General features: G+C 38.1%; 114 protein-coding genes and 2 pseudogenes (1 of these 116 only partly in view). 91 read left to right on the top strand and 25 right to left on the bottom strand.

The features are described from left to right. From istA to NST91_RS03775, 4 genes are all read right to left on the bottom strand, one after another. Positions 1–734, bottom strand: the start of a protein-coding gene (gene istA, locus NST91_RS03760) for an IS21 family transposase (RefSeq protein WP_341330073.1). It extends 829 nt beyond the left edge of the window; only the first 734 of its 1,563 coding nucleotides appear in the window; its start codon is at positions 732–734; the stop codon falls past the left edge of the window. Between the two features lie 341 nt (positions 735–1,075). Next, positions 1,076–1,387, bottom strand: coding sequence for a DUF3892 domain-containing protein (locus NST91_RS03765; RefSeq protein WP_341330074.1), 312 nt, complete (start codon positions 1,385–1,387; stop codon positions 1,076–1,078). 62 nt (positions 1,388–1,449) lie between these two features. Continuing rightward, positions 1,450–1,746, bottom strand: a complete 297-nt coding sequence (gene hlpB / locus NST91_RS03770) for an HNH nuclease-like protein HlpB (RefSeq protein WP_440272883.1) — start codon at positions 1,744–1,746, stop codon at positions 1,450–1,452. Between the two features lie 141 nt (positions 1,747–1,887). Continuing rightward, positions 1,888–2,949 carry a M42 family metallopeptidase gene (locus NST91_RS03775; RefSeq protein WP_341330075.1) on the bottom strand — a complete coding sequence of 354 codons (1,062 nt, stop codon included), beginning with the start codon at positions 2,947–2,949 and terminating at the stop codon, positions 1,888–1,890. A gap of 593 nt (positions 2,950–3,542) precedes the next feature. Between NST91_RS03775 and NST91_RS03780 the strand changes: the two genes are divergently transcribed. From NST91_RS03780 to ebgA, 20 genes are all read left to right on the top strand, one after another. Further along, a complete protein-coding gene (locus NST91_RS03780; RefSeq protein WP_341330076.1) occupies positions 3,543–4,079 on the top strand; it encodes an NADPH-dependent FMN reductase in 537 nt (178 codons plus the stop codon). A 79-nt stretch (positions 4,080–4,158) separates the two neighbouring features. Further along, positions 4,159–4,536: a hypothetical protein gene (locus NST91_RS03785; protein WP_341330077.1), complete on the top strand. Its 378-nt coding sequence runs from the start codon at positions 4,159–4,161 to the stop codon at positions 4,534–4,536. Then, on the top strand, positions 4,523–5,050 hold the full coding sequence (locus NST91_RS03790; RefSeq protein WP_341330078.1) for an RNA polymerase sigma factor: 528 nt from the start codon (positions 4,523–4,525) through the stop codon (positions 5,048–5,050). The genes NST91_RS03785 and NST91_RS03790 overlap by 14 nt, the downstream gene beginning before the upstream one ends. Beyond that, positions 5,047–5,277: a hypothetical protein gene (locus NST91_RS03795; RefSeq protein WP_341330079.1), complete on the top strand. Its 231-nt coding sequence runs from the start codon at positions 5,047–5,049 to the stop codon at positions 5,275–5,277. The genes NST91_RS03790 and NST91_RS03795 overlap by 4 nt, the downstream gene beginning before the upstream one ends. A 203-nt stretch (positions 5,278–5,480) precedes the next feature. Further along, entirely contained in the window at positions 5,481–6,065 is a 585-nt protein-coding gene (locus NST91_RS03800; RefSeq protein WP_341330080.1) for an NADPH-dependent FMN reductase, read from the top strand. Positions 6,066–6,079: 14 nt separating this feature from the next. Continuing rightward, the gene (locus NST91_RS03805; protein ID WP_341330081.1) at positions 6,080–6,388 is read left to right on the top strand and encodes a monooxygenase; all 309 of its coding nucleotides are present in this window, start codon (positions 6,080–6,082) and stop codon (positions 6,386–6,388) included. Between the two features lie 272 nt (positions 6,389–6,660). Further along, the gene (locus NST91_RS03810; RefSeq protein ID WP_341330082.1) at positions 6,661–8,241 is read left to right on the top strand and encodes a response regulator; all 1,581 of its coding nucleotides are present in this window, start codon (positions 6,661–6,663) and stop codon (positions 8,239–8,241) included. 26 nt (positions 8,242–8,267) lie between these two features. Continuing rightward, positions 8,268–11,021, top strand: coding sequence for a cache domain-containing sensor histidine kinase (locus NST91_RS03815; protein ID WP_341330083.1), 2,754 nt, complete (start codon positions 8,268–8,270; stop codon positions 11,019–11,021). Positions 11,022–11,167: 146 nt separating this feature from the next. Further along, on the top strand, positions 11,168–12,118 hold the full coding sequence (locus tag NST91_RS03820; protein ID WP_341330084.1) for an ABC transporter permease: 951 nt from the start codon (positions 11,168–11,170) through the stop codon (positions 12,116–12,118). 15 nt (positions 12,119–12,133) lie between these two features. Continuing rightward, entirely contained in the window at positions 12,134–13,024 is an 891-nt protein-coding gene (locus NST91_RS03825; protein ID WP_341330085.1) for a carbohydrate ABC transporter permease, read from the top strand. Between the two features lie 18 nt (positions 13,025–13,042). Continuing rightward, positions 13,043–14,743 (top strand): type 2 periplasmic-binding domain-containing protein, encoded by a 1,701-nt coding sequence (locus NST91_RS03830; RefSeq protein ID WP_341330086.1) that lies wholly within the window; start codon positions 13,043–13,045, stop codon positions 14,741–14,743. Between the two features lie 64 nt (positions 14,744–14,807). Next, positions 14,808–16,148 (top strand): sialidase family protein, encoded by a 1,341-nt coding sequence (locus NST91_RS03835; protein WP_341330087.1) that lies wholly within the window; start codon positions 14,808–14,810, stop codon positions 16,146–16,148. A gap of 24 nt (positions 16,149–16,172) precedes the next feature. After that, positions 16,173–17,174 (top strand): SGNH/GDSL hydrolase family protein, encoded by a 1,002-nt coding sequence (locus NST91_RS03840; protein WP_341330088.1) that lies wholly within the window; start codon positions 16,173–16,175, stop codon positions 17,172–17,174. Positions 17,175–17,206: 32 nt separating this feature from the next. After that, entirely contained in the window at positions 17,207–17,854 is a 648-nt protein-coding gene (locus NST91_RS03845) for a YesL family protein (protein WP_341330089.1), read from the top strand. Positions 17,855–17,999: 145 nt separating this feature from the next. Next, positions 18,000–18,935 (top strand): dihydrodipicolinate synthase family protein, encoded by a 936-nt coding sequence (locus NST91_RS03850; protein WP_341330090.1) that lies wholly within the window; start codon positions 18,000–18,002, stop codon positions 18,933–18,935. 82 nt (positions 18,936–19,017) lie between these two features. After that, positions 19,018–19,707, top strand: coding sequence for an N-acetylmannosamine-6-phosphate 2-epimerase (locus NST91_RS03855; protein ID WP_341330091.1), 690 nt, complete (start codon positions 19,018–19,020; stop codon positions 19,705–19,707). Continuing rightward, positions 19,704–20,576, top strand: a complete 873-nt coding sequence (locus tag NST91_RS03860) for an ROK family protein (RefSeq protein WP_341330092.1) — start codon at positions 19,704–19,706, stop codon at positions 20,574–20,576. The genes NST91_RS03855 and NST91_RS03860 overlap by 4 nt, the downstream gene beginning before the upstream one ends. Before the next feature lie 46 nt (positions 20,577–20,622). Next, positions 20,623–22,293, top strand: a complete 1,671-nt coding sequence (locus NST91_RS03865) for a DUF4091 domain-containing protein (protein WP_341330093.1) — start codon at positions 20,623–20,625, stop codon at positions 22,291–22,293. Between the two features lie 233 nt (positions 22,294–22,526). Beyond that, the gene (locus NST91_RS03870; RefSeq protein WP_341330094.1) at positions 22,527–23,774 is read left to right on the top strand and encodes an alpha-L-fucosidase; all 1,248 of its coding nucleotides are present in this window, start codon (positions 22,527–22,529) and stop codon (positions 23,772–23,774) included. Positions 23,775–24,094: 320 nt separating this feature from the next. Next, positions 24,095–27,259 (top strand): beta-galactosidase subunit alpha, encoded by a 3,165-nt coding sequence (gene ebgA, locus NST91_RS03875; protein ID WP_341330095.1) that lies wholly within the window; start codon positions 24,095–24,097, stop codon positions 27,257–27,259. A gap of 74 nt (positions 27,260–27,333) precedes the next feature. Here ebgA and NST91_RS03880 read toward each other — a convergent pair whose 3' ends face one another. Further along, complete coding sequence (locus NST91_RS03880; RefSeq protein WP_341330096.1) at positions 27,334–27,714, bottom strand: SLAP domain-containing protein; 381 nt, start codon at positions 27,712–27,714, stop codon at positions 27,334–27,336. 339 nt (positions 27,715–28,053) lie between these two features. On the opposite strand from NST91_RS03880, the gene NST91_RS03885 reads away from it, so the two are divergent. The 14 genes from NST91_RS03885 to NST91_RS03950 all read left to right on the top strand — a co-directional run bounded on the left by NST91_RS03885 (position 28,054) and on the right by NST91_RS03950 (position 42,215). Beyond that, positions 28,054–28,869, top strand: coding sequence for a ZIP family metal transporter (locus NST91_RS03885; protein ID WP_341330097.1), 816 nt, complete (start codon positions 28,054–28,056; stop codon positions 28,867–28,869). Between the two features lie 126 nt (positions 28,870–28,995). Next, on the top strand, positions 28,996–30,540 hold the full coding sequence (locus NST91_RS03890) for a spore germination protein (protein WP_341330098.1): 1,545 nt from the start codon (positions 28,996–28,998) through the stop codon (positions 30,538–30,540). Continuing rightward, positions 30,537–31,637, top strand: coding sequence for a GerAB/ArcD/ProY family transporter (locus NST91_RS03895; RefSeq protein WP_341330099.1), 1,101 nt, complete (start codon positions 30,537–30,539; stop codon positions 31,635–31,637). The genes NST91_RS03890 and NST91_RS03895 overlap by 4 nt, the downstream gene beginning before the upstream one ends. Continuing rightward, positions 31,634–32,764: a Ger(x)C family spore germination protein gene (locus tag NST91_RS03900; RefSeq protein WP_341330100.1), complete on the top strand. Its 1,131-nt coding sequence runs from the start codon at positions 31,634–31,636 to the stop codon at positions 32,762–32,764. Before NST91_RS03895 ends, NST91_RS03900 begins: the two co-directional genes overlap by 4 nt. Positions 32,765–32,932: 168 nt before the next feature. Continuing rightward, the gene (locus tag NST91_RS03905) at positions 32,933–33,625 is read left to right on the top strand and encodes a response regulator transcription factor (RefSeq protein ID WP_341333481.1); all 693 of its coding nucleotides are present in this window, start codon (positions 32,933–32,935) and stop codon (positions 33,623–33,625) included. Beyond that, positions 33,626–34,630 carry an ATP-binding protein gene (locus tag NST91_RS03910; RefSeq protein WP_341330101.1) on the top strand — a complete coding sequence of 335 codons (1,005 nt, stop codon included), beginning with the start codon at positions 33,626–33,628 and terminating at the stop codon, positions 34,628–34,630. It begins immediately after the preceding gene. An 85-nt stretch (positions 34,631–34,715) separates the two neighbouring features. Beyond that, complete coding sequence (locus NST91_RS03915) at positions 34,716–35,483, top strand: ABC transporter ATP-binding protein (RefSeq protein WP_445724478.1); 768 nt, start codon at positions 34,716–34,718, stop codon at positions 35,481–35,483. Beyond that, positions 35,473–37,422: an ABC transporter permease gene (locus NST91_RS03920; protein ID WP_341330103.1), complete on the top strand. Its 1,950-nt coding sequence runs from the start codon at positions 35,473–35,475 to the stop codon at positions 37,420–37,422. The genes NST91_RS03915 and NST91_RS03920 overlap by 11 nt, the downstream gene beginning before the upstream one ends. Before the next feature lie 670 nt (positions 37,423–38,092). Beyond that, a complete protein-coding gene (locus NST91_RS03925; protein WP_341330104.1) occupies positions 38,093–39,052 on the top strand; it encodes a metal ABC transporter solute-binding protein, Zn/Mn family in 960 nt (319 codons plus the stop codon). After that, the gene (locus NST91_RS03930) at positions 39,049–39,804 is read left to right on the top strand and encodes a metal ABC transporter ATP-binding protein (RefSeq protein ID WP_341330105.1); all 756 of its coding nucleotides are present in this window, start codon (positions 39,049–39,051) and stop codon (positions 39,802–39,804) included. The genes NST91_RS03925 and NST91_RS03930 overlap by 4 nt, the downstream gene beginning before the upstream one ends. Beyond that, positions 39,782–40,702 carry a metal ABC transporter permease gene (locus NST91_RS03935; RefSeq protein ID WP_341330106.1) on the top strand — a complete coding sequence of 307 codons (921 nt, stop codon included), beginning with the start codon at positions 39,782–39,784 and terminating at the stop codon, positions 40,700–40,702. Before NST91_RS03930 ends, NST91_RS03935 begins: the two co-directional genes overlap by 23 nt. Beyond that, positions 40,699–41,595, top strand: coding sequence for a metal ABC transporter permease (locus NST91_RS03940; RefSeq protein ID WP_341330107.1), 897 nt, complete (start codon positions 40,699–40,701; stop codon positions 41,593–41,595). The genes NST91_RS03935 and NST91_RS03940 overlap by 4 nt, the downstream gene beginning before the upstream one ends. An 86-nt stretch (positions 41,596–41,681) precedes the next feature. After that, positions 41,682–41,828 carry a hypothetical protein gene (locus NST91_RS03945; protein ID WP_341330108.1) on the top strand — a complete coding sequence of 49 codons (147 nt, stop codon included), beginning with the start codon at positions 41,682–41,684 and terminating at the stop codon, positions 41,826–41,828. Positions 41,829–41,849: 21 nt separating this feature from the next. Continuing rightward, positions 41,850–42,215, top strand: coding sequence for a metal-dependent transcriptional regulator (locus NST91_RS03950; protein ID WP_341330109.1), 366 nt, complete (start codon positions 41,850–41,852; stop codon positions 42,213–42,215). A gap of 65 nt (positions 42,216–42,280) precedes the next feature. On the opposite strand, the gene NST91_RS03955 is transcribed toward NST91_RS03950, so the two are convergent. The 4 genes from NST91_RS03955 to NST91_RS03970 all read right to left on the bottom strand — a co-directional run bounded on the left by NST91_RS03955 (position 42,281) and on the right by NST91_RS03970 (position 46,737). Next, positions 42,281–43,039 (bottom strand): YibE/F family protein, encoded by a 759-nt coding sequence (locus NST91_RS03955; protein ID WP_341330110.1) that lies wholly within the window; start codon positions 43,037–43,039, stop codon positions 42,281–42,283. Continuing rightward, complete coding sequence (locus NST91_RS03960; RefSeq protein WP_440272865.1) at positions 43,036–44,175, bottom strand: YibE/F family protein; 1,140 nt, start codon at positions 44,173–44,175, stop codon at positions 43,036–43,038. Before NST91_RS03960 ends, NST91_RS03955 begins: the two co-directional genes overlap by 4 nt. 319 nt (positions 44,176–44,494) lie before the next feature. Continuing rightward, positions 44,495–45,343, bottom strand: coding sequence for an NAD(P)-dependent oxidoreductase (locus NST91_RS03965; protein WP_341333483.1), 849 nt, complete (start codon positions 45,341–45,343; stop codon positions 44,495–44,497). A gap of 74 nt (positions 45,344–45,417) precedes the next feature. Then, on the bottom strand, positions 45,418–46,737 hold the full coding sequence (locus NST91_RS03970) for a GntP family permease (RefSeq protein WP_341330111.1): 1,320 nt from the start codon (positions 46,735–46,737) through the stop codon (positions 45,418–45,420). A 381-nt stretch (positions 46,738–47,118) separates the two neighbouring features. Here NST91_RS03970 and NST91_RS03975 point away from each other — a divergent pair, with 381 nt between their 5' ends. The 14 genes from NST91_RS03975 (at position 47,119) to NST91_RS04040 (ending at position 68,846) form a co-directional block, all read left to right on the top strand. Further along, a complete protein-coding gene (locus tag NST91_RS03975) occupies positions 47,119–47,997 on the top strand; it encodes a LysR family transcriptional regulator (RefSeq protein WP_341330112.1) in 879 nt (292 codons plus the stop codon). A 52-nt stretch (positions 47,998–48,049) separates the two neighbouring features. Further along, positions 48,050–49,591 (top strand): response regulator, encoded by a 1,542-nt coding sequence (locus NST91_RS03980; RefSeq protein WP_341330113.1) that lies wholly within the window; start codon positions 48,050–48,052, stop codon positions 49,589–49,591. Between the two features lie 7 nt (positions 49,592–49,598). Beyond that, positions 49,599–51,350 (top strand): sensor histidine kinase, encoded by a 1,752-nt coding sequence (locus NST91_RS03985; protein ID WP_341330114.1) that lies wholly within the window; start codon positions 49,599–49,601, stop codon positions 51,348–51,350. A 179-nt stretch (positions 51,351–51,529) separates the two neighbouring features. After that, entirely contained in the window at positions 51,530–52,816 is a 1,287-nt protein-coding gene (locus tag NST91_RS03990; protein WP_341330115.1) for an ABC transporter substrate-binding protein, read from the top strand. Between the two features lie 110 nt (positions 52,817–52,926). Then, entirely contained in the window at positions 52,927–53,853 is a 927-nt protein-coding gene (locus NST91_RS03995) for a carbohydrate ABC transporter permease (RefSeq protein ID WP_445724505.1), read from the top strand. Continuing rightward, complete coding sequence (locus NST91_RS04000) at positions 53,846–54,670, top strand: carbohydrate ABC transporter permease (RefSeq protein ID WP_341330116.1); 825 nt, start codon at positions 53,846–53,848, stop codon at positions 54,668–54,670. The genes NST91_RS03995 and NST91_RS04000 overlap by 8 nt, the downstream gene beginning before the upstream one ends. A 488-nt stretch (positions 54,671–55,158) precedes the next feature. Continuing rightward, positions 55,159–58,224 carry a beta-galactosidase, LacZ type gene (gene lacZ, locus NST91_RS04005; protein WP_503421001.1) on the top strand — a complete coding sequence of 1,022 codons (3,066 nt, stop codon included), beginning with the start codon at positions 55,159–55,161 and terminating at the stop codon, positions 58,222–58,224. A gap of 746 nt (positions 58,225–58,970) precedes the next feature. Next, on the top strand, positions 58,971–60,212 hold the full coding sequence (locus NST91_RS04010) for an ABC transporter substrate-binding protein (protein WP_341330118.1): 1,242 nt from the start codon (positions 58,971–58,973) through the stop codon (positions 60,210–60,212). 70 nt (positions 60,213–60,282) lie between these two features. After that, positions 60,283–61,215 (top strand): ABC transporter permease subunit, encoded by a 933-nt coding sequence (locus tag NST91_RS04015; RefSeq protein WP_121449067.1) that lies wholly within the window; start codon positions 60,283–60,285, stop codon positions 61,213–61,215. Further along, the gene (locus tag NST91_RS04020; RefSeq protein ID WP_341330119.1) at positions 61,212–62,033 is read left to right on the top strand and encodes a carbohydrate ABC transporter permease; all 822 of its coding nucleotides are present in this window, start codon (positions 61,212–61,214) and stop codon (positions 62,031–62,033) included. The genes NST91_RS04015 and NST91_RS04020 overlap by 4 nt, the downstream gene beginning before the upstream one ends. Before the next feature lie 32 nt (positions 62,034–62,065). After that, positions 62,066–65,125: a glycoside hydrolase family 2 TIM barrel-domain containing protein gene (locus NST91_RS04025; protein WP_341330120.1), complete on the top strand. Its 3,060-nt coding sequence runs from the start codon at positions 62,066–62,068 to the stop codon at positions 65,123–65,125. A gap of 44 nt (positions 65,126–65,169) precedes the next feature. Then, entirely contained in the window at positions 65,170–66,858 is a 1,689-nt protein-coding gene (locus NST91_RS04030) for an amylo-alpha-1,6-glucosidase (protein ID WP_341330121.1), read from the top strand. A 50-nt stretch (positions 66,859–66,908) separates the two neighbouring features. Beyond that, on the top strand, positions 66,909–67,790 hold the full coding sequence (locus NST91_RS04035) for a DMT family transporter (protein ID WP_341330122.1): 882 nt from the start codon (positions 66,909–66,911) through the stop codon (positions 67,788–67,790). 54 nt (positions 67,791–67,844) lie between these two features. After that, complete coding sequence (locus NST91_RS04040; protein ID WP_341330123.1) at positions 67,845–68,846, top strand: LacI family DNA-binding transcriptional regulator; 1,002 nt, start codon at positions 67,845–67,847, stop codon at positions 68,844–68,846. Between the two features lie 203 nt (positions 68,847–69,049). On the opposite strand, the gene NST91_RS04045 is transcribed toward NST91_RS04040, so the two are convergent. Beyond that, positions 69,050–69,724, bottom strand: coding sequence for an LbetaH domain-containing protein (locus NST91_RS04045; RefSeq protein WP_341330124.1), 675 nt, complete (start codon positions 69,722–69,724; stop codon positions 69,050–69,052). Positions 69,725–70,215: 491 nt separating this feature from the next. On the opposite strand from NST91_RS04045, the gene NST91_RS04050 reads away from it, so the two are divergent. Then, positions 70,216–71,133 carry a DMT family transporter gene (locus NST91_RS04050; RefSeq protein ID WP_341330125.1) on the top strand — a complete coding sequence of 306 codons (918 nt, stop codon included), beginning with the start codon at positions 70,216–70,218 and terminating at the stop codon, positions 71,131–71,133. Positions 71,134–71,151: 18 nt separating this feature from the next. Further along, positions 71,152–71,346, top strand: coding sequence for a hypothetical protein (locus NST91_RS04055; protein ID WP_121449059.1), 195 nt, complete (start codon positions 71,152–71,154; stop codon positions 71,344–71,346). A 201-nt stretch (positions 71,347–71,547) separates the two neighbouring features. On the opposite strand, the pseudogene NST91_RS04060 reads toward NST91_RS04055, so the two are convergent. Further along, positions 71,548–72,250 (bottom strand): annotated as a pseudogene (locus NST91_RS04060) (YczE/YyaS/YitT family protein). Between the two features lie 113 nt (positions 72,251–72,363). Here NST91_RS04060 and NST91_RS04065 point away from each other — a divergent pair. From NST91_RS04065 to NST91_RS04130, 14 genes are all read left to right on the top strand, one after another. Continuing rightward, positions 72,364–73,236, top strand: a complete 873-nt coding sequence (locus tag NST91_RS04065) for a LysR family transcriptional regulator (RefSeq protein WP_341330126.1) — start codon at positions 72,364–72,366, stop codon at positions 73,234–73,236. An 88-nt stretch (positions 73,237–73,324) separates the two neighbouring features. Continuing rightward, the gene (locus NST91_RS04070; RefSeq protein ID WP_341330127.1) at positions 73,325–73,918 is read left to right on the top strand and encodes a YdeI/OmpD-associated family protein; all 594 of its coding nucleotides are present in this window, start codon (positions 73,325–73,327) and stop codon (positions 73,916–73,918) included. 192 nt (positions 73,919–74,110) lie between these two features. After that, entirely contained in the window at positions 74,111–74,602 is a 492-nt protein-coding gene (locus tag NST91_RS04075; RefSeq protein ID WP_341330128.1) for a DUF2975 domain-containing protein, read from the top strand. A gap of 10 nt (positions 74,603–74,612) precedes the next feature. Next, positions 74,613–74,822 carry a helix-turn-helix domain-containing protein gene (locus NST91_RS04080; RefSeq protein WP_010676789.1) on the top strand — a complete coding sequence of 70 codons (210 nt, stop codon included), beginning with the start codon at positions 74,613–74,615 and terminating at the stop codon, positions 74,820–74,822. 61 nt (positions 74,823–74,883) lie between these two features. Continuing rightward, positions 74,884–75,645 carry an undecaprenyl pyrophosphate synthase gene (uppS, locus tag NST91_RS04085; protein ID WP_341330129.1) on the top strand — a complete coding sequence of 254 codons (762 nt, stop codon included), beginning with the start codon at positions 74,884–74,886 and terminating at the stop codon, positions 75,643–75,645. A gap of 146 nt (positions 75,646–75,791) precedes the next feature. After that, positions 75,792–76,625 carry a hypothetical protein gene (locus tag NST91_RS04090; RefSeq protein ID WP_341330130.1) on the top strand — a complete coding sequence of 278 codons (834 nt, stop codon included), beginning with the start codon at positions 75,792–75,794 and terminating at the stop codon, positions 76,623–76,625. Between the two features lie 209 nt (positions 76,626–76,834). Then, the gene (locus tag NST91_RS04095) at positions 76,835–77,155 is read left to right on the top strand and encodes a PadR family transcriptional regulator (RefSeq protein ID WP_341330131.1); all 321 of its coding nucleotides are present in this window, start codon (positions 76,835–76,837) and stop codon (positions 77,153–77,155) included. After that, positions 77,142–78,344, top strand: a complete 1,203-nt coding sequence (locus tag NST91_RS04100) for a DUF2812 domain-containing protein (protein WP_341330132.1) — start codon at positions 77,142–77,144, stop codon at positions 78,342–78,344. The genes NST91_RS04095 and NST91_RS04100 overlap by 14 nt, the downstream gene beginning before the upstream one ends. A 90-nt stretch (positions 78,345–78,434) precedes the next feature. Then, positions 78,435–78,842, top strand: coding sequence for a VOC family protein (locus NST91_RS04105; RefSeq protein ID WP_121449051.1), 408 nt, complete (start codon positions 78,435–78,437; stop codon positions 78,840–78,842). Between the two features lie 225 nt (positions 78,843–79,067). Further along, on the top strand, positions 79,068–79,277 hold the full coding sequence (locus NST91_RS04110; protein WP_121449050.1) for a hypothetical protein: 210 nt from the start codon (positions 79,068–79,070) through the stop codon (positions 79,275–79,277). Between the two features lie 617 nt (positions 79,278–79,894). Further along, positions 79,895–80,479: a putative ABC transporter permease gene (locus NST91_RS04115; RefSeq protein WP_341330133.1), complete on the top strand. Its 585-nt coding sequence runs from the start codon at positions 79,895–79,897 to the stop codon at positions 80,477–80,479. A 117-nt stretch (positions 80,480–80,596) separates the two neighbouring features. Next, positions 80,597–80,806: a helix-turn-helix transcriptional regulator gene (locus NST91_RS04120; protein ID WP_341330134.1), complete on the top strand. Its 210-nt coding sequence runs from the start codon at positions 80,597–80,599 to the stop codon at positions 80,804–80,806. Further along, entirely contained in the window at positions 80,803–81,234 is a 432-nt protein-coding gene (locus NST91_RS04125) for a hypothetical protein (RefSeq protein ID WP_341330135.1), read from the top strand. Before NST91_RS04120 ends, NST91_RS04125 begins: the two co-directional genes overlap by 4 nt. A gap of 205 nt (positions 81,235–81,439) precedes the next feature. Continuing rightward, positions 81,440–82,033, top strand: a complete 594-nt coding sequence (locus tag NST91_RS04130; RefSeq protein ID WP_099355375.1) for an NADPH-dependent FMN reductase — start codon at positions 81,440–81,442, stop codon at positions 82,031–82,033. A 263-nt stretch (positions 82,034–82,296) separates the two neighbouring features. Here NST91_RS04130 and NST91_RS04135 read toward each other — a convergent pair whose 3' ends face one another. The 4 genes from NST91_RS04135 to treP all read right to left on the bottom strand — a co-directional run bounded on the left by NST91_RS04135 (position 82,297) and on the right by treP (position 85,366). Then, positions 82,297–82,437 carry a hypothetical protein gene (locus NST91_RS04135; protein ID WP_341330136.1) on the bottom strand — a complete coding sequence of 47 codons (141 nt, stop codon included), beginning with the start codon at positions 82,435–82,437 and terminating at the stop codon, positions 82,297–82,299. A gap of 118 nt (positions 82,438–82,555) precedes the next feature. Next, on the bottom strand, positions 82,556–82,702 hold the full coding sequence (locus tag NST91_RS04140) for a hypothetical protein (protein WP_341330137.1): 147 nt from the start codon (positions 82,700–82,702) through the stop codon (positions 82,556–82,558). Positions 82,703–83,128: 426 nt separating this feature from the next. Beyond that, on the bottom strand, positions 83,129–83,845 hold the full coding sequence (gene treR, locus NST91_RS04145; protein WP_341330138.1) for a trehalose operon repressor: 717 nt from the start codon (positions 83,843–83,845) through the stop codon (positions 83,129–83,131). Positions 83,846–83,938: 93 nt separating this feature from the next. Then, entirely contained in the window at positions 83,939–85,366 is a 1,428-nt protein-coding gene (gene treP / locus NST91_RS04150; protein ID WP_121449045.1) for a PTS system trehalose-specific EIIBC component, read from the bottom strand. Between the two features lie 224 nt (positions 85,367–85,590). On the opposite strand from treP, the gene NST91_RS04155 reads away from it, so the two are divergent. The 10 genes from NST91_RS04155 to NST91_RS04200 all read left to right on the top strand — a co-directional run bounded on the left by NST91_RS04155 (position 85,591) and on the right by NST91_RS04200 (position 94,137). Beyond that, a complete protein-coding gene (locus tag NST91_RS04155; RefSeq protein WP_341330139.1) occupies positions 85,591–86,724 on the top strand; it encodes a zinc-dependent alcohol dehydrogenase in 1,134 nt (377 codons plus the stop codon). Between the two features lie 114 nt (positions 86,725–86,838). Then, complete coding sequence (locus tag NST91_RS04160) at positions 86,839–87,285, top strand: hypothetical protein (protein ID WP_341330140.1); 447 nt, start codon at positions 86,839–86,841, stop codon at positions 87,283–87,285. Between the two features lie 5 nt (positions 87,286–87,290). Next, positions 87,291–88,043 carry a hypothetical protein gene (locus NST91_RS04165; RefSeq protein WP_341330141.1) on the top strand — a complete coding sequence of 251 codons (753 nt, stop codon included), beginning with the start codon at positions 87,291–87,293 and terminating at the stop codon, positions 88,041–88,043. A 72-nt stretch (positions 88,044–88,115) separates the two neighbouring features. Further along, entirely contained in the window at positions 88,116–89,237 is a 1,122-nt protein-coding gene (locus NST91_RS04170) for a M20 metallopeptidase family protein (protein ID WP_341330142.1), read from the top strand. A gap of 97 nt (positions 89,238–89,334) precedes the next feature. Further along, entirely contained in the window at positions 89,335–89,907 is a 573-nt protein-coding gene (locus NST91_RS04175; RefSeq protein WP_341330143.1) for a DJ-1/PfpI family protein, read from the top strand. A 25-nt stretch (positions 89,908–89,932) separates the two neighbouring features. After that, the gene (locus NST91_RS04180) at positions 89,933–90,589 is read left to right on the top strand and encodes an MOSC domain-containing protein (RefSeq protein WP_341330144.1); all 657 of its coding nucleotides are present in this window, start codon (positions 89,933–89,935) and stop codon (positions 90,587–90,589) included. 67 nt (positions 90,590–90,656) lie between these two features. Then, positions 90,657–90,974 (top strand): hypothetical protein, encoded by a 318-nt coding sequence (locus NST91_RS04185; protein WP_341330145.1) that lies wholly within the window; start codon positions 90,657–90,659, stop codon positions 90,972–90,974. A gap of 68 nt (positions 90,975–91,042) precedes the next feature. After that, on the top strand, positions 91,043–91,501 hold the full coding sequence (locus tag NST91_RS04190) for a hypothetical protein (RefSeq protein ID WP_341333485.1): 459 nt from the start codon (positions 91,043–91,045) through the stop codon (positions 91,499–91,501). A 1,571-nt stretch (positions 91,502–93,072) separates the two neighbouring features. Further along, positions 93,073–93,342 carry a CD3324 family protein gene (locus NST91_RS04195; protein WP_121449038.1) on the top strand — a complete coding sequence of 90 codons (270 nt, stop codon included), beginning with the start codon at positions 93,073–93,075 and terminating at the stop codon, positions 93,340–93,342. A 144-nt stretch (positions 93,343–93,486) separates the two neighbouring features. Further along, positions 93,487–94,137 (top strand): FusB/FusC family EF-G-binding protein, encoded by a 651-nt coding sequence (locus NST91_RS04200; protein ID WP_341330146.1) that lies wholly within the window; start codon positions 93,487–93,489, stop codon positions 94,135–94,137. Positions 94,138–94,357: 220 nt separating this feature from the next. Here NST91_RS04200 and NST91_RS04205 read toward each other — a convergent pair whose 3' ends face one another. The 6 genes from NST91_RS04205 to NST91_RS04230 all read right to left on the bottom strand — a co-directional run bounded on the left by NST91_RS04205 (position 94,358) and on the right by NST91_RS04230 (position 99,546). Then, positions 94,358–94,495: a hypothetical protein gene (locus tag NST91_RS04205; RefSeq protein WP_341330147.1), complete on the bottom strand. Its 138-nt coding sequence runs from the start codon at positions 94,493–94,495 to the stop codon at positions 94,358–94,360. A gap of 110 nt (positions 94,496–94,605) precedes the next feature. Further along, on the bottom strand, positions 94,606–95,757 hold the full coding sequence (locus tag NST91_RS04210; protein ID WP_207900023.1) for a Ger(x)C family spore germination protein: 1,152 nt from the start codon (positions 95,755–95,757) through the stop codon (positions 94,606–94,608). Continuing rightward, on the bottom strand, positions 95,754–97,283 hold the full coding sequence (locus NST91_RS04215; RefSeq protein WP_121449036.1) for a spore germination protein: 1,530 nt from the start codon (positions 97,281–97,283) through the stop codon (positions 95,754–95,756). The genes NST91_RS04210 and NST91_RS04215 overlap by 4 nt, the downstream gene beginning before the upstream one ends. After that, a complete protein-coding gene (locus NST91_RS04220) occupies positions 97,283–98,362 on the bottom strand; it encodes an endospore germination permease (protein WP_121449035.1) in 1,080 nt (359 codons plus the stop codon). The genes NST91_RS04215 and NST91_RS04220 overlap by 1 nt, the downstream gene beginning before the upstream one ends. A gap of 407 nt (positions 98,363–98,769) precedes the next feature. Further along, the gene (locus NST91_RS04225) at positions 98,770–99,330 is read right to left on the bottom strand and encodes an SF0329 family protein (RefSeq protein WP_121449034.1); all 561 of its coding nucleotides are present in this window, start codon (positions 99,328–99,330) and stop codon (positions 98,770–98,772) included. 24 nt (positions 99,331–99,354) lie between these two features. Beyond that, positions 99,355–99,546, bottom strand: coding sequence for a hypothetical protein (locus NST91_RS04230; protein WP_121449033.1), 192 nt, complete (start codon positions 99,544–99,546; stop codon positions 99,355–99,357). Positions 99,547–99,730: 184 nt separating this feature from the next. Between NST91_RS04230 and NST91_RS04235 the strand changes: the two genes are divergently transcribed. Further along, positions 99,731–99,997 carry a DUF2277 family protein gene (locus NST91_RS04235; RefSeq protein ID WP_121449032.1) on the top strand — a complete coding sequence of 89 codons (267 nt, stop codon included), beginning with the start codon at positions 99,731–99,733 and terminating at the stop codon, positions 99,995–99,997. A 43-nt stretch (positions 99,998–100,040) separates the two neighbouring features. Here NST91_RS04235 and NST91_RS04240 read toward each other — a convergent pair whose 3' ends face one another. Further along, complete coding sequence (locus tag NST91_RS04240; RefSeq protein ID WP_440272801.1) at positions 100,041–100,706, bottom strand: hypothetical protein; 666 nt, start codon at positions 100,704–100,706, stop codon at positions 100,041–100,043. A gap of 211 nt (positions 100,707–100,917) precedes the next feature. Between NST91_RS04240 and NST91_RS04245 the strand changes: the two genes are divergently transcribed. Together NST91_RS04245 and NST91_RS04250 are read left to right on the top strand one after the other, a co-directional pair. Further along, positions 100,918–101,616: a Type 1 glutamine amidotransferase-like domain-containing protein gene (locus tag NST91_RS04245; protein ID WP_341330149.1), complete on the top strand. Its 699-nt coding sequence runs from the start codon at positions 100,918–100,920 to the stop codon at positions 101,614–101,616. 118 nt (positions 101,617–101,734) lie between these two features. Then, positions 101,735–102,112, top strand: coding sequence for a VOC family protein (locus NST91_RS04250; protein ID WP_341330150.1), 378 nt, complete (start codon positions 101,735–101,737; stop codon positions 102,110–102,112). Between the two features lie 78 nt (positions 102,113–102,190). On the opposite strand, the gene NST91_RS04255 is transcribed toward NST91_RS04250, so the two are convergent. Then, positions 102,191–103,078, bottom strand: coding sequence for a TSUP family transporter (locus NST91_RS04255; protein ID WP_121449028.1), 888 nt, complete (start codon positions 103,076–103,078; stop codon positions 102,191–102,193). A 177-nt stretch (positions 103,079–103,255) separates the two neighbouring features. Here NST91_RS04255 and NST91_RS04260 point away from each other — a divergent pair, with 177 nt between their 5' ends. From NST91_RS04260 to NST91_RS04315, 12 genes and pseudogenes are all read left to right on the top strand, one after another. Continuing rightward, positions 103,256–103,666: an Rrf2 family transcriptional regulator gene (locus tag NST91_RS04260; protein ID WP_121449027.1), complete on the top strand. Its 411-nt coding sequence runs from the start codon at positions 103,256–103,258 to the stop codon at positions 103,664–103,666. A 170-nt stretch (positions 103,667–103,836) separates the two neighbouring features. Then, entirely contained in the window at positions 103,837–105,690 is a 1,854-nt protein-coding gene (locus NST91_RS04265; RefSeq protein ID WP_341330151.1) for an LTA synthase family protein, read from the top strand. Positions 105,691–105,715: 25 nt separating this feature from the next. Then, positions 105,716–106,336 (top strand): glycerol-3-phosphate acyltransferase, encoded by a 621-nt coding sequence (locus NST91_RS04270; protein ID WP_341330152.1) that lies wholly within the window; start codon positions 105,716–105,718, stop codon positions 106,334–106,336. A 126-nt stretch (positions 106,337–106,462) separates the two neighbouring features. Continuing rightward, positions 106,463–106,675 carry a helix-turn-helix domain-containing protein gene (locus NST91_RS04275; RefSeq protein WP_121449024.1) on the top strand — a complete coding sequence of 71 codons (213 nt, stop codon included), beginning with the start codon at positions 106,463–106,465 and terminating at the stop codon, positions 106,673–106,675. Continuing rightward, positions 106,668–107,060, top strand: coding sequence for a DUF2178 domain-containing protein (locus NST91_RS04280; RefSeq protein ID WP_341330153.1), 393 nt, complete (start codon positions 106,668–106,670; stop codon positions 107,058–107,060). Before NST91_RS04275 ends, NST91_RS04280 begins: the two co-directional genes overlap by 8 nt. A 99-nt stretch (positions 107,061–107,159) precedes the next feature. After that, positions 107,160–107,546 carry a hypothetical protein gene (locus NST91_RS04285; protein ID WP_121449022.1) on the top strand — a complete coding sequence of 129 codons (387 nt, stop codon included), beginning with the start codon at positions 107,160–107,162 and terminating at the stop codon, positions 107,544–107,546. Between the two features lie 39 nt (positions 107,547–107,585). Beyond that, positions 107,586–108,468, top strand: a pseudogene (locus NST91_RS04290) (PhzF family phenazine biosynthesis protein). Positions 108,469–108,586: 118 nt separating this feature from the next. After that, positions 108,587–109,042, top strand: coding sequence for a hypothetical protein (locus NST91_RS04295; protein WP_121449020.1), 456 nt, complete (start codon positions 108,587–108,589; stop codon positions 109,040–109,042). A 664-nt stretch (positions 109,043–109,706) separates the two neighbouring features. Then, a complete protein-coding gene (locus tag NST91_RS04300) occupies positions 109,707–110,159 on the top strand; it encodes a GNAT family N-acetyltransferase (RefSeq protein ID WP_341330154.1) in 453 nt (150 codons plus the stop codon). Then, entirely contained in the window at positions 110,156–110,497 is a 342-nt protein-coding gene (locus tag NST91_RS04305; RefSeq protein ID WP_341330155.1) for an avidin-fold protein, read from the top strand. The genes NST91_RS04300 and NST91_RS04305 overlap by 4 nt, the downstream gene beginning before the upstream one ends. A 78-nt stretch (positions 110,498–110,575) precedes the next feature. Continuing rightward, positions 110,576–110,926, top strand: a complete 351-nt coding sequence (locus NST91_RS04310) for a DUF2200 domain-containing protein (protein WP_341330156.1) — start codon at positions 110,576–110,578, stop codon at positions 110,924–110,926. Positions 110,927–111,321: 395 nt separating this feature from the next. Further along, a complete protein-coding gene (locus tag NST91_RS04315) occupies positions 111,322–111,819 on the top strand; it encodes a DinB family protein (protein WP_341330157.1) in 498 nt (165 codons plus the stop codon). Between the two features lie 112 nt (positions 111,820–111,931). Here NST91_RS04315 and NST91_RS04320 read toward each other — a convergent pair whose 3' ends face one another. Continuing rightward, a complete protein-coding gene (locus NST91_RS04320) occupies positions 111,932–112,228 on the bottom strand; it encodes a 4a-hydroxytetrahydrobiopterin dehydratase (protein WP_341330158.1) in 297 nt (98 codons plus the stop codon). 24 nt (positions 112,229–112,252) lie between these two features. After that, positions 112,253–113,686 (bottom strand): PQQ-dependent sugar dehydrogenase, encoded by a 1,434-nt coding sequence (locus NST91_RS04325; RefSeq protein WP_341330159.1) that lies wholly within the window; start codon positions 113,684–113,686, stop codon positions 112,253–112,255. Between the two features lie 267 nt (positions 113,687–113,953). On the opposite strand from NST91_RS04325, the gene NST91_RS04330 reads away from it, so the two are divergent. Further along, entirely contained in the window at positions 113,954–114,523 is a 570-nt protein-coding gene (locus NST91_RS04330) for a hypothetical protein (protein ID WP_341330160.1), read from the top strand. A gap of 182 nt (positions 114,524–114,705) precedes the next feature. Beyond that, a complete protein-coding gene (gene lepB, locus NST91_RS04335) occupies positions 114,706–115,248 on the top strand; it encodes a signal peptidase I (RefSeq protein WP_121449013.1) in 543 nt (180 codons plus the stop codon). Positions 115,249–115,343: the final 95 nt, after the last annotated feature.

A 115,343-nucleotide genomic window follows, 5' to 3' on the forward strand; every position in this document is an offset into this window, starting at 1 on the left:
CGTACACGTGCTGGAATAATCGTTGTTTGATAATGTTCAGCCATCTCTTGATAGGTTGGATTAATGATAGGCTCAGATCGAGAGGCTTTGATTACCCCAGTCTTTAAATTATCAGGAACAATAATCCGAGGTACACCACCAAAAAATTGTAGGGCGTGAATATGGGCTGTAATCCAATTTTCGGTGTCCATAGATAAGAAACCCTCTACATAAGCGTACTGACTACACGATAGGGCAGAGACGAATATATAGACAGGAATATCTTCGCCAGTCAAATTATCTGTTAGACTCATAGTTTGACCAGCCCAATCCACTTCCAGCTGTTCGCCTGGCTTACGTTTAATACGCATAGTTGCTTTTGTTTTCCTAGCGTAATCATGATAGAAACGGCAAAACTGCCTATAGCTATAGGGGATTTCATCACTCGCCCTACAACTTAAACAATACTCATCCCACAGGAGAGCTAAGTTCACTCCCGGCTTAGCTAATTCCTTATGGATGTGTTCACAATCTGGTTTTCTCCTGAAATTAGATGCTTCATGCTTTTCTGGAAACAGAAGTTCTTGAAGATCGCTATCTGTCATATCCTCCTCGAATGGCCAAGAAATATTTAACTTTTGAGCCCTTTTAACTACCTCTCTAATTGTATTTCTCGAGTTGGCACAACTAGAAGCGATCCCCCTTTGACTTACTCCTTGGGCATGTAGCCTAAGGATTTCTCGGTATTTAACCACAAAAAAACCTCCTATATAATAGATTTGCACAGCATAGTGCAATTCCATTATATAGGAGGGTGGTCCTCAGTTTGGCAGAGGTGGGTCTAAAACTTGTCATTAATGGGATAAAAACATGGCAAAGGAGGGTCTACTGGGTGGCAATATTCAATAAAAAAGTACACCGCTAAATATAAGCGATGTACTTAATTTTTATTTAATGTGTGATATTAAAGTCAAACAACTATTCTGTAAATAAAAAGGTACATTCATTGGTACTTAATTTTACAGAGTAGTGATTCCTTTTTTTAGAATTAACAGTAGTCTGCTGGGTTATGAGATTATTAATTGTTCTAAAGCAACTAAAAATCAGGAAGATTATCTAAGTTGTTTTCTTTTATTCCATCTGGTTCGCTACGGAGTATATCTCTGCCATATTTATGGAATATATCTACATGAGCGAGCATGCCTGCTTTTGCCTCATTTAGAGCTGTTATATAATCCAATTCCCTGCCGCTTTCTGTCTTAAACGCGATTATGTCGCCATCTTCGTTTTTACGAACTGCTACGATACTTTCCTTTGTAGAATCTGTTTCTACAGCTTCTAAACGAGCCTGCTCTTCACCTTGTTGCTTGTATTTTTTATAAATTTGATTAAAATCCGTTGTTTCCATTGTAATCCCTCCAAACGTATGTACGTATAGTATGTTCAGAGGACGCGTTTCTATGTAAAAGCCTATTTCTTCTTCATTCTTCGACCGTTCGATTTTCTATTCTTCATTATTTTGGTAGGAGGTTGTTTTCGAATCCATTTAATAAATCGTGAAAGCATTTCGTCTTCTCTTAGTTCTCGTAATGTCGATAACCGAGTAGCAATCTCTTTATTTGTATACAATGCATGAATTTGTTTATGACATGGGATGCAGAGGGTAGCCGTGTCACCAAAGGTACCTCCTAACTCTTTAGGGAGTAGATGATGAATCGTTGTTTCAACTTCACTACGTCCACAGAGCTCACATCTACCCACAATCATTCCTCCAATGTAGTTTATTTTTTACTTTCTACTCTTTACAAGGAATTATTCAATTTGCAAGAATCATTAACAATATTCATACAAAAGAGTGTATACAAAGTCATTGCTAACTTTGTATACACTCTAGGATTAAAAAGCTTTCTATTCAATCGTGAATTTATAAGAGTTTGAATATCTCATGTTTTTTACAAAAGCAACTAATAAATTCTTTGTTGCTTCAAGATCATTCAAGTCAATTACTTCAATTGAAGAATGTGCATATCTTGAAGGTATGGATAAAACACCAGTAGGAATACCTTGGTGAGCAAGACTTAATTCTCCTGCATCTGTTCCAATTCCAGGGAAAACCTCTAATTGGTATGATATATGACTAGCATCTGCTAGTTCAATTAGGTGATCACGAACCTTTTTATTTGCTATCAAGCTGAAATCTAGTACCTTTATTCCTGTGCCATATCCGATTGCTAATGTTTGATCCATCATTTCTTCTGGCGTATCGCTAACGGCTGTTGTATCAAGGGCAATGGCAACATCGGCATTTTGTTGATGGCTTGCAACCCGTGCTCCTCGTAGTCCAACTTCTTCTTGGACAGTAAAGATTCCTACAAATTCACCCGAAAAATCATCCTTGTCCAATTCCTCTAATGCTTGAATTAATACAGCACAGCCTGCTCGATCATCAAATGATTTTCCAACAATTCGAGTTTCTGACAAATGATCAAAATGTGGGTACCACGTAATCGGATCTCCAATTTTAATGCCAAATTCCTCTGCCTCTTTTTTAGAAGAAGCACCTGCATCGATATATAGGCGCTGATGTGGTCTAACCTTTTTGGGGTCATCATATTTCATCATATGGGCTGAAATTGTTCCAATAACACCTGAGCGTAACCCTTTGGATGTTTTGATTTGGACACGTTGTGATAGAAGAATTCGATCGTCATGTCCTCCTAGCTTTTCAAACCGGATAAGTCCATTTTCTTCTATCTTTTTCACGATAAAGCCTACCTCATCCATATGAGCTGCAACGACAATTTTGGGCCCCACTTGGTTGCCCTTTTTAGAGACAATAAGATTACCTGCCCCGTCAACCTCCATATGGTCCACTTTCCCCTTTAACCGGCTGGCTATGTATTTTGCGACATCCTCTTCAAAGCCACATGGACCATGAATTGCAGTTAACTCTTTCACTAGTTGTTCCATTATATTCTCCCCTTATGTCAGTAATCTAGTGCATCATTTGTTGTTTGAAGTTTCCAGTTAATAGGAAGGACTGTTCTTAATTATAACAGTGATTTCAATTTTCTGACATAAAATTTTCAGCTGCAAACTTCACGAAGTCAAACTGAACAATCTTGTAGCTAACATTCCTAATAAGAGGACTATCTCCCGTTTTTTGATGTGTCCCTATCCCATAACTTATCAAGCTTGCCCCTGTAAAAAAAATGGTGGGACAAGGGATCTAAGTTCTCACTTTTGTTTTGTTATCATATATTTTCCTTTGGGAAAATCATACTAAGATAAGCCAAACATCGCTGAAAGCGGAGCCTATCTCATTAAAGGCCAAATGTATGATTTGAACTTGGACATACAGGATTCCTTGTCCAAGTTCATCGTTACTATTCCAGAGTATAAAGACAACATCAAGTATAGTGGCACAGCATGGAAAGACCACAGTCCAACAACTGTGGTCTTTTAGTTTTTCAAGATTAACTAACGCCTGAAAAACAATCATAAATGATCATTTTTAAGTGAACGCTAAGACTGGATCAAATGACATTTAGGAGGTTCACGATATGAAGGTTGTTGGTATTTCAGGTTCACTGATTGGGGCAAAAACTTCGAAGGCGGTCTATGAAGTGTTGGCTGATATTAAATCACTTGATTACTCCGTTCAAATTGAATTACTAGACCTAAAGGATTTTGAGGTTGAATTTGTGAATGGAAGCCCATTAAGCTATTACAATGATGATACAATTAAAGTAGTAAATAAAATATTAGAGGCAGATATGCTTGTTTTTGGTTCACCAATTTATCAGGCGTCGATTTCAGGGGTGCTAAAAAACCTGTTAGACTTTTTCCCAGTTGATTCTTTCAAGAATAAAGTGACGGGAATTATTACAACTGGTGGTACGGAAAAGCATTTTCTCGTCTCGGAGTACCATTTAAAGCCTATTCTGTCCTACTTAAAAGGGACAGTACCGGTGCATCAAGTCTTCATACATAATGATAACTTCGATGATGACAATGAAATCACCAATCAAGGTCTTAAAAAACGTATCCACAAATTAGCAGAAGAAATGCTCGCTCTCCAAAAAAGTATGAAAAAATAGATATCTTTCTAGAAAAAATGAACCTTTTTCTCCCCTCATTAGTATAAGAAGTAAGAACAAAAATGAGGGAGTGCGAAAAATGACAACAATCATAGGGTGGATTGTAAGTTCTGTTGTGGTTGCCGTTCTTGGATCTGTTTTTGCAATAGTGATTGGTTCATTGAATAAAAAGGTGGTCCGGGATCATAAGGGTGATATTGATTTTACGAAATCGAACATCTATTTTTATTGGTCTAGATGGGATACAATTATTACAATTGCAGCTGTGTATACATTTTTATGTATTATCGGATTATTGGTTTTCCTTTTACGAGGGGACACCATCGATAGTCCGTTCATTCAATTTTTTATTCATCAGACGGTTGTCTTCAGTTTGATTACATTTTTGTGGTTCGTTACAAAGCTGGCATATGTATATAAAGGAATTAAAAAGCGGTGGTCTGATGAGTTACAGTAGCGTTGACGAGGCAATTCTTCAATTAAAACGAGGGGATAAGGAAGCATTAGAAGTCATTTACAAAATGTACAAAGCCCCTCTTTACCAGTTTATTTTTCGGTACACAAACAACGAGCAACTCAGCATCGACCTTGTTCAGGACACGTTTGAAAAGCTGCAGCGTAAATATCATCAGTTTGATCCGGAAAAAGGACAGTTCAAAACCTATCTCTATCAAATTGCTTATAACACGATGATGACGCGTCTAAGGAGACAGAGTCTATTTCGAACCTTGTTGCCGCTTTTGGCAGAACGTTATCCGCACCATGAAAACTCCGACGAAAAAATAACCGTACAAACTGCGATCCAATCGCTCCCGGAAGACTTACGCGCGATTGTGTTGCTGACCTACTACCACGATCTCACACAAAAAGAAATTTCCACGATCCTACACATCCCAGTCGGAACGGTAAAATCAAAGCTGCATCGAGCACTAAAAAAACTAAAAGTAGAATTAGAGGTGAATGAGGATTGAATAACGACCAATTTGACAAAGAATTAAAAGAGAAACTCGATCAATTCACGGTCGAGGTTCCCGACTTCCCAATGAAAAAGTCGAAACTAAATCGAATAGCAAACTGGTTCTTTAATCCAGCCTCGATTCCGTTTCCAGAAGCAGGCTACAAAAAAGGCGCCTTTCTATCAATCTCATGGCTGCCTGTATTAATATTACCCTTAACATTCGTTCTCTTTATGCTGTGACTGGGACACAGGGACAGATCCCACGTCCCAGTCTAGTGTGTGGACAAGGGCTAATAAGTCCTACGATCACTCTACTTTTTATACACTTTATTAAAAGTGTTGGATAAACAACACTTCTAATTTACTGTTGGTGCCAAATTGTTTTCGCCCTTGCTAAACTAAATGTAGATACGAAATAACATTTCTTTTTAGGAGGAGAAAACATGATTAAAATTGGTATTCTTACAGGTAGCACAAGAGACTCAAGGGTAAATTTACAAGTCGCGGAATGGGTGAAATCAATCGCGGATAAAAGAACTGATGCAGAATTTGAATTAGTAGATATAAAAGACTATAACCTACCGAAATTTAATGAGCCTATTCCGGCGATAATGTCACAGGACTATCAAGCTCCAGAAGCACATGCATGGTCAGAAAAAATCAGTAGTCTCGATGGATTTATATTTGTCACTCCGGAATATAATAAGGCTATTACATCTGGGTTGAAGGATGCAATTGATTATCTTTATGTTGAGTGGAATCATAAAGCAGCGGGAATTGTAAGCTATGGATCAACTTTAGGTGTGACAGCTGCAAATGATTTACGCCTTATTTTAACAGTGCCAAAGGTAGCAACAGTTGGGCCTTCCGTTGCGATGAGTCTATTTACTGACTTTCAAGATATGAGTAAATTTAATCCTGCCCCTTTCCATGAGGACTCCTTACATAAAACAATAGACGATGTTGTCGCATGGTCTACTGCTTTAAAAGGAATCAGACAAAAAGTATCTGAACTTCAAACTGTATAAAAAGGAGAGTCACTATGGCATACGTATTACAGGTAGATTTTAAAATGGATGGACCATTCAGAGATGAAATGGCTGGAGCGTTTTCTGATTTGGCCAGAAGTATTAATGAAGAAACAGGTTTCATCTGGAAAATTTGGACCGAAAATCCAGAAACAAAAGAAGCGGGTGGAATCTATTTATTCGAGACAAAAGAAACCGCTGAAAAATATCTCGACATGCATACGAAACGATTAGGCGGATTTGGCATCAACGGCGTTAACGGAAAAGTCTTTGCAATCAATTCAACGCTTACCGAAATCACAAAAGGTCCAGTTAATAAATAAGAATTGGATTCAATAGTACCTATAGATCGAACGCTTGTAAAAAGTGTTTGGTCTATAGGTACTTTTTTTATTCTAACTAAAAACACAGAAGATATTGCATAAGTAAATCCAACAATTCGTGTTTCATATTATGAAGAAACTATGAATCTTGTATTCTAATCCAATAAGTACCTCTAATAAAATGATAGATTAGCTTTTTGACAAATCTTTATTTTGTTATACTAATACAAAAACATTATCTTTTCCGAATATTAAAAGAAAAAGGGGGTACTATGTACAAGATAATCATAGTTGATGATGAAAAAAACATCCGTGACAGATTGGCTCATTTTTTTTCTTGGGGTGAAGTAGGTTTTGAAGTAGTTGGTACTGCAGAAAATGGTGTTCATGCATTAGAGCTTATAAAACAAGAATGTCCCCATGCCGTTTTGACAGACGTTCTTATGCCTGAGATGACAGGATTAGAGCTTGCTGCAGAAGTCAACACATCTTACCCCGAAACAAAAGTAGTTATTCTTAGTGCTTATGATGATTTTAAATATGCCCAAGATGCCATTAAATTTGGGGTGAAGGGCTATTTGTTGAAGCCATTAATGAAAAGTGACTTTTTCAATGTTTTCAGGAAGTTGGCAGAAGAATTAAGGGAAGACGAAGCGGCCAGAAATTCAAATCAATTGGATAGTCAGTGGGATATTGAGGAATTGATGCTTTTAGATTTAATTAAAGGCACAAATCTATCTAATTATGCTGACAAGTCGAATATCCAGGCACAAAGCTATAGAGTAGTCATTTTTTCCTTTGATCGACTGTTTAAAGAAACGTCTACTTTCTCAATTCGTCAGAAGGTTACCGAACTGGCTATGGACTTTTGGAATCGTTATCAGATTCCTATTTTGTTCTATGGGAACAGTCTTATTGTGTTAATAACAGATACGAAACTTATTGCGAAAAAGGAACTAAGGCCGAAACTTCTCCTGTTCATTGATACATTAAGAGACAATCTCGGTGAGTTGTTTATCAATCAAAAGAATTTTGTTGTTGGGATCGGTAATCCGTCATATAAGTATCAAGAAATTAACCGTTCCTATAATGAAGCGGTTTACGCGTATAGCTATAAATATTTCAATGAATATGAAATGGTTATTTTTTACGAAGATTTAGCTGTTGATGGAAATAATGAAAATCAAACCATGCTCCAAAATTCAATGTTAGATCATGTTAATACGATCGAAGCTCATCTTATAAATTCAATGAAAAATGGTACAGTAACGAATAGTACTGATGCGGTCAATCATTTCTTTGAACCATACAAGCGGGTTTGCGGTTTACCGATTGCCGAAATAAGGAGTTCGTGTTCCGAACTCATTATTATTCTTATGTTTCGTCTGAAAGAGAAGGGACTATCACTCTCATCAATTGATCAAAAGCATGTATTAGGAAGAATTTACGAGATTGATTCTTTAGAAGAATTAAAGAGATGGCTGATTCAAATGTTGGAAACGATATCTTTTGATTTAATCAATAAGGATAAAAAAGATTTTAACAGCTATGTTTTGTTGGCCAAGGAATATGTGAAAGAAAATTATCAGGAACGTATTACGTTAGAGGATATTTCAAACAAGCTATTTTTACATCAAGCCTATTTCAGTGCGATTTTCAAAAAGGAAACAGGTCAAAACTTTATCGATTATGTCAATAAGATTAGAGTAGAAGAAGCAGAGAAGCTTCTTAGAAATACGAATTATAAAGTAAAAGTGATTTCGGACATGGTTGGTTTTCAAAGTCACTCGTATTTTAACAAAGTATTTAAAAATGAAACAGGTGTTACCCCTGTTGTGTTTAGAAGACAGTAAAAAAGGTCAGTCTTCAGGAGATAATCATGAAATTAAAAACAGAAAAAAACAAAAACATTCACTTCCACACCTTTTTATTAAAGTTCTCGTTAGTCACAGTTTTTATATTTTTGTTGCTATTAAGCAGTTTATTTTATATAAAAATTAAAAGCTTTATTGAAGAAAAGAAAGAAACTTCTGTACAGTTAAGAATGGATCAGATTTCTTATGAGCTACAAATGGAGTTTAACGAAATCTATAATACAACAAACAATTTGAAAACAAACGAGATCGTTATCCGATATATAGATGAATTGAGCAGTTCCGAATTTAGTCCATCTGAGAAATATCACGAGGTTGCGGCTCTGGAAGATTATTTGAATACGATTAGGCAGAATAACAGACTTATTGATAATATCCTTATTGTTACACCGAACACTCAATATAGTTCTGATCAAAAATATGTAGATTTTAAGTTTAATGGCATGAAGGTAAAAGAGGAAGTGGAGCGCAATTTTCATTTTATTAACTTGGGAGAAGCAAGCAGAAAGATTGATATACCTTTTTCAGCAGATGAAAAATCGGTAAAAGAGTCCATTGAGACCGAAGATTTAAATAATCATTTATTATTTGGGACGAATATTATTTCCGCAGATGGCGTGCACAAAGGGGTCATTTTGCTATTTATCAACCCCAAAAAATTGGATGATTCTCTCTTCTATGCGGACAAGATTCAATTGTTTGATCAAAATGGCAGAATGTTTTTTAAAGGGGAACAGGCAACCACCAAAATCCCTACAGAAATTGAGAAAATGTTCAATAATCAAAACGCACTAAATGTAGATTGGGGAGATACGGGAGTCTATTATTCGAGTATACCCTATTATAATTTTAAGCTTATTTATGAGGAACCATTAGGTTTTTATCAAAAACAAATGGGACTTATATGGAAAACGATTGCGATAACATTTGTTTGTACGGCTATAGTTGCGTTTGTTTTTTCTAGGGTGATTGGTCACAAAGTGATTCAGCCACTCTATCAGTTAGTTGAATCAATTAAGAAGTATGAAAAAAGCAGAAATTACAGTAACCACCTCCAGATAAATAAAAAGAACGGCATGAAAATAAGTTTGAGGGAACGCTTCTTTTTTTATTTTGTAATCACTGTTTTGCTGCCGATATTATTCTTTATCGGGATTCTCTATATACAAACCTCCCAGCTCGTATCAGCAGATTTACAGGAGAGCTACCATTCTTTACATGAAAGAATGGCTCGGTTGTTAAACAATGAGATCAATCAACGGGAGATGACGATTTCACGAATTGCGCATAATAGCAAAGTTCAGCTGCTCATATTGGAACATGATGACGAAAAGATAGGCTATGAATTAGTAGATAGCAGGCAATTCTTGGAATTAAGAAGGCAAAACATTAGAATTTATGATGCTTCCGGACAGATCTTATATACTAATATGCATAATGCACCGCAGGAATTAGATCAAGATTTTAAACAAGATTTGGCTGGGGCAGGGAGGAAGATCAGCTATCAATTAAAAAAGGACCGTCTTGATAATGTTACGATTGTGATTGGAATGCCTGTCTATTCCCCAATTGATTTTTCAAAAATTATTGGCTTCATTTCAGTTGATATTGAAAACAATCAGTTGGAAAAATATTATTCGGATTGGCAACAAACCGGCCTTGAAATGCTGATTGCTGATAAAAATAATAGGATTATATCTCATCAGAATCCACTAGAAGTCGGTAAAGTTTTTGATAATAAAGAAAAGGTGTTACGGGATGAAGGAAAAAATTTTCATGCCTACAGCACAGAAATTACAAGTATGGACTGGGAATTTATTTCAAAATACAATTATTCAGATGTTCAAAAACAGGTCAATCAATTATTTATTAATGACCTCTATCTTTTATTTTTCATTCTGCTTTTGTTGCTTATTTTTGCGTATTGGATCTCGAAAAGAATGCTGAGACCTATCGGGCAGTTGAATGAGTTATTACAAACATTTGATCTCAAGGGCTCTCACTACGATGTGGTAGAAAAATTATCTGGAATTAATGAAGTGGATTCACTTACAAAAAATTTTAATAAAATGATTGAAAGAATAGAAGAATTAATTCATGAGACCATCATGACAAATCAAGAGAAAGTTCAATTAAAGTATGAAAAGCGGGAGCTGCAGCTGAATGCACTCCAGTCGCAAATTAATCCTCATTTTTTATATAATACCTTGGATAATTTGCTCTTTTTGGTAGAAACGAATGAGACGGATAAAGCTACTGAAATGATTGCTTCCTTAAGCCAACTTTTCCGCTTTATCACGAACCGAGAAAAATTTATGATAACGCTTCAGGAAGAGATCGTCTATACAAAAAACTATATTAACATTATGTCGTATCGCTTTGATAATTTTGAATGTATTTGGGACATTGATGAAAGTGTAATGAATTATGAAACGGTTAAACTTATTCTGCAGCCGGTCATCGAAAATGCCATTAATCATGGTGCAAGGAAAACACAGAATATGGTGACAATTCATATTTCGTGCGAGATAAGAGAGGACAAAATCTATATTATTGTACAGGATAACGCAGTTGGCATCGGATACGATGAACTGACGATTATTAAAAGTCACCTGGCTGCAGCTTCGATAGATAAAGCAGGTATTTACAATGTAAATGGAAGAATAAAGCTTCATTTCGGGGAAAAATATGGGCTTGATATCGAAAGCGAACAAGGGGAAGGGACAAAGGTGACCATAGTCCTTCCAGCTTTTAAATAACGAGGCTCACTCTTGGGAGTGGCCTTTTTTATTATATCTTTAAATAGTGTTATTTTTCCTAAAGAAAGTAAAACTATCAATTAACAATTTATATTATTCTGATTATAGAAAACGTTTACAGATAATAGAGAGGGGAGGATATTTAAATGCAAACTGTAGTCCAAAAGGCCAAAGCAAAGCCCCAGCGGCAGGCGAATACGACATGGATTCGTGTGAAGAAAATGAAGATGCTATACATCATGATGTTGATTCCGATGGGCATGTTATTTCTCTTTCACTACATTCCGATGTATGGGATTTTAATCGCCTTCAAAAGTTTTTCACCAGGTCTAGGTATATGGGATAGTCCATGGAATAATTTTGAACACTTCAAGAGACTGTTTAGTGATTTCTTATTTTTAAGGGCACTGCAAAATACAGTTGTTATCAGTCTACTAAAAATTATCATTGTGTTCCCAGCACCAATCATTTTTGCCATTTTGTTAAATGAGATCACAAATGAAAAATTTAAAAAGGTGAGTCAATCCATTTCCTATTTACCGCATTTCATGTCTTGGGTAATTTTATCGGCCATGGTTATTGAAGTATTTTCTCCGCAACGGGGAATTATTAATTTCTTTATTACTCTTGTTGGCGGGGAACCTATCAATTTCATGTCAGATAAAACGGCATTCATTCCGATATTAATCCTGACTGATATGTGGAAAGAGATTGGATGGGGAGCCATTATTTATTTAGCAACGATAGCATCGATAGATCCGCAATTATACGAAGCAGCTGACATGGACGGAGCAGGCAGATTTCATAAAATGATTCATATAACGCTTCCTTCCATTATGCCTATGGTCATTATTCTATTTATTCTGAGACTTGGAAGTGTATTAAATGCAGGATTTGACCAGATTCTTAACTTGTACAATCCATTAGTCTATGAAGTTGCGGACATTATTGATACGTATGTATATCGAAGTGGGTTAGAGCAATTCCAGTTTGATTATGCTACTGCAGTAGGGTTGTTTAAAAATGTCGTTGGAATCGTACTGATCCTAAGTGCGAACGCAATTATCCGAAGAAAAAGTGAACATGGAATTTGGTAGAAAGGAGGATAAAAGATGGCAGCAAAATCTAGGAAAAAGATCTCATTGTTTAATATTTTCAACATAACGGGATTTATTATCTTTTCGATACTGGTCATTTACCCTTTTTGGCAGACCATAGTTTTATCCTTTTCTGACGCAGAATCAGCCTCTAGTCTTGGCTTAAATCTGTGGCCTGACAAATGGATTCCGGATGCGTATCAGTATGTATTTACCTATGAAAATATTATGGTTGCATATCTAAATACCATCATACGAACTGTTATTGGTACAGCTTTAATTGTTTGTTTTACGGTATTGGCAGCGTATCCCCTTTCTAAGAAGGACTTGCCCTACCGCAATTTCTTTACGATTTTCTTCTTGATTGCAATGTTCTTTTCTGGAGGAATGATCCCAGATTACTTATTAATTAAAAATCTAGGATTACTTAACAATAGCTTGTCGCTAATACTGCCTTCAGCGGTTAATGTGTTTTTTATTATCATTATGCGAAACTATTTTATGACCATTGATAAAGGGCTTGAAGAATCTGCAATTATGGATGGAGCGAATTATTTAACCATCCTAACAAAAATCATCATTCCAGTATCCAAGCCTGTAATCGCAACTGTAGCACTCTGGGCAGCTGTGTATCATTGGAATGAATGGTTCCACGCGCTCGTCTATATTCAGGATGACTCAAAAACGGTTTTACAAATTGTTGTTAGGGACATGCTGACGGCGATGGATATTTCAAATTCTCAAGGAGCTCAGATGGGCGGTGGCGGTATGTCTAGTGCAGAATTAATGCTAAGTAATGTACGGGCAGCAACAGTGATGATTTCCATTGGGCCAATTGTTCTGATCTATCCGTTCGTACAGAAATATTTTATTAAAGGAATTATGATTGGGTCATTAAAAGGTTAAAAAGGGGGAATTTTTCAGATGAAAAAATTAGCGAAAAAACTTTCATTAGCTGCTGTCTCAAGTGCACTTATATTTACTGCAGCCTGTTCGAATAACGAAGCTAGTAAAGAAGCAGAAAAAGTTGATGTTGCAAGCTTACCCGAAGTAGGAGACTTTTCTAAGGAGCTTGAACTAAATCTTTCAGGGTCTTTCACAAGAGGTAAGGTGGAAGATGGGAACTATGTTCAAAAGAGATTAGAAGAGCAATTTAACATTAATATCATTAATACGAAAATTGATACATGGAATTCTGACCAAGTAAACTTAATGGTTGCATCTGGCGATCTTCCTGATACATTTGCCTTTACTACAGGTGGAAAGACAGCACAAGAATTATATGATTCTGGATTAACTAGGACGATTCCGAAAGAAATGCTTGAAAAATATGCTCCTCGATACATGAAAATGTTATCTGAAAATCCTCCAGGACCAATCATGAACCTGAAAGAAGGAACAGATAATGAATATTTGCAATTAATTGGTCAATATGCTCATGTTGATGGTTTGGTTTGGGCTCCAACTCTCCGTCTTGATTGGTTGGAGAAACTAGGTATTGAACCTCCAGGTGAAATCAAGCAAGTAGGACCTAGTGGAGGCAGAGAAAAAATCTATTATACAGATCAGGCATATACGATTGAGGAACTGGAGGAAATTCTAAAGGCATTTACTTTCGATGATCCTGATGGCAATGGTAAGGATGATACGTATGGACTTTCTCCATGGCATAATAATACAAACTGGGCTGCATCGCTAATGGGGGCGTTTGGAGTTGCACCAACGTTTAACTTAATGGAAGATGGTAAGCTAGTTACAACTGAAATCTCGCAAAAGTACAAAGAGTTCTTGAAGTTAATGTCAAAGTGGTATGATATGGGGATCATTGATCCTGAATTTACTACACTAGATGACAAAAAAAGTTGGGAAAAATACAAGCAAGGCAAAATTGGATACTATGTTGCGCAGCCTTCCTATCTTGCCATGGATGATTGGGCAAAAGGCCGTGCACCGCAAAATATCGTAGAAAGTCCGGATTCCACTGCGAAATTGCTAGGAACAGCACCAGAAATTGGAGCTAATGGACAACAAGGTGTGGGAGCATTTCTTCCTGTTGTAAACCTAGCAGATGCATTCTATGTTTCAAAGGATGTAACGGATGAAGAATTGGCGAGAATTCTCCAGATCTTTGATTATATTAACTTTGATAATGAATCAAGATGGACATTGTATGGTGAAGTTGGTGAGCATTCCGATTGGGAAGGCACACCTGATAAGTCAGCTCTAAAAGTTCGTCCTGAATTTGCAGCTGAAGAAGGAAATTCAGGATTCTGGGCATATAACTTCCGTACGTACGACAAAGAACGGGTACAATGGTTCCAATCTGAATATACAAATATTTTAAAAAGCGAGTTCTTTGCACGTGACGATGTAAAGGAAAAAATGATAATCCGTCCATATCAATATGATCTATTAAATGAAACAAAAATTAAAGAAGTTGAAAAGCGATATAAAGGACAGCTTGATACAATTGTAGCCGAATTTAGAATGAAAGCGATTGTTGGTGAAGTTGATATTGACAAAGAATGGGACAACTACGTAGAAAGCTGGATGAATAATGGCGGGAATGAATTGCTTGCTGAGTTAGAAAAAGCCCCTATAGTTTCCGATTTGATGAATGAATAGAAAAAAACAAATGTGGGTGCTATTGGTACCCACATTTATTTTGAAACAACAAGGAGAGAATTATATGTCAAATATCCAAGCTGAAGCAGTTTTTTATCCAAACCTTGCAGGTTCAAGAGCTTACCGGATACCTTCAATGATTACAACAACGAAGGGAACGGTTATTGCAGGTATAGATGCAAGGATTGTCGATCAAACAGATAATCCGAACCAAATAGATGCTACGATTCGACGCAGCGAAGACCATGGTGAGACTTGGGGACCTGTTCAAAAGCTAGTCGCATTTGCGGGTGAAGGTTTAGATGGGGCAGCGGCCATTGATACGTCACTTTTACAGGATGAAGAAACAGGAACCATTTTTATGATTTATTGCCACTCGCCAGGTGGAATTGGCCTATGGAATAGTGAACCGGGAATCGGTTTCGATGCAGATGGACGTAGGAAGTTATTTGATAATGAAGGAAATGTTTACTTTTTATCGGATTCAGGAAAAGTTTATGATACAGAAAACAATTTAACAAATTATACAGTTGATGAAAATGGTTATGTCTTCAATAATGGTCAGGATGCAGGAAATATCTATTTTAAAAAGGGAATTGACCAAAATGAAAGTTTACTAGAAGCAAGAACATGCTTTTTGCAAATCATTCAAAGTGAAGACGATGGGCTTACTTGGTCCAAACCAAGAGAATTAAATGTATCGGTTAAGGAAGAATGGATGAAGTTTATTGGATCTGGTCCTGGGTGCGGTATTCAGTTGAAGCACGGAGAAAAGAAAGGACGATTAGTGTTCCCAATCTATTTTTCTAATGAAGCAGGCCACCTATCATGTGCTTGTATTTATAGCGATGATCATGGTGTTACTTGGCAGCGTGGTGAATCACCAAATGATGGCAGGGAGCTTGACGGTGAGGTTCTCACTGCACAGACAATTAATAATGGAAAACAGTATTTAACAGAGTCCCAGGTCATAGAATTGCCAACAGGTGAATTAAAATATTATTTGCGTAATCATTATGGACTTCAAAGAACAGCAGTCACAACCAGTACGGATGGTGGCGAAACATGGGGTGAGGTAACGTTTGACATGGAATTAATTGATCCTATCTGTCAATCAAGTGTTGTCCTTTATCCAGATTTAGGTGACGGAAAAGTACGGGTTCTATTCTCTAACCCAGCTGATGAAAAAACAAGGGTTAAAGGAACCGTACGTTTGAGTGAAGACGGCGGGAAAACATGGCCATATAGTAAAGTAATTGAGGAAAGCTTCTACGGTTATTCTTGCCTCACTGTTCTGCAAACTGGCGAAATTGGCGTTCTGTATGAACGGGTATATGATTACTCAGACTGGAATAACATGGACATTGCTTTTGTTAAGTTTTCGTTGGACTGGTTAAAGTCATAGTTTGATATTATTGGAGGAATGAGCTTGCAACAGATACCATTATCTGAAAAGTTGTTTCATGGGGCCGTTTCATTTGAAAGAACAAAGGATTACTTGAAGCCTTGGAGAATCCCTTTCGAGAAGAAGGAGTTTTTCTTTCCTAATAGCATAAATGGTCAAGCGGAGATGCCAGCGGGTGTTCGAATTAAAATTCGAAGTAATACTCAGTCTATTCAGATTGGAATGGCTAAATCCGCTGAATGGATGGAGATGGATTGTTTAATAGATGGTAGTCTAGTAAAAACCGCCTATATTCCAGCAGGGGAATCAACCGTTGTCTTTGATTCCCTTTCTGGTCAATCGAAGGTGATAGAGATCTATTTACCCCAGAAAGTACCTGTCCAAATTTCGGGAATATGGATTGATGATGGGGCAGAGTGGGAACAGGTAGACGATTTCCGTTTGCGCTGGATTACGTATGGAAGTTCGATCACTCATTGTTATTATTCAGATAGTCCATCGCAAACCTGGCCAGCACTTGCTGCCGCTCAGATGGATTTTAACCTTACTTGCCTTGGGTATAGCGGAAATTGTCATTTAGAACCAATGGTTGGAAGAATGATTCGTGATCTGCCTGCTGATTTTATTTCCTTATGTGTCGGGATAAATATAGTCGGGGGAAAGACATTATCAGATCGAACTTTTATTCCTGCCTTGATTGGATTTATCCAAACGATTCGTGAAAAGCACAAGGACGTGCCGATTGCGATTATTTCTCCTATTTTTCACAGAGAACGAGAAAAAATTGAAAATGAAGTTGGATTATCACTGGAGAAAGTGAGAGCAGAAATTGTTCAAGTCGTGAATATGTTAATTCGACATGGCGATCAAAACATTTATTATATAGACGGGCTTAAACTGTTTGGAGAAGAGTATGAAAAATATATGCCTGATGGGCTGCATCCAAACGGTGAAGGCGATAAAATAATGGCCGTTCGTTTTCAACAGCTGATTGAAAAACACGTGCCACTCAAAGCAAAGATATAAGTAGATAAATTTTATCTAAAAGAGGTGGGAATATGTTTCAAGCTGGCTACATGGAGAAATTAAACACAATTATGGAATGGATCACAAGGTTCTTTGCCCTTCAATTAATCTGGATATTATTCTGCCTTGTGGGTCTAGGCATTGGGGGCATATTCCCGGCAACTTTTACGATGTTTGCGATTTGTCGGAAATGGATCAATAAACAAACCGAAGTTCCAATTTTTAAGACCTTTTGGGAATTGTACCGTAAGGGCTTTCTAAAGACCAATCTTTTGGGGTGGGTCACCACGTTAACGGGCTGTAGTATCTATTATTATTTCCAGCTGTTCAAAGGTTCAGAAAGTATGATGGATATGGTCTTATTCATTGCCGTATGGATTGCGGGAATCCTTTATTTAATGACAGTTTTATTAATGATTCCAGTATATGTTCATTTTGATATCAAGCTGTTTAGTGTTGCTAAGCATGCACTGATCATTGCAATTGCTCATCCTTTCCATACCGCAAGTATAGCTGCACTTACTGTTGGATTTAGCATGGTGATTATCCTTATTCCGGGACTATTTCCATTCTTTAGTTTCAGTCTGCTAGCGTTTGGAGTAATGTGGATAGCAAATTCAGCCTTTACAAAAATGGAACAGAAAGTATCTAAATTCAGACAAACGAATAGTTCGGTATAAAAACTTTCTACAAAAAGATGGATGTAATGAAACAATAACGTCAGCTAACCTTCATTTTATCGCCCTTCGTTTTAGTGGTGTTTTTCTAGAATTATAGAAATAGTATTCATAACAAAAAATTTAAATCCAAAAAGGGGATAGCAACATGAAAACATGGGATTTAGACCAATTTAAAGGTGTATTTGTTGCAATGTATTCCGCCTATGATGACGCAGGCGAGGTTTGTGAAGAAAGAGTGAAAAACCTTTCCCGTTCTTATGTAAATAGCGGAGTTACTGGTTTATATGTCGGAGGCAGTTCTGGTGAGGGAATCCTGCAAACAACGGAAGAAAGAAAGAGAGTCGTAGAAGCCGTCATGCAGGAGGTTGGACGAGAGCTAACCATAATCGTCCATGTTGGAGCAAACTCAACAGAAGAAAGCAGGGAGCTAGCGATTCATGCAGAAAAATGCGGCGCGCATGCGATATCAGCCGTTCCAGCAATCTATTATCGTTTGTCAGAGCAATCGGTTGAAAAACATTGGCAGGAGATAATCGATAGCACCTCCTTACCATTTATTATTTACAACATTCCACAGACAACAGGATTTAATTTGACTCAATCGCTATTTCAAAAAATGGCTGCTCAAGAAAAGGTAATCGGAATTAAGATGTCAGGCGAAAGTGTCTATGAATTACAACAATTCAAAGCAAATTCAGGAAAAGAGTTTCTCGTTTTTAACGGACCGGATGAGCAATATTTAGGCGGCCGGATTATGGGAGCAGACGGTGGCATTGGCGGAACGTATGGAGTAATGCCGGAACTATTCTGTACGCTCGATAAATTGTATCGAGCAAATGAATTTGAAAAGGCCCAGAAATTACAATTTGAAATTAATAGCGTGATTAAAAAGTTATTAAGTTACCCTTCTTTATACGGTGCTTGTAAGTATATTTTATCACTAAGAAATATTGAAACGGGGTCCCCGAGGTTACCATTACTACCAGTCGTTCAGCAGGACTATGCTTCCCTGTCTGAATTAAATGATCGTATTCTGCGATTGATCAACACTTATATTGTTGAAGTAGAAAAAATATATTAATAGCATACTATTTTATGAAAATTGTCCTTCATTACCGAATGAAGGACAAACGTGTATTAAATTTTAATAAGGAGATGATGATATGAGGAATCATCCTTTTTTTTCGTCAATACACAATGATTTAATTGTTTCTTGCCAAGCCCTTGAAGATGAGCCGTTGCACGGTTCTGAAATAATGGCAAAAATGGCTCAGGCAGCTAAGGATGGCGGGGCAAAGGCGATCCGAAGTAATTCGGCTGTGGATGTGGCTGCTATTAAGAGACAAACAGGTCTACCAATTATTGGGCTGGTCAAACGCGATTACCCAGACAGTGAAATTTATATTACAGCAACCCTTAAAGAGGTAAAGGAATTATTGGCAGTAGAGGCTGATGTAATTGCGCTTGATGCTACTTATCGCAAGCGACCAAACGGTGAAACCCTAAAGGATTTGGTCAATTATATTCATGAGCACAGTAATACGTTAGTAATGGCAGATATTGCAAACGTAAGGGATGCCGAATATGCGATGGATTGCGGTGCGGATATGGTCTCTACAACCCTTTCTGGTTATACCAATGATAGTCCCAAACAACTAGATCCAGATTTTGAACTAGTCGAACAGCTTTCCAAACTATTACCCGTCCCAGTCATTGCCGAAGGTCGCATCCAAACACCAGAGCAAGCACGTAAAATGTTGGAATTAGGGGCTTGGTCGATCGTAGTGGGGGGCGCGATAACAAGACCGCAATTAATCACAAAAACTTTTGCAGAGAGAATTGGCATCGGATGAAGCACTACCTAGCCTTTGATATCGGGGGAACACAAATTAAGTATGGGATTGTAACCAAAAATGGAGATATTCTTTCTCACTTTATGATGGACACTGCAGCCCATCTAGGCGGTCAGGCAATCATTGAAAAAGTAATAGCAGCGGGGAAAACCATGGTGGCAAATTATTCCCTCAGCGGAATTGCCATTAGCACGGCCGGACAGGTTAATTTCCATACGGGAACGATTGTCGCTGCCGGTGAAACAATCCCTCATTATACGGGGATTGACATTAAGAAGCTTGTTAGTGAGGCACTTGGACTGCCTGTAGAAGTTAGAAATGATGTGGATTGTGCGGCCCTTGGTGAGATGTGGCTAGGTCATCACGGTTCAAGAGATTTTATTACATTGACTGTGGGCACAGGCATCGGTGGAGCGATTGTCATTGATGGAAAGATGTATTCAGGGCACTCATTCAGTGCGGGGGAATGGGGTTATATGCTTGTTGACGGAGAACCCTTTGAAAAAAATGCCTCGGTGTCGGGATTAATTCATTTTGCTAATCATTATAAGGAAGAACGGCCATGGACTGGAAAAGAAATTTTTGACTTATACGATCAGGGTGATGAGGAGATTCAGAAGGCTGTCAGACAGTTTTACCGTTATTTATCGATGGGCATCTCAAATCTTATTTATATTTTCAACCCGGAAAAAGTCATCATCGGCGGTGGGGTCACTGCTCGGGGTGAGCGTTTTTTACAGGAAGTTCAAGCAGAAATCAACAACTACTTGCTTCCTTCTTTTCAAAAGAATACAGAGATTGTACTTGCCAAGCTATCTAATCATGCTGGAATGATCGGAGCGGTTTATCATTTTTTACGTATGCGTTAGAGGCAGGGTACTATAATCTAATACGAGAAAGAGTGGAGAATGGCTAATGGAGCTAGAATTTTTAACGAGATGTTTAAGTTCTTTAACAAAGGTTTTTGCTACTCAAGAATTAAATGAAAAGGCTGTCACAAAAGGTTCAGCACTTTTAAACGAAACGTACTCCTTCCAGGTTGCCTATAAATCTAGCACCTTATTAAAGAATATAAGAGTACGAATAAACTCTGCTTTGCAGGAGAATATTACGGTACGATCCGTAGGATTGGTTCCATCTGAATTACCGTGTTACCACGATCATGATGATCTCATCCTTAAATCTACACCAGGATTATATCCAGATCCTCTTTATCAGTATCAAAATAAGGATGGTTTAACAGCCTTTCCGAAACAGTGGCGTTCGCTTTGGATTACGGTCGATAATCTATTAGATATGGATCCGAACAAATACCTTATTGAAGTCATCTTTGAAAAGCAAAATGGTGAATATCTTGGTAAGGAAGTTTTCGAATTAGAGGTTATCCCAGCTGAACTGCCCCAACAAAAATTAATTCATACAGAATGGTTTCATACTGATTGCTTGGCAACCTATTACAATGTTGAGGTCTTTAGTGAGGAACATTGGAAGAGAATTGAGCAATTTGTTGATACGGCAGCAAAACATGGAATGAATATGATCCTAACACCGTTATTTACACCTCCTTTAGATACGGAGGTCGGAGGAGAACGTCCAACAGTCCAGCTTGTTGATGTAGAAAAGGTAGGAGAAAGTTACTCCTTCAAATTTGAAAAGCTCAAAAGATGGATTGAGCTGTGTAGAAAACAAGGTATAAAGCATTTTGAGTTTTCCCATCTCTTTACCCAATGGGGAGCTAGGCACGCTCCGAAAATAGTTGGTCTTGAAAATGGAGAATTTAAACGGTTCTTCGGCTGGGAAACGGATGCTACAAGCAATGAATACCGTCAATTTCTCCATCAATTTCTTCCGGAGTTAGTTGATTTTATTAAAGACAATGGATTAGAAAGCCAATGTTTTTTCCATGTATCCGATGAGCCGCATCTTGATCAAGTTCAGTCATATGAAAAAGCAAGTTCAATTCTGCAAGAACACTTGGAAGACTTTCCAGTAATTGATGCACTTTCAGATTTTACCTTTTATGAAAAAGGGCTCGTCAAAACGCCGATTCCTTCCAATGATCATATCAAACCATTTTTAGAAAATGGTGTAAAAAATCTTTGGACATATTATTGCTGTGCCCAATATAAAAAAGTTGCAAACCGATTCTTCTCGATGCCATCATTCCGTAATCGGATTCTCGGGATACAACTGTATAAATATAATATCGCTGGCTTTCTTCATTGGGGATATAATTTTTGGTATTCACAATACTCGAAAAAAGCAATAGACCCATTTAAAAATACGGATGCTAATTATTCATTCCCTTCAGGGGATGCCTTTCTCGTTTATCCTGGTGAAGATGGTCCAATCGAATCGATTAGACTTGAGGTTTTATACGAAGCTCTACAAGATTTAAGGGCGCTTCAATTGCTAGAAAGCCTGATTGGTAGAGATCAAGTTTTAGTCCTTTTGGAAGAAGGATTGGATGATGAAATCACGTTTGACCAATATCCTAAAGACCTCGAATGGTACTTGTTAAAAAGGGAACAGATTAACCAAAAGATTAAAGATATATCTTTAATCGCAGATATAAGCTCAAGGTAGAAGGTTTATTATGTCACCATTTATATTTAATGAAAGATCATTTTATGGATGGCAAAGAGACCCGGTTATTAAGCAGGACAAAGCATTATTTTCGAACCGTTCCAGAAAGGGCTTGCCCTATTTGAATTACATGAGCAAAAACGATTGATTACATTTGTGGAAAAACCTGTTCTGGGATAATTGAAATGGACTCCAGAACCCCTTACTAAAAAAAGTCAAAGGGCGTGAAACGAATGAATAAGGTCAAATTAGCCCTGCCCACGGAAAGTCAAATCGCGTGGCAAAATCTTGACTTAGGGATTTTTTGTCACTTTGGAATTAATACCTTTTGTAATCAAGAATGGGGAGATGGAAACGACTCTCCCCAACTTTTTAATCCTATGGAATTAGATGCTAGACAATGGGTTAAGCTTGCCAAGGATGCAGGGTTCAAATACTTTATCCTAACTGCAAAACACCATGATGGTTTTTGTCTTTGGCCAACTGAGACGACCGAGTACTCTGTGAAATCCAGTCCTTGGAAAGATGGAAAAGGTGATGTTGTTCGTGAATGTGCCGATGCTTGCCGAGAAGAAGGAATGCACTTTGGGATTTATTTGTCACCTTGGGACCGCCATGAACCTTGCTATCATGATAAAGAAGCTTATGATGATTTCTATTGCCAGCAGCTTACCGAGTTAATGACCCAATATGGTCAAATGATTGAGGTTTGGTTTGATGGAGCAGGATCAGAAGGCAGAGTTTATAATTGGGAAAGAATGATCGAAATAATAAAGACTTATCAGCCAAATGCCATGATCTTTAATATGGGACAGCCAACAATCCGATGGGTGGGAAATGAAGAAGGAGTGGCACCATATCCTTGCTGGAATACAAATAGTGCTGCAAAAATCAGTATGTTTTCCAACGAAACAGTGGATTGGCTACCCGAGACACCCGAATGGCTCCCTGCAGAATGCGATGTTCCCATTCGTAAATTACAATGGTTCTGGCATCCAAACTCAGAGATAAACTTAAGATCATTGGATGAATTAATGAATATTTACTATCATTCTGTTGGTCATGGAACAAATTTATTATTAAATATTTCCCCTGATAATCGGGGATTGATACCGAAACCGGACGCAGAGCGGTTAATAGAATTTGGGAATGAAATCAGAAGGAGATTTTCCAGTCCATTGGGAAGGACCTCGGGATGTGGAAGAGAATTACTATTAACGCTGGAAAAAGAAACAAGTATCAACCACATTGTGTTAATGGAAGAGATTCGATTTGGTGAACGTGTAAGGGAATTTGAGTTAGAGGCATTCGTGGATAACGAATGGATTTCGATTGCATTAGGTACGGCGATGGGCCACCGTTATATTTTACAAATCCCAAAAATTAAATCCAGTAAGTTGAGACTGAAAATCAAGGAGTCTGTGAAGAATCCAATCGTAAAAGAATTTTCTTGTTACTATGTAGAAACATTAGAAGAATGATGTATAAATGTTAAAAGCTATTGATATTTTTATACTAGATTCGTTATTGATTACATGAATCTTTTTTAATATCAAAGATTACTTCTACGAAATTGAATGTATAAATGCACGGACGTTTCCCTATTCAAAATATACAAAACTCTTAAGACTTTTTTAGTGAATGCTAGTACTATTTTAATCCATACAGATAATTTAAGAAATCGATCAAGATAAGGTGCTATTCTTTAGAGAGTGGTAGATTGAAAGGGTTTTCGTGCGTTTTATCATCTTATAAGATAGAGGAAATATTGAATTTCAAAAGGTATTTGGGGGGGATTTGAATGGTTAAGAAAAATGACTGGGAAAACATAAATGTCCTACAAAGGGGAAGATTGCCTGAACGCGCCTACTTTCTATCGTTTACAGATGAACAATCTGCGTTAACATACGAAAGAGGAAATTCCGAAGGATTTAAATTATTAAATGGAAGTTGGAAATTTCATTATGCTGAAAACCCAAAACTCGCACCCGAGCATTTTTATAAAAATGATTTTGATGTGAGTGAGTGGGATAGTCTCATGGTTCCCTCACATTGGCAAATGAATGGATACGGAAAGCCGCATTACACAAATGTTCAATATCCGTTTCCGGTTGAGCCACCATACGTTCCAACAGAAAACCCAACCGGGTCTTACCGACGTAATTTTTACATTCCAACAGAATGGCTTCAGAAAAAAATGATATTGAGGTTTGAGGGAGTAGACAGCGCTTTTCACGTTTGGGTTAATGGTCAGGAAGTTGGTTACAGCCAAGGTAGCCGGATTCCATCTGAATTTGATATCACTTCATATATTGTGGAAGGTGAGAATACATTAGCTGTCAGGGTTTATCAATGGTCTGATGGCAGTTACTTAGAAGATCAGGATATGTGGTGGTTAAGTGGGATCTTTAGAGATGTGTATCTATTAGCAAAACCAAAGGTCCATATTCAAGATTTATTTGTCAAAACAAATCTGGATGGCCAGTATAAAGATGCGATCCTTTCCATCGATACGGTAATCGAAAACTATACTTGTCAAGCTTTTGAAAAATATCAACTTGAATACCGCCTTCTTGATCAGGGAGGAAAGTTGGTTTCCAAACAGTCTAAACAGGTGGTTCTGCCGGAAAATCAAAAAGCAAGTTTCCATATCGATATTCCAGTAGAGAGTCCAGAAAAATGGTCAGCGGAACACCCCTATTTATACCATTTGTTGATTACGTTGAAGGATCATTCAGGAAATCAGATTGAGGTGATACCGAATAGAACTGGTTTCCGTTCGGTGGAATTGAAGGACGGAGTTTGCCTCATTAATGGTGAGGCCATTAAATTCAAGGGTGTAAATCGTCATGACCATCATCCAGATTTAGGTAGGGCTGTACCTCTCGCTATGATGGAGAAGGATGTCATTCTGATGAAACAGAATAATATTAATGCCGTAAGAACAGCTCATTATCCAAATGATCCGAGATTCTATGATCTTTGTAATGTTTATGGTCTTTATGTTATCGATGAAGCAGATTTAGAAACCCATGGCTTCGAACGTGCTGGTAATGGAAATCAGTTAAGTGATAATCCAGAGTGGGAAGAAGCGTATTTAGATAGGGCTAAACGAATGGTCGCACGCGATAAAAATCATCCTTCTATTATTATGTGGTCATTAGGGAATGAATCTGGATTTGGCTGTAACCATGAATCAATGGGTAAATGGATCAAAGAAAATGACCCAACACGCCTTGTTCACTATGAAGGTGAAACGAGAAGCATCATGAATCAATACGGTGATGATCCAAAAAGAGATCCAACTGTTTCCGATATACATACAACGATGTACACCTCTATTGACATTTTGGAAAAGCTGGGGCAAAGAACGGATTTAAGCAAGCCGCATATTCTTTGTGAATATATCCATGCGATGGGAAATGGACCTGGTGGAATCAAAGAGTATTGGGATCTATTTTACCAATACAAACGTTTACAGGGTGGCTTTGTCTGGGAATGGTGTGATCATGGGATTCGTCTTCAAACAAAAGATGGAGTAGAATACTATGCTTACGGCGGAGATTTTGGTGATACCCCGAATGATTATAATTTTGTCATTGATGGGCTTGTGATGCCTGATCGAACACCGTCTCCGGGACTAATTGAGTATAAAAAAGTGATTGAACCTGTTCATGTCGAGGCTGTAGATTTAAATAATGGAAAGGTACGTATCACTAACCTCTATGACTTTATTTCCTTAAGTCATTTACATTTATCGTGGTCAGTTGAATCAGATGGAAAGGTTATTGACAATGGTGTGATACCAGCTCCTGAAGTTGCACCAGGTGAAACGATGACGCTTGCAATTCCATACAAGCTTCCCGAACTGATCCAACCTGATACAGACTTTTGGTTAAACCTTCAATTTACCTTGGCAGCTGATGCGCTATGGGCAAAAACAGGACATGAAATTGCTTGGACGCAGTTTGAATTACCTGTAACGAGTACGATTGAAAAGGAGATTGTTCCATCTTTCCATCAACCTCTATCATGTCTTGAAAAGAATAATCAGCTTTTAGTACAGGGTGAGGATTTTCAGATTGAGTTTAATCTTGTCTATGGGAAGATGGATTCATGGTCTTATCGTGATATTAATCTTATGGAAGAAGGACCAAAGCTTCACTTATGGAGGGCGTTAATCGATAATGATCACCGTTCAGCGTCTGAATGGAAGAAATATGGCCTGCATTGGCTTCAACATCGTGTAGATGGCGTGGAGTGGCAACAACCAACCAGCGATCAGGTAGTGATTACTTCTAACGTTCGGATTGCACCGCCAATTTTATCCTGGGGAATTCGTGTTACTTATACGTATACAATATCTAGCAATGGTGAAATATCTATTACTGTGAAAGGATGTCCAGAAGGTGGTGGCCCGATAACATTACCACGGATTGGCTTGCAAATGAGGTTGCCAGTTTACTTAGATGATGTGTCCTGGTATGGGAGAGGTCCGGGTGAGGCCTACAGTGACAGTAGGCTGGCCACTCGAATTGGCGTTTTTGCTAAAAAGGTGGAGGAGCTATATACTCCATATATCTATCCTCAGGAAAATGGCAATCGTCATGAAGTTCGATGGGTAACGTTGACAAATACTGAAGGAGTGGGCTTTGTTGTAGCAGGTGAACCAACAATTGATTTCAGTGCTCATTATTATACAACGGAAAATCTGGATAAGGCTCAGCACACATATGATTTGATAAAGCAGGATTTTATCACGTTCAACTTGGATCATCAGCAGCATGGTCTTGGGTCTGCTAGCTGTGGGCCGGATGTGGAGGAACCATACCGATTAAAAAATGAGAATTTCCAATTCAATGTTCACTTAAAGCCCTTTTCTGCGAACGAAAGTTCAAAAGTAGATATAGGAAAGTCACTAAGGTCAAAGTATGGACAAAAGGCACTGAGTACTCCTCTGATATGAGTTTGCACTGATTGAAGTACATTACAAAAGGTCCAGTCAAATAAAGAAAAGAGAAGTAGATTCTAAAATGGAGTCTACTTCTCTTTTTTATGTTTAAGTGTCACATGTTCGATAGAATTTGGGATTTGTATACGATCAGGTGGAAAAACAAAACTCCACGGCATGCTGGTTTCAGGTGGCACCTGGAGGGCAGGAAGTGTAAATTCGTGCTCAGCTAGGAGCTTTTCCCCATCAAAAAGCTGTAGTGATGTATTTTCAAATACAAGATTTTGTAGCGTTCGATTATGAACAATTGCCGTTACTAATCGTTCGTTTTTGTGATTTACTGCAATCCGGAAGGGTGTAAAACTAACTCCTTTTTCCGGGGTCTCCTCACGAAAAAGCTGTTGGATTATATCACGATCTTTCTGTGAAATCGTCCGATCCCACGCGTCCTCAAAAACTAGTTTTTGCATGATCTCACCTCTCTTCTACTAATTATAGCAAGCAGGCTATTCTTTTGTGAAATTAACCATGAGCGATGGTTTGTCCGATATCTTTTAATTTATGTCCGATAAAAGGGAGCTTGTGTCCGATATCCATCAGTTTATGTCCGATAAAAGGGAAACTGTGTCCGTTAACCTTTATTTATGTCCAATAACCTGGAGCCTGTATCCGATAACCAGAAAAGTTTGTCCGAAAACCCGAAAACTCAATCTGATATCTGTCCAACTCTACAGATATCCCAAACCCTAGACCATAATTTACCCTAAGATTGGTTAAGCTAAACTATCATATAAAAGGAGTTCTTGAGTATGGTAGACTTTTTCGAGAATTTTCATCCCGTAATGCAAGCGTTGATTGCGACATTGTTTACATGGGGGATGACGGCACTAGGGGCAACCCTTGTTTTTGCAACAAAGACGATTAATCAGCGTCTTCTGGATAGTATGTTAGGTTTCGCTGGAGGCGTAATGATTGCTGCTAGCTATTGGTCGCTATTGGGACCTGCGATTGAGATGTCTAGCGACAATCAGATTGGAGCTTGGTTTCCTGCAGCGTCCGGATTCCTGTTAGGGGGCATTTTTCTATGGGGAATTGATAAGATTTTGCCTCATCTTCACCCAAATGCACCTATCAATGACGCAGAAGGCTTACATCCAAAAGGACAAAAACGAAGTACGCTCTTAGTCCTTGCGATTACACTTCATAATATTCCTGAGGGACTGGCTGTTGGAATCGCGTTTGGTGCCCTTGCTAATGGGGGAACGGAAGCTTCTTTAGCGGGTGCATTAACCTTGGCCCTTGGAATTGGCATTCAAAACTTTCCGGAAGGTATTGCGGTTTCAATGCCGTTAAGAGGGGACGGCATGTCCCGTGGAAAGAGCTTCTTTTACGGGCAATTTTCAGGGATGGTCGAGCCGATTGCTGCAGTTGTTGGGGCAGTTGCGGTATCCTTCATTGAACCATTGCTTCCATACGCATTAAGCTTTGCGGCTGGTGCGATGATTTTCGTTGTCGCAGAAGAAGTCATTCCAAGTTCTCAGGAAAAAGGAAATAAAGATCTCGCATCCATGAGTTTAATGATTGGATTTGTTGTGATGATGATACTTGACGTCGCATTGGGCTAACTATTACAAAACATTATAGGCGTAACCATTCTACCTTGAAAAACCGAGCATTAACCCATCTCTATTTTTGAATGTTTTTCCAATTATTGTCGCATACTAAACCATCATATTGTAGGTGGTTTTCATATGTCATTTTTCAAAAAGGATAAAAAGGAATTGCAACAGCAACAAACCGACCCTAACGAGAATTCGGGACCTCAAACGGAACTGATTAGCCTAGATGTAATAAATAACGTCAATGAGATACAAAACATTTTTAGTAAAACACCTGATTTAGTCGTGACCAACCTTGTGATTAAACAAACAAATGCGAAAGCTGCACTCGTTTATTTAGGTGAGCTTACAGATTCAACGGTGGTCAGTGAGCATGTATTAAGACCTTTGTTATTCCATATTGATGATTTTAATGAGGATTCGACACTTAAGGTATCTGTCACCCAAATCAAGGAAGTGAATACATGGTCAAAAGTCACGGACGAAATTTTAAAAGGAAAAAGCGTCTTATTTATGGATGGGTCCCAAGTTGCATTCCTTTTAGATACTGGAAAATGGCCGGAGCGATCAATTGAGGATACCCCGATTGAGTCTTCCATTTATGGTGAACACATTGGGTTTACTGAATCTGGAAGTACAAATATTGCACTCATCCGAAAACATATTAAAAATCAACGTTTAAAAATAAATGATTATAGCATTGGTGAAAGAGGGAAAACGAAGGTCTCCCTTTTATACTTAGACGATGTTGCCAATCCGGATTTAATTAAGGAACTTGAAAACCGTCTTCAAAAGGTTAAGGTTGATAGTATTACAAATTGTATCATATTAGAAGAATACATAGAGGATAATCCCTATTCGCCATTCCCACAACTTCTTGTTACAGAGCGTACTGATTTTGCCACTTTGGAGATTTTAGCGGGAAGAATTGTGATAGTGGTGGATGGGGCACCTAATGTTTTAGTTGCGCCATCTACATTTTTTTCCTTTTTTAAGAGCATAGATGATTATACGTCGCGTTGGTTGGTCGCCTCTTTTATCCGACTGTTAAGGTATATTGGTTTTTTTACGGCAATTTTTCTACCAGCGACTTATATCGCAATCATAGCCTTTCATTTTGAGGTGATTCCTTTAAAACTACTAATGTCTATCGGGGTGTCGCGAGAAAGGGTACCATTTCCGCCGTTTATAGAGGCATTAATTATGGAAATTGCCCTGGAGATGTTACGTGAGGCCGGAATTCGACTCCCAGCCAAAATTGGGCAAACCATTGGAATCGTCGGTGGTATTGTGATTGGACAGGCGGCTGTACAGGCTGGAATCGTTAGTAATATTATGGTCATTGTTGTTGCCATAACTGCAGTTGCCTCTTTTATCATTCCAAATTATCAAATGGGTGCATCCATCAGGCTTATTCGATTTCCAATGATGATTATGGCATCTTTATTTGGATTTGTTGGATTAAGTGTAGGTTTAATGACATTACTAATCCATTTAATTGAGCTAAAATCGCTTGGTGTCTCCTATACTAGTCCAGTTTCTCCCTTGAGAATTCAAGACTGGAAGGATTTGTTTATACGCTTTCCACAATGGTCAATCACCAAGCGTCCGGTTAGTTCTTTAGCTATTCAATTGAGAAGGGCGGATTCTATTCGTCCAAAGGAAGACAAACAATGATGAATGTTCAAGGTAAACAAATATCAATCGTTCAGTACATCTTATTAATTCACGGTGTTCAAGTAGGCGTTGGCGTCCTTACCTTACCTAGAGATGTAGCAGAAAAGGCAGGGACTGATGGGTGGATTGGCATAATAATAGGATGGTTCATTGCTACAATTACTAGTTTAATTATTATTCAAATTATGAAAAAGTACCCGAATGGAACAATTCTTGACCTGTTGAAACATTACTTTGGTAAGTGGGCTGCTAAAGTGGGTGGGGGTATCCTGGCTGTGTATTTTGGTTTATTAGCACTCTATTCTTTTATTACAGAGGCGATGTTTATACAAGCTTGGGTGTTACCAAGAGTTTCTATATTTTTATTATTAATTTTGTTATCGATCCCATCGTATTTATTGGTTCGTAACAATATTCAAATTATAGGCAGATATTCGGTGGTAGTTTTTTTAATGACGATTTGGATTCTTGTCTTATATGTATATTCTTTTAAGGAGGGCCAAATTCTAAACCTTCTTCCTCTTTTAAAGGAAGGCTGGCAACCCGTCGTGAAAACTTTAAAAATCAGCATTATTATCTATGTTGGATTTGATATCGCTTTTTACCTTTATCCCTTTTTAGAAAAAAAGGAAAATGCCTCAATTGGAGTTGTTATTGCGAATACCATTACAATGATTGCCTATTTAATTATAACGCTTGGAGCATTTGTGGTCTTTAGTCCTGATGAAATTACAAAATTTAATGAACCAACCATCACAGTCTTGAAAGTAATTGAATTGACCTTTATCGAACGATTGGAGATTGTAGTATTTGCATTTTATATATTTGTGATGTCTACAAAAGTCCTTCCACTTATGTTCGTATCTGTGTTTAGTACAAGTTGGATATTTGGAAAAGTGGATCACTCAAAACCATTATTCTGGTTCCTGGTCATAAGTGTAATTTATGTTTTATTGTTTCCTCCCTCAGTACGTATGGATTTAATTTTGGCTAAGGAAATACACAGAATAAGTTATCTCTTTTCGTATGTTTTCCCGATTTGTTTATGGGGGTATGTCCTCATACATGGGCTAATGAAGAGGAGGAGCTTGAATTGAAACGTTGCGTTCTTCCACTTTTGTGTGTTTCACTTTTAATGATGCTTACGAGCTGTGGATACCAGGTTCCATTGGAGGATACGACGATTGTCTTCGTCCTTGGGATTGATCTTGATGAGGACAATAACCTCATTTTTTATGAGTCAAGCCCTGTATTTAGTAAGGGGGCAAAGTCGCAAAGGGATATATACCACACTAAGGCTGATACCATTCGAGATTCTAGAAAATTTTTTGATGCAGTGACAGGTGGCGAGGTATCGGCTGCCAAAATCCAGATCCTTTTACTGGGAAAACGGGTTGTGGAACATGGGGACTGGTTTCCTATACTAGATACAATGTACCGGAACAGTAATTTTTCGATCAATACAAGAGTGGTTATTGTGGACGGTCAAGTATCGGATGTCGTCAATTATAATCCGGAAAGCAATGCACTTCTTGCGGTGTACTTGAAAAATGATATTGATAAAAATCATAAACGAACACGAACCGAAAAAGGGACGCTCCAACAACTTCATTCTGAGTTTTTTGACAAGGGAGTGACACCAGCTTTAGCCAATGTGAAAAAGGGTAAAAAGGTTGAAGTAACTGGAACCGCCTTACTTAACAATCGTGGGAAATATGTGGATTCTCTTGATTTATCGGAATCCACGTTATACCTCTTTTTAAAGCATAATCGGAAACATCAAATTAGTTATACGACCATTACGATTCCGGCTGAAAAGGAGGAGGGGATTTTTCATAAAAATGATTTGAGTTTTGAAGTAAAAACGGTGAAGTCCAAGGTTAAAACGTCGCATGACGAGGACAGATTTAAGTTTGATGTTAAAATTTCGATGTCCGTCGCTATTCTTGAAAGTTTATTACCAGTAGATATGATATCTCATGAAAAGGAAATCAAAAAAACAATTGAGGACCGGTTGAAAACGGGATATGAGGAACTGTTTAAAAAAGTTCAAGGTCATAAAATCGACCCGTTTGGTTTTGGTATCTATGCTAGAGCCTATCAGTATGAAGAATTTAAAAAGGTAGAGGATAACTGGGGTCAAGCACTATCCGAAGCTGATATCAATGTAACTGTTGAAGTAGATATTAAGAGCATGGGTACTGTCAATGACACGAGTAAGTAAACAAACTTTTGGTTACGACGGGATAAAGTATAGTGCCTGAATCCATCATAGGGTTCAGGCCTTCTTGTGGTAGTTTATGGTATTATTATAGTGGAGTATGAGGGAGTGTTACCCATAAAATGGTGGGACGCGGGACCTGTCCCTGTGTCCCAGATAGATGGTGGTCGTGTGTTTAAGATTTTGTTGATTGAAGATGATGTGACGTTGTTTAATGAGATTCGGGAGCGGTTGTTGCAGTGGTCGTATGATGTATACGGGATCGATGATTTCAGCAATGTGATGAAGGAATTTACGAGAATTCAACCTGACCTGGTCATTATCGATATTCAGCTGCCGAAATTTGATGGCTTTCATTGGTGTCGGATGATTCGAACGCATTCGAAGGTCCCGATTATTTTTCTGTCGTCGAGAGATCACCCGACAGATATGGTGATGTCGATGCAGCTGGGTGCGGATGATTTTGTTCAAAAGCCGTTTCATTTTGACGTGCTCATTGCGAAAATTCAGGCCGTCCTTAGACGAGTTTACAACTATAGCCTTGAACAGCAAATTCATTTAAAAATTTGGAATGGGGCATCTGTGGATTACGTAGATAACACCGTGCAAAAGGACAATGGAACAATTGAATTAACAAAAAATGAAATGTTTATTTTGAAAATCCTAATTGATCATGTAAACCAAATCGTCAGCCGTGAGGAGCTCATCAAAAGCCTGTGGGATGATGAACGATTTGTAAGTGACAATACCCTGACAGTAAACGTCAATCGATTACGAAAGCGACTTGATGAAATAGGCCTAGGGCAATATATTGAAACAAAAGTCGGACAAGGATATTTGGCCAGGGAAGAGGATGGCGCATAAATGATCAAGAAATTTCTCGTCGAAAGGCGCAGTTGGATTCTATTATTCTGTTTTCTTCAAGTGTTAATCCTATTGATTGGGTATCTTGATTCATCCCTGGCCTTTCGTTCTGTTCTCTATATTGTTTTTGTCTTTTTCGTCATCTTTCTTTTATTTCTCGTCATTCGTTACAACCGGGAAGCTTCTTTCTATAAAAATATAGAAGAGTGGGACCCAGCTGTAGGTGTCGAGAGTCTCCAAGAAAGTAACACACCATTTGAAAAAATGATAGAATCGGCTCTTAACCAGCATCATCATTTTTATAAAAAAGAACTAAGTAGCTACTCAACAAGTGTTGAACAGGAAAAAGATGATTTATTATCTTGGATTCACGAGGTAAAAACGCCACTAACAACGATGAAATTAATGATTGAACGGGTCGAGGACCACACGTTAAAGGAGCAGCTCATGTCAGAATGGCTTCGGATTCACTTGCTTCTTGACCTTCAGTTGCACGGGCGGAGAATCCCTTTCATGGAAAACGATTTGTATATCGAAAAGGTGAATTTGAAAGGGTTACTCATTCAAGAAATTCAATCATTAAAATCATGGTGTTTTCAAAAAGGGATTGGCTTTGATATGTCGCTAGAGGTTTCAGAGGTGGTTTCTGACGGAAAGTGGCTTCAATTTATGTTGCGACAACTCCTAACCAATGCGGTGAAATATAGTGAAAATGCTGATATCGAAATCCGCAGCTATCAAAAAGCTGATCAAATGGTTTTAGAAATCAAAGATTACGGACGTGGCATTAAGGACAAAGACCTCCCACGCATATTTGAAAAAGGCTTCACGTCTACAACGGACCATCGGGATCATGCAGCAACAGGAATGGGTCTCTACCTCACAAAAAATGCGGCAAAGCCGTTAAAAATTAGCATAGATGTCCATTCTATATATGGAGAGGGAACAACTTTTACACTAATCTTCCCGAAAAAGAATGATTTCCTTAAGCTAACAAGCATGTGACAAGAATGTCACATGCTTTCATGTTTTGTTCGGTGATTCGAAGGAAAATGAGACGAATCCCGTCTATGCTAGAGGTAAGGAGTTGATGCAATTGAACATTTTAGAAGCGAATAAGATTGTAAAAACATACGGAAACAAGTGGAACCGACAAGAGGTTCTTAAAGGAATCGATATCGAGGTTAAAAAGGGAGAGTTCGTAGGAATTATGGGTCCTTCAGGCTCTGGTAAAACTACGTTACTAAACGTACTTTCATCCATTGACCGCGTGAGCTCAGGGTCCATCCGAGTGGAAGGCAAGGAATTCACCAGCATGAAGGACAAACAACTCGCTGAATTCCGCAAACAACACCTCGGGTTTATATTTCAGGAATATCATCTATTAGATACATTAACAGTCAAAGAAAATATTATGCTACCACTAACAGTAAATAAGATTTCACCGAGGGCTGCCCAAGTCATGTTTGAGGATGTGGCAAAGGAATTAGGAATCTTTGAAGTGAAAGATAAATACCCGAACGAGATTTCAGGAGGTCAAAAGCAGCGGGCTTCAGCAGCACGTGCATTCGTACATGAACCAAGTATTATTTTTGCGGATGAACCAACAGGGGCGCTTGATTCGAAGTCGGCTTCAGACTTGCTAAACAAACTAAGTTACTTAAATGAAAAACGGGAATCAACCATAGTGATGGTCACCCATGACCCACAAGCAGCAAGCTACTGTAGCCGGGTAATTTTTATTAGAGATGGGCAAATCTTTACGAAATTAAATCGAGGCGAGGAGAACAGACAGGACTTCTTTAACGATATCATTAAGACCCAGGCTGTGTTAGGTGGGGTGCAGCATGAGCTTTAAAAGCCTCATCTTCCGAAATCTAGTAAAGAACATCAAAAACTATTATTTATATGTGTTTGCACTCATTTTTAGTGTTTCGTTGTATTTTGCCTTTGTCACGTTGCAGTATGACCCAGCAATGGATGAAGCGGCGGGGTCAATTAAGGGCGCTGCTGCGATGAAGGCTGCGTCTGTGACGCTCATAGGCATCGTCATGGTCTTTCTCGTTTATGCTAATACGTTGTTTATTAAGCGGCGTGGGAAGGAAATTGGGTTGTTCCAATTAGTCGGTATTTCAAAAGGAAAAACATTTTGGATTTTAAGTGTCGAAAACATGATTCTGTATTTCGGTTCCATGATTATAGGAATCTTTCTCGGTTTTGTATCTTCAAAGCTTGTAATGATGATTTTATTAAAAGTCATTGGAATCAATGAGGTTGCCAAGCTCCGTTTTTCACCTGAAGCTCTTGTTCAAACGGTGCTTGTGTTTGCTGCTATTTATGTGGTGATTATGGCAATAAATGCCTTGTTTATTAAACAACAGGAAATTTTATCATTGTTCAATACGAGTTCAACAACAGAAGATAAAAGACGTAAGGTCTCCGTACTTGAAGTAGTGATTGGTGTTCTCGGACTTGGGCTCATCATCTTTGGCTATTATTTATCAACCAAGCTATTCGATGGACAGTTTACGACGATGGAAGGTCTGTTCATGGCTATGATAGCCATCTTAGGCTCTGTAATTATTGGAACGTACTTTTTTTACAAAGGATCAATACGATTTGTTTTTAATCTAATCCGAAAAAAGAATAACGGGTATTTGTCTGTGAATAAAGTACTGTCATTATCGTCGATTATGTTTCGTATGAAATCCAATTCTATTTTACTAACAGTTATTACAACAGTTTCTGCTCTATCTCTAGGGCTGCTGTCACTCACGTATATTTCGTATTATTCAGCAGAAAAATCAGCGGCAGAATCTGTCGTTTATGACTTTTCGATACCGAATGAAGAGCGTGCTAGCCAATTTATTGAAGAGTTGAATAAAAATCAGATTGGCCATTCGATTACAGAAACTGAATTTTTGCATGTTGTTTCAGACCAAACAAATATACTTGAAATTAGCTTAGAGCAACCGTCAAATGCAGATGGTATCGATCAAATGCCGTTGGTCATTATCTCGGATGATTCAGTTGATGATTTAGATGTTGCTGAAAATCAATCACTATTTGTCAATAACAACTCTGCTATCGAGTCATTTATGACTTTTAACAAAGGGGAATTTACTGTAAAAGGTAAGACAACATCGATTGATTTAGAGTTTGTAGGATTTGAGGAAAAAAATGTACTTCCATTGCGCTTAACAAATGGAGGGTTACCGGTCGCGGTTGTGGACGATACAGTTTATCAGAAATTAGCATCTGATGCAGAACCAGAAATAGCCAGTGAATTTACGAAGTCAATTGGGATTGATGTCAAAGAGAGAGCTGACTTGGAGAAGGCAAACGATATCTTTCATGAATTAGGTATAGCAGAATGGGCTGCACATGAATCACAATTAGATTCCTTTACCAACCAAAAAAGAAATATGGGCATGATCATGTTTATCGTCGGGTTTCTTGGATTAGTCTTCTTGATTACCTCAGGTTGTATCCTCTATTTCAAACAGATGGATGAAGGTGAAGAGGAAAAAGGAAGCTACACGATTTTGCGTAAATTAGGTTTCACAAGAACGGACCTGATAAATGGGATCAAAATCAAACAATTATTTAACTTCGGTATACCATTAGTGGTCGGGTTATCTCATAGTTACTTTGCCGTAAAATCAGGATGGTTCTGGTTCGGAACGGAACTCTGGACCCCGATGATTATCGTCATGGTCCTATACACCCTGCTCTACTCCATCTTCGGTATCCTATCTGTGATGTATTACAAAAAAATCATAAAAGAAGCACTATAGGGACAGATCCATTGTTCCATCCGTTCCTGTGTTTCAAACGCAAAGAGTCGATTCCCAAATGGAGGGGAATTGGCTTTTTGCATTAGATGGTTTTAGTTATAGTATGTGCTATGTAAGCATGAAGACCACTTCGAGCGAAAAAGACAGTCGAAAAGTCCTTCATAAGCCCGTTGAAGACCATATCGAGCAAAAAACACGACAGAAAAGTTCTTCATAAACTCGATGAAGACCATTTTGAGCAAAATGCACGTCTGAAAAGTCCTTCATAAGCCCGATGAAGATCAAAACGGGCACAAAACATGCCTGAAAAGTTCTTCATAAGCTTGCTGAAGACCACTTCGAGCGAAAAAGACAGTCGAAAAGTCCTTCATAAGCCCGTTGAAGACCATATCGAGCAAAAAACACGACAGAAAAGTTCTTCATAAACGCCATAACCTCATCCTCCCCGAGCCTAGCCTGGGATAGGGAACCTGCCCTTTGTCCGGCGGAATTTCCGCTTTTGCCCATTTTTATAGTTTTCTAAAAATTCATCTTGACAGAATAGGTTGTAATGAGTTAATTTTTCCTTAAGGAAACTTTTTGTCGGTTAGGAAAGTCGAACAACTTATTTTTTTTACTCAAAAAGTTTCCTTTGTGCAACATTTCTTCATTAATGCAAGGAGGGGGAAAAATGAAAAAAGTAAAATCCATCTTCGGACTATTTATTTTGGGAGTATGTATGTCGTGGGTACTTATTGGATGTAATGCAACAACAAATCAAACGTATGACGGAGATTCTGGAAGCGGAAAGATTCAAGTTATCACAACGATTGCACAAATAGGGGAACCCATGCAAATCATTGGTGGAGACCGGGTTGAAATTATAAGTCTTATGGGTCCTGGAGTTGATCCGCATTTGTATCAAGCTACCCAGGGAGATATCGCCACTCTACAAAATGCAGATATCATTTTTTACAATGGATTACACCTGGAAGGGAATTTAGGAGAAGTTTTTGACAAATTAAAAGAAACAAAACCAGTATTTGCGATTGGAGAATCTATTGATGAAAGTCAATTGTTAAAGGATGAGGGTGGTGCAATTGACCCGCATATTTGGTTTGACTTAGACCTTTGGAAGACAGCATTAGAAAGTGCAACAGAAAATTTAATAGAACTCTCACCAGAGAATGCCAACTATTTTGAGGAAAACAAACAAGATTATTTTGCTAAAATCGATGAGCTAAAGGCAGAGGCAACGAAGAAGATGTCAAGTATTCCAGTAGAACAACGTGTCCTTGTCACTGCGCATGATGCATTTGGCTATTTTGGCCGCATGTATGACATTGAAGTGGTTGGTTTGCAGGGTTTAAGTACAGAGGATGAAGTTGGAATATCTGATATCCAATCAACAGTTGATTTATTACTTGAAAAAAAGGTACCGTCTGTCTTTGTAGAAAGTAGTATCAACCAAAACTCGATCAAGGCAGTAATTGAGGGTGCCGCTAAAAAAGGTCTAGATGTTTCGTTGGGAGGAGAGCTTTTCTCAGATGCGATGGGGCAGGATGGAACTGAGGAAGGTACTTATCTAGGAATGTATCTTCACAATGTAAATACCGTATACGATAACTTAACTAGGAGTGTTAACGAATGAGTGTATTAACTGTGGATGGGCTTAGTGCTGCATATCGAAAGAATACTGTCTTACACGATGTGTCATTTACAATCAACCAAGGGTCGCTAACAAGCATCGTCGGTCCAAATGGAGCGGGGAAATCAACACTAATTAAAGTTTTACTTGAACTTCACCCACGTTTAACAGGTACAACTTCTTTTTTCGGAACCACTTTAAAAAAGGAAAAGGCACGAGTTGGGTACGTACCGCAAAGAGGATCTGTGGATTGGGATTTTCCTACGGATGCATTGGATGTTGTGATGATGGGGATGTACGGACAAATCGGATGGGTAAAGTGGCCAAACAAACATCATCGTGTAAAGGCACTTGAGGCATTGGATAAAGTGGGGATGGCTGATTATGCACATCGACAAATTAGTGAATTGTCAGGTGGACAGCAGCAGCGGGTCTTCTTAGCGAGGGCTTTGATCCAAGATGCAGATTTATATTTCATGGATGAACCGCTTGCTGGTGTTGATGCAGCTACAGAAAGAGCGATAATGACGATTTTAAACGAATTGAAAAATGAAGGTAGAACTGTACTCGTTGTTCATCATGATCTTCAGACAGTAGAAGATTACTTTGATCAAGTCTTATTTTTAAATCGTTCTGTAATCGCACACGGTGAAGTGACTTCAACCTTCACAACTGAAAATATAGAAAGAACTTATGGTGGAACCATTCGATGGTTAAAGGAGGGAGTTGGCGTTGTCGATTCTACTCTCAAGTAACTTTCAATGGGTTTTGCTTAGTACATTGCTCCTTGGAATAGCTGCAGGATTGGTTGGTTGTTTAGCTTATTGGAAAAAGCAAAGTCTGATGAGTGATGCACTTTCACATGCAGCTCTTCCTGGAGTAGTATTGATCTTTCTACTATTTCAGGTGAAAGACTTGTTTGTTTTAATGATTGGAGCCTCTATTAGTGCGCTACTTGGGGCATTCTGTATCATGTTAATAAAATCAACAACTCGTATCACCGAAGACACAGCGATGGGGATGATTTTAGCCGTGTTTTTTGGCGGAGGAATTGTTCTTTTGACTCTTGTGAACAAGACGAGTACAGGAAATCAGGCTGGTTTAAACAATTTTATCTTTGGGCAAGCTGCCTCGATGGTCTCGTCAGATGTAATGACCATGTCAATTTTAGCAATTGCCGTGATTTTTATAGTTGTAATTGGCTTTAAGGAATGGAAGCTGTTTCTGTTTGACCCGAACTTTGCAAAGGGTCTCAACCTATCCATAAAAGGGATGAACATCATCTATTTATTAATACTCGTACTCACGGTTGTCGTAGGAATTCAGGCGGTTGGTGTCATTCTTATGTCAGCATTATTAATCATTCCCCCTGTCAGTGCACGATATTGGACGCATTCATTCAAAACCATGATGTGGTTATCAGGGATCTTCGGTGGGATTTCAGGTGCTGTTGGAACAACAATTAGCGCTTTAGGAGTTGGATTACCAACGGGGCCATTCATTGTCGTGACATCAGGTTCTATCTTTCTAGTATCCTTATTTTTAGGAATTAAAAAAGGGTTAATCGTTGAATCTATGATGTTACGAAATAAACGAAAAGAAGTATATGAACAGATGGTTGCAAACTCTATTGTCAAGGAGGGAAATTCATGACGTACACAGCATGGATCCTTGTAACAGCTTCACTAGTTGGTATTTCTTGTGGAATCGTGGGGGTATTTCTCATCCTTCGAAAAATGGCAATGATGGCAGATGCGATAAGTCACACCGTGTTGCTTGGGATTGTGATGGCCTACCTGCTTACGCATAGCTTAAGTGGAATTCACATGGTCATCGGTGCTGCCATAACAGGAATCATAACGACGTTTTTAGTACAGTGGTTCCATTCAAAAGGCGTGGGGCAGGATGCATCCATCGGCGTCGTTTTTACAACTCTTTTTGCGATTGGTGTTATTTTGATTGCGACAAAGGTTGGAAATGCGCATCTTGATGTGCAGCACGCATTGATGGGAGAAATCTCATTTGTTCCTTGGAATACAATTTTTGTGCCTGTACTTGGAGAAATCCCTCTTGCAACACTTATGTTACTCGTTGTACTAGTTGTCGTTATATTGGTTATCGGGCTCTTTTATAAGGAGTGGAAGCTCACAACCTTTGACCCGTCTCTTGCAGCAAGTATTGGTATTCCAGTACTAGGGATGCATTATTTGTTTATGACGCTTGTGTCCATTACGACAGTCGCTTCCTTTGATGCCGTTGGTGCCATCATGGTCGTGGCTATGCTCATCACACCAGCAGCATCCGCCTATCTTTGGACTGACAAACTATTAGTCATGATTGGTCTAAGTGCATCCTTCGGGGTGATATCCGCAATAATGGGATACTATTTTGCACTCTGGATAGATACATCCATTTCTGGTTCCATGGCTTTTGCAACAGGTGTGATCTTTCTCATCAGTTTCATCTGCTCCCCTAGACACGGACTTCTCTCTAAAACATTTGGGACAGAGGGACAGGTCCCTCGTCCCAGCTTGCCTCGTGATTAAAGGGTTACGTTGGCCTAGTTTATCTAGAAAAAAATGGTGTGGGACACGGGACCTGTCCCCGTGACCCAAGAAGGAGGGTGAGAAAGATGCAAAGAAGTCCAAGAATATATTCGAAGATTGTAAAGTACTCTATTATTCTTAGAGCTTTAGGTGTGATTGATTCTGACGTTTTTAATCAAATCACAGGTAATGTTTATCATGATAAACCTGGTAACTCTAGAAAAATGATTTGATTCAAGGTGGTGTAAGAATAGATGCTTTCAGCTAAGCAAGAACAGTATCTTGTGGAGATATATTGGAATTTAAATGAGGAAGGTTCCGCGCGTGTTTCTCAATTAGCAAAGTCATTGAATGTTTCCGTTCCATCCGCGTCAAAAATGTCGAAGAAGTTGAAGGAGGAGGGCCTGATTGATTTTCAACGATATGGGATTATTACCCTCACAGAAAAAGGAGAAAAGTTCGCCAAACAATTGGCAGTAAATCACGAAGTCCTTTCTCGGTTCTTTCAACTAATTGAAGTAAAAGAAGAGAACATTAAAGAAGAAGTGAAAAAAATAGAGCCCTATATGAGTAGTGACGTCATCCAAAAACTAGATGCCTTTCTAACAAAAAGGGATTAGGGACAGATGAACAGGTCCATTGTCCCAGTTGTTACTATGGACCTGTCCCTGTGACCCGCCACAATTTAGTTTGCTTTTTTCACGAAGAAGTAGGCCGTAATCCATGCGGTAATGGGAATAACAAGCGTTACACTAATTCCGGCAATAAGAATCGTCACCATTTCGGAGCTAAATATCTTTGAGTTTACGATTTCACCCATTGAATAATGTAAATCCTTAAACCAAATTAATAGGGCAAGATAGCCTCCAAAGAAGGCGAAGAATAATGTATTGGTACTTGTACCAAGGATATCCCTTCCTATGCTTAATCCAGAAGCAAATAATTCCTTGCGGCTTAGATTCGGATTATGGAAATAAATTTCACGCATAGGCGATGAGATTGCAATTGCTGCATCTGTAATGGCGCCAATGGTACTCATTATGATGACGGAAGCCGCAATTTTTACAAAATCGACTCCAATATAAAGTGAGAACATACCAAGCTCTTCGATTTCTTCTTCTCCAAACCCTTGAATCATTGTTTTGTCGGTAATCACGATAATAAACAACAGCAGTATGACCGTTGTGATTATCGTAGAAATAAAGGCTGTTTTTGTTTTACTATTTACTTCATTGATATAAAAAAGATTAATACCACTTATTGCAACACATGCTATTAGGGTTAGATAAATCGGATTCAGATTCGGATCATTCATAAAAATGACGGTAATCATGAGCACACCAAAATTAAAGAACAATGCTAAAAAGGACCGTATCCCTTTTTTTCCACCGATAAGAGCCATTAAGATAAATAAAATGGCGGCAAGTAAGACTAAAGCATTCATAATCTCGCCCTCTTTCTACTAATGAAAAATATCGTCGTGTACAACCCAATCGGAATGGTTAATACAATTCCGATCCCACCAGCTAGTGCACGGGCTAGTTCTAGCGAAAGATTCATGTTCAGAGTAAAACCGAATGGAGATGCATTTTTAAAATATAGAATCAATAATGGGATCGAACCACTTATGTATGCAAAAAACAGAATATTTGTCATCGTTCCCATGATGTCTCTCCCAATTTCCAACCCAGACTTCACAAGTGCTTTTACGGAAATCTTATTATTTTTTTCAAACAAACTAAAGATTGAAGAAGACATGGTAATTGCTACATCCATCACAGCCCCAAGGGAACCAATAAATAACCCAGCCATAAACACTGTTTTATACGGGCGTGTGATAAATTGCAGTTCTTCATAGCGGAGACCTTCACCGGCAGTCAACCATATTACTAGATACGCAACGGCTAAAGAAACAAAAGTGCCAAGTAGGGTTGCGATAATCGCGCTATACGTTTTTTCATTAAAACCATTGACGAGTAACAGTGATATGACCGTAAAGAAAATAATACCTATACTGCATATCATTAATAGACTTCGGTCCGGTTTGTCCAAATAAAGATCCAAGGCATACGATAAAATGAGAGCGTTGATTACCAAGCTGAAAATAGAGTACAGCCCTTGCTTTTTCCCAACAATAAGCAAAATAAAAATAAAAATCCAAGCAACAATTAGTAGATATTTATCACGTTTAACTTCAAGGATTGTGCCAGTTAATTCTGTATCCCCTTTGTTATCCACATCAATCGTGACAAACAATTCATTCCCAACACGAAATTCGTAATCGTACGCTTTTGAGGAGGAGTATTCATTTTCAAGATGAATCAGGCTTCCTTTTTCTTCGCCATTTTTTATTTCCCCAATGATGTGCTGGGTGAACAATGTGTCTTTGTTCTCAAGCCCATCCTCCATTTCCGTCTCATCTTCCAAACTTACTTCAATAACTTTAACAATCGGACGTTCATAAAAAGTATAATTGTTATAGACAAACACAATGCTAGCTAGAAAACAAAGGAGAAGGATAATGTAAAACAACTTATGTTGTAACGTCATCTTTTTAAAAAAATTTAAGATCAAATTCAAAAAAAGACCCTCCAAACCATAATATGGAATCTAGTATAGCACAGAGGGGGTACCTGTCCCAGTGGCCATTTCTCGTTGAACAGAGTGGCAGATTTTAAAACGATATTGGAGTGGGTTCATGAGAACTAACTTCTGAATCAGAGGATATCGGACAAAACTCCGTAAAGATCGGACAATGCTGGCAGGATATCGGACAAGTGCTGAATTTTATCGGACATAAATCTTACTATATCGGACCAAAACACTATTATATCGGACCAAACAAAATTTGTAGCCACAAAAAAAGCCTTCCGATTCACCGGAAGGCCGACTAACTAAATTACGCTTTTGGTTTTTCTTTACCCATAGAGTCAAATAATTGTGTAGAAGATAAGGCATTGAACGGCATAGATACATTATGTTTAATGCCTTGGTTGTAAGTAGCAATTAAGTCTTTAAGTAGAACGGATAATGCAGTTTCTGCTGTCCACTCAGATACATCGCTCCAATTTCTAACGACCCAGCTATCACCAGTACTTACTTTTAATAGGTTTAAGATTTCTTCTTCAGGTAAGTTATAATGTTTACCTAATTTAAGTCCTTCAGCCACTGCATTCATGTTCACGCCTAGAATCATGTTATTCACTAATTTTGCTACTTGGCTGTTACCTGGCTCGCTGCCGTAGTAGAATGTGTTAGAGCCGATTGCGTCAAAGTATGGGTGGAAAGACTTTACAATCTCTTCATTCCCAGCTGTCATAATGGATAGTGTTCCAGCTTCTGCACCTGAACGACCTCCACTTACTGCTGCTGAAATTAATGACAAATCACTTTCACTTTCAACTTTTTCACCTAATTCATTCATTGTTTGAGGATCAAGTGTACTCATAACAATGACTGTTTTATTTTTTGGCTGTGCAGATAATAGACCATTTTCACTGAAGATTACATCAACATTTTGCGCATAGTCACGTACCATTGAGATAATTGCTTCGTCGGCTAGTTCCGCCACTTCTTTTAACGTATCAACCATAGTAAATCCAGCAGCTTCTGCTTTCTCATAAACACCTTTAAATGCATCATAACCGATAACTTCAAACCCAGCTTTCTTTAAGTTAACTGCCATTGGGAAGCCCATTGTTCCTAATCCAACAAATCCAATTTTTTTACTCATGATCAATTCCTCCAGATGATTTTTTTTATTACAAAAAGCACTCTAAAATAAAGTCCTTCTTGTCACGTCTTTGCAAAGATTCATTCAACTTAAGCTAATCCTAAGATTGTCATGATGACAATAACTGCCATTGCAATCCAGTGGGTAACACTAATACTGATAAATCCATTTTTGAAAGTGTCTTTCATTGTTAAACCAGTTATATTGTTAAAGATAATCAAGAATCCAGAGTAAGGGACAATTGATAGTGCTCCAGAACCGATTGCGATTGCGCGGTGAACTGTTTCAGGGTCTAGTCCCATTTCCAAATAAATAGGGGCAAAATTCGCAACAGAAATTCCGATTGCACCAACCGCTGAAGCAGTAATACCCCCGATAAGACCTGTCCCAATCATTAATGAAAGTATTGGAGGTCCAGGAATCGATTGAATCAATTGGAATACGCCCTTAAATGCAGGAACACTTGTTGCAATGCTACCAAACGCAATCGTACTACCAGTAGTAATTGTGGAAGATAACGATTCGTTAGCACCCTGATTTAATACATCTTTTTGTTGTGCAATTTGTTTGCGGAATAATAAAGCGCTCAACACAATCGCAGCAATAAGAGCGACAATAATGATGTTACTTACAGAACTAAATACTAATATGATGCCCAATAACACGATAATAGGAAGTAAACTGAAAGTGAATGGTGGGAGGTCACGTTTAGATGCCTCATTACCACTTTCAACCTTCTCATCTACATTAAATGTTTCGTTTTTCTTTAAACTTCTGGACAACGAGAATTTCATAAAAATTAGAATAAATATTATGGCTACGATGGAAGTAACAATTCCAATAACCGGCGCAGCCGTTAATGTAGTACCTAAAGCCGTTGAAGGAACAACATTGTGTAATGAAGGTGCCCCTGGCAACATCGTCATTGTGAATGTTGAAGTACCACCAAATACGGGTATGGTAACTAATTTCCACGAAAGATTTAGTTGTCTAAAGATTGGTTTCGCCATTGGAATTAATGCAAAGATAATCACGAATACATTAATACCACCGTACGTAAGCAAAGCAGAAATAATAAACAATGCCACTAATGCGTTGTACGGATTTTTGGTTCCTACTACAGACAATACTTTATTTGCAATTGAAACCGTTGCCCCACTTTTATCCATGTACTTCGCTAGGATAGAACCTAATAAGAAAATGGCGAAATTGGATGCAATAAACCCAGCAAGAGACGTCATATACGAGTTTTCCTTGCCAAATACAGTTTCGAGTATCGGTACGTCGTTAAAAAGCAACACGACAATCGTCGCTATAGGTGCGGCAACGATGATATTGAACTTTTTAATAATAAAGAGAACGATTGTGACGATACCTAATAAGATCCCCAATATACCTAATATATCCATTTTAATTTTCCCCTTTATTTCATGCTGTTAAGTCTTTAGAAGTAACGTTTACATCAATTTGAATCAATGTGAATCTCTATCAACACCCCCACCCCCCTCAATAAGTACAATCAAGTAATTATAGAAAAACAATAAACACTGAATTAAAGAATCTTTAATTCAAGATATTATTACCCTAACAATTAATAATGTAACCGATATAAAGTCATAAGTAAAATGAATATTAATTATAAAACCTATGCATTTTATCTATGATTCAACACTTAGCCCGATACGCCTTCGGTTTGCAACATCTTCGAAAATTTGTACAAAATTCTACATATAGCTAAAATGAATAATAACGTTACCAGTCATGAACACTATCTATAAAGGAGTCGAACAATGGATACGAAGCAATTATATTATTTTATTGAAGTGGCAAAGCAAAAGAGCTTTACTCGTGCAGCTCAAGTCCTTTGCTTAACGCAACCGACCATTAGTAAAATGGTAAGAAATCTTGAAGATGAGTTGAAAGTGGAACTAATTGATCGGACAGCGAAGAGGATCGAGTTAACCGTTGCAGGAGAAATTGTATTTGAGGAAGGAAAAAAGATTTTAGAGAAGATAGATGATTTATCTTCGCTCTTAAATGACATGATGAATTTGAAAAAAGGAAAGCTGAAAATTGGGGTGCCTCCTCTTATTGGATATTTGTTCTTCCCAAAAATTATAAAAGGATTTCGAGATTTACATCCTGATATCTCGATCCAACTAGTTGAAAATGGTGCACTAAAAATAAAGGATTCGGTAAAAGAAGGGATACTTGATTTAGGTGTGGCCCCATTACCTGTAGAGGAAGATGAATTTGATGTGATTCCTATAGTAGTGGAGGAGATGATGTTATTTGTTCATTCTTCTCATCCTCTTGCTACTAGAGAAAAGGTGTCTATAATCGACATAAAGGATGAATCAGTTGTCCATTTTCAAGATGATTCCACTCTCTATCAGCAAGTTCTGCAGGAATGCTTAAAAGCCGGGTTCCGCCCCAATGTTACGTACCAAAGTACGTATTGGGACTTTATTACGGAGATGGTGAAGCAGAATCTGGGCGTTTCGATATTTCCTCAATCCCTTGCGAAAAGAGTAGACCAAAGTCTCATTAAAGCGATTCCGATTGAACCAACTATTATCTGGAAGATAGGAATTATATTAAAAAAAGACAAGTATGTTTCTTATGCAGCAAAGGAAATGGTTTCATATATTTGTTCGCGAGGGAGATAAGACATAGACGTGTATAATAGGTATTAAAAATTTGCAAATAGGGTGACAACAAATGGTAACAAAGGAATTGTGTAAGATAGTGATTGTTGATGATGAAGTCTTAATTAGACAGGGAATCAAACATTATGTGAATTGGGAGCAGGAAGGTTTTCAAATTGTGGGAGAAGCTTCGAATGGAAAGGAAGCACTTGAAATCATAGAACAAACACAGCCCCAGATCGTCATAACTGATATTGTCATGCCAATCATGGACGGAGAAGAATTGACCAGAATCGTTAAGTCAAAATATCCAGAGATTGAAATCATCGTATTAAGTAGTTTCGGAGAGTTTGATTATGTTCGGTCTAGCTTTCAAAGCGGAGTTGTTGATTATATACTAAAGCCCAAGCTGGATGCTAATTCACTATTAATCGTGCTAAATAAAGCAGTAAGCAGAATACCCTCTGCAGATACATCTGAGTCAAAACAACAGGATCACATATCGATCGATCATGTTATTGATAAGATCATGTCGGGGTATGAAACAGATTACGATACCGAACTGATAGCTAGGGTGTTTCCTTATGACAGTTTCTATCTATTAGGCGTTGTTTTTAGTGGGAACCTTCCAAGGGTTGAACGCAGCCAAATACAGGATCGTATCACCGGACAGTTTGCATCTTTTGTAGACCAAGGAATCTATCACCTGATTCCCTTTACTAAAGTTGAAACCGTCATTCTTCTGAATATAAATAAAGACCACACCCAAAGGGTCGTTGAGTTTGCATACATGGTGGCAGAAAGCCAAACGGATTCAGGCTTTGTTCTAAGTGATCCGTTCGTAAACTTCTCACAGATTGGACTCATTTATCGTGAGAAGGTTTCAAAATTAATGCAATATCGATTTTATTTTCCGGACATCCCTCTTTTACGGGAGCAAGATTTACAAAGAGACATTCCTAACATTGAACCTTTTAAGATAGACTGGTTCACAAACGAATGTAAGCAAGAACGTTTCCAAGATGCTTTCAGCTATTTGCAGGATTATGTAACTTCATTTTCTACAAGCTATACAACAGATGTATTTGAGTTTAAATCATTCTTTGAACATATCATCTTTCACATTACCGTTCTTCTAGGTAATTCGGAGTACGATTTCACGGAGATAGAGAATGCCAAGTATGAATATTTCAGATCAATTAATGAGGCTCAATCATCTACTGAAACAGTCGAAATTCTACTAACTTTTATTGAACAAGTAAACAAATGCCTACAATCGGAGAAGAATCAACCGATTAATTTGAATATGAAAAAAATCCTGCAATATATTGAAGAACATTATGCGGAACCACTAAGCCTTGCTGGTGTAGCCGAACATTTCCATTTTAATCCTTCGTATTTGTCCAGCTATTTTTCGACTCATAATAAAGAAGGATTTATTGAATATTTGAATAAAGTTCGAATTGAAAAAGCTTCACAGCTCCTGCTAAAGGATACAGCACCCATTTCAGAAATTAGTGGAATGGTTGGTTATTCGGATCATAGTTATTTCTGTAAAGTTTTTAAAAAGGTACACGGAATGTCACCTAGTAAATTTAGACGAAAAAAGAGATGAGATGTACATGAGAATTTTACGTAATGGATTTAAACATAATAGTCTGTTTTATAAAATGTTTCTTCTTACCATCGTTATCATTGTTACGGTTTCCTCATTGATATCATGGACCACTTTCCGAATGTCAGAGAAGTTTTTTGTCGAGCGGTTTAGTTTTAACAATAGCAAGGTGATGGACCAGATAAAGGAGAGCTTAGGTACTTTTCATTATTCGATTGTGATTGCTTCGAATAAACTTTTGCAAAACGGAACGGTTAAGAGTTTTCTCACAGGTAATCACTCAAATCGTATGTTGGGCAGCTATTATTATCAAGTAAATTCACAATTGGAAACGATAGAATCAAGTGTAGAAGCTTATAATGTAAGCATTTTGGTCCATGGTTTAAATGGTGTTAGTTATGCAACGGATCGACCTGCATGGGCCTTGTCGGATGAAAGATTGCAGGATCACTTCATTACTACGGCTACACTAAAACAGCCTAAAAAACTGCTTTATCATCTTGAACAACAAAAGGATGATCAATTCATTATTGCATCAAAGGCATTTATGGAACGTACGTCAAACTATATTTATGGTTCCATGTACTTTACGATTCTAGAAGAAGATTTTCGAAAGTTTTATAGTAGCTATACTAGTTTAGGAAATGACGTGCTAGTGATGGATCCGTCGGGGACCATTTTATCTAGTAATCGGGAGGAGTTCATTGGAAAAAAAGAAGTAGAACTCCTTAATTATGCCATCCAATTAGAGGATCAACAAAAGAATTATATGGATACAGATTTTAAGGGGAAAGATCATATTATTATGTCAGAATTTAGCCCTACCATGAATTTGTATCTGGTCAATTTAATTGATAAACAAACAGCATTTAAGGATATCATTGATAAAAAATCAATTGTCATGATCAGCGTACTATTTATGATCCTAGCGATTATCATTGTGTTTTTTGCCTCAAGAAGGTTGACAAATTCGTTGACAAAACTCGTAAAGCAAATTGAAAATACCCCAAAAAATGATTTTGATCACTATATACCGGTAACGGGTACGTATGAAACACGACAAATTGGTCAAGCCTTCAATTCAATGCTTGATGAGCTTCATGAGTATGTAGACCAGCTTGTGCTGAGCCAAAAACAGAAACGAAATGCAGAGTTAGCGGCACTCCAGCAACAAATCAATCCACATTTTTTATATAATACGTTAACTTCAATCAAGTTCATGGTGCAGCAAGGTGGAAAAGAAGAAGCAACCGAAACAGTCAATGCGCTAATCTCTCTTCTCCAAAATACCATTGGCAATATTAGTGAAACAATCACTGTGGACCAAGAAATAGATAATTTAAAAAGCTATGTCTTTATTAATCAGAAACGATATGGTGAGCGAATTCGAGTAAATTATTTTATCGGACCGGAGAGCAATGATGTCCAAATTCCGAAACTCATTTTACAACCATTTATTGAAAATTCCTTTTTCCATGGCTTCAATAAAAAGAGTGGTGGGACCATTAATGTTCTCGTTTGGAAAGAAGAGGATACCCTCATATGTGAGATCCTAGATAATGGTGACGGTATGGAAGTGTCTACCGATAATATACTTCCGGATACGAAGCGCAAACAACATATGTTCAGTGGGATCGGTGTTCGGAATGTTAACGAACGCATCCGGCTATTATATGGAGAAGACTATGGTGTGACGATCTCAAGTAATCTCGGAGAAGGGACAAAGGTTCGTATCACACTTCCAATACAAAAGAGCTAAAAAAATTCACAAAACCTAAAGATAATCTAAGTCAGCAAATGGAAGCGTAACCAACATACAAAAATATCACAAATTTACAAAAATATCGTCCTAACTCTTACGCGCTACGTGATGATAACATTGAAAATGTAAGGAGGACAACGCTTACATTAACTGACATTCTTAAGGGGGATTCAAACATGAAGAAAGTAATTGCACTATTAATGGTTAGCATGCTTTTGTTGGCTGCGTGTTCTTCGGGGTCTTCGAATAGTACTGAACCAGAGGGAAACTCAGATTCAAATGAGGTTACTGTTTGGGCATGGGATCCAAACTTTAACATTAAAGCAATTGAATTAGCAAAAGAAGCGTATTCAGCTGAAAATCCAGACGTTAACATCAAGATTATTGAAAATGCACAGGATGACATTGTGCAAAAGCTGAATACGAGCTTAAGTTCTGGGACAACGAAAGGATTGCCAAATATCGTATTAATTGAGGATTATCGTGCACAAAGTTTTTTACAAGCTTATCCAGACATGTTCCATCCACTCACTGGAACTTATAAAACAGAAGATTTTGTTCCATATAAAGTTGAAGCAACGAGTGTAAATGACGAAAACTACGGTCTTCCATTTGACTCAGGAGTAACTGGATTATACGTGAGAACAGATTACTTAGCAGAAGCGGGTTATACGGTTGAAGACTTACAAAACATCGATTGGAAAGAATACATTGAAATTGGTAAGAAAGTAAAAGAAGCAACAGGGAAGAGATTACTTACGCTTGACCCAAATGAGTTAGGAATTATTCATACCATGATTCAGTCAGCAGGTGAGTGGTACGTCAAGGAAGATGGGACTACGCCACATATAGCTGATAATAAGGCTCTTAAAAAGTCATTTGAGATTTATAAAGAACTTGTTGAGAACGACCTAATGAATTTTCACTCAGACTGGAATCAATTCTTGGCTACATTTAACGGTGGAGAAGTTGCGACAGTAACGACTGGAAACTGGATTACTCCTTCCATCAAAGCCGAAAGCTCTCAATCTGGTAAGTGGGCTGTAGTACCTCATCCAACTCTTCCAGGCATTGAATCTGTAAATGCATCTAACCTAGGTGGTGCATCGTGGTATGTTCTAAATGTTCCAGGTAAAGAGAACGCAGTTGATTTCCTTACAAAGACATTTGGCTCGAATGTAGATTTGTATCAAAAATTAGTAACTGAAATCGGGGTAATCGGTACTTATATCCCGGCTACAGAAGGAGAAGCCTATCAGATAACAGATGAATTCTTTGGTGGTCAATCTATTGTCTCCGATTTTTCGAAATGGGCTGAAGAAATTCCGCAAGTTAACTATGGGATGCACACATATGCGATTGAAAGTATTTTAATTGTGGCCATGCAAAATTATTTGAATGGACAAAACTTAGACACAGTACTAGAAGATGCACAACAACAAGCGGAAACACAAATCAAATAATAGATTCGAATTTAATAGTCCTCGGAACTCACCGGCTTCACCTGTACAGAATAATGGTGGGCTCTTCCGAGGCTATTCTTATATAGATTAGTAGGGAGTTGAGAGAAGTGATACAAGCAACTACGAAGCAGAACATAGAGACGAAACCAAGAAAATATAACAACAAACTCCGGTTTAAAAATGGGCTAATAGGCTGGTCGTTTATCACAATAGCAACGGCTATGATCTGTATATTTTACTTCTATCCAATGGTCCAAGCACTTATTCTTTCTTTTCAATCGGGTGCTGGCACAAATCTACAGTTTGTAGGTTTCGAAAATTACAAGCGGCTATTTACGGACCCGACGTTTATAACGGCAGTGAAAAATACAGTAATCTACCTGATCATCCAAGTACCTGTCATGATCATTCTGGCATTGTTTTTATCGGTGATGTTAAATAATAAAAATCTGAAGCTAAAAGGATTCTTTCGTACGGCCATCTTTTTACCTTGTATTACGTCACTTGTCGCGTATTCGGTCGTATTCAAATATTTATTTAGTACAGATGGCATTATTAATAAAATGCTGATCAATCTCTCGCTGATCGCAGAACCGATTCAATGGCTCACAGATCCTTTTTGGGCAAAGGTAACGATTATTATCGCCATCACATGGCGCTGGACAGGCTATAATATGATTTTTTATCTATCTGCTTTGCAAAATGTGGATAACTCAATATATGAAGCAGCAAAAATTGATGGTGCAAATGCTTTTCAACAATTCTTTAAAATCACAATTCCAATGCTAAAGCCGATTATTTTATTTACATCCATCACATCAACCATTGGTACGCTTCAATTATTTGATGAAGTAATGAACATAACAAAGGGTGGACCTGGTAATGCAACATTAACAATCTCTCAGTATATTTATGACCTCTCATTTAAATATACTCCTGATTTTGGCTATGCTGCGACTGTGTCATATGCAATCGTGATTATGATCATTTTCTTCTCGATCATTCAGTTCAAAGTAGCAGGTGATAAAAATGCATAAAATAAAACAGTCTTTCGTTTATATTATTCTATCTATTTTTACAGTCATCTCTATTTTTCCGTTTCTATGGATGATTGTTAGTGCGACAAATAAATCTGTTGATGTAACAAATGGGAGGTTATTGCCTGGAACACATTTGATGGAAAACTTCCAGAACCTATTAAATTCGGTCAACCTTGTTCCTGCGCTAATGAATTCAGCCATCATCTCAATCGCAACGACCGTTTTATCCCTTGTCATTGCATCACTAGCAGGATATGGCTTTGAAATCTACCGAAGTAAGGCAAAAGATGTAGTTTTTAATATCTTGCTTCTTTCGATGATGATTCCTTTTGCAGCGCTGATGATTCCGCTCTTCCGGATGTTTGGGACTATTTCTCAATATGCACCTGGGATTGGGATTGATACATTAACTGCTGCTATGTTGCCAAGTATTACAACAGCATTTCTGATCTTTTTCTTCAGACAGAATACAAAGATGTTTCCAAGAGCGCTCCTAGAGGCGGGACGAATCGATGGTTTAACAGAGCTTGGTGTATTCTTCCGGATCTATGTACCTACGATGAAAACAACCTATGCGGCAGCAGCTATCATTACGTTTATGGCAAGTTGGAACAATTATCTGTGGCCACTCGTTGTACTACAGTCACCTGAAAACCATACGATTCCATTGCTTATTTCGAATCTTGGTTCGAGCCATGCACCTGATTTCGGGATGATTATGACAACAATTGTGATTGCAACATTACCAACAGCACTCATCTTCTTCCTACTTCAAAAGCATTTCGTAGCAGGAATGATGGGATCGGTAAAATAACTGGGCTTCTTTCTAAAAGATTGTTGCTTTTAATGCAGGGTGATTGCCGCTAATGGCACTCGCTTTCCGCGGGCGATCGGCAAGCCTCCTCAACGAAATGTGGAGGCGGCTTGCAAAGAAACGAGTAAATTGGCCGACTAAAGCGCCACGTCCTGTGCGTCGGAGACTCCGTCAAAGAGGCGTATTTTGCCTCTGAAGGAGGAGTTGAAATTTCTCGAGTTTCTAGCGGCTGCAACTGGAGAAGTCGCTACCTCACTAAGTGGTCTTGCTTGGCTCTCAATTCCCGCTGGACGTTGAAATTGCTGCCTTGGAACTACACCGCACGAAGAAAATGCCAGCATTTGCGAGGATCTTGTGCCATATGCTCCAATCACTGAACGTAATACTCATCGTGATTAAATAATGGCTTTACCAATAGCAACAATGCTCGAGAAAACAGTCAATAACAAACACCATTTGGTAGATGAATAGAAAGGAAGAATATGATGATGGCGAATACTCAAATTCAAGAAACAAAACGAGTCCAAACTCCAAGTATCGATTGGCTAACGGATGTAAATGTGTTTGCAGTGAACCGAATACCTGCTCATTCTGACCATGTTTACTATGAAACAATGGAGGAAGCGAAAGATGCATCTGCAATGAAGATGCGTTACGACATGAACGGAAATTGGAAATTCCATTATTCAATCAACCCTGATTCAAGACCCGAACGCTTTTACGAAACGGACTTTGAGTGCTCGGCCTGGGGAGATATTACCGTTCCAGGCCACATTCAATTACAAGGTTATGGAACGCCGCAATATGTGAATACAATTTATCCGTGGGATGGACATCAAGATATACGCCCTCCAGAAATCCCAACGGATTTTAACCCTGTTGGCAGCTATGTGAAGTACTTTAAAGTACCAGAGAATATGGAAAACAAACCTGTGTATATTTCTTTTCAAGGTGTAGAATCCGCTTTCTACGTTTGGTTGAATGGGGAATTTGTTGGGTATAGCGAAGACAGTTTCACACCAGCTGAGTTTGAATTAACTCCTTTTATAAAAGAAGGTGAAAATAAACTGGCAGTTGAGGTGTTTCAACGTAGCACGGGAAGCTGGTTAGAGGATCAGGACTTTTGGAGATTTTCCGGTATTTTTAGGGATGTCTATCTATATACCGTACCTAAAATTCATGCACAGGATATCCACATTCATACCGAACTTGATTTATCTTTTAAAAAGGCAGAGCTAAAAGTAGGTTTTAAGCTTCTCCCAAATCTCCCAGTTGGCTCCGAAATTGTAGCTGAGCTTTGTGATAAAGAAGGAAACAGAGTAGTAAAAACAAGTAGTGCACTTACGGATGAAAAGGGTTCAGTAGAGATGGAAGTAGAAGCTCCAACGTTGTGGAGTGCGGAAAACCCGTATTTGTATAAACTTTATCTCCAAATCTATGACGCTTCAGGTGAGCTTATTGAGGTTACTCCACAAAAGGTTGGATTCCGTAAGTTTGAGATTGTGGATAAAATCATGCGACTCAATGGCGAAAGAATTGTGTTCAAGGGTGTCAATCGTCATGAATTTAACCATCGTAGTGGCCGTGCGATTACTAAGGAAGACATGCTTTGGGATATTAAAACAATGAAACAACACAATATCAATGCCGTTCGTACCTCCCATTATCCAAATCAAAGCTATTGGTATGAGTTATGTGATGAATACGGAATCTATGTGATTGATGAAATGAATTTGGAAACACATGGATCCTGGCAGAAGATGGGGCAGGTTGAACCATCTTGGAATATTCCTGGAAACAAGCCAGAATGGAATGATATTGTCTTAGATCGAGCCGTTTCAATGCTAGAGAGAGACAAAAACCACCCGTCCGTCTTGATTTGGTCATGTGGGAACGAGTCCTATGCAGGAGAAGTTATTTTAAATGTTACACATTACTTTAAATCTGTTGACCCAAGTCGACTTGTCCACTATGAGGGTGTGTTCCATAATCGTGACTACAATGACACAAGCGATATGGAAAGCCGGATGTACGCAAAGCCTGCAGATATTGAGGAATATTTAACTGACAATCCTGAAAAGCCTTATATAAGCTGTGAGTATATGCATGCGATGGGTAATTCCCTCGGGGGCATGGACAAATACACGGCTCTTGAAAATAAATATGAGATGTACCAAGGTGGATTTATTTGGGATTATATTGACCAATCCTTGGTGAAAAAGGACCGCTATGGTCAGGATTTTCTTGCAACTGGAGGAGATTTCGGTGATCGCCCTACTGATTACGGATTCTGTACGAATGGCATTGTCTATGCCAATCGCGAGCTATCACCAAAGATGCAAGAAGTAAAATATCTCTATCAAAATATAAAACTTATTGTGGATAAAACAAGCGTAACGATTATAAATGAAAATCTTTTTGAAGATACATCAAAATATGAACTAGAATACGTTTTATTCTTAGATGGAAAGGAATTGTATCGTAATCAGAAACAAACAGTGGTGATTCCTGCACAAAGTGAGGGCCGAATTGAATTTAGTTGGCCATCTGAATTACTTGATGAAGCAGGGGAGTATGTCATCCATACATCTTTTAAACTGAAAGAAGAAGAGATTTGGGCAGATGCTGGTTATGAGATTGCTTTTGACCAATATGTGTTTGAAGAGAAAAAACAGATTGCTAACACTCCTAACGGGAATCTACGAGTGGCATACGGAACACAGAATGTTGGTATACATGGTACTGATTTTACAATCATGTTCTGTCGCAAGGCGGGTAGTCTGATTTCAATGAAATATGGAGGTAGAGAGATGATTGAGGCACCACTACTTCCACTATTCTGGAGAGCAACAACCGACAATGACAGAGGATATTCTCAAGGGTTTACATCAGGATGCTGGTATGCAGCTAGTCTAGCTCGTAAATCGATTGGCTGGGATGTAGAGGAAAAAGAGGACCGTATCGAGGTTACTTTTACCTATAATTTCTCGGTCCATTCGGAAATTGAAGTGAAAAATACGTTTACTGTATTTGCAGATGGAAGTGTTCGTGTAAAATCAAACTATCATGGCGCTGACAACCTTCCGCAAATGCCAATCTTTGCACTCTCATTTAAGGTTTCTGCTGATTATGACCAATTAGAGTGGTACGCGATGGGGCCAGAAGAAAATTATTCAGACCGCTCAACTGGCGCAAGGCTCGGGGTATTTAAAAATACAGTTGCAGACAACTTGTCTGGATATGTAAAACCGCAAGAGTCTGGCAATCGCACGGGAGTACGTTGGGTAAACCTAACCAACCGTGAAGGAAAAGGAATTAAAATTGCATCTACTTCCCGTCCAGTAGAATGTAATTTCTCACCTTACACGGCGTTTGAACTAGAAAATGCTGCCCATCATTATGAACTGCCAAATGTTCATTACACAGTTGTAACGGTAGCATGCAAACAAATGGGCGTTGGAGGAGATGACAGCTGGGGAGCACCTGTTTACCCAGAATACCTGCTAAATCCAAACGAAGACATGGAATTTGAATTTACGATTAGTCCGATCTAGAGGTGCCTGTTTTATGGGCCCAAAAAATAAATGAGCCGATTTCCCATATGTGGGGAATCGGCTTTTTACTATTGATGAGATTAATTGTTTTGTAAGCATGAAGACCATTTGAATCGAAAAACTCATTCGAAAAGTTCTTCATAAGCTCGATGAAGACCATTTGGAGTGAAAAATTCGTTTGAAAAGTCCTTCATAAGCCCGATGAAGACCATTTGGAGCAAAAACCTCATTCGAAAAGTTCTTCATAAGCCCGATGAAGATCATTTGGAGTGAAAAATTCGTTTGAAAAGACCTTCATAAGCCCGATGAAGACCATTTAGGGTGAAAAACTCGTTCGAAAAGTTCTTCATAAGCCCGATGAAAATCATTTGGAGCGAAAATCCCATATGAAAAGTCCTTCATAATACAGCAAAACTCAATTCTCCACGCCCTAGGAGCAGAAGCATGTCCACACATCTAATGCAAGAACCTGCCTTCGTATCCATACCCCCAAATGGGACAAGGGACCTGTCCCTGTGACCCGTTTTTTTTACTAAAACTAACTAATCCGATAAGCTCACTTTACTAATGAAAAAGTCTTTTTCTCTCTGTTTACTAAACTAGCAAAAAAACTGTTAAACCTTACCAACACTATAAGTGATACATATCTAACGGAAAATAGTTTTTAGTAAAATTATTAATAAAACCGTTTACATTTAGTAAAATTCAAAATATAATGAAGGTGTCAAATAAAAAGGAGGGCAATTATGAAACTAGTAAAATTCAAATCTATTTTCTTTTTATTCATTGCAACAATATTGCTTTTAGCAGGTTGTAGCTCATCTTCTGGGGAAAGCAGTGGTGACACGACGGAAGATGGAAAGGTGAAACTTCGATTTGCTACATGGGATGTTGGGGATGATGTGGGCTTACAGCAAGATATGATCGACAAATTCAATGAAACTCACGAAAATATTGAAGTTGTTTTAGAGGCTTACGGAAGTGAGTATGATACAAAGATTACAGCTGGAATGGGTGCGAAGGATGCTCCGGATATTATGTATATGTGGAACTACCCACAATACAAGGATGCATTAGAGCCGCTTGATTCTTACATTGAAAAAGAAGGCGCTGAATACAAAGACAATTTCTATGAAACTCTTTGGAACTATAACTCAGCGGATGACCAAATCCTAGGATTACCAGTTGGATACACAACACATGTTGTTTATTACAACAAAGCACTATTTGACGAAGCAGGTGTTGAATATCCGCAAGCAGACTGGACTTGGAAAGATCTTGAAGAAACGGCTAAGAAAGTAACAAACAAAGAATCAAAGGTAACTGGATTTGCTTTCTCTGGAAAGCCTGACCCTTATGATTTCGAAATGTTCCTATGGGGTAACAACGCAGCTTATGTTGATGAAGAAGGAAACTTAAAAGGAAATCTTGACTCAAAAGAATCAGTTGAAGTGTTTGACATGTTCCAAAATATGTTGAAGGAAGGCTATGCCATCTCAACTGAGGGTTCTGGAGCTACAGAAATGAAATCTGGTAAAGTTGCCATGTTTGTCTATGGTGCATGGGGGCTTCACCCGTTAACTGAGGCTGGAATTGACTATGGTGTTGTTGAATTACCTAAGTTTGAAAAAGGACAAAGTGTTAGTATCTTAAGTTCTTCAGGGATTTCTATCTCTAAGAATTCTAAGCACAAAGAAGAAGCGTTTGAGTTCATTAAATTCTGGACTGGTGAGGAAGCTAACAAAGCTAGAATCGATTTCGAACTACCAGTTCTAAAATCTGTAGTTGAAAGCGAAAAGCTTGAGCAAGACGAAATTAAGAGTGTGTTCTATTCAATGCTTGAAAAGAGTGAAGGTTACACTCCTGCTTCATTCATCGTGGAGGACTGGAGCCAGGTATCTGACAATTTAAACTATGTGTTCGAATCGATCTTTAACCCAAGCACAATGGTAGATCCTGAAAAAGCATTAAAGGACGCTGCTCAGTAAAAAACTTAACGTGGTAAAGCGCTTTTACAGTGCTTTACCCTATTTTCTAATCTGAATAAGGGGTCATCTTATGTCAAATAAAACAAAGAAAGCGAATAGCTATCAGCTAGTAAGTAGGAAAGTACCCTATTTATTTATCTCACCTTGGATAATTGGATTTTTGGTGTTCACCCTTGGTCCATTAGCTTTCTCATTAATCATGAGCTTTTTTGATTGGCCAATTACAAGTGCACCAAGCTTTGTGGGAATCGACAACTATAAAACGATGTTCACGGACGATCCACAATTCTATAAATCTTTAGTCATTACATTTAAATTTGCCGCGATTTTTGTGCCATTGAACTTAGTTATTGCCCTAACCTTAGCACTCCTCATTACTCAACCATTAAAAGGAATGAAAATTTTCCGCACCATTTTCTATTTACCTGCGGTTGTATCTGGAGTTGCGATTTCAATTATTTGGGGCTGGATATTCAACTCTGAATATGGAATTTTAAACTACTTGCTTTCATTAATAGGCATTGAAGGCCCAAAATGGCTAGTCGATCCGAAATGGGCTATCTTGACAATCGTCATCGCCAGTGCCTGGGGTGTCGGAACAATGATGCTTATTTTTTATACAGACATTAAAGGAATCCCGCCAGAATTATATGAAGCAGCAGCAATTGATGGTGCGGGTCCGTTTCGTCAGTTTTTCAGTATCACGATCCCAAGTATCACACCAACTATTTTATTCAATGTGATTACATCGGTAATCGCTGCACTACAACAATTGGCGCTAGTCTTACTTTTAACTGGTGGAGGTCCGTTAAAATCAACATATTTCTATGGACTATACGTGTATAACAACGCCTTCAAACACCATGAACTAGGATATGCAAGTGCAAACGCATGGTTTATGTTCATCGTCATCTTAATCTTAACGATGTTAATCTTTAAATCATCATCTACATGGGTATTTTACGAAAATGAAGTGAAAAAAGAAGGGAAGAAGAAAAAATGAAGATGTCAAAGAAATATAAAATCATAATGTACAGCCTTCTTGCGTTATTTTCACTTTACTTCTTATTACCATTTGTGTGGGTAATCCTTTCTGCGTTAAAAACAGAGGCAGAAGTGTTTAGCTTCCCGCCAAAGATTTTCCCGGAAGTACCACAGTGGGGAAACTTTATTGATGCATGGAACAGTCAACCGTTTGGAACCTATTTAAAAAACTCAGTCATCGTCACTGTAATGACTACGCTAGGTCAATTAATTTCTTGCTCTCTAGTAGCCTACGGATTTGCAAGATACGACTTCAAATATAAGAATGGACTTTTCATCTTGTTGCTAGCGACGATGATGATTCCATGGGATGTAACGATGATTCCGTTATACATGGAATTCAATTTATTTGGGTGGATTAACACCTTAAAACCATTAATTGTCCCAGCGTTTTTTGGATCAGCGTATTACATCTTTTTATTAAGACAATTCCTAATGAACATACCGAAGGATCTTGAAAATGCAGCGAGAATTGATGGTGCAAACGAATTCCAGATTTTCTTTAAAATATTCTTACCGATTATGAAAGCACCACTTATCCTAATCGCCGTATTAAATATTTTATTAGTATGGAACGACTACTTAGGTCCATTAATTTACCTTCAGGATCAATCAAAATATACATTAGCACTAGGGCTTGCGGCATTTAAAGGAATTCATGACCTTCAAATTCTACCAATTATGTCTATCACGTTAGTCATGATTATTCCACCAGTTCTCGTGTTCCTATTTGCCCAAAAGTATATTGTCGAGGGAATCAGCGGATCAATTAAGTAAGATCAACATAGAGTTATGCGGAGGAAGATAAAATGCGACGAGAGATGAAAAGATGGGAGAATATCCATCTGACGGGGATTAACAGACTCCCTGCACATACGGATTTTTATAGATATGAAACGAAAGAGAACGCAAAAACATTCAACAAAGAAAATAGTATTGGCTATACATTACTTGATGGCGTGTGGAAGTTTTTATTTGTTGATGCGCCGGAACTTTCACCAAAGGGGTTCGAGGCAGAGGACTTTGCTATCGAAGGTTTAGATGATATTGAAGTACCATCCAGTTGGCAAATCAAGGGTTACGGAAACATGCATTATACAGATGTTTTATACCCATTTGCTATCAACCCACCATTTGTACCACAGCAAAACCCTACTGGGATCTATTTTAGGGAGTTAATGGTTTCAGATTTAGCAGACGACGAAGCACTTATTTTAAAATTCAATGGGGTTGACTCTGCATTTGACTTATATGTGAACGGACAGCATGTCGGTTACAGCAAGGTTTCCAGAGTACCGTCTGAATTTGACATTACGGAGTATGTGAAACAAGGAACCAACCGCTTAACGGTAAGAGTCTTTCAGTTCTCTGACGGCACATATTTAGAAGACCAGGACATGTGGTGGCTGTCAGGAATTTTTAGAAGTGTAGAGCTTTTTAAAATTAACAAAAATACGCTTCAGGATGTTATTGTGGAAACACTGCCTGATGAAAACTATGAAAATTTCACCTTAAAAATCGGTGGAGAATTTTTAACAAGTAATGTAAAAGGTTTATTTGCCACACTTTATCACCAAAATGAGAAAGTGGATCAGTTTGACATCGAAGTGGCTGATGGAAAATTCGAGATTAGTAGATTAATAGAAAAGCCGCATTTATGGAATGCAGAGGAGCCTAATCTTTATCATCTCGTTTTTGAATATTGTTTACCGAACGGTCATAAGGAAATTGTGCCGCTTCGCATTGGTTTCCGTTCAATTGAGGTCATCGACAATGAAATTCGTGTCAATGGAAAGCGCATTTTCTTTAACGGAGTGAACCGTCATGATTCACATCCGAAGACAGGTAGAACGGTAAGTTATGAGGATATGCTTCAGGATATTAAAATGATGAAGCAGTATAATATTAATGCTGTTCGTTCAGCGCACTATCCAAATAATGATGTATTTTATGATTTATGTGATGAGTACGGATTATACGTAATAGATGAAGCGGACCTTGAGTGCCATGGCTTCGAAAACACGGGTAATTACAACTGGATTTCCGATAATGAATTATGGCAAAAACAATATGTAGGCCGTGCAGTTCGCATGGTAAAAAGAGACCGCAACCACCCAAGTATTGTGATGTGGTCATTAGGAAATGAGTCAGGGGCTGGACGCAACTTCACAGCGATGTACAACGCAATCAAGGCAATCGATCCTACTAGACTCGTCCATTATGAGGGTGACAGAGTTGCAGCTTATAGTGATGTTTACACAACTATGTATACTCGCTTAAAACCACTCGAAGAAATCGGTAAAAATGCAGAAGGTAAGAAGCCTCATATATTATGTGAGTATGGACATGCAATGGGGAATGGCCCTGGTGGATTAACAGAGTACCAACAGTTAATGCGAAAGTATCCTCGATTACAAGGTGGATTTATTTGGGAATGGTGTGACCATGGAATCGAAACGACGAATGAAAATGGTGAAACTTACTATTTATATGGCGGCGATTACGGTGACTTCCCGACAAACGGAAACTTCTGTATTGACGGACTTGTCTACCCAGACAGAACGCCATCACCAGGACTAATTGAATATAAAAAGGTCATCGAGCCAATCGTGACGGAGGAAGTTAACTTAACAGAAGGCAAAATCCGTGTGAAGAATCTATACGATTTTAAAAACATTAGTGGAATCGTACTTCATGTTGAAGTGAAATCCTTCGGCACACTTATCGAGGAAAAAGAAATCAAGCTACCGAGTATCCAGGCTCATGAAGTAGCAGAAATTACGTTGCCAATCGATGTTGCAAAAGCTGCTCAATATGACGATGTTCGTATCTACCTAAGCTATCGAGAGGCGGAAGATACGCTCTATGCAGAAAAAGGACACGAGATTACAAAGGAAAGTTTTTTACTAGAATCTACGAAACTTGAAAAAGGTGTAATAACTGTCGCTTCAATCGGGTCTGATTTTGCCATTGAAGACGAAGCAGCTCAGCTTAAAATCGAAAATGATATGTTCAAGGCTGTTTTCTCAAATGTGTATGGCACACTTGAATCCTTTGAATCTGAAGGGGAAGAGATTATTAATAAAGGTCCTGAGGTAACACTTTGGAGAGCGATTATTGACAATGATATGTACAAAAAGGATGAGTGGATTAACAAGTACTTCCTTAAAAACACAAAAGAACAGCTCGGCGAAGTCACTTATGAGGTGTCTGAAGACCATGTGGACGTCGTCATCACGAAGTACGTATCAACTGTAAACCAAGCATGGGGTTTCCATTTAACATACAATTACCGTATCACGAAAAATGGTGTGCTAAATGTTGACTTAAAAGGTGAAAAAGTTCTACGCGGCATAGAAATTCCAGAAATGCTGCCACGAATCGGTGTAACCATGCATCTTAACCAAGATTACAGCGAGGTTACTTGGTATGGACGTGGGGATTCTGAATCCTATCAGGATACGAAACGTAGTCAACCAATTGGCCTTTACAACAAGACTGTAGAAGATATGCACACTGATTATGTGTATCCACAGGAGAATGGATCAAGATGTGATACCTCTTTCCTAGCTCTGGCAAAAGGTGACCACAAGTACCTGATTAATTTTAAAGAAGAGTATGACTTTACGATTCATGATTATGAAACTAGTGCACTTGAAGAGGCGAAACACCGCGGGAATATCAAGAAGTCACCATTCAATGTGTTGACCATTGATTATAAGCAAAGTGGTGTTGGAAGCAATAGCTGTGGTGAAGAGCAGTTACCTCCATATCGAACAGTGATTGAGGACTTCCGCCTTCAATTTGAAATAAGAAAGATTGAAAAGGATAGCCTAGTAGAAGAAAGTAAATTTTTCACAGCACGTTAAGAGAGCAGGGGAAACCCTGCTTCTTCCATAAAGGAGAATGATAGATGAATTTAGATATTAGAGAAATTCCTTTTTCTAGATTTGGTTCTTATTTTTGCGTGTCACAGGAAAAGGATTCTAAAGAAATTTATATACGCGATGTTCATGGTGGGGATGACGCCCCTTCAAAACTTTTTAAATTCGATCTTTTGCAGGATGGTGTTGAAAAAGAATTTGAGATTCTAGCAACAGAAACGTCCTTGCGTTTTCATCTAATAGATGACTTGGAGAAATATGCGGAAATCATCATTCCTGAAGAGGATGAGCTCCATATGAAAGTTAGTGGAGTAGAAGTACGATTGCAGGCAAGCAAAGTGAAATACGATACCTTGCATGAATATGAGGATGGCATGTATGAATACCATATCTATCCGAAGGAACTAAAGCTGATGATCAGCAAGCTCACTGGAGAAATGTCAGTTGAAGCACCATGGAATGTTATCGGAAATGATTTTATCGACATTCGCATGCGTAATGGCCATTTTGTGATTGAGAGCTATCGTACTGTTTTTAAACCAAAGGAATATGCAAGCTTTGAAGCGGGGAAAGAAAAGGTCGAGAAACTCTATCAAGAGTGGCTCGGAAATATAACGGAGAAAAATGAAGTCTATCAAGCTTCTATCGACCGTGCTGCGTATATCACTTGGTCAAGTGTCGTTCACCCAGATGGCCAATTAAAAGATTATACCATGTATATGTCAAAGTTGTGGATGTACAATATTTGGTCCTGGGACAATTGTTTCAATGCGCTAAATCTAGGTGCTAAGTATCCTGAACTAGCGTATGCCCAACTAAAAATCTTTATCGATACACAGGATGAATCTGGGGCATACCCTGATTTTGTGAATGATAAATTTGTATCCTATAACTGTATTAAGCCACCAATCTTTGCATATGTTTATGAAAAACTCATGGAAGAAAATGATTATTTTAAAGATGAAAACCGCTTAAGAGAGGTTTATGAATCTACAAAAAAAGTTATGAAGTATTTTGACCTATATCGAACATATGAAGGTCGACTTCCACATTATAAGCACGGCAATGATTCCGGCTGGGACAATGCGTCATTATTTCATCGTGGAATGCCGGTTGAAGCACCAGACCTTGCTTGCTTTTTAATCAGAACATATGATATTTTAACGAAATTTGCAGGCATGCTTGGAGAGCAGGAAGAAGCAAAGCAATTTACAGAAAGAGCAGATTCAATGTTTGCTTTATTAATGGAAAGATTGTACGACGAAAATGGATTCTTTGGCCGCGTTGGTAAAGATGCTGAAAGGATCGACATTCGCTCAAGCTTGATTCTCCGATTACCTGTATTAATTGGCTATCGTCTTGATAAAAAGGTAATGGATCAGCTTGTGAATGACCTTACGGAGAACTTTGAAACGAAATATGGATTTGCCACAGAAATGCCATCAAGTCCATTTTATAAGGAAAATGGCTACTGGCTCGGACCAATTTGGGCACCAGTCACCTATCTTTTTATTGATTCATTAAAAAGTTTTGGCTACAGTGAAATTGGAGAAAGAATTAGAGAGAAATACTTAGATTTAACACTTGTCGGCGGAATGGCAGAAAACTTCGACCCTCATCACGGAACAGGGCTCGTCGATACCTCCTTCACATGGACATCAAGCGTCTTTCTTCAATTAATGGGACACGGGGACAGGTCCCCTGTCCCACGAATCTAAAAAAATGGGACGAGGGACCTGTCCCTTCGTCCCAATAGGTGGAGGTTTACATGCGGAAATATTTTGGGGAAATAGGTCTTACGATCGTAGCCATCATTTGGGGAAGCGGGTTTGTGGCGAGCGCGGTGTCGCTGGAACATTATACACCTTATCAAATTCTAGCCATCCGTTTCCTAATTGGTGTTCTATTGTTAAGTCTTGTCTTTTTTAAGAAACTAAAACATATCAAAAAGAGTACGTTAATCAAGGGTTCGATTATTGGAATCTTTCTATATTTAGCATTTGCTCTACAAACAGTCGGGTTAGTCTATACCACACCATCGAAAAATGCCTTTTTGACGGCGGTAAATGTGGTCATTGTTCCGATTATTGCATTCTTTATCTTTAAACGAAAAATGGATAAGTTTGAGCTCTTAGGCGCAGTGCTTGCGATAACAGGTATAGGGGTGTTATCACTTCAGCTCTCAGGAGGCATCAACTTTGGAGACTTCTTAACTCTATTATGTGCGGTTGCATTCGCATTCCATATTTTCTATACGGCACAGTTTGTGAAGGATGAAGATCCAGTGCTATTAACGGTTATTCAAATGGCGGCTGCCACGGTTTTGGGATTCATCGTCGTCCTTTTCAAAGGAGAAATGAATTTTTCGGCTAGTTTTGAAGGAGTATCGGCGGTTCTGTACTTAGGGATATTCTCCACAACAATCGCGTTTTTATTGCAAACAGTCGCACAGAAATTCACAACCGAAACAAATGCGGCCATCATTTTATCAACAGAAGCATTCTGGGGCATGGTATTCTCCGTTATCATTCTAAGTGAAGTGTTAACCACAAGAATGATCATCGGAGCCATCATTATCCTTGTAGCGATCATCATTTCCGAAACAAAGCTGAAATTCATAAGGAAAAAAAGCTACAAAGAAGCAGTGTGAAATTGGAATTTTATGTATTACAATAGAAGTATTAAGACAAAGTGGGTATGATATATGGCGACAATTAAAGATATAGCAGATTTAGCGCAGGTTTCCATGGCAACGGTCTCTCGGGTGTTAAACTATGATGAAACGTTAAACGTTGCACCAGAGACTAGAAAGCGAATTTTCGAAGCGGCAGAGGAACTAAATTATGTCGTTACCCCGAAAAAGAAAAAAACGAAAAAGAAAGGGGTAGTGGGGCTTTACTATTCCTATTCACTTGAAGAGGAATTGGTCGACACCTATTACCTTTCGATTCGGGTTGCATTAGAAAAGAAGCTTGAAAGCATGGGAATGGAATTTTTCAGAATTACAAAGGACGATACAAAGCGAAGTATTTCAAAATTGGACGGGATTATCTGCCTTGGAACCTTTAAAAAAGCAGATATTGAGTTGATTAAAAGTTTTGATAAGCCATCGGTGTTTGTGGATTCAAATCCAGATAAGGATAGTTTTGATGCGGTAGTCATCGATTTTACCTCTGCGACGAAAACGGCGCTTAATTATCTGGTTGAACTAGGACACAAAAAAATAGGATTTATCGGTGGCGTTGAAACAGATATGTATGGGAATCGGTTCAAGGACTTACGACAGGATGTCTTTGAATGCTATCTAAAGGAAAAAGGAATTTTTAATGAAGATTTCGTCAAAATTGGCGGCTATAATCCAAAGGATGGCTATCAAATCCTTAAGGAAATGCTCAGTCAGAACGAAAAACCAACCGCGGTGTTTGTGGCTAATGATTCCATTGCAGTCGGTTGCTACAAGGCAGCTTATGAACTAGGTGTTAAAATACCGGAGGACCTAAGCATCGTCGGCTTTAACGATGTGTCCTCTGCACAATACATGATGCCACCGCTTACAACCGTAAAATTGTACACGGAAATTATGGGCGAATCCGCGGTCGACTTACTGCTTGAGCAACTTGCAACCAAGCGTGAAGTCTGTAAAAAAATAACCATTCACACAAAGCTCATTGTCAGAGGCAGTGCTACAAAGGTGAAGAATGGCTAAAATTGAATAGATTAGGACAAAAGCCATATCGGAAATAAAACGAAGGAATAGTTCTGATAAAATAAGTTACCATAAAAAATTGCACTTCCAACAACTAGGGTAATAGAAGATTTTACACGAATAAAAGAGAAAGGTGAATTTGAACATCCTCAAATTCACCTTTCTCACTATCTGAAGCTAGTTATGTCAGGGTTAATATATAGCTAGTCATATGCCATTCCACAGGAGCAACGGTTTTTTCCAAATAATAAATGATAAGATGCGGGGAATTCCTGATTGACCCGTTGGACTTCACGTGCAAATTCCTTACTATCTTCTGGCACCGGTGAAAGTTGGTTCGCTTTAACTTGAGAATCAATATTCGCACCTGGTGGGACGAACCTATTAGGTGGTATTCGAACACCGTTTGTTATTACTGCATTATATGAAATAAATGAGCCTCTTCCAACAATTGCATTATAAACAATGGCATTAAAACCAACAAATACTTTGTCTCCAATAAAACAAGGACCATGGACAAGAGCCCCATGAGCAATGGACACCTCATTACCAATGAAGATAGAATACCTTTTACTTCCAACCGAAATCTTTCTATTTAATAAGCCGTGTAAAATGACTCCATCCTGAATATTTGTATGACTACCTATATAAAACGGAGTTCCCTCATCCGCACGTATACTGACATTAGGTGCTACATAAACATTGTTTCGAATAGAAACATCACCTATGACACTGGAAAATTGACTCACAAAAGCTGTTTTATCTATCTGAGGAAAGCGTTGAATCGGATTAAATGAAGTTATGGGGTTAGGGCTAATGAATGGTTCAAAACAATGAGAATGGTCATTCGAAGAGTTTGATGTACTTTTGTCTCCCACGTAATCTCTCCTTTGCAAAATTGGCGTACAAGTATTTTATGCAATGAAATTGCATGGGAGTGGGATTTAAGAGCCTTTTTTGGATTTTGGTTGGAGATTTCATGGTGTTTTGTAGAATGTATTTTCTCTATAAAACCATCCTAAGATTAAGGTGGTGACCGCATCGCCCCAAATCTTTTGAAATGGTGCATGATATATGTTTTTTTTTAACTCAAGGTAAGCTAAAAGAGCCTGCACCATTTGCCGGCATCCATTACATCGGGATGAGTGCAGCAGGGCATTACAGCACATGTCCTTGTGCAAGATGCCGATATGGCTATGTTTGAAGCAAAACCACAAAGGGGAAAATAAGGATTATTTTTATTCTAAGCATTGACTATTTCTAGAGTTCCTTTTCTTTAGATATTTGCTATGATTAAAGGTGTAGATTCTTTTCAATAATCAGAAAATCTGGTAATATGTGGGCAATACGTCCATCGGGGGAAACGCTAATGAACAAAAAGACAGCGGGGCTTTCAATTGCAGCAGGTGCGGCTTTATGGGGCATTATTGGTTTATTTGTAAGCAATCTGTACGCAATTGGCTTTACGCCACTACAGGTTGTCACTGTGAGAGCAATCGCAGCTTCCATTTTTCTCATTACATATGCTTTATTAAGAAATCCGATAGCCTTCAAGATTCAGTTATCTGACAGTAAATATTTTATCGGTACAGGAATAATAAGTATTGTCTTTTTTAACTGGTGCATGTTTGTAGCGATTGAGGAAACATCGATTTCTGTTGCTGCGATTCTCCTATATACAGCACCAGCATTTGTCACGATATTTGCTAGAATTTTATTTAAAGAGAAACTCACCATTCGAAAGATCTTGGCCCTTGTGGTAACTATTGTCGGCTGTGCCTTTGTTGTGGGGGTCTTTCCAAACTTTTCAGGTACAATCTCTCCCTTCGGTCTAGTGGTGGGAATCGGATCCGGTTTCTTTTACGCGCTTTATAGTATCTTTGGCAAGTTTGCCCTTGAAAAATATGATTCACTTACTGTCACGGTGTATACGTTTATTTTTGCTGCTGTTGCAGTAACACCGTTCAGCGGTATATGGACGGTAGCGAATCTGTTTACGGATCTAAAAGCTTGGATTTACATCATTGGATTAGGATTTCTATCATCGATGATGGCGTTTATCCTATATACAAAAGGCTTACAGTATATTGAGTCAAGCCGGGCATCCATAATTGCAACGATAGAACCAGTTGTTGCAGCCATTATAGGCTTCTTTATCTTTCAAGAAACTTTGCAAATGTGGCAATATGTTGGGATTATTATGGTGATTGCAGCTGTGATCATCGTTCAAGAAACAAGCGAAAAGCTCCCGAAAAACGCAATGATCGAAAATGAGACATCTTTATAATCGAGGTGAAACAGTAAAGTGAATACGGCGTTTACTATCGTCATTATCCTTGGAATCGCAGCATTAATTGGAACCATGTTAATAGCAGGAAAAGGGGACGCAAACTACCGAGAAAAAACAAAGCGAAACAGCATCAACTTAACCCTTATCTATACTATCGTGATACTGCTCTCATTAATTGCGGTTGGAGTGTATATTTGGAGATATGTATAAAGAGAGAATTATTATTTGTTAAAAGTGTCCTTGAGGACACTTTTTTTTATTTGTGAGATATATTCGATAATCGCTCCCTCAGTTGGAGGGGAAAGCAAGAGTGAAGGTAAGCTTAGACCGTAATCATACCATCAGCACTATGCTTAGTCGAATGTAAGTTACATCATATTACCGAAACGCAAAAAAACACGAATCTTTCTATCAAGACGAAAGACTCGTGCTTTTCTTTTCAACTACTTCATTGACCTTGTTTTTATTCATCCATTGAGACAGGGGTAGTTGGAAATACTTCATGAACCATCCTAATATTTTTCCGATAAAATATGCAGCAACTACTGTACCAATCCCAACTGCACCTAATGATTGAATGGTAACTACACAGACAACACCTGCCACACAAACATTAATTAAGTCACTGGATATTTTAGCTTTACCGACTTTTAATTTAAACTTTTCGCTGATTACAAACGTTAATTGATCGTAAGGCATAAGTGGGAATTTCGTAGTGAAATAACCAAGTAAACCTATTGCAACTACGAATAAACTAATGATTAAAAAAGCCCATCGCATGAATATCGACTCAGGCATTGGAACGAGTTGCACAAGGAATAAGGATAAATCCATAAAGAAGCCAAATAAAAAAGCAACGACTAATTGAACGATTGATTCTTTGAAGTTGAATTGTTTACTTAGTACCACTTGAATCATAATAAATAAAACATTTGCTACTATGGTCATACATTCCGACTGATAACCCTGAAGCAAGCGCAAATGCATAAGCTAAAGACGAGACTGGTGAAACACCAAGGTCTGCCTGTATAGAAAAACTAACACCAAGTGCAAGGAAAAATAAGCCAATAATATACAAACTAAATCGTTTTATGGTCACATTAATATGATTCATATAGTCCTCCTTAAAAATAGTCCAACTTCAATATTATCATGTGATATGATATATTAATAATATATATTTCATTCATAAATCATATATAATTACATATAACGGAGTATAAAAAAATGGATATTCGACAACTACAGTATTATAGAGAAATCGTAAAACAAGGGAATATTTCGAAAGCGGCTGAGGTACTAAACATTGCACAACCCCCGTTAAGTCAATTACTAAAAAAGTTAGAAACAGAGTTAGGTACTATATTAATTCACCGCTATCGTAAGAAATGGGAATTAACCGAATCTGGCCAGCTGTTATATCAATATGCTGAACAATTAGTAAGTCAAATGGAAGAAGTGAAAAGAAGGATTCATGAAATAGAAGAAGGTGCCGCTGGAACAGTACGTATTGGATTCTCATCAGCCTGTTCGAATATGTTGATTGATTACATTGAAGACTTTAGAAAACAGTTTTCTCAAATCAAATTTACTATTTTTTCAGGGGACTCTGAAAGTTTATTAGCAAAGTTAAAACAAAAAGAAATTGATCTTGCGTTACTTTTCAGACCGAGTCATACGGAGCAATTTGAAATGAAAACACTGAAGAAAGAACCTGCAATCCTCATTGTTCCTAATAGCTTAACAAGTGAGCTCTCGGCAAAACCTACCTTTAAGGAAATTGCTCACCTTCCTTTTATCATGCTAGGTGCGATGGAAGGACACACCTTTCATGAAAGTATTTTAAAAGCATTTCAAGACCATGACGTACAACCCAATATTGTTGTTGAATGCAAAGATATTCCCATGGTTGTCGCACTTGTCAATCGTGGGTTAGGAATCTCCATCATTCCAAGAATGAATTATAAATCATTATTTTACCAGCATTTACAGATTTACGAGTTCGGGAATTTTGATATTAGTCTAGAACCCGTGATGATGAAACTAAAAGATGTGCCAACCTCAAAAGCAGCCATGCATTTTTGGGGAATGATAAAATAGACCTGGGACACAGGGACAGGTTCCTCGTCCCATTTGGGATTAGGAACCAATGACCAAACGAAATTTGATAAATGAAAGGTGTACTTTGATGACGAATGGTAGAATGAATCCTAAGGTTGATGAATTTTTACATAAGGAAAAGAAGTGGAAGGAAGAGTTTGAGAAATTGAGAATGATCAATCTTGGCTGCGATTTGACTGAAGAATTGAAGTGGAGATTGCCTTGTTATACGTTTCAGGATAGGAATATCGTGATTATTCAAAACTTTAAGGAATACTGTGCACTGATGTTTTTTAAAGGTGCTTTGTTAAAGGATCCCAATGGTATTCTAGTCAAACCCGGAGAGAATTCTCAGGCTCAGCGCCAAATAAGGTTTACCAATGTTCAGGAAATCATTGAAATGGAAAGCATCTTGAAAACCTATATTCAGGAAGCAATAAAGGTGGAGCAATCAGGGAAAGAAGTCGAGTTAAAAAAGACAACAGATTTCTCTGTTCCAGAAGAGCTTCAAACGAAATTCGAAGAAATGCCGGTATTAAAAACAGCCTTTGAAGCTTTGACGCCTGGGAGACAAAGAGCATACCTCCTTTATTTTTCAAAAGCTAAACAATCAAAAACTCGAGAATCAAGGATTGAAAAATATATCGAGCAAATTCTAAATGGTGAGGGATTGAATGATTAATTCCTGATCGTCTTTACAATGTATCCGAACATTTAAAGCATTTCATTCATCAGAAATGCTTTTTATTATGCCTTAAGGGAACAAAAAAATCTCTTAAACAACAAAAATAAGATAATTTTCAATAATATTTTATTGTAAAACGATAAAAACTATGTTAAATTAAATTGACAATAAATAAATGAGGTGTATGTTATGAAACTAAGTTCAACACGTTTTTTAAGGTTGGCAGTTATTATAATAGGAATTCCAGTTTTGGCTCTCTGTATTTTTGGGCTTCCACAAATTGCAAGTGTCGCATTTAAAGAAGCAGCAAATGGAGCAACGTTAGGATATATAGTACTTGGTACTTTAACAATAATGTATGTTTCGGCAATTCCATTTTACGTTGCCTTGTATCAAGCATTTAAGCTATTAAATTATATCGACAAAAACATTGCTTTCTCAGATCTTTCAGTAATAGCCTTAAAGAAAATCAGAACTTGTGCCATTACGATTTGTGGTTTATATACATTAGCTTTACCATTCGTCTTTATCATAGCGGAGTGGGATGACGCACCAGGACTTGCATTACTTGGATTGGTCATTGTTGGTGCTTCAATGGTGGTTGCAGTCTTTGCGGCTCTACTTAAAAAACTTTTACAAGAAGCGATCAATATAAAAACAGAAAATGATTTAACGGTCTGAGGTGATAACAATGGCGATTATTATAAACATTGACGTAATGCTAGCAAAAAGAAAAATGAGCGTAACTGAGCTTTCTGAAAGAGTAGGAATAACAATGGCTAACCTCTCCATATTGAAAAATGGAAAGGCAAAAGCGGTTCGTTTTTCAACATTAGAAGCGATTTGCAAAGCCTTGGATTGTCAGCCGGGGGATATATTAGAATACCGAAGTGACGAATAATGGGAAGAGGGACCTGTACCTATGTCCCAGTGGAAATATTAATTATTAAGGAGTTAAAAATATGGCAATGAGAATTCCTTTTTTTAATCAGAAACAACCGAAAGAATCCTTCGATTATGGTGAAGGTCAGACTCCGGAACATATTGCGATTATTATGGATGGCAATGGCCGATGGGCTCAGAAGCGGGGCTTGCCTAGAGTGGCTGGCCATAAGGAAGGGATTTCTGCCGTCTTAAAAACCGTAAAGGCAGCAGTTAAATTTGATGTGAAGGTTTTGACATTATATACGTTTTCCACGGAGAACTGGAAGCGCCCAAAGCCTGAGGTAGAATTTATTTTGAGGCTACCTAAGGAGTTTCTCCATCTTTATCTACCAGATCTTATTTCCAACAATGTACGGATTGAGGCGATAGGTGATATGGGGAATCTTCCGTCCCATACCCGTGAAGCGATTGAGTATGCAATTGAACGCACAAAAGATAATGACGGACTTCTGCTTAATTTTGCTCTCAACTATGGAAGCAGAAACGAGCTTCTTCATGCAATGAAAGCCATGCTCGTGGATATGAAAGATGAGAAATTAAACCTGGATGAGTTAGATGAACAGCAGTTTAATCAATACTTGTATACAGCAGATTTGCCAGAACCAGACCTTCTGATTCGCACGGGCGGAGAAAAACGTCTGAGTAATTTCCTCCTTTGGCAGTTGGCTTATACAGAATTCTGGTTTACTGATGTGCTGTGGCCTGATTTCGATGAAGAAGAATTCCTGCAAGCATTACAAGAATACCGACAACGAAAAAGAAGATATGGTGGAGTATAAGTGGTACACGAAGGACAGGTCCCTCGTCCCAGTTTGGACATGGGACCTGTCCTTTTGTGTACTATTTTCGTAGATGAAGATTATGAAAAAAGAGTTCATACACCCATTCCAACACTCGCCCATAAACTGAAACCAGGGTGATAAATATGCAAAAACGGAATCAAATGGACATAACTTCTTATCATCAAAAGTATTTTCGGCCGTCTTGCTCAAAAGCTTTAAATCTAAGATTTAGCAGTTGGAAGTTCTTCGATCCATATTATGATAAAACACATGAACAAATCCAGTTACCTCCAGAATTAACGAGGACGCCTAAAGATACTCTTATCAACTATTTTAGTATTTTACGAGATGCAGCAAGTTTAGGAAAAAGGAGTTGCGGTTCAATCGGTAATGGTCAGCTGCCATTTCCAATTGCCTATAATTTTTTGTCCAAAGCTTATCAAGATAAACTAAGCTATGAAAAATATGTAGATTCGTTTGCTGGAATTGGGCATACGAGTTTGCTAAAGCTTTGTCAGGTACCAGATGGAAAAAGGGAAATCAGATTTTTTTATGAAATTGAAACGATTGAGTTGAGGGAAGATCTGATGGTCGAGTATTTTGGCTATTCGTATGGTTTTATCCAGTTGGAACACGAAAAAGATGGCTTTCGAATTTCGGATATGAGTAAAACTGGAGAAGATTTTTTATGTGCGCCATATCATGGCTGGGACCACGATGCAGAATCGGTTGTAGAAATTAAGTATGGCGAATGGTGTAAAATGATTCAACATTTGTACCCGACTATGAGAAATGGATACATGAAAACGATTTGCTTCCAAGGTAAGGATGGCGCGGATTATTGTATTCTATTTTTTACATTAACGAATGGAACGGATGTTGAAATTGCCCAGTTCCGAAAAGCCGGAAATGAGCCTTGGAAACAAGTTCACATCAAGCCTGAAGAAGATTGTTTACCAAAACCTAAAAATACTTAATTACTTGTGCGATTGCAACAAAATGAATGCAATCGCTTTTTTTATGGTTTACATTAATTACTTTTTAAATTATTATTATGTCATACGATATATCGCAACGCATAATATCGAGATACATAATACCAGTGTAGGACGTGGTGACAGATTCCTAATCCCATTTGGGACAAGGGACCTGTCCCTGTGTCCCACCGAAAGAAGGGGTGTAAGGAATGGCATATAATGGGGGGCCAATGACGGAAGCGATGTACTATGTTCTATTAGCGCTAATGCATCCTAATCATGGGTATCAGCTGATGCAAGCCATTACGGAAGTTTCGAATGGTAGGGTGAAAATGGGCCCTGGTACTCTATACGGAGTCCTTTCACGAATGCAGAAGGATGGCCTGATTTCCTTAGCAGAAGATGATGGAAGACGAAAAACCTATGAAATTACACCAGAAGGGGAACAAGCATTACGAGTGGAGTACAGCCGATTAAAATCTCAAATTCAGGATGGGAAAATTTTAGAGGCAGGTGATGAAAATGGATAAGGTCGTCCGTAAATTACGTCCAAGTGACTATTGGAGCATCGGTGAGCATGAGAGTTGGTTTGCTGACATGGCGTCACAAGGTTTACATCTAAAAAAAATGGGGATTCATTTTGCTCACTTTGAAAAGGTTGAACCGAAGAAAATGAAGTACAGAATTGAAGTATCCATGAAAAAGAGAATGAGACCTGAGCAGATCGAAATGTATGCAGAAAGTGGTTGGGACTATGTGACAGGCTATCAATTTTTTCATGTGTTTTCTTCACCAGTCGAGCGAAATGCTCCAGAAATACATACAGATCCTGCGGAGCAATCGTATACCCTAGAAGCACTTGATAAAAAGTTGGCCTTTAATGCAGGTATGGTTGTTGTCGCGTTACTCATCATGATTGCTATGGTGTCCGCTGTTTGGTTTTTTGATGGGACACCAATCCGTACTTTAGTTGAAGGAATTGCTATTCAACAAACGATACTATCCATCTTTATCGGATATCAAGCTTATACTTCATTGCGAGCGGCACTATCCATTCGTGCACTAAGAAACGATTTGATTGAAGGGAAACCGATTGATCATCACGCACCTTGGAAGAAACACCAACGATTACATTCGACAATCACATTTCTTTTTACTTTGCTTCTTGGGTTGACAGCTATTATGCCATTTGTACAGCTCTTAAATCATAAAACGATTACATTGCCTGGAGAAAGTACAGACTTACCAATTGTGAGGTTAGCAGATATAGAGCAGAATCCTGCTTTAGTTCGTGAAAAATATTTTATCGATGATATCGATTGGGCCAATCGCTACACATCTAAATGGAGTCCGTTTGCACCTGTCCAATATGATACAGATGAAAGTGGGGTAGTTCCAGGGGAAGTGTGGAAAGGGTTGAGCGGTGAATATTCACCAAGCATTTCTACAAATTATTATCAACTCACTATTCCAGCCATGGCGGATAATCTAGTTTTTGATTTAATAGATTGGTATAGACATGAAAATCCCGTTGAAGATTACGTTGAAACGAAGCATCCCGACTTTGACCTTCTGATTGTTCGTGAAGATGAGTATATGAAAGAAGTATTTGCTTCTAGAGGAAGAGAAGTTATATTTGTTCGATATAATGGTTATGCTAATGTAGATTTGGTTTTAGATAGCATAGTAGAAAAGCTAGAACATACAAGTCATAAATAGATAAGAAAATTTTAGAACATATGTTTGCAATCGTTGCTTTGAAATGTTAAAATTTAGACATACATACAAATCAATTATAGGAGTGATATTATGGCTTTGAATCCCTACTTAGTGTTTGATGGTAATACTCGTGAGGTTGTTGAATTTTACGCAAAAGTGTTTGGAACAGAAGAACCAAATTTTATGACTTTTGGATCGGTGCACTCTGAAGAAGAATTGCCTCCAGGAACAAAGGATTTGATCATGCACACGAACTTAGAAATTGCTGGAAGCAAATTGATGTTTTCTGACAATTTTCCAGGAATGGAATATCGGGAGGGCAACAATTTTACCCTAGCATATATAAGTAGTGATGAGGCAGCAATGAAAGATGCCTTCGAAAAGTTAAAAGAGGGCGGTACTGTTCAGATGGAGCTGCAAGAAGTACCATGGAGCAAAATGTACGGAAGCCTGACTGACAAGTACAACATCCAATGGCAATTTAACTATGAAGCCTAACAAACCATTTACAATCTAAACATACAAAGGATAGAGCATTTCTCGTAATGAGGAATGCTTTTTCCATTTCCTGATACGCTGAGTTCCTATTTCGAAGATATAAAAGAAAGGTTCTCAATTCCAAACTATTTTATTGTCAAAAAGCACATGCTATAATTAGAGGCTAAGTAGAACGGGTACTTGGAAAAGACTTCGTCTAGCGATCTAATATATGAGGTGTTAAGAATGAATAAACGATGGACAATCGGCAAAATTAACGAATTTGTTGAGAAAAATTCGGAAAGCAAGCTGCTCTCGACAGAATTCCACGGTTTTTCTCAAAAGTTATTATTTAAATGTGCATGTGGAAATAATTTTGAAAAGACATTTACAAAGTTTAAAAATAATCATCAACGTAAATGTGACGTGTGCCAACCCCCAAAAGCGTCACGCTAACGTACGCAATAAAAGGAGTGCCCAGTTTCTATTAAATTGAACTGGGCGTTTTTTTTTTGAAAAAGGCTCTTTTCTATAGGACTGTTGCTTTTTGATATAAAATGCAAAACTAGTTGACTGGAGCGTAAGGTGGCGACTCCTCGAAAATGTATTCACATTTTCTTCGTGCGTGGGTTATTTCAATGAAGCAAATTCAATGTCTAGCGGGAAAAGCGTGAGACTTGAGACCCCGCAGGAGCAGCAGCGACGAGTCCAATTTCAGCGGCTAGAAACCCGAGAAATTTCAACTCCTCCTTCAGAGGCAAATACGCCTCTTTGTCGGAGTCTCCGACGCACACGACGTGCTAGTGCCGACTTCGCCACAGGACGTGGCGCTTTAGTCGGCCAATTTTCTCGTTTCTGTGCAAGCCGCCTCCACATTTCGTTGAGGAGGCTCAAGCCACGCCCGCGGTAAGCATCCACCTGAAGCGGAAGTCAACTTTATAAAAAACAACAAAGTTTGCGAAAACAGCCTTGAAAAAATAACACATCTTGGTAATGACAGATACTTCACTTGTATATTTTTATTTAAGTGTGTAAATCCTAATTAGGAATATTTTCCTTGAGGTGATATACGAATGTTTCAGGGTTTAGTAAGTGGTTTTGATTTTGAGATGCCAATTATCCTTTCTTGGGAAGGTGTGATGGCTATTGTCTTCTTCTTTACCATTTATTCATTTTTCGGTTGGCTTTTGGAAAATACTTATAACTATACAAGAAAACGAGTATTCTTTAAGGATAACTTTTTCTTTGGGCCATTTAAGCCCATGTACGGGTTCGCACCTCTGTTGCTTATTTTATTAATAGGAAAGGATATGCATTGGACAGTCGTGTTGACTCTCTGTTTTCTAATCCCAACGCTAGTGGAGTATTGCAGTGGCTTCCTGCTTGAGTGGTTTTTCGGAAGGAAATGGTGGGACTACTCAGGCCATAAGTTCCAACTGCAAGGCCATATTTGCTTCTCCTATTCCATTTGCTGGATTGCGCTCTCTCTCTTGTGCCTAGCGTATGTTCATCCAAGGCTTGTCACTTTGTATGAGGCTGTTGGAGGTTTCTGGGCTTTGATCTGGCCAACAGTGGCCTTGTATTTTCTTGGTGAACTTATATTTGCGATTAGAAGACATATACCAGAAAAAATACGTGCAGGCAACCCGATTCGATAACTATCACTTGGATCAAATCAAATTTCGATTTGGTCTTTTTTATTCTTTTGTATGCAACATATATATTGCATAATGTAATATATATGTTACAATAAATTTAAGGAGGGATTACATCATTTGGAAAATAACGTGAAGATTGCTCGAATACAAGCAAACTTAACCCAGCAGCAATTGGCCGAGAAAATTGGAGTTACCCGACAAACAATTAGTTTAATAGAAAAAGGAAAATACAATCCAACCTTAAAGTTGTGTCTAGATATATGTTACGCCGTTCATAAAACATTGGATGAAATATTTTGGGTCGAAAAGGAGAGTGGTATGAAATGAAAAAAATAAAGGATGAGCGTTTAATTTTAAAAAACTTACAAAATGTTCGAACCGCGTATATCATTCAAACAATTGGGATTCTCGGGATATTGGGATATGATTTATTCACAAAAGGGATGGAAGGGATGAGGCAAAATCCTTTATGGATTGTATTTATGATCACAACCATTGTTTCCGTATATCTTTCAATGAATATCAGTGTAGACCATGAAAGTAGTGAAAAATCGCCTAAAAAAGGGACCGTTCTCTCTCTACTAATCTTAACAGCCATTTCGGTCATTATAGGTATTGCTGTTAACTTTACGAATGGGTTTGGAATACTGGATGGATTGATTATGGGGGGAATAATATTTGTTTGTGGTCTCATCCCAATCCTATATATCCGCTATTTGAGAATAAAACGACAAGAAGAAAACCTAGATGAATAAGGAATTAGAAAATAGCGCTTATCATGTTATAAGCGTTTTTTGTTTTACATAAAAAAATAAACAAATTATTTACATGTCTTTGGGTTGACTTTAAAATCAATTTGATATAATATTTATCTTGAAGTTAAGATAAATACTTCGAAGATAAATAAATTAAAGGTATTTTACAAAAATAGCCTTTAATATATAAAAAGGAGAGTACATCATGGGTTTACTAGATAAACTTTTTGGTAATCAACAAAAGGAGGAACAAGTAATGTCAAACGAAAAATTAAACATTGGTATTATTTTAGGTAGTACTCGTCAAGGACGCGTAAGTCCTCAAGTAGGAGCATGGGTAAAGGAAATCGCTGATAAGCGTGGAGATGCAAACTACGAAATCGTAGATATCGCAGACTTCAAATTACCATTCTTAGGTGAAGCTGATGCACCTGGAATCGCTGCTTGGAATGAAAAATTAGCTAATCTTGATGGATTCGTATTCATCGTTCAAGAATATAACCACTCTATCACTGGTGCATTGAAAAATGCGTTAGACCTAGCTCGTGAAGCTTGGAACAACAAAGCTGCTGGTATCGTAAGCTACGGTTCAACTGGTGGTGCACGTGCTGCTGAACACCTACGTGGAATCATGGGTGAATTAATGATCGCAGACGTTCGTACACATCCAACACTTTCATTATTCACAGATTTCGAAAATGGTTCAGAGTTCAAACCACAAGACCTACACCTAGACAACGTAAACTTAATGCTAGACCAAGTTGTATCTTGGAGCGGCGCTTTAAAAACAGTTCGCTAATTACGAAAAAACAGGATGATCCTTCAAAGGGCCATCCTGTTTTTGTGCGGGAAAAACTGAAAAAGGGGTCCAGTTGGACCCCTTGCGGAAAGTGCTATCCTATATTATTAAATTTTAAACCGACTAACGGCTTTATCAGGTTCCCATTCTCCTAGTAATATCCATTTCTGAACCAGATAACAGCATAAATTAGCATGCATTATCCTAAATATATCCATATCTGAACCAGTTAACGTCATAAACAAGCACACAATCTCCTAAAGTTATCCATATCCGAACCAGTTAACGGCATAAACAAGTACGGTATCTCCTAAAGTTATCCATTTCTGAACCAGATAACGGCATAAACAAGTACGGTATCTCCTAAAGATATCCATATCCGAACCAGTTAACGGCATAAACAAGCACGGTATCTCCTAAATATATCCATATCCGAACCAGTTAACTGTATAAATAAGCACGGTATCTCCTAAATATATCCATATCCAAACCAGGTAACGGCATTAACTAGCAAGCATTCTCCTAGTAATCTCCATATCCAAACCAGTTAACAGCATAAACAAGTACGGTATCTCCTAAAGATATCCATATCCAAACAAGGTAACGGCATAAACAAGCACGGTATCTCCTAAAGATATCCATATCCGAACCAGTTAACGGCATAAACAAGCACGGTATCTCCTAAAGATATCCATATTCAAACTAGTTAACGTCATAAACAAGTACACAGTCTCCTAAAGTTATCCATATCCAAACCAGATAACGGCATAAACAAGCACACAATCTCCTAAAGATATCCATATCCAAACCAGTTAACAGCATAAACAAGCACGGTATCTCCTAAAGTTATCCATATCCAAACCAGTTAACAGCATAAACAAGCACGGTATCTCCTAAAGATATCCATTTCTGAACCAGATAACGGCATAAATAAGTACGGTATCTCCTAAAGATATCCATATCCGAACCAGGTAACGGCATTAGCTAGCAAGCATTCTCCAAGTAATCTCCATATCCGAACCAGCAAACGACATTTAGAAGTTCTCAACCGCCTTGTTTCAGTTTACCTTGCCTCAGATAAACCCCAGCTACAATCTACACATGCGTCCGCCTTGCAAAATCGACAAATCGGAATTTGTCCGGGCGATGGCGAGACTCTGTGTATTGAAATAGGCTCGCATTATCTAGATACACATAGTTTTTGATAACAACGACATTATGAAAGCCATCTAGATCTAGTCGCTCTCGGTCCTCATCTGTTGGCTCCACGACCGTAATTTCCTTCTTTGCAAAACTGATGGTAATCTTCAGTTCATTTTCCAAATAGGCATAAATCGATTCTTCACAAATCTCCTTCGTAAGCTCGGGGACAAACTTTCGTGAAATAAAATCCTTGTCCAAAATAATTTTTTCGCCGCCCATTTCTCTTGTGCGGATGATCTTCCACACCTGGTCCTTACTAGAGAGCTGTAGCTGTTGCTTAATGAATGTATCCGGCTTACCGACCGTCAACTCATGCACATGCGTTATCGGTCTTTGCCCCATTTTTTCGGCTAGCTCTTTGAAGCTCACAAGCCCTGATACCGGAAAATCAAACTTATTCACGTCAATCACGATAGAGCCTTTGCCCTTCATTTTTTGAATATACCCATTTTGTGAAAGCAGGTTCAGTGCCTTTCGAATCGTTTCACGAGAGGTATTGTATACTTCCTTTAATTCATTTTCAGAAGGTAAAAGACTATTCGCTTTGATGTTTCCATTTTTAATTTCTTCTACTAAATCGCTATAGATTGTTAGATACTTGTTATTCATGAAAGAATCCCCAATCGATGGTAATATTTAATTATTCTCATTTTACCGCGTTAATGCGAAAAAAGGGAGGGGTAATTTCCCCTCCCACACGTTTTATTTTTTACCAAATGAAATTTTGCCAACATTAGCTTTTGCGAAGATGACAGTTAAAATAAATGGAACGACAATCGCTACAAGCATCGCAATCGCAAACATTAGCCAGTCACCAGCCTGGATGGATAAAATTCCAGGTATTCCACCAACTCCTATTGAGTTCGCCATAACTCCACTACCTACAGAGATGATGGCTGCTACCATTGAGCCGAGCATCGCAGCAAGGAATGGGAAGCCGTATTTTAAGTTAATACCAAACATCGCAGGCTCTGTTACACCGAGATAACAAGAGATACATGCTGGGATGGAAACTTGTTTTTCTTCTTCATTTTTACGATTAATATAAATCATTGCAAGTACGGCAGAACCTTGCGCAATATTAGATAAGGCAATCATTGGCCATAGGTTTGTTCCGTTAAACTCACTCATCAATTGCAGGTCGATCGCATTTGTCATATGGTGTAAACCAGTGATAACAAGTGGTGCATATGCAAATCCAAAGATTGCTGCGAATAACCAACCAAAGGCTGAGGTTAAGCTTGTGTATACAACATCAGAAATCCAAGAACCAATTGTCCAACCTAGTGGTCCAAGAACAGTATGAGCAATTAAGACAGTCGGAACAAGTGCAAAAAATGGAACAATAATCATTGAGATCGCATTTGGTGAAATCTTACGTAACCAACGCTCTAAGAAAACAAGTACAAACGCAGCTAGTATAGCTGGAATAACCTGTGCTTGATACCCAATCATTTCAATAGTTGTGAATCCAAAATCCCAAACTGGAATTTCTTCAGCATTTGGCACTGCATATGCATTCAGCAATTGTGGAGATACAAGGGTAATCCCTAACACAATTCCAAGGATTTGTGAGGTTCCCATTTTACGCGTGATCGACCAAGTGATTCCGACAGGTAAGAAGTGGAAGATAGCTTCACCAATTAACCAGAGGAATGCATGAACACCAGCCCAGAATTGAGAGGTTTCAACGATTGTTTTTGTACCGTTATCAACTAAATCGATTTCACCGATTACATTTCGGAAACCTAAAATCAGACCCCCAACTACAAGGGCGGGAATAAGCGGTGTGAAAATGTCAGCTAGGTGACCCATCATTCGTTGTAGCCAGTTCATATTCTGCTTAGCCGCAACCTTTGCCTCTTCCTTACTCGTTCCTTCAACACCCGCGTGTTTGACGAACTCATTATAAAATGAAGCAACTTCATTTCCGATGATAACCTGGAATTGCCCTGCTTGTGTAAAGGTACCCTTTACTAGCCCAATTCCTTCAATTTTTTCTATATCTGCGTTTTTTGGATCGTTTAAAACGAAGCGCATTCTAGTTGCACAATGTGTGACAGCAGCAACGTTCTCTTTCCCACCAATATGGTCAAGCAGTTCCTTTGCAGGATCTGTGTACTTACTCATGTATTTTCCCCCTTAAACTAAAGGATATTTTTATCCAAAAACCTGTCTATACAGGTTTTGATTACGTTTTCAGTTTAACCTGTATATACAAGTATGTCAATTATTTTATTTCACCATTTTTTAGCTTTTACGAACGCAGGATTTTTATGCCAAAAGCCCTTTAGCATAACTTCTCACGCAATGTAAAAAAATAACCTGTAAACAATCGAGAATGGAGTGTGTAAATGAAGGCTGTTACGTATCAGAATCCATATAAAGTAAAAGTCAAAGAGGTAGAAGCTCCCAAAATTATTAAAAGCGATGACGTCATTGTCCGCATCACATCAACCGCCATTTGCGGATCCGATCTCCATCTATATCAAGGGAATTTTCCTTTGCCAGACGGTTATGTAATAGGGCATGAGCCAATGGGGATTGTCGAAGAGGTAGGACCAGATGTAACACATGTAAAGAAAGGCGACCGTGTTGTTGTTCCATTTACAGTTGCCTGTGGAAAGTGTTATTACTGTGAACACGAATTAGAAAGTCAATGTGATAATGCCAATCCCCATTACGATTCAGGAGGCTATTTTGGCTACTCGGAAAAATTTGGCGACCACCCAGGTGGCCAGGCGGAATACTTGCGAGTTCCATTTGGGAACTTTACTCCTTTTAAAGTTCCAGAAGACTGTGAATTAGAAGACGAGGCTTTACTCTTTTTAAGTGATGTTCTACCAACCGCCTATTGGAGTGTAGTGAACGCAGGAGTCAAAGAGGGAGATACGGTCATTGTTCTAGGATGTGGACCAGTTGGTTTAATGGCACAAAAATTTGCATGGATGAAAGGGGCAAAACGTGTCATCGCGGTGGATTATATCGGTTACCGCATGGAACATGCCAAAGCGACAAATAAAGTAGAGATCTTTGATTTTACAAAGCATGATGATATGGGAGAACATTTAAAGGAAATCACGAGTGGTGGGGCCGATGTCGTGATTGATTGCGTTGGTATGGACGGGAAAAAGTCACCTCTAGAAATAATCGAGCAAAAGCTGAAGCTACAAGGTGGAACACTTGGGCCCATTCAAATTTCGACAAAGGCTGTTCGAAAAGGCGGTACAGTACAGCTGACTGGAGTATACGGTGCGAATTATAATATGTTCCCATTAGGTGCTTTTTTCTCACGTAACATCACACTAAAAATGGGACAAGCTCCTGTCGTTCACTTTATGCCAGAGCTCTACAAAAAAATCGTCAACAAGGAATTCGATCCAACTGATATCATCACACACAAGGTTTCTTTAGATGAAGCAAGTCATGCATATAAAATTTTCAACGACAGGGAAGACAACTGTATCAAGGTTGTCTTAAAACCATAAACAATGTAATCGACAAGTGTCTTGCTTGTCGATTTTTTATTTATACAATACTCAATTTCCAGTAGAATGGAATTAACGTTATTCATCAAGGATAGACAGGGGGAGTGAAAAAGAATGTGGTCTTATTGGTTCACGCTTATTTTTTGTTTGGCGATTGTTCTGTTGGCCATTGTTATCATACCTTGGATTATAATTGTTATTGGTAGTGAGACAATTCGTGAACGAAAGTTAAAATCTAAGAATAAGCAATCTTGGGATTTTAAGAGTTTTATGAAGTTAACGGGGGCGCTATTTGCGTTTGCAATCGTTGCCGTATTTTTAGGATATGTGAGCGTTCCGTTTGTAAAAGATTTCCCACATGTCATGCAAAGAGATTATCTTTCTGAAGAAGGATTCATTGAATATGTAGATGACCTAGGAAAAGACTGGGCCAATGAGGTGGAAGTGAACGGTGAATGGTTTGAATCAACAAAAATTGAGAGGAAACATATGGGGCGTTATATTTCTTTTGAGTATTTACCACATACAAAATTAATAGTTTCATATAAATTGAAGGAGTAATGATGATGTTTAATTTGAAGAAGGGGAGATGGGCTGTCATTTTAATGTGTATCCTTATATTGGCAGCCTGTGCACCAAAAAGTGGGAAGAAAAATGTAGAGCTTACGTTAGGGGATTTAAAGCGTGATTATAAAGAAGAATTTGAATTCATTGAAGTGGTCGGTGTAAATGATGAAGGATATGATGTATTGCTAGTAGCACCAAAGTCTAATCCTGAGTTGCAATTTCATGCTTACCTTTATCAAGGGGATGCAGGAGGATTACCGGTCGTTGGAATGAATAGTAATTATATGGATGTGGCGTTTCTTCATTATGCACCAGAGTTGTATATGAAGCATTTTGGAATCTCAATCGATAAGGAGAAAGCAATAAATGATTATTTTGCTTTTATCGAGAACGGCCAATATTCAAACTTACGGGATTTCAACGGGTATCTAGAAACAACTGATTTTGTCATTACAGATCTAAATGAAGAAAATATGAAAGAGATATCCGAAAAAATAACGGACGCTCTAGTAGACTTCTTGAATATACATCCGTTTAGTATGAGAAAAGTGGATGGGAGTAGCGGTTATGACGTATTTCGAGCGGAGATTCCTATTGAGTTTACGGGACATAAATTTAATGACGGTAATTTGTATAACTCATTATCAACCGATTGGGTATACGATGAGGAAAATCCTCAGCAATCCGTTTACGAAGGACTTCTTTACCGTAAGGAACAAAAAGAGAAACTCCGGGATAGCGAAAATGAATAACGGTTGGCGCCCTAATGAGGCTATGCAGGACAGATATTATTGAGAAGTGGAAAACCAATGGGAGAGATTACAGTGGATAAAAAAAATCTAGAGTTGGCGACTGAGTTACGCCATGAATTACATATGAATCCTGAATTGTCCTATCAAGAGGCATGGACCAAACAGTATTTAATCAATTTTCTTCAAAAACATACAACCAACATCGAGATAATCGACAAGGGTAACTATTTCTATGCGAAATATACAGTTGGTGAGGATCAACCCACGATTGCATTTAGAGCGGATTTTGATGCCCTTCCAATTCCGGAAACAATTGACCTCCCATGGAAATCAAACAATCCAGGTGTTTCCCATAAATGTGGGCATGACGGTCATTCCGCTACTTTAGCTGGATTTGCCCTTGAGGTAGATCAAAAGGGTGCGGATCGAAATATCATCTTCCTTTTCCAGCATGCAGAAGAAACGGGACAAGGTGGCATTGAATGCGCTGAAATGATGATTGAAGAAAAAGTCGATGAAATTTACGGCTACCACAATATGTCTGGCATCGAATTCAAGGCCGTGTATGTGATTGATGGGACAGCCCACTGTGCCTCAAAAGGGATGTCCATTGAAATGGTTGGTTCACCAGCCCACGCTAGCCAGCCTGAAGATGGAGTCAATCCTTCTTTTGCAATTGCTAAAATCATTGAGACTCTACCCGAGTTAACTTCACCCGAAAAATTTGATGGACTCGTTCTATGCACGATTATACAAGTAGATATTGGTTCGGAGAATTACGGGATTGCAGCCCATAATGGTGTTCTACGGTTAACCATTCGTGCGGAAAAAGAGGCGGAACTTAATGCGCTTCAGCAAAGAATCGAGGATCTTGCGACTCGACTTGGGAAAGAGCAGGGCATTAACGTTAGCTTTGAGTATAGGGATGAATTTCCGGAAACCGTTAATCATGAGGAATCGGTAAATAAAGTGCGACAAGTTGCGGCAGTAAAAGAATACCCACTACGTGAGCTAACCTCACCATACCGTGCATCAGAAGACTATGGTCATTATCTAAAGCTTGTAAAAGGTGCTTATTTTTATATAGGAAATGGTGAGAAATATCCATCAATCCATACCTACGAATACGATTTCCGAGATGAAATCATTGAAATCGGCGTCGAAATGTTTAAAGGACTAGTGGGGATGGAGTAATAATTTTACGTTCTACTAGTACCTCTTTTAATAATAGAATCCTAGAAGGGAAATGTTCCAACCTTGTAGAACTTCTAGGTAAAAGGGGTGCTTTATTGTGAAAAAAATATTACTCGCCATTTATGACTCGTTTTCTGAATTTGAGATAACCGTATCGACCGCAATGCTAAGAGGGACGCACCAGATAATAACCGCTGCTGACTCGCTCAAAACGATAACCGGAGAATCAGGTCTTCAATTTGTGCCGCATTTAATGTATCAACAAGTGGACCCGACGGAGTACGACGGGATCATCATCCCTGGTGGAGACTTGATCCATGTCAAAGATACGTTGGAACTATATGACATAACGAAAACACTACACGAACAGAACAAACTAACTGCAGCCATTTGCAGTGGTACATATGTGTTAGCAAGAGCAGGAGTACTTGAAGGGAAACCATATACAGTCACTCTGCACCAAAAGCAGCGCCATTTTCTTGGTTGTTTTGAAGAGGTAAATTTCCGATACGGGCCGGTTGTGAAAGCTGGTCATATCATTACCGCACAAGGCCATGCTTATGTTGATTTTGCACTTGCTGTTGCTGAAAAGCTGGGAACTCTAACTGAATACAGTAGTGAGTTTTACAAAGGGCAACGAAATCGGCTGATGGAGGAATCCATAAAGTGAAACTATTAGTGAGGGGAATAGAGAGATGACAATCGAAATTAAGAATTTTTCAATTGGACTGCCCGAAAAAATGACATACGGAGAGAACGAAGAAGTCATAACGGCAATCCGAAAAAAGAAAGTAGAAGAAGCTTTTTTAACAAAAGACGGATTCAGTGGAGATGGAGTGGCCGATTTAAAGCATCATGGGGGTCCTGACCGTGCTGTATGTTTTTACCCATATGAGCACTATTCATTATGGGAAAGTGAATTTTTAGTTCAGTTTGCACTTCCGACTTTCGGGGAAAATGTAACCCTTACGAATATGGAGGAAAAAGATGTCTGTATCGGAGACATTTATCAAATCGGTGACGCTGTTATTCAAATCACCCAGGGGAGAATACCGTGTAGCACCATTACAAAAAGAACGAACAATCCTCATCTTTTAAAGATGATGGTCCAAACGGGCTTTACGGGTTACTTGGCGAGAGTTTTAAAAGAAGGCATGGTACGAGAGGATTCTTCGATTTCATTAGAGGTACGAAATCCAAATCAAGTCTCGATCCTTGAGGCAAATGAGATTTATTATAAAAGACCAAGGGATATAGAAGGAATCAACAAGATTTTGGCGGTAGAAGAATTAGCAGATGAGTGGAAAGAGATGCTAGATGAGCGATTAACTAGACTAGGCCACCCACGTTAAATGTAATGAAACCTTTTTATGGAAACTCCTGTAAACAAAGTAATATATTTACCGGGGGGATGCAACGGTGACAAATATTTATTGTGAAAAATGTGCTGCAGAAATCACAGATAAAAGTAAACTTGTAATTGCAACGTATTTCTTCTATATCACGACTTACCATGATCATTGTTATTCAAGAACATTAAAAGGCAGGAAAACACTATTTGTTGGAAATGAACCGATCAATGGATTCTCTGGTAATCTTAAAGCGATTCTAGCATTCGTGTTAGCTATGATTCTATTTTTAGATGGTGGAGGGCTTCTGTTTGTCGGAATAGTTGCCCTTTTGGTTCCCATCGTTCGCTTGTATGCCTGGTTTACAATTGAAAGACATTTAGAGTAGATTCGGGTGTTAATCCTTGCAGGATTAATGCCCTTTTTTGTGGAAGTATGTGTGGAGGTGAAAGTTTGATGAAGTACAAAAAGACGATCGTCCTTCTAGGAATCATAGGGATTCTATTTTTAATAGTTAAAAAGGACTTGTGGGAGAAGAATGAGGATTTACTTAAAGAAGAAATCGTGTCCATCCCGCAATCGGTTGAAACGATAAATCTAAAAGAGGTTACACCATTCGAATGGGACAAGGTCTACTCCTTCAGCCCATATACACCAAAGGATACAATCTATGAAACAGTAGGCTATAAATGGGACCGCATCCAGGAAACCGTGAACGAAGGCATGAACCAAATCGTGTTTATGAAGGATGGAAAAGTAGTGTGCTACATATATGGGTATCCGGCCAATATCGGATATGGAATTACTTTATCAGGAGAAACCCTTTCTGAGTCTGCAGCTGTCTTACAGGTAGAGGATGACCTAATATTTCAAGTTGAGCGAGAAGAGGGAGTAGTGTATTTAATAAAAGAATAAGAGTTTATAAGTTTGGAACAAAACTATGTGCTTGTTAAGAGTTAATAACTGTGATGAAGAGGAAAACAGTGAGTTCCAGGAGAGTGAATCCTCTTCATAACCTCGATGAAGAGGAAAACAGCGAGTTTCAGGAGAGTGAATCCCCTTCATGACTGCGATGAAGAGGAAAACAGCGGTTCCCAGTCGATTGAATCCCCTTCATGACCGCGATGAAGAGGAAAACCGCAAGTCTCGGTCGATTGAATCCCCTTCATGACCGCGATGAAGAGGAAAACCGCAAGTCTCAGTCGATTGAATCCCCTTCATGACCGTGATGAAGAGGAAAACCGCAAGTCTCACGAGAGTGAATCCCCTTCATGGCCGTGATGAAGAGGAAAACAGCGGTTCTCAGTCGAGTGAATCCCCTTCATGACCGCGATGAAGAGGAAACCAGTGGTTCTCAGTCGATTGAATCCCCTTCATGACCGCGATGAAGAGGAAAACCGCAAGTCTCAGTCGATTGAATCCCCTTCATGACCGCGATGAAGAGGAAACCAGTGGTTCTCAGTCGATTGAATCCCCTTCATGACCGCGATGAAGAGGAAAACCGCAAGTCTCTCGATTGAATCCCCTTCATGCCCGCGATGAAGAGGAAAACCGCAAGTCACACGAGAGTGAATCCCCTTCATGACCGCGATGAAGAGGAAAACCGCAAGTCTCACGAGAGTGAATCCCCTTCATGACCGTGATGAAGAGGAAACCAGCGAGTCTCAGTCGATTGAATCCCCTTCCTGACCGCGATGAAGAGGAAAACCGCAAGTCTCAGTCGATTGAATCCCCTTCATGACCGCGATGAAGAGGAAACCAGTGGTTCTCAGTCGATTGAATCCCCTTCATGACCGTGATGAAGAGGAAACCAGTGGTTCTCAGTCGATTGAATCCCCTTCATGAACTGATGAAGAGGAAACCAGTGAGTTCCAGTCGATTGAATCCCCTTCATGAACTGATGAAGAGGAAACCAGTGGTTCTCAGTCGATTGAATCCCCTTCATAACCGAGATGAAGAGGAAACCAGTGAGTTCCAGTCGATTGAATCCCCTTCATGAACTGATGAAGAGGAAACCAGTGGTTCTCAGTGCGCCCAAGAGTAGCTAGATTCCAACTTCCCAAAACGATCAAAATTGTTGAGAATCTACCATACACGCCTCTAGGGAAACTTGATAAAAAACAACTATCACGTTAATTAGGCAGCCGATTTCCTTAAGAAAGAAACTGTCGTTAATTAATTATTAAAGGGATATGAATCATTGGAGTAAATCTGGCCATTTTGTGTTGAAAAAATAAGAATGAAAAAAATCATAAAAAGACGCTTTCATCTATTAGTAAATTTCTCTATAATTCATTTTAAAGGGGGTGCTTACAGTTGGATAATCACTTAAGAATATCTGGTACTTCTTACACTCATGCAAAGCCTAGTATTGGAAAGGCGATACTTTGCATGGGGCGAACATTTATCTTTATCGCTAAACAAGCTTTCTAATATTTTGGCTTTGCACCTTATTTGTTAAATATCAAAATAAGGAGCGAGCAAAATTGAAATATATTAATGCAACCAAAGTTTTACCTGAAAAGCTAATTCTAGAAATCCAAAAATATGTTCAAGGGGAAACGTTATACATTCCCAAGCCGGAAACGGAACATCTGAAATGGGGAACCTCAAGTGGTGGGAGACGGTTACTTGATCGCCGTAATGACACCATTAGAAGTTCTTTTATAAGTGGCAGCAGTATCCAGCAACTGGCTGAGGAATATTACCTTTCAACCGAAACCATTAAAAAAATCGTTTATTCACATAAAAAGTAGGAGAACAGCACTGTTGAAAATCTTTTGGCAGTGCTTGTTCGTATGTAAAAAACGTTTCTAACTCATCTTTTCCATTTTGGTGGTTTGCTGCATTGTTTATCATAAAAGTAGAGATTCTGCAGCAAATGATTGGAGTTATACGAGATGAATGGAAAATTTATTAAAAATGAACAGTTAAATTTTATAAAAAAACAAATTGCTTTAATTAAAGATAGCACCAACAAGAACGTACCTCAAAATGTTTTGGCAGCTGTGATTGACTTGGCCAATGCCAAAATCTTGGATCTATTTCCAAATGCATCATTGGAACAAAAAGAAATGCTTGTTCTTGCAGGACCGAAAACTGATAAAGAATACGAGCAGTATATTCAAAACCTTTCTGACTTTTTGTTACCCTTTCCAGAAATCACTCAGCAGCAATTGAAAAAGATGTTTCCAAAACATAAAAAAATTAAACTACCTGATTTATCAAATATAGACCTTAACCAGTTGACCTATTTAAGCTGGAATGACCTAGGATATAATAAAAAATTTATAGTTTATGAGCTAGAGGGAAAAATGGTCGGCATTGAATGCGAATTTACACCAACTAGTAAGAAAAATCTTTGTTCCTTCTGTAATAGTTTTGGTGATGTTGCCTATTTTTCCACCGTAACAAAAGCGAAAAAATCTAATAATCCGGATTATTACAAGTCCATCGGTAATCTTATTTGTGTTGACAGTACTGAATGCAATAAAAAAATATCGAATGTTGAATACTTAAATGCTTTTTTAAAAGATTCACTGGGAAAATGAAAACTGATGGTGATTTCTTTACTTAACTGGAGCGGTTCAAGAATAAGGATGCTTTCTTTTTTAATAGCAGTAAAACGGGTAATTGAATTCTAGGTTATAAACGTATTAACGTATTACGCAGGCAATGTAAAAATGAATTTAAAAAGTATCCAGTCATTTATTGAGCTTACTCCGCAAATCAAATAATGGAAAAAGACCATTACTAAATAGACAAGCACTATTACTGTGCTTGTCTACTTAATAATTTAGGGGCATCCAAATTTACATCTTCTTGAGTAAATCCGACAGGTTTAACAATTCCTTCTTGCTGGAATATCCCTTCTATTTGTAAAACATAATAGCCCATCTGTTGCTTCACCCACCCATAATTTCCCTTGCTTCCTCATCATCCGCATTTTTTATCAATTTTTCCACCATTCTAATAATTAATGTTTTTTGCTGATAAGTAAGCCAAAGTGCTCTTTGTGATTAACTATTGTCATTTAATTTATATCTTCCAGAGTAAACGATGTTCACCTCGACATTTACGTGGTGCAGAGAATCTTGATTTAAAACGAGATACTGTTTTCCTGTAGCAATACGTTTCCATTGATGCGGATGTTTGCGGTATAAAGATTGACCTAAGTTGTATATATCTATACCCTTATTTAATGCAGTTTGATACGTATTCCTAATTTGCTTCTCTATTTCATTTTGAGCCATTTGTGAGATTTCCTGTTCGCTAAGATCCGTATGTAATTCATTGATTCCGGCTTTCACACTCACAGAAATATCAAAAAACGCTTTGTCCATTTTTACAATCGGGGTTACTTTATAATCGGGTTTTTCTGCAACGAGGACAGCTTCAAGTTTCTCTTCGGTAATCAGTTCAATAGGCACTCGAATCGTGTGGCTACTTAGCCAGGGCATTCCTGATAATTCTTTGAGTTCCATTCGTCCAAAATATTTGTCCTGATCATAAACATGTATACCGGAATATTTAAGCAACTCTTTTGGTTTATTACTTTCCTTCCACTGACCTTTACGTATCGATATTTCCGGTATATAACTAGTTCTGGACTTTTCGTTTGAATCTAATATAAATTGTTGTAGGCGGATCGGAGTAAGGATGGAACGCTGTCTGAAATTTTGTTCGGGATTGTGAAGAATCGATGCTTTTGGTGACAATCTAAAAAACGGTGTTGCCAAAAGGATATCTTCAATAGACTCTTTTGTACTGAAAAGCCATGATAAGTACCTTATTTCACGATATCGGTTGATTAATTCCAGTACTTCTCCGACTTTGTTTTCCTTTAGTAGTCTATCGCTAAACAAAATGGCAGAAATTTGTCCAAAGTTTAAGCGCTGTTGTGATGTACTATACAAATCATTTGCCGCTTCTGTAAATGAGGAACCCTCACCTTTGCCCACCCAAACCGGGGGCTGTTCCGCCTTTTGCTGTACCTCGAGCTTTGCCACTGTTGTGAAATCGAGCAATTGCACATAAATGATGTATCGGCCATCGAGATAATCAATTCCAACAGCCGTTGCATAGTTCATGTTTTGCACTTCGTATCTACTCCAGCACCCAGTAAGGGTGAGGAGGAGTAGAATGACAACAATACTTTTATATCCCCTCATTTTTTCCTGTCCCCTTGGCTTGTAGGATCTTGCGTATTCAACATATCCGGCCGAGTTTTTCTCCATCGCCAAGGCACTCGAAGTAGTGCATTGGCAAAGTCTTTAAATGGAGGTGAGATCGGTGCCAAGTAAGGCAAGTCGCATGAACGCAATGAGGCTAGATGGCTGAGTACAATAAATAATCCAAGGAAGAACCCGTAGATGCCAAGCATAGCGGAAAGCGTGAAAAGGAAGAAGCGTAAAATGCTAATCGTTCCAGCCAATGCCTGGCTAGATAAAGTTGAACCAAACACATGAGTAAGCGCTCCAATGACAACGATACCAGGGGATAAGAAACCTGCTCGAATGGCCGCATCCCCCAGTATAAGTCCGCCTACAACCGTTACCGTACTGCCGACAGCTGAAGGCAATCGGATACCAGCTTCTCGTAGGATTTCTAAAAAGACAAGAGCAATAAACATTTCCACTATGACATCAAATGGAATTCCCAATCGGTTAACCCCCAACATTGCAAGTAGATAATAGGGGAGTTGATCTTGATGATAGGCAAGTATGGCAACCCAAAAACCAGGTAGTAGTAAGGAAACAGACAACCCTAATAATCGAAGAAATTGACCAAACGTAGCCGCTAGTGCAGTATGGTGGATATCTTCGGGGGTTTTCACGAGTAGGAACAAATTAGCTGGTGCGATTAAAGCAGCCGGTGTGCCATCCACAATTAACGCTACACGGCCATTTAACATACAGTTCACTGTAAAGTCTGGTCTGCCTGTATAGCCCATCAAAGGAAACAATGCTTTTGTCGGTTTCATTAATTCTTCTAGTTGAGTAGCACTGAATGCTCCGTCAATTTGAAGTTCATCCAATTTATTCTTTATATTTTGAACGATCTTAAGGTTAACAATGTCACGCATGTAAAGAATCGCAACGGTTGTTTTAGTGCGAACGCCTACTTTTTTTGTTTCATATATCATGCTCGTTGATTTAATGCGTTTTCGTATTAACGCCACATTGACACCCAGTTCTTCTACGAATCCATCTTTTGGACCTTTTACCGAGACCTCAATACTGGATTCTTCAGGATTTCGTGACGGTTTTTTTGAAATATCGAGGGAAAACAAAGTTTGTAGCGTCGGGATAAACAACAGCAGTTTGCCTTCAAAAATATCCGTTTCGGCCGTTTGCTCCCACTCCTCAGGAGTGACGAATTCTAATTTTAATTGACTCGACTCTGCAATTTCCTCATGATGATGAAAACCATAGTTTTCATAAAAACGTGTCAAATGGGGGAGCGCTGTCTCATGAATGAACGTTTTGTTGTCACTTAAACCCTCACAAAAGACCAAAAGGATTCTCGATTGTTCATCATTAGGTTGTAATTTGTAAACATGGTGCTTTACATCTTGACACATTTTAAAGTGCTGGATCAGTGATTGTTCATTAAGAGGTTGCGAAACTGTTGCCTCTGAATTATTAGTTGACGGCCTTTTTCCTGTCGCCATCTTGGATCTGAATCGTTTCATCATCAGCTGTTTCTCCTTTTGCTCTGTCTAGAAAAAATGATTCGTACGACATACAAGGTCAAGGTTCCTATTGTAAAAATGCAGAATGAAGGAAAATAAAATCGGCCCAACAGTCCTAGAAAAGTCATGTCACTAATTGGTAACAAAATGGCAATAAGCATGGAAAATGCTCCTAATAACATGGGAAACCATCTATGATTTTGTATATTCCATAATTCTGCCAAGAGATAGATTGAAAGCGACACCCGAATGAATGTTCCGGATAACCATTGGTAAATCGAAAGAAAATCGACATGCTCTACATATTCTCCCATTCTAACTATTCTCCATTGAGCGTAAGGAGGGTATCGCTGGTTAGCCGCTTCATCTGGTCCGAATATTGCTATCGAGCCCATCAAAGGTCCTAATGTAAGTCCTGCAAGGATGAGGGACATTAACATCAAACTTCTGAATCCTGGTTTCTTTGTTAATTGATGCTGAAGGAGCATCATCAATATAAATAACTCGAGCAATCCCCCGGCAACATATGGAATACCTTTCCATAATGGAGCAGCTCCGTCTGCTAACACAGGGAATAGCAGGGTATAATCTTTAAACTGAAAATTCACAAACGACACAAAGTAACCAAAAATAATAACAAAAGGAACTAATATCCCGCTTACAATCGCAATCGTGCTGAGTCCTTGCCTTGAAGCAAAGAAACAAGCAACAAGTGTGATTCCAGCGAGAAAAAGCATGGGTGTTTGAGGCAAGTACGCCGCGATCGTCCATGTTAGAGTATCCTTTAAGGAAATAAGGCCCATGAGCCATATAAATAAACTATAGAAAATAAGTAAAAGTGCTGCTAAAAACTTCCCAAAGCACTGCTCTAGCCACTTCTTGAAGTGTTGATTCTTCATGTTTTTAAGGATGTAGCTCAAACAACCTATCAACACAGGTGAAGAGACAAAAACAAGAAGGACGACAAGCCAAGCATCTCGCCCTGATACTCCTAGCAGTAACGGGACAATAAGAACGTGGTTCAACAATCCAATCGAGAGCAAAATAATCATGTATGACTGAATAGGAGATATCTTAGGCAAAATCTCACCTCATTTCCAACAAATGGAATGGAAATATCATGGGTAGAATTCCCTCATTAACTTGGTTCTATTCATTATGGAAACTTTCCTGTTAAGTGGTTTATTTGATAGAAGGAACGATTAAAAGAACTTGAAAATGTTTAAAAGGTTATGGCAAAAAGTCATAACCTTTAATGGACACATATTATTTTTTTGTCAGCAAATACAACCATAGTGAATTATTAAAAAATACTTTATTTAGCTGACTGGGAGTTTAGTTGAATCATAATGCGCAATAAATGTTTTAGGTAACTTTTATGTTTATATTGATAAACTGCAGAACACCGTCATTTGCTACACAGTGCAACAATACTGTTGAGCAGGGAGACTGGAGGATGATAAAAGGTGACCGATCTTCTTCTATTTCTCTACTGCACTTCCTTGTATTGTATTCCTTCTACATCACATCTTATTTTGTAAAAGTCTGCAATTAATGGATGTGTATCTTCCGTTAAATCCAGTTCTGTTAATCTTCTTTTTCCCAGCCTTCTATCGAGCATGGCGTATGCCCTAATAAGAACATTTTCTGAGTGTATTGCTTCCTCAATTGATAAAGTGCTATATCTCATAAAGGCTTGATAAATATGATAACTCTCAAACATATTTTGGTTCATCATCAATTTTTCAGCATCATCGGATAGCTCTTCTAATTTCTGATATTCCTTTGAATTAAACATGACTTCCCAATTTTCGTTATAGGGAATCCCTTTGAGACCAGCTTCCTTTTGCATCTTTTGATATAACTTTTCATACGTTACTGCATAAGAGATATCGGACGCACTTACTATTTCTTTTTTGTCTAATGTTATCCAGACTCTGCTTGGACGATCATGGAATTTGCGATAAACCGTTGCATGTACTTTGATGCGTCCTTTTAGTTTTTTACATAGAAAACTTTCAATTGTGGATTTCGTCTTACTCCATTGCATAGAAATCACCCTCACTATACGGCGTTATTGATAAGAATCTTTCAAAAAAGTAAAATACGTTAGAAATTCAGCTTCACTAAGAGATAGATGATCCGTTAAATCTTTCGTTCTCAAAACAAACTCTTTAACCCCAATAAATTCCGATTGGGCAACAAGGTAAAAATGTGTTCCTTTTTTGTATCCTTTAAACTGCTTTTTTAATCGATATACCTTCATTAAAATTACCTACCTGATCTCTATTTCATTTAGATAATCCAATTATAATTGATATTGATGATATTCTGCCTTTAAACTAAATGATTTGGATAAAAATAATGACACTGAGTTTATTTAACATGGTCCAATCGTGTATAGTGAGTTTATAATCTAGAATAAAAATGAAGAAAAAGAGGGGTACCTTATGTGTAGAAACATTAAAACTTTATTTAATTTTGAACCACCAGCTACGGATGAAGAGATTCACGCTGCATCTGTGCAGTACGTTAAAAAAATAACTGGGTTTAACAAGCCATCAAAGATTAACGAAGAGGCATTTAACCAAGCAATCAATGAAATAGCTTTGATTACGAGTAATTTATTAAACTCATTAAAGACTAGCGCCGAACCCAAAAATCGTGAGGTAGAGGCAGAGCGTGCTCGGATTCGGTCAGCTAAAAGATTTGGATAAAATATAATCAAAAAAAACCTCCTACTTTAAAGGAGGGAAAACGTCAAAACATATCCGGATACAGAAGAACCATGGCATCAGAAATCATGTCTGCCATTTCGCGGGCTTGCTTTTCAATCTTATCATAAGTTTCAATGTCTTTCTGATAGTCCTTATTAATCATAGTGACGGCTTCTTGTTTTGTTAAGTCTAGGTGCTGATAAAACATCTTCCTTACTGTTTCTTCAGATACATATGGATTTCCACTACTCAAGAACTTTGCAATTTCATCTGCGTTTTGATACCACTTTTTTTCTGCTGTACTTGCAGCTTGTTGATCACCGGCAATGGCTGCTTTTACAAGGTCAGCTGCAATCAGAAGATGTTCCTTAATTAAATTTCCATAAGTGGTTGCAGCCGCGTCACCATACAACCGACGAACCATATTCCCCATGTCTGTTGCATTGTGTAAGAGTCGAGTAAGTACAAATTGTAAATCGGGCAAATTGAAGGTGAGGCTAATAATTGCCATTCTTGTCCATGCAACATGCTCCTCCCACAGGCTACGCATATCGTTACGGTAATCAAGCTCGGTTTGGCTGATGCAACGATCTTTTTTAAGTTGTGTATTTGGAATCTTAATATATTCCCCAACTCTCAAATAATATGGATTAATTACTGGGTTTGTTTGAAAAATCTCTTCGGCAGTAGTCTTGTATGCTCTCGCCAACTGCCAAAGATTATCACCAGGTTGAACGGAATGTGTGTAAAAACGACTCAATGAAAACACTCCTTTTAAATGTAGATGTTTACTAAGATATTCATGTTGAATTAGCTGGGTGAATGTCCAAATTTAATCAGAGAGATTTTGATAGAAAAAGGATAATGGTTAAATTTGTTGAATGTATATAAAAAGACGTTTCTAGGAGGAAAATCTTGAAATGAGACAGATTATTGCCATGGGTGGCGGGGGCTTTTCGATGGAGCCAAATAATCTTTTGTTAGATCAATATATTTTGGCTCAAGTAAACAAAGATTTCCCCAAGGTATGTTTTATTCCAACTGCTAGTGGAGACCAAACAAACTATATTGAGCGGTTTTATAAGGCGTTTCATTCGCTTCCCTGCAAACCAACCCACTTATCCCTATTTGAACCTAATTTTGAGGATCTAGAAGAATATATTCTGGAGAAGGATGTTATATATGTGGGCGGGGGAAATACCAGAAATATGCTTCTTTTATGGAGGGAGTGGGGTTTAGATCACGTTCTGAGAAAAGCATATGAGAATGGAATTCTTCTTGCTGGCCTAAGTGCTGGTGCAATCTGCTGGTTTGAAGAAGGATTAACCGATCCATTAAATGCACCATTATATAAACTGGATTGTTTAGGCTTGTTAGAAGGGAGTAATTGCCCTCATTATGATGGTGAGAATAAAAGAAGGCCATCCTATCACCAATTAATCTTAGAAGGAAAAATAAAAGAAGGTTATGGCCTAGATGATGGTGTGGCCCTACACTTTGTAAATGAAACCCTCACTCAATCGATTAGTTCCCGACCAAGCGCAAAGTCATATTTTGTTAGAAGGACACATAATCAAATTGTCGAAGAAGAAATAAAAACCATATACTTAGGTTCATGAGCAAATAGGCACTTTAAAAAACGTAATTCGTAGAAGTCACCACGTAACGAAAGTTTAGAACGATTTATACTAGGGTACATTTAGTTGATAGAGGATAATTTAAAGGAGTGAAAAACGTATGTTTAGTCAATTGGGTCAGGTTATGTTATATGTCAATAACCAGGATGAGGCAGTGAAGTTTTGGACAGAAAAATTAGGCTTTACAATAGTTGATGAAGAAGATAATGGTCAAATGAGATGGATTGAAATCGCTCCTACAAAAGGTGCAGAAACAAGCATTATTCTGCATGATAAGGAATTCGTTGCAAAAATGTCACCTGGTTTAAATCTTGGCACACCATCTTTAATGTTTTTTACGGAAAATCTTGATCAATTACATACCGACTTATCAAACAAAAATATTACCGTCGGGGAAATAGTCACGATGCCTTCGGGCAAGGTATTTAATTTTGCGGATAACGAAGAAAATTACTTTGCAGTAATGGAGAAAAAGTAATTGGCCAACTGATAAGCAAGCATGAACTTAGCAAATAATATCAAGCACAAAGAGCGACCCTCTTTGTGCTGTTTTCGTTTATTCTAATAGTTGTTTTTGAGCATATGCCCCTTTTTTTATTTTTACAATGACGTTACTTACAGCTATAAGCCAAAGAACTCCAAGTATAGTATACGTGTAGAGTGAGAATGTCTTAGAAATATCTAATGCCCCTAATAATGTCCTGATATTTGTAATAATAATTATGCCGCCTACAAGTACGCCTAAGAGGTTTGTAGGTATAATTTTGACGATCCACGCCGCGATTGGAGCTGCTATGATTCCACCTATCATCAGGGCAAGCACCCATTGGAAATTGATATTGGTCCAACCTAATGTTAAAAGAAAGCCCAATGTAGATGAAACAGCTATTGCAAATTCGCTTGTATCAACTGAACCTATCACTTTTCGCGGCTCCATTTTATTACCTGTCAATAAAACTGGAGTCGCGATTGGACCCCATCCTCCACCTCCTGTTGCATCGAAAAAACCAGCAATAAAGCCAAGTGGAACAAATTGTTTTTTTGTCCATTTCTTATTTGAGGTTGTTCTGTTGGAGTTCCCTTTGAAAAGGAATTTATAAATAACAAAAACCCCTAGGATTAATAGAAAAGTGGATACGTAGGGCTTTATCATATCGCCTGGTATACTACTTAAGAAACAAGCACCAAGAAAAGCGCCAATCGAGCCAGGTAAAATTAGTTTATATACGACTTGTTTATCAACATTTCCAAAGCGAATATGTGATACACCTGATGCAGCTGTTGTGACTACTTCTGCCATATGAACGGATGCAGAGGCAACTGCTGGTGCAATTCCAAACATAAGTAACAACGAAGTGGATGTAACCCCGTATGCCATTCCTAGAGAACCATCAACTAACTGTGCAGCTAAACCTATAAAGGCAAGAATTATCAACCTTCTCATATTTATCTCTCCTTTTTCCAACAATCCTGAATAGACTAGAAATGATTAGAAAAAATTTGAATTGTTGACTAATCTAATCAAGATTCTAACCTAAGATATGTCATATTCTTTGGGTGGGTTCTTTGTCTAAAAAAAATAGGCTTCATCTAGATTTTTGGCGGAAGGGGAGATCATCTTTTGAAGGTTTCAAGTAGGGGAGAATATGCACTGCGGGCATTAATCTGTCTTGGTGGAGAAACGAATAATCTAATAAATATAGAGGAAATATCGGAGAAAACACTTGTGCCTGTTAATTACTTAGAACAGATCCTGTTGCAACTAAAAAGAAATGGATATGTCCAAAGTAAAAGAGGGGTAAACGGAGGTTACAAATTAAGTAGAAATCCAAATGAGATTATTATTGGAGAAGTCATTCGAAACTTAGAAGGGCCATTAGCACCTATGGGGTGTGTTAGTATTACATCCTATGAAAGTTGTCCATTAGAAGGTAATTGTTTATTAAAACCTTTATGGGCACTTGTTAGAGATAAAGTGGCAGAGTTATTAGATCATACGACACTTTCCGACTTATTAAAGGGTAGTATCTAGACAAAAGAGATGACTGCTTTAATCCCATCTTTCCTATGCAATCGACTACTATCTATCCTATTAATGTAAAATAATTGTAAATTTATTAAGGTAAAGAACGAAAAACCTCGAATTTTAGTGTAAAATGGTTGGAAAAGGAAAAGAACTTAGAGTGGAGAGGGATTCGTCTAATGTTTCGCAAAATTCAATTAACAAACACAACAAGTTTAAAACATATTTTGCTCATAACGGGTATTCTCTGGTTAAAGACGGTGATTGTTTGTTTTGTCGGATTTAACCTTAGCATCCAATCCTATTTTGATATTTTATTAGTACTTACAAGTTCCATCGGGTCTTTATTATTAATGATGGGTTTCAGTTTTTATTTTCGTGAAAAGGTAAATAGATTCGTATTGTTTGCATTATTCGTTTTGGGGACTGCCATCCTTTATGCTGATCTACTTTATTACCGTTTTTATAATGATTTTGTAACGGTGCCAATCCTTTTTCAGTTCAATAATGTTGGCGGTTTAAGTGCAAGTACGGTTGAATTAATGAGTCCATGGGATCTCTTTTTGTTTGTTGATTTATTTATTGTAGGATGGCGGCTTTTAAAAATAAAGTCCGTCATTACCGTTCAAAAACATGTTAAAAAGAAATATATAGCAGCTGCTTCAGGGCTCATTGCGTTGACGATTTGTTTAGGCTTGGTTAAATCAGTTCATCTTTTCTCAGAAGCTTATGACAGGGAACAAATGGTGAAATCATTAGGGCCACTAAATTATCATTTGTATGATATTGCTTTAGGTCTCAAAGCTCCTCTAGAACGATTACTTGTAACAGAGGCAGATGCCGTTGCCTTAGAGGAGCACTTGCAGCGTAAAGATTCTGAGCGAACTGACTTATTCGGAATGGCAAAAGGTAAAAATGTGGTCCTAATCACGTTGGAATCGACTCAAGACTTTGTCATTAATCAAAAAGTAAATGGTGAAGAAGTGACACCATTCTTAAATGACTTGATTAAGAAAAGTTTTTATTTTAATCAAATCTATGATCAAACAGCACAGGGAAAAACATCGGATGCGGAATTTATGATCGATACAAGTCTATATCCATTATCAAGCGGATCTGTTTTTGTAAGAAGACCTGAGAATACGTACTATAGTCTTCCTCATATTCTAAAAGAGAACAATGATTATTATATTGCAGCACTTCATGGTAATGTAAATACGTTTTGGAATCGGGATGTCATGTACAAAGCATTAGGCTATGATCGATTTTTCTCAATGGATGATTACCAGGTAACAGAAGAAAACTCTGTTAACTATGGATTAAAAGATATTCCATTTTTTACTCAATCAGTGGAACATATGAAGGATTTACGTGAACCGTATTATGCCAAATTCCTTACCTTGACGAATCATTTTCCATATTTATTAGACGAGGAAGATCTGTTTATTGAACCAGCAAATACAGGGGAAGAAGTAGTGAATCGCTATGTGACAACAGTTCGTTACTTGGATAAATCAATTGAACTTTTTTTCGAAAAGTTAAAAGCAGAGGGATTGTACGAAGATACCGTGTTTGTACTTGTAGGTGACCACTATGGTATTTCTGAAAAATATGAAGATGGCCTTAATGAGTTACTAGGCGAAGAGGATTCGATTGTTAATCAAATAAAGCATAAACAAATACCACTGATTATTCATGTGCCTGGCCAAGAAGGGGAAACGATATCTACTCAAGGCGGTGAAATAGACATACGCCCTACTTTACTCCACCTCCTTGGTATCAAAATCGATAATCGTTATTCATTTGGACATAATCTGTTCACAAGAAATAGCGACCATCCGGTTATTTTTCGAGATGGTGGTTTTATAAGCGAACATTACTTATATAAGGATAACGTTTGTTATAGGAAGCAAGATGGAGAACCTGTAGACCTTCATAAATGTGATCCTTATTTGGACGTGGTAAGAGAAGAACTAACACTATCGGACAGTATCATCTTCGGTGATGTATTACGATTCATGGTTGAAGAATAAGTTTTTTTTATGAAGAAGGAGAAGTATGTTAGGACTAGTAAGTATCATAATCGGATATATATTTGGTTGCATCCATGGTTCAAACATCGTTGGTAAACTTAAAAAGATTAATATTAAAGAAAGTGGCGTTAAAAATGCAGGTGCTTCCAACACCACTATTGTTTTAGGTTGGAAGTACGGCATTATAGTAGCTTTAATTGACATTGGAAAAGGCATCGTGCCTGTTTTAATAATGAGATATTGGTTAAGTGGCTATTCTCTTGATGAGAGAACCTTTTACATTCTACTTTTTTTAAATGGAGCTTTCGTTATTATTGGTCATAATTTTCCTGTAACCATGAAATTTAGTGGTGGAAAAGGGACAGCTTCAATGATAGGAGTGGCTTTCGCGATTGATTGGAAGGTGGGGTTAATTGGTTTTGTCCTGCTCATTCTAATTACTCTTATTAGCGATTACCTTCCAATTGGTGTACTCGTTATGTATCTTTCATGGGTAGTACTGACTTATTTATTTGGTTATCCTTTGTCTGCAATATTGATTACATTCGCCTTAACATTACTATGTATCTATAAACATATGGAAAACTGGAAACGAATCCAAAACCAAACAGAAACAAGGGTTTCGAGCATGTTTAAAAAGAAGTGATGGATATGGAATGTTACTAAATAGGTAAATAGGGTGTCAAATATGTTTGACACCTTGTTTGCTTTTTTTTATAATGAAGGTGTAAAAAAGTCTTTACAGCTTACAAAAGCAAGGGTGGCATCGCGAATGGAAAATAAAATTAAAGAATACAGAGAAAGCAGTGGGTTCTCACAAGGGAAATTAGCAGAAATGTGTAATGTCAGTAGGCAAACGATTAATGCAATCGAGAACAATAAATATGATCCCAGCTTGCAGCTAGCATTTGATATTGCACGGACATTAGGAGTCACCATGGAAGAAATCTTTATGCCAGAGAATGGGGGGAAAAGGAATGGATAAAACAAAAAAAGTAATTGGGGTTATAGCCTTTCTTGTATTTTTAACAATTGCAGGATTCTCCTTATACAAGTGGATAAGATATGGAACGATTGATGCTGGTTCAATATTCTTTAGTTTTCTTGCTTTAACTTATTTTTTCAACTGGCTCAATTGGGGGAATCATGAAGGTGGTGGCGAGAAAGACGAATTAGACAAACATATTCAAACCCAAAGTGCCAAAATCGGTTATTATGTGCTAATGGTACTATCCGGTTTAATACTCTTTATATCTGAAGGGACCGGAAACTTTAATCATATTGATAATTATCCTTTGCTGCTAGTGGTTTGCCTTACATTTGTTACCGTTCCGATTACAGAATTTATTTACTCTAGAAAGTACAAGTAATTCGAGCAATTTCTATCTAAATAACATCAAGAGGTTTACGTAAATCAAGGGGAGACGCTTCTTGTTTCATATTGTTATGTAGGGAAGGGGAGATAAAACGTGAAGAAGAAAGATATCATTTGGTTAATTGTTTTAACGGGAATCACGGTATATATTGGATTCACATTAGTCAGCTACTTTTATATTGGGGATACATTTGGGATTCCTGAATATTTGGTTGTTATCGGACTCGTTATTGCCTGGTCGGAGTTCATAACTTGGGGGTCACGCAGAGAGGTTCAAAAAGATGAAATGGGTAAAGAGATAATTAAAAAAAGCAATAACATAAGTTATAACATTCTTTTTATAGCATTATTAATTATTTGGATCATAGACTATTTATTTATTGGGAATGAACATAACTATCCACTTTTTATTGCTTTGTGCTTAGCGTATACCATTAATCCAGTCGTTCAATATATTCTAGTGAAAAGACAGATAGGTTAACTTTTTAAGTGAGGATGTCGCCTTTTTCTGGGGGAGAAAATAATGAAAATTAAATATTCCATTGTTGATGTGTTTTCACAAGGAAAATATACAGGAAATCCACTTGCGGTATTTAAAAACACTGGAAATCTTCCTGATAAAGAAATGCAACAAATAGCTAAAGAAATTAATTACTCCGAAACTACTTTTATCTTGTCTGATGTAAAAAATACCGGTGGGTATGATGTTCGAATCTTTACACCGAATGAAGAGATTCCTTTTGCTGGTCACCCTACTTTAGGAACTGCTTTTATTATTCAAAACGAATTAGTAGAGGAACCCGTAGAACAACTGATTCTAAATTATAAGGCTGGTAAAATCCCAGTATCATTTAATTGATCAAGATGAAGTTATTTGGATGAAACAAAATGAACCAACTTTTGGTCCACTTTTAGATAAAAAAATAGTTTCTGATGTTTTAAACATTGGTCATGAATACATAGAAGATGATTTTCCAATTCAAGAGGTTTCAACAGGACTTCCGTCCATAATTGTCCCTTTAAAGTCTTTAGAGGCTGTAAAGAAAGTCAATATAAATAAAGAAAAGTATTATACATTAATTGAACACTTGGAAGCGAAAGGAATTCTAGTTTTTTCACCAGAAACCTATCACTCTGAAAATAATATTAATGTTCGAGACTTTGCAGATTACTATGGTATTCCAGAAGATGCGGCTACGGGAAGTTCGAATGGATGCTTAGCTGCATACCTTGTGAAATATAAGTACTTCAATAAGAGTGAAATTAACATTCGTGTAGAACAAGGATATGAAATAGGTCGGAAGTCGTTATTATTTCTAAAAGCGAATGAGCGCAACGAGAAAATGAATGTTTATGTAGGTGGGAGAGTCATAAAAATAGCTCAAGGTGAGTGGTTTCTATAACCATGATGTGCTCCTTTGTAAAATCAGACAAAAGAGCAACAAAGTTTATGAAAACAGCCATTATTTATGACCCTGTTATGGGAATGGCATCAATAGGGCAGTTACAGAGGTGGACTCTATGAAACAAATGAATATTGATTCTTGGTTGATTGAGATTGATATTGCAAAAACAAAGGAATTCTATGAAACGTATCATTTTATCACCGAAGATTGCGGTTGTGATTATTGTACGAATTTTGTTTTAGCTTGTGACACGTTCTCTCCAGAGGTAACAGACCTTTTTCATACACTAGGTATTGATCCTCGAAAAGAGGGAGAGGTTTCTGAGTTTATGAAGAACGAGGATGGAACACATATATATATTGCCTTTTATCATCTTGTTGGCAAAATCATTGAGCGCCCCGAGCATTCACAGCCTACTAAGAAGAATGGCGAAGATTCGCCACTTTTATTTGTTAACGTTCATGGTTTTGAAATAAGTTTTACTGAAGATTTATCGTTAGTTCCAGATGGATTTCCAATGCCAACAATTCAAATGGAGATGCAACTAAATATCCCGTGGTTATTAACTTAATATGTGTTGGAATACTTAAAAATGAAGGCTTAAGGGGTAGCTACTACTCCTTTTTGTTTTAATTTTCACCTTGTTTTTTCATGATTTTGGTTTATAAGCCATCATATGATAGATTCAACTTTTCATAATATTGTCTTCATACTATATTAATTTAATGAAAGGCTATTTTCGTAAACTTTGTTGCTTTTTGATCCGAGTATGATAGGGATAGATTATTGTCCATTCAGTGATTTCAGTGGATGGTACGAGATCCTCGAAAATGCTTGCATTTTCTTCGTGCGGTGTAGTTTCAAGGAAGCAATCCAACGTCCTGCGGGAATAGCGAGCCAAGCGAGACCCCGCAGTGACATAACGACTTGTCCAGTTGCAGCGGCTAGAAACTCGAGAAATTTCAACTCCTCCTTCAGAGGCAAAATACGCCTCTTTGTCGGAGTCTCCGAGGCACACGACGTGGCGCTTTAGTCGGCCAATTTTCTCGTTTCTGTGCAAGCCGCCTTCACATTTCGTTGAGGAGGCTTGCGGATTGCCCGCGGAAAGCGAGTACCAGGAGCGGAAATCACCCTACATATAAAAGCAACAATCTTTTAGAAAAGAGACTAAAGAAAAAATCTCAATATTAGTATAAAGTTAACTCATGAAGTCATTTTTAATGGGGTGGGAAACTATGAAAATAGTCCAGGCAACAATGGAAGACCTTGATGGAGTATCAAAATTATTTAATTCATATCGAATGTTTTATCAACAAGAATCTGATATAGAAGGGGCTAAGGCTTACATAGAAGAACGTATGGAGTGCAAGGAGTCCGTCATATTTGTCGTGAAAGACCACGAAAACTATGTCGGCTTTACACAACTTTATCCTACTTTTTCATCTATATCTATGAAAAGAGCTTGGATCTTAAATGACTTATATGTTGATTCAAATGCAAGAAAACAAGGCATAGGAGAGATGCTTTTACAGAAAGCAAAAGAATATGCCATTGAAACAGGTGCTAAAAGCATCAGTCTCAGCACGGCACCAGACAATGATTCGGCTCAAAGATTATATGAAAAGAATGGCTACCAAAAGGATACACAATTTTATCATTATGAATTAGAACTAGCGGAGGCTTTATGATTAATTACAATGGGAAAAGATTTGTTTCGATTGCAAACACTGAGAATGGAGAAGTTTCTTCAAAGACTTTTTTTGATTATGAACAAGATGGAAATATCCTTTCAGCCTCTTATAGTGGTGGCGAAATCGTTAAAGGTACACTTATCGGTATAGTTGAAGAGAATGGTAGTTTATATTTTAGATATAACCATGTAAATATAAGGAATGAAATACGGGGAGGGCAATGTTATTCAACTCCTGAATTACTTCCAGACGGTAGAATTAGACTACACGAGAGTTGGAAATGGCATGATAATGAACAAACCGAAGGGAAATCTACCATTGAAGAGGTAATCTAGAACACTAGTCGGTTACTTTGTTTGAACCCAACTTTTTTTCCAACTATAATAAAGAAAACATAGAAGGAAGGAAGTATTATGACTAAACATCGGATTTATACAATGAGTTTTGCAGGTGTCTATCCTCACTATATTACGAAGGCCGAGAAAAAAGGGCGTACGAAACAAGAAGTCGATGAAATCATTTGTTGGTTAACAGGGTATAGTCAGGAAGAGTTAGAAGCGCATTTAGAAAATAAGACAAACTTTGAAGATCTTTTTGCGGAAGCACCAAAATTAAACCCTTCACGCGCTTTGATCAAAGGTGTGATCTGCGGAGTCCGCATAGAAGAAATTGAAGACCCGTTGATGAAGGAAGTTCGCTATATGGATAAGCTTATCGATGAGTTAGCAAAAGGAAAAGCAATGGAGAAAATTTTGCGGAAATAATAATTATACACGAAGAAACACTGATTCCATGTAAATGTAAAAGGAACAGTGTTTCTTTTTTGATGTTCACCCACGCTTTTACATCGGACGGGGAAACATATGCCACGTTAATGAAAAATGCAGTAGTTTAAAAGGTGCTTCTTTCCTTTGTATGGTAGGTAGCCTCGTAGTTATTAAAAAAATGTCTGGTCCGATAGGGTAATTTATATTTCATGAAGAAGGAATAAAAGCTGGATGAGCCGAATAAATCATAGTGTTTAAGGTTTTGTTGTATTTTCAAAGTCAGGAGTCGCCACCTTACGCTCCACTCAACTTGGTTTAACAAAAAGCAGCAATCTTTTTGAAAAGAGCCTTTAACATTGAAAGATATTCTAAACAGTAAGGAGATTGGTGGAATGAAAGTTGTAACTAACATGTTTTTAGAACAACTTGAGATGAATTATCATGAGAATGATTGGTTTGCATCCATGGATCAGGCGCTTCATGGAGTCACCGCGGCTGAGGCAGCATGGACAAGTTCGGGAAACAGCAATTCAATTTGGCAGATTGTTAACCATTTGATCTTTTGGAATGAAGATGTAATCCATCGAATTAAGGGGACAGAAAATCCGCATAAGGCAGAAGACAATGAAGAGACCTTTGGAAACCCAGGGGATCCAGAAGACGTAAATGGGTGGGCTCAGACAATGCAGCGCCTTAATGAAGTCATGAATCATTTAAAAACGGTTATTGCTGACCTTGACGATGAAAAGTTAAAAGCTCCTTATGCAGCTGACAGATACTCTATTGAGCGTTTACTAAGCCATATCATGATGCACGATACGTATCACCTTGGCCAAATTGTTCTGTTACGGAAGTTGCAATCCACTTGGGATGGCGTTGATTGGTCCTAAATCAACTTGGTTTTACAAATGGTGTTAGAGTTAAGAATTAAAATAGGTGATTAGGATTGAACTTCAAACAATGATAGAGGGCAAGATTAAAAGGTGATTATTTATTGATCACCTATTTTTTTATTTGTAAATACAACTCATCATATTTTTCTGCTAATCTAAAATCCAAAGCTGTTAGTCCCCTTGCTCTCCACGATGTAATCTTAATCGAAATCAGTTTATAGTCAATGGAGATAAAGGGATGGTGATTCATTTTTTCTGACAGCTGGGCGACATTCTGAACAAATTCTATCCCGTTTAGATAGTCCTTAAATCGATATTTCCGTTGAATCCATTTTCCATCGACTAGCTTCCAGTCTGGATGTTCTGCTAGTTTTTCTTGGATGACTGCCTCGCTAAGTTTATCCATGTTCATTTCCCCTTCGTGTCCCACTTATTGAACAATTTCAAAGACTGTTCCTTGGTTATAGTCAGTCACTTTCGTAGAGCCATAAGCTCCTAGGTATAATCTGGTTTGATTTAGATTTGTTCCTAGGCTAACGTAATATGCTGATTGAGTGCCAGAGTTATAATTGGTTTCAATAATGCTATAATCATTTGGTTTACCATCTATTCGTGCCCTCGTATAAGCTAAGGCCCCTCTAACTGGAGTTTGTGATTCGTCCTTTCGGGCGAAATCAATAAAAACGACACTTCCTGTTAAGTCAGGAATGCCATTCCCCATATAGGCTTGAACTCCTGTGAGCTCCGTCCCACTAAACTTATCAGGTCGGTGATCTTGATGATAATAACTAGTTAAAGGATGAATCTGACTCACTGATGTTTCAATTACCTCATTGTAATAGGCAAAAATTTTCTCATTTACATCTTGGTTAGATGTACAGTTTCTTATAATCGAAGTAGGCAAATCACCTTCCCACCCACGCCAACCAAAATTAATAAAACCTTCTTGTTCGAGAGGACGAGGATTTCCTGCCTCCAATTGGAAAGAGGAACTCTGCCCCGTAAGCTGCGTAACAGGAATTGGTTTAATTTGAACGAATGAAAAAATGGACTCAACTAAATCCTGACCGACATTTCCCACGTATTTGATAAACTGATTATTATACCGTTGATAGGAAATGCCTGGTATATTACGAACGCCTTTGGCTATAACCGTGAGCGTTTCCTGAATAGGTACAGATAGTTCACTAAAACGAGTGACGACGGACGGATTATGGATTGACGTATTTCTACCAACATCGATTTCAATGATTTTCCCCGCGATTTCCATATCATTTTGGCTTAAATTAAACGGGTCATACCCTGATCCACCATCCCCGGTTGTTAAAACAAGTTTTCCTGTTTCGGGTGAAAAGTTTAAGCTGTTAACACCATTATGATTTGAAAATGGCCTTCTTAGATTAAGTAAAGTTCGCCTCTTTTGGGGCTGGCCATTCGGTTGAAATATCCATTCTTCTACAGTATCAATATGGTCAAAGAGAGTATCTCGATTTGTCCATTTAAGGTTTAATGTGTTGGTATCACACGGGTTCGGAGCATAAGGTTCTGGAAGAGCACCTGGACCTTGTGTTCCAGCTACTGAATAATGAAGATAAAATAAGCCGTTATAATTAAATCTGGGATGAAACGCTAGTCCTAGCAAACCTCTCTCATCATATCCACCGTTAGTACCTAGTTTAAGGATTCGAGATCGAATATCTAAAAAAGTGCGAACCTCACCGTTTCCTATGTAAAAGATTTCTCCAACTTGGGTTGCAATAAATAATCGTTCAATTGAGTCACCTGGTAAAAAAGCAGTCTTCAAAACAGTGGGTAAATTAATCCGTTGTACAATGGGACGTAAACGAACCTTCACTTTTCCCAACAAACTTTACACCCCTTTTCATTGCTTTCTTTTAGCCCCGCATTATCGGGCTTAAAGCCCCTCTTTCAGAGGTGGCAATTCCCCATAAAAACCCGATTTGTTCAACTAACAATCTGTGAGGTAAGATGGCCCCCTTATTGAAGTATCACTTTAGAATATGAGTCGAAGATTTCTAATAGTACCAAATAAAAATGACTGCTGGTCTTGAACAACAATTTCTAGCATAAACTTCTTTCTTACTGCATCTACCTATTATGGGGGTGTCACATGCGGTCATTTATTAAGAAAGTAACTTCTAGTTTTTGGGTAGATAAGACAAACCTATCAAATGACGGTTATCCAAAGACAATGAGGCTAGTAGTTGGTGGATTATTAGGTTCGGCGGCCGTCATTTTTCAGTCTGCAGGGGTTTTTACGGGGATCGGTTTCATCCTAAGTATGATGAGTACGGGCCCTCTTGTACTTGCAAGCCTAGTGTCACTTAAAATTGGTGTGATGACATATTTCGTATCCGCATTTCTATTGGTTATGCTCCAGCCAAGTGAACTATTGGTATTTCTCTTTACCACAGGATTATTAGGGCTCAGTTTAGGCATTGGGCTTAAGTATTTAAAGAAGAGCGTATTAACAGTTGCGTTTGCAGCATTAAATTTGACGTTAGGTATAAGTCTTTTATTATATGTAATTAAGTTTCCTATACTAGGGCCATCCGTATCACTACGTTTTGATAGTGTGGTTCTATTAGGGATATTTGCTTTTTGCTTATTGTATAGCTGGATTTGGATGAAAGTAAGTATTTCTGCTTTTAAAGTTCTCCAAAAAATTGTTTTACGATGAGAGTGGGACATGGGACCTGTCCCTGTGTCCCATGTTTGTGAAGATTGGTTATAGCTTGTTGGTCCAAGAAGGAATTTGAGCTGTTTTTGTGGAATATATTTATTAAAATAGATTTCCAAAGTATTCTTAATTCCAGAGAATAAAGGCGATATACGATGGAGAGTATGTAGGAAGGTGAAAATGTGGTTGATACTAGAAGTGAGTTTTGGGAATGGATTAAAGCCCTTTTTATTGCACTCTTAATAGCTTTTATTATTCGTGTATTTTTCTTTACACCTGCTATTGTTGAAGGTGCCTCGATGCAGCCTACTTTGCAAGACCAAAATCGAATGATTGTTACAAAAGTTGGTGAACCGAAAAGATTTGATGTTGTCGTTTTTCACGCAACTAAGGAAAAAGACTATATTAAAAGAGTGATTGGTTTGCCGGGAGATCGCATCGAGTATAAAGATGATACATTGTACATTAATGGAAAACCATACGATGAGCCTTATTTAGACAAAAGTAAACAAGAGCTAATCAATGGCCCATTAACAAATTCATTCACATTACGGGAAACTCCTGTGGGTAGTGATGTAGTTCCAGAAGGACATTTGTTTGTAATGGGAGATAACCGTCGAAATAGTATGGACAGTCGTCACATTGGGGCGATTCCAATAGATAGTGTGGTTGGAACGACAAATCTTGTAGTCTGGCCAATCAAAGAGATCAAAATACTTGATTAAGTATATAAAAGGTGCTCTCCAATAGCACCTTTTTTTAATGTATTAGAAACTTTCTCTTTTTAATTTCGTATACACATGTAAGACGAACTAAAGGG

The sequence above is a fragment of the Ferdinandcohnia sp. FSL W7-1320 genome, from assembly GCF_038050315.1.
Taxonomy (GTDB): domain Bacteria; phylum Bacillota; class Bacilli; order Bacillales; family Bacillaceae_L; genus Ferdinandcohnia; species Ferdinandcohnia aciditolerans.

Excerpts from the sequence above, each read along its gene's own strand:
- NST91_RS03765 (WP_341330074.1), bottom strand. The coding sequence starts at position 1,387 with ATGGAAACAACGGATTTTAATCAAATTTATAAAAAATACAAGCAACAA.
- hlpB (WP_440272883.1), bottom strand. The coding sequence starts at position 1,746 with ATGATTGTGGGTAGATGTGAGCTCTGTGGACGTAGTGAAGTTGAAACA.
- NST91_RS03775 (WP_341330075.1), bottom strand. The coding sequence starts at position 2,949 with ATGGAACAACTAGTGAAAGAGTTAACTGCAATTCATGGTCCATGTGGC.
- NST91_RS03780 (WP_341330076.1), top strand. The coding sequence starts at position 3,543 with ATGAAGGTTGTTGGTATTTCAGGTTCACTGATTGGGGCAAAAACTTCG.
- NST91_RS03785 (WP_341330077.1), top strand. The coding sequence starts at position 4,159 with ATGACAACAATCATAGGGTGGATTGTAAGTTCTGTTGTGGTTGCCGTT.
- NST91_RS03790 (WP_341330078.1), top strand. The coding sequence starts at position 4,523 with ATGAGTTACAGTAGCGTTGACGAGGCAATTCTTCAATTAAAACGAGGG.
- NST91_RS03800 (WP_341330080.1), top strand. The coding sequence starts at position 5,481 with ATGATTAAAATTGGTATTCTTACAGGTAGCACAAGAGACTCAAGGGTA.
- NST91_RS03805 (WP_341330081.1), top strand. The coding sequence starts at position 6,080 with ATGGCATACGTATTACAGGTAGATTTTAAAATGGATGGACCATTCAGA.
- NST91_RS03810 (WP_341330082.1), top strand. The coding sequence starts at position 6,661 with ATGTACAAGATAATCATAGTTGATGATGAAAAAAACATCCGTGACAGA.
- NST91_RS03815 (WP_341330083.1), top strand. The coding sequence starts at position 8,268 with ATGAAATTAAAAACAGAAAAAAACAAAAACATTCACTTCCACACCTTT.
- NST91_RS03820 (WP_341330084.1), top strand. The coding sequence starts at position 11,168 with ATGCAAACTGTAGTCCAAAAGGCCAAAGCAAAGCCCCAGCGGCAGGCG.
- NST91_RS03825 (WP_341330085.1), top strand. The coding sequence starts at position 12,134 with ATGGCAGCAAAATCTAGGAAAAAGATCTCATTGTTTAATATTTTCAAC.
- NST91_RS03830 (WP_341330086.1), top strand. The coding sequence starts at position 13,043 with ATGAAAAAATTAGCGAAAAAACTTTCATTAGCTGCTGTCTCAAGTGCA.
- NST91_RS03835 (WP_341330087.1), top strand. The coding sequence starts at position 14,808 with ATGTCAAATATCCAAGCTGAAGCAGTTTTTTATCCAAACCTTGCAGGT.
- NST91_RS03845 (WP_341330089.1), top strand. The coding sequence starts at position 17,207 with ATGTTTCAAGCTGGCTACATGGAGAAATTAAACACAATTATGGAATGG.
- NST91_RS03850 (WP_341330090.1), top strand. The coding sequence starts at position 18,000 with ATGAAAACATGGGATTTAGACCAATTTAAAGGTGTATTTGTTGCAATG.
- NST91_RS03855 (WP_341330091.1), top strand. The coding sequence starts at position 19,018 with ATGAGGAATCATCCTTTTTTTTCGTCAATACACAATGATTTAATTGTT.
- NST91_RS03860 (WP_341330092.1), top strand. The coding sequence starts at position 19,704 with ATGAAGCACTACCTAGCCTTTGATATCGGGGGAACACAAATTAAGTAT.
- NST91_RS03865 (WP_341330093.1), top strand. The coding sequence starts at position 20,623 with ATGGAGCTAGAATTTTTAACGAGATGTTTAAGTTCTTTAACAAAGGTT.
- NST91_RS03870 (WP_341330094.1), top strand. The coding sequence starts at position 22,527 with ATGAATAAGGTCAAATTAGCCCTGCCCACGGAAAGTCAAATCGCGTGG.
- ebgA (WP_341330095.1), top strand. The coding sequence starts at position 24,095 with ATGGTTAAGAAAAATGACTGGGAAAACATAAATGTCCTACAAAGGGGA.
- NST91_RS03880 (WP_341330096.1), bottom strand. The coding sequence starts at position 27,714 with ATGCAAAAACTAGTTTTTGAGGACGCGTGGGATCGGACGATTTCACAG.
- NST91_RS03885 (WP_341330097.1), top strand. The coding sequence starts at position 28,054 with ATGGTAGACTTTTTCGAGAATTTTCATCCCGTAATGCAAGCGTTGATT.
- NST91_RS03890 (WP_341330098.1), top strand. The coding sequence starts at position 28,996 with ATGTCATTTTTCAAAAAGGATAAAAAGGAATTGCAACAGCAACAAACC.
- NST91_RS03895 (WP_341330099.1), top strand. The coding sequence starts at position 30,537 with ATGATGAATGTTCAAGGTAAACAAATATCAATCGTTCAGTACATCTTA.
- NST91_RS03910 (WP_341330101.1), top strand. The coding sequence starts at position 33,626 with ATGATCAAGAAATTTCTCGTCGAAAGGCGCAGTTGGATTCTATTATTC.
- NST91_RS03915 (WP_445724478.1), top strand. The coding sequence starts at position 34,716 with ATGCAATTGAACATTTTAGAAGCGAATAAGATTGTAAAAACATACGGA.
- NST91_RS03920 (WP_341330103.1), top strand. The coding sequence starts at position 35,473 with ATGAGCTTTAAAAGCCTCATCTTCCGAAATCTAGTAAAGAACATCAAA.
- NST91_RS03925 (WP_341330104.1), top strand. The coding sequence starts at position 38,093 with ATGAAAAAAGTAAAATCCATCTTCGGACTATTTATTTTGGGAGTATGT.
- NST91_RS03930 (WP_341330105.1), top strand. The coding sequence starts at position 39,049 with ATGAGTGTATTAACTGTGGATGGGCTTAGTGCTGCATATCGAAAGAAT.
- NST91_RS03940 (WP_341330107.1), top strand. The coding sequence starts at position 40,699 with ATGACGTACACAGCATGGATCCTTGTAACAGCTTCACTAGTTGGTATT.
- NST91_RS03945 (WP_341330108.1), top strand. The coding sequence starts at position 41,682 with ATGCAAAGAAGTCCAAGAATATATTCGAAGATTGTAAAGTACTCTATT.
- NST91_RS03950 (WP_341330109.1), top strand. The coding sequence starts at position 41,850 with ATGCTTTCAGCTAAGCAAGAACAGTATCTTGTGGAGATATATTGGAAT.
- NST91_RS03955 (WP_341330110.1), bottom strand. The coding sequence starts at position 43,039 with ATGAATGCTTTAGTCTTACTTGCCGCCATTTTATTTATCTTAATGGCT.
- NST91_RS03970 (WP_341330111.1), bottom strand. The coding sequence starts at position 46,737 with ATGGATATATTAGGTATATTGGGGATCTTATTAGGTATCGTCACAATC.
- NST91_RS03975 (WP_341330112.1), top strand. The coding sequence starts at position 47,119 with ATGGATACGAAGCAATTATATTATTTTATTGAAGTGGCAAAGCAAAAG.
- NST91_RS03980 (WP_341330113.1), top strand. The coding sequence starts at position 48,050 with ATGGTAACAAAGGAATTGTGTAAGATAGTGATTGTTGATGATGAAGTC.
- NST91_RS03985 (WP_341330114.1), top strand. The coding sequence starts at position 49,599 with ATGAGAATTTTACGTAATGGATTTAAACATAATAGTCTGTTTTATAAA.
- NST91_RS03990 (WP_341330115.1), top strand. The coding sequence starts at position 51,530 with ATGAAGAAAGTAATTGCACTATTAATGGTTAGCATGCTTTTGTTGGCT.
- NST91_RS04000 (WP_341330116.1), top strand. The coding sequence starts at position 53,846 with ATGCATAAAATAAAACAGTCTTTCGTTTATATTATTCTATCTATTTTT.
- lacZ (WP_503421001.1), top strand. The coding sequence starts at position 55,159 with ATGGCGAATACTCAAATTCAAGAAACAAAACGAGTCCAAACTCCAAGT.
- NST91_RS04010 (WP_341330118.1), top strand. The coding sequence starts at position 58,971 with ATGAAACTAGTAAAATTCAAATCTATTTTCTTTTTATTCATTGCAACA.
- NST91_RS04015 (WP_121449067.1), top strand. The coding sequence starts at position 60,283 with ATGTCAAATAAAACAAAGAAAGCGAATAGCTATCAGCTAGTAAGTAGG.
- NST91_RS04020 (WP_341330119.1), top strand. The coding sequence starts at position 61,212 with ATGAAGATGTCAAAGAAATATAAAATCATAATGTACAGCCTTCTTGCG.
- NST91_RS04025 (WP_341330120.1), top strand. The coding sequence starts at position 62,066 with ATGCGACGAGAGATGAAAAGATGGGAGAATATCCATCTGACGGGGATT.
- NST91_RS04030 (WP_341330121.1), top strand. The coding sequence starts at position 65,170 with ATGAATTTAGATATTAGAGAAATTCCTTTTTCTAGATTTGGTTCTTAT.
- NST91_RS04035 (WP_341330122.1), top strand. The coding sequence starts at position 66,909 with ATGCGGAAATATTTTGGGGAAATAGGTCTTACGATCGTAGCCATCATT.
- NST91_RS04040 (WP_341330123.1), top strand. The coding sequence starts at position 67,845 with ATGGCGACAATTAAAGATATAGCAGATTTAGCGCAGGTTTCCATGGCA.
- NST91_RS04050 (WP_341330125.1), top strand. The coding sequence starts at position 70,216 with ATGAACAAAAAGACAGCGGGGCTTTCAATTGCAGCAGGTGCGGCTTTA.
- NST91_RS04065 (WP_341330126.1), top strand. The coding sequence starts at position 72,364 with ATGGATATTCGACAACTACAGTATTATAGAGAAATCGTAAAACAAGGG.
- NST91_RS04070 (WP_341330127.1), top strand. The coding sequence starts at position 73,325 with ATGACGAATGGTAGAATGAATCCTAAGGTTGATGAATTTTTACATAAG.
- NST91_RS04075 (WP_341330128.1), top strand. The coding sequence starts at position 74,111 with ATGAAACTAAGTTCAACACGTTTTTTAAGGTTGGCAGTTATTATAATA.
- NST91_RS04080 (WP_010676789.1), top strand. The coding sequence starts at position 74,613 with ATGGCGATTATTATAAACATTGACGTAATGCTAGCAAAAAGAAAAATG.
- uppS (WP_341330129.1), top strand. The coding sequence starts at position 74,884 with ATGGCAATGAGAATTCCTTTTTTTAATCAGAAACAACCGAAAGAATCC.
- NST91_RS04090 (WP_341330130.1), top strand. The coding sequence starts at position 75,792 with ATGCAAAAACGGAATCAAATGGACATAACTTCTTATCATCAAAAGTAT.
- NST91_RS04095 (WP_341330131.1), top strand. The coding sequence starts at position 76,835 with ATGGCATATAATGGGGGGCCAATGACGGAAGCGATGTACTATGTTCTA.
- NST91_RS04100 (WP_341330132.1), top strand. The coding sequence starts at position 77,142 with ATGAAAATGGATAAGGTCGTCCGTAAATTACGTCCAAGTGACTATTGG.
- NST91_RS04105 (WP_121449051.1), top strand. The coding sequence starts at position 78,435 with ATGGCTTTGAATCCCTACTTAGTGTTTGATGGTAATACTCGTGAGGTT.
- NST91_RS04110 (WP_121449050.1), top strand. The coding sequence starts at position 79,068 with ATGAATAAACGATGGACAATCGGCAAAATTAACGAATTTGTTGAGAAA.
- NST91_RS04115 (WP_341330133.1), top strand. The coding sequence starts at position 79,895 with ATGTTTCAGGGTTTAGTAAGTGGTTTTGATTTTGAGATGCCAATTATC.
- NST91_RS04125 (WP_341330135.1), top strand. The coding sequence starts at position 80,803 with ATGAAAAAAATAAAGGATGAGCGTTTAATTTTAAAAAACTTACAAAAT.
- NST91_RS04130 (WP_099355375.1), top strand. The coding sequence starts at position 81,440 with ATGGGTTTACTAGATAAACTTTTTGGTAATCAACAAAAGGAGGAACAA.
- treR (WP_341330138.1), bottom strand. The coding sequence starts at position 83,845 with ATGAATAACAAGTATCTAACAATCTATAGCGATTTAGTAGAAGAAATT.
- treP (WP_121449045.1), bottom strand. The coding sequence starts at position 85,366 with ATGAGTAAGTACACAGATCCTGCAAAGGAACTGCTTGACCATATTGGT.
- NST91_RS04155 (WP_341330139.1), top strand. The coding sequence starts at position 85,591 with ATGAAGGCTGTTACGTATCAGAATCCATATAAAGTAAAAGTCAAAGAG.
- NST91_RS04160 (WP_341330140.1), top strand. The coding sequence starts at position 86,839 with ATGTGGTCTTATTGGTTCACGCTTATTTTTTGTTTGGCGATTGTTCTG.
- NST91_RS04165 (WP_341330141.1), top strand. The coding sequence starts at position 87,291 with ATGTTTAATTTGAAGAAGGGGAGATGGGCTGTCATTTTAATGTGTATC.
- NST91_RS04180 (WP_341330144.1), top strand. The coding sequence starts at position 89,933 with ATGACAATCGAAATTAAGAATTTTTCAATTGGACTGCCCGAAAAAATG.
- NST91_RS04190 (WP_341333485.1), top strand. The coding sequence starts at position 91,043 with ATGAAGTACAAAAAGACGATCGTCCTTCTAGGAATCATAGGGATTCTA.
- NST91_RS04200 (WP_341330146.1), top strand. The coding sequence starts at position 93,487 with ATGAATGGAAAATTTATTAAAAATGAACAGTTAAATTTTATAAAAAAA.
- NST91_RS04210 (WP_207900023.1), bottom strand. The coding sequence starts at position 95,757 with ATGAGGGGATATAAAAGTATTGTTGTCATTCTACTCCTCCTCACCCTT.
- NST91_RS04215 (WP_121449036.1), bottom strand. The coding sequence starts at position 97,283 with ATGATGAAACGATTCAGATCCAAGATGGCGACAGGAAAAAGGCCGTCA.
- NST91_RS04225 (WP_121449034.1), bottom strand. The coding sequence starts at position 99,330 with ATGCAATGGAGTAAGACGAAATCCACAATTGAAAGTTTTCTATGTAAA.
- NST91_RS04230 (WP_121449033.1), bottom strand. The coding sequence starts at position 99,546 with ATGAAGGTATATCGATTAAAAAAGCAGTTTAAAGGATACAAAAAAGGA.
- NST91_RS04235 (WP_121449032.1), top strand. The coding sequence starts at position 99,731 with ATGTGTAGAAACATTAAAACTTTATTTAATTTTGAACCACCAGCTACG.
- NST91_RS04245 (WP_341330149.1), top strand. The coding sequence starts at position 100,918 with ATGAGACAGATTATTGCCATGGGTGGCGGGGGCTTTTCGATGGAGCCA.
- NST91_RS04250 (WP_341330150.1), top strand. The coding sequence starts at position 101,735 with ATGTTTAGTCAATTGGGTCAGGTTATGTTATATGTCAATAACCAGGAT.
- NST91_RS04255 (WP_121449028.1), bottom strand. The coding sequence starts at position 103,078 with ATGAGAAGGTTGATAATTCTTGCCTTTATAGGTTTAGCTGCACAGTTA.
- NST91_RS04265 (WP_341330151.1), top strand. The coding sequence starts at position 103,837 with ATGTTTCGCAAAATTCAATTAACAAACACAACAAGTTTAAAACATATT.
- NST91_RS04270 (WP_341330152.1), top strand. The coding sequence starts at position 105,716 with ATGTTAGGACTAGTAAGTATCATAATCGGATATATATTTGGTTGCATC.
- NST91_RS04275 (WP_121449024.1), top strand. The coding sequence starts at position 106,463 with ATGGAAAATAAAATTAAAGAATACAGAGAAAGCAGTGGGTTCTCACAA.
- NST91_RS04280 (WP_341330153.1), top strand. The coding sequence starts at position 106,668 with ATGGATAAAACAAAAAAAGTAATTGGGGTTATAGCCTTTCTTGTATTT.
- NST91_RS04295 (WP_121449020.1), top strand. The coding sequence starts at position 108,587 with ATGAAACAAATGAATATTGATTCTTGGTTGATTGAGATTGATATTGCA.
- NST91_RS04300 (WP_341330154.1), top strand. The coding sequence starts at position 109,707 with ATGAAAATAGTCCAGGCAACAATGGAAGACCTTGATGGAGTATCAAAA.
- NST91_RS04305 (WP_341330155.1), top strand. The coding sequence starts at position 110,156 with ATGATTAATTACAATGGGAAAAGATTTGTTTCGATTGCAAACACTGAG.
- NST91_RS04310 (WP_341330156.1), top strand. The coding sequence starts at position 110,576 with ATGACTAAACATCGGATTTATACAATGAGTTTTGCAGGTGTCTATCCT.
- NST91_RS04315 (WP_341330157.1), top strand. The coding sequence starts at position 111,322 with ATGAAAGTTGTAACTAACATGTTTTTAGAACAACTTGAGATGAATTAT.
- NST91_RS04320 (WP_341330158.1), bottom strand. The coding sequence starts at position 112,228 with ATGGATAAACTTAGCGAGGCAGTCATCCAAGAAAAACTAGCAGAACAT.
- NST91_RS04330 (WP_341330160.1), top strand. The coding sequence starts at position 113,954 with ATGCGGTCATTTATTAAGAAAGTAACTTCTAGTTTTTGGGTAGATAAG.